This is a genomic window from Tenacibaculum maritimum NCIMB 2154, from assembly GCF_900119795.1.
Taxonomy (GTDB): Bacteria; Bacteroidota; Bacteroidia; order Flavobacteriales; family Flavobacteriaceae; genus Polaribacter; species Polaribacter maritimus.
The window spans coordinates 1,369,731-1,485,073 of sequence record NZ_LT634361.1; the positions used below are offsets into that span (position 1 = coordinate 1,369,731).

84 protein-coding genes, 1 other RNA gene and 1 pseudogene (2 of these 86 cut by a window edge) are annotated in these 115,343 nt (G+C 32.2%); 44 read left to right on the forward strand and 42 right to left on the reverse strand.

The features are described from left to right. On the reverse strand, positions 1-355 hold the beginning of the coding sequence (locus MARIT_RS06300; protein ID WP_024741183.1) for a DUF6607 family protein. Its footprint begins 548 nt before the window's first position; 355 of the gene's 903 nt are visible here — the first part of the coding sequence; the start codon lies at positions 353-355; its stop codon lies beyond the left edge, outside the window. Positions 356-452: 97 nt separating this feature from the next. Here MARIT_RS06300 and MARIT_RS06305 point away from each other — a divergent pair, with 97 nt between their 5' ends. Beyond that, a complete protein-coding gene (locus MARIT_RS06305; protein ID WP_100211071.1) occupies positions 453-2,510 on the forward strand; it encodes a TonB-dependent receptor plug domain-containing protein in 2,058 nt (685 codons plus the stop codon). A gap of 30 nt (positions 2,511-2,540) precedes the next feature. Beyond that, positions 2,541-3,506 (forward strand): HmuY family protein, encoded by a 966-nt coding sequence (locus MARIT_RS06310; RefSeq protein ID WP_100211072.1) that lies wholly within the window; start codon positions 2,541-2,543, stop codon positions 3,504-3,506. A 95-nt stretch (positions 3,507-3,601) separates the two neighbouring features. Here the strand turns inward: MARIT_RS06310 and MARIT_RS06315 are convergent, their stop codons facing one another. After that, on the reverse strand, positions 3,602-4,777 hold the full coding sequence (locus tag MARIT_RS06315) for a glycoside hydrolase family 71/99-like protein (RefSeq protein WP_162288608.1): 1,176 nt from the start codon (positions 4,775-4,777) through the stop codon (positions 3,602-3,604). A 365-nt stretch (positions 4,778-5,142) separates the two neighbouring features. On the opposite strand from MARIT_RS06315, the gene pepE reads away from it, so the two are divergent. Then, on the forward strand, positions 5,143-5,853 hold the full coding sequence (gene pepE / locus MARIT_RS06320; RefSeq protein WP_100211073.1) for a dipeptidase PepE: 711 nt from the start codon (positions 5,143-5,145) through the stop codon (positions 5,851-5,853). 186 nt (positions 5,854-6,039) lie between these two features. Here pepE and cmk read toward each other — a convergent pair whose 3' ends face one another. Further along, complete coding sequence (gene cmk / locus MARIT_RS06325; RefSeq protein WP_024741178.1) at positions 6,040-6,732, reverse strand: (d)CMP kinase; 693 nt, start codon at positions 6,730-6,732, stop codon at positions 6,040-6,042. Between the two features lie 37 nt (positions 6,733-6,769). Beyond that, entirely contained in the window at positions 6,770-7,855 is a 1,086-nt protein-coding gene (porQ, locus tag MARIT_RS06330; RefSeq protein ID WP_157926212.1) for a type IX secretion system protein PorQ, read from the reverse strand. Positions 7,856-8,102: 247 nt separating this feature from the next. Between porQ and MARIT_RS06335 the strand changes: the two genes are divergently transcribed. From MARIT_RS06335 to MARIT_RS06350, 4 genes are read left to right on the forward strand one after another with little or no spacing between them, the layout of a single operon-like run. After that, positions 8,103-10,286, forward strand: coding sequence for an Ig-like domain-containing protein (locus MARIT_RS06335; protein ID WP_100211074.1), 2,184 nt, complete (start codon positions 8,103-8,105; stop codon positions 10,284-10,286). Positions 10,287-10,295: 9 nt separating this feature from the next. Next, complete coding sequence (locus tag MARIT_RS06340; RefSeq protein WP_100211075.1) at positions 10,296-12,134, forward strand: PorP/SprF family type IX secretion system membrane protein; 1,839 nt, start codon at positions 10,296-10,298, stop codon at positions 12,132-12,134. A 32-nt stretch (positions 12,135-12,166) separates the two neighbouring features. Beyond that, on the forward strand, positions 12,167-29,950 hold the full coding sequence (locus MARIT_RS06345) for a T9SS type B sorting domain-containing protein (protein WP_100211076.1): 17,784 nt from the start codon (positions 12,167-12,169) through the stop codon (positions 29,948-29,950). A gap of 2 nt (positions 29,951-29,952) precedes the next feature. Next, complete coding sequence (locus tag MARIT_RS06350; RefSeq protein WP_024742179.1) at positions 29,953-30,900, forward strand: PorP/SprF family type IX secretion system membrane protein; 948 nt, start codon at positions 29,953-29,955, stop codon at positions 30,898-30,900. A gap of 75 nt (positions 30,901-30,975) precedes the next feature. Here MARIT_RS06350 and folD read toward each other — a convergent pair whose 3' ends face one another. The 8 genes from folD to MARIT_RS06390 all read right to left on the reverse strand — a co-directional run bounded on the left by folD (position 30,976) and on the right by MARIT_RS06390 (position 42,666). Next, entirely contained in the window at positions 30,976-31,851 is an 876-nt protein-coding gene (folD, locus tag MARIT_RS06355) for a bifunctional methylenetetrahydrofolate dehydrogenase/methenyltetrahydrofolate cyclohydrolase FolD (protein ID WP_024742178.1), read from the reverse strand. 79 nt (positions 31,852-31,930) lie between these two features. Further along, positions 31,931-33,259, reverse strand: a complete 1,329-nt coding sequence (ffh, locus tag MARIT_RS06360; RefSeq protein WP_024742177.1) for a signal recognition particle protein — start codon at positions 33,257-33,259, stop codon at positions 31,931-31,933. Between the two features lie 199 nt (positions 33,260-33,458). Further along, complete coding sequence (locus tag MARIT_RS06365; RefSeq protein WP_024742176.1) at positions 33,459-35,081, reverse strand: RluA family pseudouridine synthase; 1,623 nt, start codon at positions 35,079-35,081, stop codon at positions 33,459-33,461. Further along, on the reverse strand, positions 35,081-35,959 hold the full coding sequence (locus tag MARIT_RS06370) for a phosphatidylserine decarboxylase (RefSeq protein WP_024742175.1): 879 nt from the start codon (positions 35,957-35,959) through the stop codon (positions 35,081-35,083). The genes MARIT_RS06365 and MARIT_RS06370 overlap by 1 nt, the downstream gene beginning before the upstream one ends. 66 nt (positions 35,960-36,025) lie before the next feature. Further along, positions 36,026-37,792, reverse strand: coding sequence for an AMP-dependent synthetase/ligase (locus MARIT_RS06375; protein ID WP_100211077.1), 1,767 nt, complete (start codon positions 37,790-37,792; stop codon positions 36,026-36,028). 73 nt (positions 37,793-37,865) lie between these two features. After that, positions 37,866-39,635, reverse strand: a complete 1,770-nt coding sequence (locus MARIT_RS06380) for an AMP-dependent synthetase/ligase (protein ID WP_100211078.1) — start codon at positions 39,633-39,635, stop codon at positions 37,866-37,868. 221 nt (positions 39,636-39,856) lie between these two features. Further along, positions 39,857-41,038, reverse strand: a complete 1,182-nt coding sequence (locus tag MARIT_RS06385; RefSeq protein WP_100211079.1) for an aspartate aminotransferase family protein — start codon at positions 41,036-41,038, stop codon at positions 39,857-39,859. 5 nt (positions 41,039-41,043) lie between these two features. Continuing rightward, complete coding sequence (locus tag MARIT_RS06390) at positions 41,044-42,666, reverse strand: OstA-like protein (protein WP_100211080.1); 1,623 nt, start codon at positions 42,664-42,666, stop codon at positions 41,044-41,046. Positions 42,667-42,810: 144 nt separating this feature from the next. On the opposite strand from MARIT_RS06390, the gene MARIT_RS06395 reads away from it, so the two are divergent. From MARIT_RS06395 to MARIT_RS06425, 7 genes are all read left to right on the forward strand, one after another. Continuing rightward, a complete protein-coding gene (locus MARIT_RS06395) occupies positions 42,811-44,253 on the forward strand; it encodes a pyridoxal phosphate-dependent decarboxylase family protein (RefSeq protein WP_100211081.1) in 1,443 nt (480 codons plus the stop codon). 215 nt (positions 44,254-44,468) lie between these two features. After that, positions 44,469-44,780: RNase P RNA component class A (gene rnpB, locus MARIT_RS06400), an RNA gene on the forward strand. A 341-nt stretch (positions 44,781-45,121) separates the two neighbouring features. After that, entirely contained in the window at positions 45,122-47,899 is a 2,778-nt protein-coding gene (locus MARIT_RS06405; RefSeq protein ID WP_100211082.1) for a bifunctional aconitate hydratase 2/2-methylisocitrate dehydratase, read from the forward strand. Between the two features lie 389 nt (positions 47,900-48,288). Further along, positions 48,289-48,783, forward strand: coding sequence for a helix-turn-helix domain-containing protein (locus MARIT_RS06410; protein WP_024742594.1), 495 nt, complete (start codon positions 48,289-48,291; stop codon positions 48,781-48,783). Beyond that, positions 48,752-49,360 (forward strand): IS630 family transposase, encoded by a 609-nt coding sequence (locus tag MARIT_RS06415; protein WP_100211083.1) that lies wholly within the window; start codon positions 48,752-48,754, stop codon positions 49,358-49,360. Before MARIT_RS06410 ends, MARIT_RS06415 begins: the two co-directional genes overlap by 32 nt. 103 nt (positions 49,361-49,463) lie before the next feature. Next, positions 49,464-50,015 carry a TlpA family protein disulfide reductase gene (locus tag MARIT_RS06420; protein ID WP_100211084.1) on the forward strand — a complete coding sequence of 184 codons (552 nt, stop codon included), beginning with the start codon at positions 49,464-49,466 and terminating at the stop codon, positions 50,013-50,015. 164 nt (positions 50,016-50,179) lie between these two features. Beyond that, on the forward strand, positions 50,180-50,650 hold the full coding sequence (locus MARIT_RS06425; RefSeq protein WP_024742167.1) for a DUF6495 family protein: 471 nt from the start codon (positions 50,180-50,182) through the stop codon (positions 50,648-50,650). On the opposite strand, the gene MARIT_RS06430 is transcribed toward MARIT_RS06425, so the two are convergent. Continuing rightward, entirely contained in the window at positions 50,631-51,317 is a 687-nt protein-coding gene (locus MARIT_RS06430) for an SIR2 family NAD-dependent protein deacylase (RefSeq protein WP_024742166.1), read from the reverse strand. The genes MARIT_RS06425 and MARIT_RS06430 overlap by 20 nt on opposite strands. Before the next feature lie 583 nt (positions 51,318-51,900). On the opposite strand from MARIT_RS06430, the gene MARIT_RS06435 reads away from it, so the two are divergent. Beyond that, the gene (locus MARIT_RS06435; protein WP_136438160.1) at positions 51,901-52,302 is read left to right on the forward strand and encodes a hypothetical protein; all 402 of its coding nucleotides are present in this window, start codon (positions 51,901-51,903) and stop codon (positions 52,300-52,302) included. A gap of 2 nt (positions 52,303-52,304) precedes the next feature. Here the strand turns inward: MARIT_RS06435 and MARIT_RS06440 are convergent, their stop codons facing one another. The 3 genes from MARIT_RS06440 to MARIT_RS15450 are packed head-to-tail and all read right to left on the reverse strand — an operon-like array spanning position 52,305 to position 53,230. Next, positions 52,305-52,541 carry a hypothetical protein gene (locus tag MARIT_RS06440; protein WP_024742164.1) on the reverse strand — a complete coding sequence of 79 codons (237 nt, stop codon included), beginning with the start codon at positions 52,539-52,541 and terminating at the stop codon, positions 52,305-52,307. After that, a complete protein-coding gene (locus MARIT_RS06445; RefSeq protein WP_100211085.1) occupies positions 52,531-53,097 on the reverse strand; it encodes a hypothetical protein in 567 nt (188 codons plus the stop codon). The genes MARIT_RS06440 and MARIT_RS06445 overlap by 11 nt, the downstream gene beginning before the upstream one ends. Further along, a complete protein-coding gene (locus MARIT_RS15450; RefSeq protein ID WP_157926213.1) occupies positions 53,057-53,230 on the reverse strand; it encodes a hypothetical protein in 174 nt (57 codons plus the stop codon). Before MARIT_RS15450 ends, MARIT_RS06445 begins: the two co-directional genes overlap by 41 nt. A gap of 305 nt (positions 53,231-53,535) precedes the next feature. Here MARIT_RS15450 and MARIT_RS06450 point away from each other — a divergent pair, with 305 nt between their 5' ends. Next, positions 53,536-54,219, forward strand: coding sequence for a TrmH family RNA methyltransferase (locus MARIT_RS06450; RefSeq protein WP_100211086.1), 684 nt, complete (start codon positions 53,536-53,538; stop codon positions 54,217-54,219). Positions 54,220-54,258: 39 nt separating this feature from the next. Here MARIT_RS06450 and MARIT_RS15455 read toward each other — a convergent pair whose 3' ends face one another. Both MARIT_RS15455 and MARIT_RS06455 read right to left on the reverse strand, forming a co-directional pair. Further along, positions 54,259-54,459 (reverse strand): hypothetical protein, encoded by a 201-nt coding sequence (locus MARIT_RS15455; RefSeq protein WP_136438164.1) that lies wholly within the window; start codon positions 54,457-54,459, stop codon positions 54,259-54,261. A 64-nt stretch (positions 54,460-54,523) separates the two neighbouring features. Continuing rightward, positions 54,524-56,881, reverse strand: a complete 2,358-nt coding sequence (locus tag MARIT_RS06455; protein WP_100211087.1) for a type IA DNA topoisomerase — start codon at positions 56,879-56,881, stop codon at positions 54,524-54,526. Between the two features lie 254 nt (positions 56,882-57,135). On the opposite strand from MARIT_RS06455, the gene MARIT_RS06460 reads away from it, so the two are divergent. Next, entirely contained in the window at positions 57,136-57,570 is a 435-nt protein-coding gene (locus MARIT_RS06460) for a hypothetical protein (RefSeq protein WP_024741911.1), read from the forward strand. 56 nt (positions 57,571-57,626) lie between these two features. Here MARIT_RS06460 and meaB read toward each other — a convergent pair whose 3' ends face one another. Next, on the reverse strand, positions 57,627-58,706 hold the full coding sequence (meaB, locus tag MARIT_RS06465; RefSeq protein WP_100211088.1) for a methylmalonyl Co-A mutase-associated GTPase MeaB: 1,080 nt from the start codon (positions 58,704-58,706) through the stop codon (positions 57,627-57,629). Between the two features lie 194 nt (positions 58,707-58,900). Between meaB and cysS the strand changes: the two genes are divergently transcribed. The 3 genes from cysS to lgt all read left to right on the forward strand — a co-directional run bounded on the left by cysS (position 58,901) and on the right by lgt (position 61,532). After that, the gene (gene cysS / locus MARIT_RS06470; RefSeq protein WP_024741913.1) at positions 58,901-60,379 is read left to right on the forward strand and encodes a cysteine--tRNA ligase; all 1,479 of its coding nucleotides are present in this window, start codon (positions 58,901-58,903) and stop codon (positions 60,377-60,379) included. A 6-nt stretch (positions 60,380-60,385) separates the two neighbouring features. Next, positions 60,386-60,625 (forward strand): membrane protein insertion efficiency factor YidD, encoded by a 240-nt coding sequence (gene yidD / locus MARIT_RS06475; RefSeq protein ID WP_100211089.1) that lies wholly within the window; start codon positions 60,386-60,388, stop codon positions 60,623-60,625. A gap of 79 nt (positions 60,626-60,704) precedes the next feature. After that, positions 60,705-61,532 carry a prolipoprotein diacylglyceryl transferase gene (gene lgt / locus MARIT_RS06480; protein WP_100211090.1) on the forward strand — a complete coding sequence of 276 codons (828 nt, stop codon included), beginning with the start codon at positions 60,705-60,707 and terminating at the stop codon, positions 61,530-61,532. A gap of 232 nt (positions 61,533-61,764) precedes the next feature. On the opposite strand, the gene thrC is transcribed toward lgt, so the two are convergent. The 8 genes from thrC to MARIT_RS06520 form a co-directional block, all read right to left on the reverse strand. Further along, complete coding sequence (gene thrC / locus MARIT_RS06485) at positions 61,765-63,069, reverse strand: threonine synthase (protein WP_100211091.1); 1,305 nt, start codon at positions 63,067-63,069, stop codon at positions 61,765-61,767. Between the two features lie 13 nt (positions 63,070-63,082). After that, positions 63,083-64,006, reverse strand: a complete 924-nt coding sequence (locus MARIT_RS06490; protein ID WP_100212008.1) for a homoserine kinase — start codon at positions 64,004-64,006, stop codon at positions 63,083-63,085. Positions 64,007-64,016: 10 nt separating this feature from the next. Continuing rightward, positions 64,017-66,458, reverse strand: coding sequence for a bifunctional aspartate kinase/homoserine dehydrogenase I (thrA, locus tag MARIT_RS06495; protein WP_100211092.1), 2,442 nt, complete (start codon positions 66,456-66,458; stop codon positions 64,017-64,019). A gap of 329 nt (positions 66,459-66,787) precedes the next feature. After that, on the reverse strand, positions 66,788-69,025 hold the full coding sequence (locus MARIT_RS06500; RefSeq protein WP_100211093.1) for a M1 family metallopeptidase: 2,238 nt from the start codon (positions 69,023-69,025) through the stop codon (positions 66,788-66,790). Between the two features lie 79 nt (positions 69,026-69,104). Next, positions 69,105-69,602: a DUF6702 family protein gene (locus MARIT_RS06505; RefSeq protein WP_024741920.1), complete on the reverse strand. Its 498-nt coding sequence runs from the start codon at positions 69,600-69,602 to the stop codon at positions 69,105-69,107. A 163-nt stretch (positions 69,603-69,765) separates the two neighbouring features. Continuing rightward, the gene (locus tag MARIT_RS06510; RefSeq protein WP_100211094.1) at positions 69,766-70,545 is read right to left on the reverse strand and encodes a carboxypeptidase-like regulatory domain-containing protein; all 780 of its coding nucleotides are present in this window, start codon (positions 70,543-70,545) and stop codon (positions 69,766-69,768) included. Positions 70,546-70,665: 120 nt separating this feature from the next. Next, positions 70,666-72,471: a DEAD/DEAH box helicase gene (locus MARIT_RS06515; RefSeq protein ID WP_100212009.1), complete on the reverse strand. Its 1,806-nt coding sequence runs from the start codon at positions 72,469-72,471 to the stop codon at positions 70,666-70,668. Positions 72,472-72,615: 144 nt separating this feature from the next. Beyond that, positions 72,616-73,968, reverse strand: coding sequence for a hypothetical protein (locus MARIT_RS06520; RefSeq protein WP_157926214.1), 1,353 nt, complete (start codon positions 73,966-73,968; stop codon positions 72,616-72,618). 246 nt (positions 73,969-74,214) lie between these two features. On the opposite strand from MARIT_RS06520, the gene MARIT_RS06525 reads away from it, so the two are divergent. After that, entirely contained in the window at positions 74,215-75,834 is a 1,620-nt protein-coding gene (locus MARIT_RS06525; protein ID WP_024741924.1) for an ABC-F family ATP-binding cassette domain-containing protein, read from the forward strand. Positions 75,835-75,928: 94 nt separating this feature from the next. Here MARIT_RS06525 and MARIT_RS06530 read toward each other — a convergent pair whose 3' ends face one another. Next, positions 75,929-76,882, reverse strand: coding sequence for a hydrogen peroxide-inducible genes activator (locus MARIT_RS06530; protein ID WP_024741925.1), 954 nt, complete (start codon positions 76,880-76,882; stop codon positions 75,929-75,931). A 113-nt stretch (positions 76,883-76,995) separates the two neighbouring features. Here MARIT_RS06530 and MARIT_RS06535 point away from each other — a divergent pair, with 113 nt between their 5' ends. Continuing rightward, positions 76,996-77,466, forward strand: a complete 471-nt coding sequence (locus tag MARIT_RS06535; protein ID WP_024741926.1) for a Dps family protein — start codon at positions 76,996-76,998, stop codon at positions 77,464-77,466. A 73-nt stretch (positions 77,467-77,539) separates the two neighbouring features. Here MARIT_RS06535 and MARIT_RS06540 read toward each other — a convergent pair whose 3' ends face one another. Further along, positions 77,540-78,352 (reverse strand): TerC family protein, encoded by an 813-nt coding sequence (locus tag MARIT_RS06540; RefSeq protein ID WP_100211096.1) that lies wholly within the window; start codon positions 78,350-78,352, stop codon positions 77,540-77,542. A 208-nt stretch (positions 78,353-78,560) separates the two neighbouring features. Next, positions 78,561-79,337, reverse strand: coding sequence for a sulfite exporter TauE/SafE family protein (locus tag MARIT_RS06545; protein WP_100211097.1), 777 nt, complete (start codon positions 79,335-79,337; stop codon positions 78,561-78,563). Between the two features lie 107 nt (positions 79,338-79,444). Here MARIT_RS06545 and MARIT_RS16235 point away from each other — a divergent pair. From MARIT_RS16235 to MARIT_RS06605, 12 genes and pseudogenes are all read left to right on the forward strand, one after another. Next, positions 79,445-79,534: pseudogene (locus tag MARIT_RS16235) on the forward strand (transposase-like zinc-binding domain-containing protein); the annotation flags it as partial. A 21-nt stretch (positions 79,535-79,555) separates the two neighbouring features. Continuing rightward, positions 79,556-79,858: a terminase gpP N-terminus-related DNA-binding protein gene (locus MARIT_RS06550; RefSeq protein ID WP_157926215.1), complete on the forward strand. Its 303-nt coding sequence runs from the start codon at positions 79,556-79,558 to the stop codon at positions 79,856-79,858. A 433-nt stretch (positions 79,859-80,291) separates the two neighbouring features. Continuing rightward, positions 80,292-80,549, forward strand: coding sequence for a DUF4212 domain-containing protein (locus MARIT_RS06560; protein WP_100211099.1), 258 nt, complete (start codon positions 80,292-80,294; stop codon positions 80,547-80,549). A 27-nt stretch (positions 80,550-80,576) separates the two neighbouring features. Next, positions 80,577-82,283, forward strand: coding sequence for a sodium:solute symporter family protein (locus tag MARIT_RS06565; protein WP_100211100.1), 1,707 nt, complete (start codon positions 80,577-80,579; stop codon positions 82,281-82,283). Positions 82,284-82,426: 143 nt separating this feature from the next. After that, positions 82,427-82,621: a hypothetical protein gene (locus MARIT_RS06570; RefSeq protein WP_100211101.1), complete on the forward strand. Its 195-nt coding sequence runs from the start codon at positions 82,427-82,429 to the stop codon at positions 82,619-82,621. After that, entirely contained in the window at positions 82,614-85,307 is a 2,694-nt protein-coding gene (locus MARIT_RS06575) for a sensor histidine kinase (RefSeq protein WP_100211102.1), read from the forward strand. The genes MARIT_RS06570 and MARIT_RS06575 overlap by 8 nt, the downstream gene beginning before the upstream one ends. Before the next feature lie 15 nt (positions 85,308-85,322). Continuing rightward, positions 85,323-85,685 carry a response regulator transcription factor gene (locus MARIT_RS06580; protein ID WP_024741935.1) on the forward strand — a complete coding sequence of 121 codons (363 nt, stop codon included), beginning with the start codon at positions 85,323-85,325 and terminating at the stop codon, positions 85,683-85,685. A gap of 48 nt (positions 85,686-85,733) precedes the next feature. After that, positions 85,734-85,940, forward strand: coding sequence for a hypothetical protein (locus MARIT_RS06585; RefSeq protein WP_100211103.1), 207 nt, complete (start codon positions 85,734-85,736; stop codon positions 85,938-85,940). Positions 85,941-86,050: 110 nt separating this feature from the next. Further along, positions 86,051-87,958 (forward strand): acetate--CoA ligase, encoded by a 1,908-nt coding sequence (acs, locus tag MARIT_RS06590; protein WP_100211104.1) that lies wholly within the window; start codon positions 86,051-86,053, stop codon positions 87,956-87,958. Beyond that, a complete protein-coding gene (locus tag MARIT_RS06595) occupies positions 87,959-88,531 on the forward strand; it encodes a Crp/Fnr family transcriptional regulator (RefSeq protein WP_024741938.1) in 573 nt (190 codons plus the stop codon). Between the two features lie 62 nt (positions 88,532-88,593). After that, positions 88,594-89,319, forward strand: a complete 726-nt coding sequence (locus tag MARIT_RS06600; protein ID WP_038025924.1) for an acyl-CoA desaturase — start codon at positions 88,594-88,596, stop codon at positions 89,317-89,319. A 212-nt stretch (positions 89,320-89,531) separates the two neighbouring features. Next, entirely contained in the window at positions 89,532-91,280 is a 1,749-nt protein-coding gene (locus MARIT_RS06605; protein WP_100211105.1) for an ABC transporter ATP-binding protein, read from the forward strand. Between the two features lie 121 nt (positions 91,281-91,401). Here MARIT_RS06605 and MARIT_RS06610 read toward each other — a convergent pair whose 3' ends face one another. The 3 genes from MARIT_RS06610 to MARIT_RS15460 all read right to left on the reverse strand — a co-directional run bounded on the left by MARIT_RS06610 (position 91,402) and on the right by MARIT_RS15460 (position 94,364). Continuing rightward, positions 91,402-91,908: a response regulator gene (locus MARIT_RS06610; RefSeq protein ID WP_157926216.1), complete on the reverse strand. Its 507-nt coding sequence runs from the start codon at positions 91,906-91,908 to the stop codon at positions 91,402-91,404. A gap of 172 nt (positions 91,909-92,080) precedes the next feature. Further along, positions 92,081-94,108, reverse strand: a complete 2,028-nt coding sequence (locus MARIT_RS06615; RefSeq protein WP_100211107.1) for a tetratricopeptide repeat-containing sensor histidine kinase — start codon at positions 94,106-94,108, stop codon at positions 92,081-92,083. Positions 94,109-94,172: 64 nt separating this feature from the next. Continuing rightward, the gene (locus MARIT_RS15460) at positions 94,173-94,364 is read right to left on the reverse strand and encodes a hypothetical protein (RefSeq protein WP_157926217.1); all 192 of its coding nucleotides are present in this window, start codon (positions 94,362-94,364) and stop codon (positions 94,173-94,175) included. A gap of 3,151 nt (positions 94,365-97,515) precedes the next feature. On the opposite strand from MARIT_RS15460, the gene MARIT_RS15465 reads away from it, so the two are divergent. From MARIT_RS15465 to MARIT_RS06640, 6 genes are all read left to right on the forward strand, one after another. Continuing rightward, positions 97,516-97,692, forward strand: a complete 177-nt coding sequence (locus MARIT_RS15465; protein ID WP_157926218.1) for a hypothetical protein — start codon at positions 97,516-97,518, stop codon at positions 97,690-97,692. A gap of 875 nt (positions 97,693-98,567) precedes the next feature. Continuing rightward, positions 98,568-99,455, forward strand: coding sequence for a 23S rRNA pseudouridine(2604) synthase RluF (gene rluF / locus MARIT_RS06620; protein WP_100211108.1), 888 nt, complete (start codon positions 98,568-98,570; stop codon positions 99,453-99,455). Positions 99,456-99,510: 55 nt separating this feature from the next. Beyond that, positions 99,511-100,641, forward strand: coding sequence for a tRNA guanosine(34) transglycosylase Tgt (gene tgt / locus MARIT_RS06625; RefSeq protein WP_024741834.1), 1,131 nt, complete (start codon positions 99,511-99,513; stop codon positions 100,639-100,641). Position 100,642: 1 nt separating this feature from the next. Next, complete coding sequence (locus MARIT_RS06630) at positions 100,643-101,728, forward strand: LptF/LptG family permease (RefSeq protein WP_024741835.1); 1,086 nt, start codon at positions 100,643-100,645, stop codon at positions 101,726-101,728. Further along, positions 101,715-102,614 (forward strand): DMT family transporter, encoded by a 900-nt coding sequence (locus tag MARIT_RS06635; RefSeq protein ID WP_100212010.1) that lies wholly within the window; start codon positions 101,715-101,717, stop codon positions 102,612-102,614. The genes MARIT_RS06630 and MARIT_RS06635 overlap by 14 nt, the downstream gene beginning before the upstream one ends. A gap of 106 nt (positions 102,615-102,720) precedes the next feature. After that, a complete protein-coding gene (locus tag MARIT_RS06640) occupies positions 102,721-103,674 on the forward strand; it encodes an acetyl-CoA carboxylase carboxyltransferase subunit alpha (RefSeq protein ID WP_024741837.1) in 954 nt (317 codons plus the stop codon). A 66-nt stretch (positions 103,675-103,740) separates the two neighbouring features. Here MARIT_RS06640 and MARIT_RS06645 read toward each other — a convergent pair whose 3' ends face one another. The 3 genes from MARIT_RS06645 to MARIT_RS06655 all read right to left on the reverse strand — a co-directional run bounded on the left by MARIT_RS06645 (position 103,741) and on the right by MARIT_RS06655 (position 106,205). Continuing rightward, entirely contained in the window at positions 103,741-104,370 is a 630-nt protein-coding gene (locus MARIT_RS06645; RefSeq protein ID WP_024741838.1) for a 7-carboxy-7-deazaguanine synthase QueE, read from the reverse strand. A 209-nt stretch (positions 104,371-104,579) separates the two neighbouring features. Continuing rightward, on the reverse strand, positions 104,580-105,227 hold the full coding sequence (locus tag MARIT_RS06650) for a hypothetical protein (RefSeq protein ID WP_136438192.1): 648 nt from the start codon (positions 105,225-105,227) through the stop codon (positions 104,580-104,582). A gap of 21 nt (positions 105,228-105,248) precedes the next feature. Continuing rightward, positions 105,249-106,205: a T9SS type A sorting domain-containing protein gene (locus MARIT_RS06655; RefSeq protein WP_024741840.1), complete on the reverse strand. Its 957-nt coding sequence runs from the start codon at positions 106,203-106,205 to the stop codon at positions 105,249-105,251. 111 nt (positions 106,206-106,316) lie between these two features. On the opposite strand from MARIT_RS06655, the gene MARIT_RS06660 reads away from it, so the two are divergent. Genes MARIT_RS06660 through MARIT_RS06670 form a run of 3 tightly spaced genes read left to right on the forward strand, consistent with a single transcriptional unit; the run spans position 106,317 to position 108,864 of the window. Further along, positions 106,317-107,822 carry a helicase HerA-like domain-containing protein gene (locus MARIT_RS06660; RefSeq protein WP_100211109.1) on the forward strand — a complete coding sequence of 502 codons (1,506 nt, stop codon included), beginning with the start codon at positions 106,317-106,319 and terminating at the stop codon, positions 107,820-107,822. 43 nt (positions 107,823-107,865) lie between these two features. Next, entirely contained in the window at positions 107,866-108,432 is a 567-nt protein-coding gene (locus MARIT_RS06665; protein WP_024741842.1) for a hypothetical protein, read from the forward strand. Between the two features lie 60 nt (positions 108,433-108,492). Continuing rightward, the gene (locus tag MARIT_RS06670; protein WP_024741843.1) at positions 108,493-108,864 is read left to right on the forward strand and encodes a cupin domain-containing protein; all 372 of its coding nucleotides are present in this window, start codon (positions 108,493-108,495) and stop codon (positions 108,862-108,864) included. Positions 108,865-108,872: 8 nt separating this feature from the next. Here the strand turns inward: MARIT_RS06670 and MARIT_RS06675 are convergent, their stop codons facing one another. Together MARIT_RS06675 and MARIT_RS06680 are read right to left on the reverse strand one after the other, a co-directional pair. After that, positions 108,873-109,550: a ZIP family metal transporter gene (locus MARIT_RS06675; RefSeq protein ID WP_024741844.1), complete on the reverse strand. Its 678-nt coding sequence runs from the start codon at positions 109,548-109,550 to the stop codon at positions 108,873-108,875. Further along, on the reverse strand, positions 109,547-110,275 hold the full coding sequence (locus tag MARIT_RS06680) for a class I SAM-dependent methyltransferase (protein ID WP_100211110.1): 729 nt from the start codon (positions 110,273-110,275) through the stop codon (positions 109,547-109,549). Before MARIT_RS06680 ends, MARIT_RS06675 begins: the two co-directional genes overlap by 4 nt. 187 nt (positions 110,276-110,462) lie before the next feature. Here MARIT_RS06680 and MARIT_RS06685 point away from each other — a divergent pair, with 187 nt between their 5' ends. Next, complete coding sequence (locus MARIT_RS06685; protein WP_024741846.1) at positions 110,463-111,632, forward strand: THUMP domain-containing class I SAM-dependent RNA methyltransferase; 1,170 nt, start codon at positions 110,463-110,465, stop codon at positions 111,630-111,632. 81 nt (positions 111,633-111,713) lie between these two features. Here MARIT_RS06685 and MARIT_RS06690 read toward each other — a convergent pair whose 3' ends face one another. The 4 genes from MARIT_RS06690 to MARIT_RS06705 form a co-directional block, all read right to left on the reverse strand. After that, the gene (locus MARIT_RS06690; RefSeq protein WP_024741847.1) at positions 111,714-111,989 is read right to left on the reverse strand and encodes an HU family DNA-binding protein; all 276 of its coding nucleotides are present in this window, start codon (positions 111,987-111,989) and stop codon (positions 111,714-111,716) included. A 191-nt stretch (positions 111,990-112,180) separates the two neighbouring features. Continuing rightward, positions 112,181-113,125, reverse strand: a complete 945-nt coding sequence (gene fmt, locus MARIT_RS06695; protein WP_174683264.1) for a methionyl-tRNA formyltransferase — start codon at positions 113,123-113,125, stop codon at positions 112,181-112,183. Further along, entirely contained in the window at positions 113,125-115,005 is a 1,881-nt protein-coding gene (locus MARIT_RS06700) for a RecQ family ATP-dependent DNA helicase (protein WP_100211111.1), read from the reverse strand. The genes fmt and MARIT_RS06700 overlap by 1 nt, the downstream gene beginning before the upstream one ends. Then, a protein-coding gene (locus tag MARIT_RS06705) for an AAA family ATPase (protein ID WP_024741850.1) crosses the window boundary here: on the reverse strand, positions 115,002-115,343 show its 3' portion. 201 nt of this gene lie beyond the right edge of the window; 342 of the gene's 543 nt are visible here — the last part of the coding sequence; its start codon lies beyond the right edge, outside the window; its stop codon occupies positions 115,002-115,004. Before MARIT_RS06705 ends, MARIT_RS06700 begins: the two co-directional genes overlap by 4 nt.

Genomic DNA, 115,343 nt, shown 5'->3' on the forward strand with positions numbered 1-115,343 from the left:
AGTTATTATCACCATTAAACATGTAGAAATCACGATTTTGATATAGCCAGTCTTGCCTCCAATGTTTTACAATATGTGGTTTTGCTGGGTTTCCTACTTGTAATAGATGCTGAATAGAAATCTTGTTTTTATCATCTTCTATCAATTCAGCCCATTCTAAAGCTTTTGATATTTTTGTTTTAGAAGGTTGGTATAATGAATCTTTGCTGTAGTTGAATGTTTCAGTAAAATTAAAAGTAACTTCAAAACAACCACACATTTTTTTTATGGCATTTCTGTCTTTAGTTTTTTTAGATTGAGCATTAATTGTTAGCGCTGTAATAAAGAGCAAACTGCTTAAAATTATTTTATTCATTGTTTTTTATTGATTAATTATTTTTTCTGCAAAAATACATATTTTATTTAGATTCAATAAAAATAGATTGCATATATTTGCAATAAAATTATCAAGAATGTTTCTAAATAAACAGTTGTTTTATGTTTTTGGATTGATTACCACTGTTGCTTTTGCTCAAGGTGTAGAAGAAGAGGTGGTGCAAGATAATCAGTTAGAAGAGGTGGTGGTAACAGCAACTAGAACTAAAAGAAGGCTGGGAGCGGTTCCTATGCCGGTAACTTTAGTGTCTAAAAAACAATTACAACAATCAGGAACAGTGCGTTTAAGAGATATATTATTAGAGCAAACAGGTATTGTTATGGTGTCTGATTTTGGCAATTCAGAAGGTGTACAGATACAAGGAGTAGCTGCAGATTATACATTAATATTGATTGACGGGGTTCCTATAGTTGGTAGAGCAGCAGGAAATATAGACTTGAGAAGGTTGACAGTAAATAATATTAAGCAAATAGAGATTGTAAAAGGACCTTCTTCTTCTTTGTATGGATCAGAGGCTATTGGAGGAGTTATAAATATAATTACAGAACAACCTAAAGCAAATCAGTTTAAAGGAAACCTACAGCTGTTTACTAGAGGTGGCGCTAAGAATGAGTTAGATATTAATACCAATGTAATAACAAAATCTGAAAAATTTGGTGTTGTGGCAGGGGTTAATTTGAATTCAAGTAATGGGTTTGATTTATCTCCAGAAACTAAGCAGGCTAAAACAATGCATCCTCATCAAAATTTTACAGGGAATTTGCAATTAAGCTATGATTTTTCTGATAAGATGAAAACGATAGTGTCAAGCAGGTTATATGAGCAAGAGCAACATGTTTTTTCAGTAAAGAATAGTGAAACAGATTGGAATATTGATACGAGAATATCTTATGCTTTTTCAGCTGAATGGAGTATGGATTATACGCTTTATGCAACCCGTTTTAAAACGGAAGGTTTTTTTGATGGTAAAAAATCAATATTTGATAGAGGGTTACTAAGGCCGGAAATTAGAACAAGATTTACGGTAGGTAAGGGAGATTTGATAGCAGGTATCGGAGCTAATTTTGATGAATTGGAACGTAGTGAGTTTGAAGGGAAAAAGAAATACGAGGCACAGTATATTTTTGGTCAGTATGATGTTGATTTAGTTAAAAAAATGAATATTGTTTTAGGGGCAAGATTTGATAGTCATAATAAATATAAATCGGCATTTTCTCCAAAACTATCCATTAATTATGAATTGAATGATAACTTTAGTATTAAAAGTTCCGTAGGATATGGTTTTAAAGCGCCTGATTTTAGGCAATTGTATTTTAATTTTAGAAATAGTTCTGTGGGATATATTGTTTTAGGAACACAAACATTGCATGATGTATATGTTGGTGTTTCAGGAGTTGAAAATATAGAAAAGGAGCTGAAGCCAGAAAACTCTGTAGGATACAATCTTGGTTTTCAGTTAAAACCTGTGTCCAAATTAAAAATTGGAATTAACTTATTTCGAAACGATATAAAAGATTTAATAGAAACGTTTGATACTGGATTAAAACCAGCAGATCTTGGGCTTTCAGATGGAACGAGAACTTTCTCATATAAAAATATAGCTAGTGTTTATACACAAGGAGTAGAGTTAGATTTGAATTATAAGATTAGTAATAACTTAAGGATATTAGCAGGGTATCAATTTTTAGATACGGGAGATAAGCAGGAAGAAAAATTAATAGAAGAAGACGGCTTGTTTGTAAAAGATGCCAATGGAGTTTCTTTTAAAGTAGAAAAAGAGGCTTATTTCGGTTTAGTAAATAGGTCTAGGCATACAGCTAATGTTAAGCTTTTTTATGAAAATTTTGATCAAGATTTAAGAGCAAATTTAAGAGCCATATATCGTAGTAAATATGCTGTTATTGATACTAATGATAGCCAAGGTATTATAGATGATTATGATAATTTTGTTTCAGAGAATATTCAAGTTAATATGGCTGTTGAGAAAACGTTTTTTAACTTAATGAGTGTGCAAATTGGAGTAGATAACCTTTTAGATGAAAGGGGAGAAGAGAATAAAGTAAATTTCAAAAATAATGACAATGTGCTACGTCTAGGAAGATCCTATTATGGGCGTGTTACATTTAAAATTTAATAATAATTTATAATAATCTAAATAAAAAAGATGAAGGTTTTAAAATCAATTTTATACATAGCTATTTGGGCTTTTGTAGCTATTTCTTGTAGTGATAATGATGAAATTCTACCCCCTAAAAATGAGACATTAGCTTTTGAAGGAACTTTTGTGAGAGACTTCAATGCTCAGGGAGTGAAACAAACAGTTACTTATAAGATAGAACAGGAAAAAATAACATATCGTTTAAGTGGAGGTTTGGCACAGGCTGATTATGAAATGAAAAAAGAATACTATTCGAATGAAGAGCATCGTTGGATTGGTGTAAACGAAAAAAATGGTACTTTTTATGTGCTTTTCTTTAAAAATGTAAAAGATAAAGAGCTTTCAATATATAAGAAAGAGATAAAATCTGTAGAAGAAGGGAAAGAAATGGCAATTCCAGCGGTAGATGATACGGATAATTATGGTTGGAATACGTATAAAAAAAATAGCCCTATTTCTGGTAAAATAGAGAATTTACATGCTCCTGCGGAAGGTAGAGGTACTTATACAGGGAAATTTACAAAATTCAGTTTTAAAGAAGGAAAGCAAGTTGATGGTGATAATTGGGATATTGCCTTTAGAGCCACGGAAATTATTGTAAATGGTGGAAAAAAAGGGAAATTGTTAGAAGATATTGATAGAACTAAAGAAGCAAATATGGCTTTGCTTTCAAAAACAACTTTTGAATCTTTAGTAGAGGTTCCATCCGATGCTGTTTTTAAGCAAGACGCAATAGATGAGTTAGCAATACCAACAGGTAGTAATAATGGTTGGTACACTTATACCTTGGCTACGCACAGTATTAGCCCAATTGCAGGGAAGGTAATTTTGGTAAAAACAATTGATGGAAATTATGCGAAGCTAGAAATTTTAAGTTATTATAAAGATAAAACATTTTCTCAAGAAAGCTCAAGATATTACACGTTCAATTATGTGTACAATCCCATTAAAGGGGATAAAAATTTTCAATAAGTAATTTTTATTGAATTTGTTAGTTTTTGTTACGTGAAGCTATTTAATTATCATAATTAAATAGCTTCTTTATGTAGAATTATATTCTGTAAAAATTACAGGCTGTATTTTTTTTGTATGGTTGATAATAATACTTCTGCATACTCTAAGTCTAGCATAAAAAGAGCTTGATATGCTCTATTTAAAATGGTTTGAAGCCTAGCGTCATTTTTGTGTTTTTTTCTTAGTAAATATAACTTATAAGGAAGTTGTAAATCTTCAATAGTATATTGAACACCTGTGTAAGATTGAATTCTTTCTAAAAGAGAAAACCCAAACTCTTCTGTAGGTTCTACCATGGTTCCCTCTCCAAAATCATTCCAAGTAATTATTTGAATAAATTCAACGGGATAAGCATGCGTTAATGCTAATGTTTCGTCGAGAACTTGAGAACCATTACTAAATATATCCCAATCATTATTACTAGCAGTTCCCCATCCTCCTTCATCATAAAAATCATTGAATCTAGGATATATACCGCCTACTGTTTTGATGTTATTTAGCATAGAATATTCGTAATAGTAAAATAATGTATTCATATGACCTGTATCTACCCAGCTAAATTCTCCTCCTGCGTATTTTCCTAATCTACTACTAGCTTTCCATAAAGACATGAAGAAAGGAGGGGAGTCTAAATGAGATACTATAAGTTCCCAGTCTAATGGATCGATAATAAAATCGGGACCAAAAATAAATAATAATTCAGACCCATTGATTTTTATATAATTATCACTTGTAAAATAGGTGTTTTGAATATATTCTAAATCAGAAATAGCAGCAGAAATACTGAAGAACTCTACTTCTTGAGTCATTGTATGTTTAGCCGCTTTATCTTCATACATAATGGCAAATTCTAGACCAACCTCTTCGATTTCGTCAATAAAAGATTCAGTACTGTTTTTTAAATCTTGGTAATCGTGTACATCTCTACTTCCATACCAGTCGAATATGACTCCATCAATACCAGAAAGTTTCATTAGCAGTAAATGATATTCCTGTAAATCATCATCATTAGAAGAATACGGGCCTATTAGAGGGTAATAATGAGAAGCTATTTCTCTTTTACCATTTGAGTCCATGATGTCAGGATTTTTATTTGTCATAGTCCAATGCTGTCCCCAAAATCCATCGTGTTCCATGCTGTAAAACCAAGGCATATAGTGTATATATACTTTTTTAGGATTATGTTTAGGAATATTAGGAGGAGATGGTTTTCCTCTTTGGCTTATCATTTCTAAGTAAGCCTTTTCTAGAATTTCATCTGGAGATTGGCCTTCCGTGGGAGATATAGTGCTTTGAGTACAGCTGATTGTGAGTGCGATTAAAAATAAGGTTAAGGGTTTCAATAGGTTTCGTTTCATCATTTGATAGTTTTAGAGGGTTACCGATTAAAAATATCTTTTATTCTTTTAAAAAGAGAAAAATTAGTTTTTAGTGGTAAATACCTGTCGGTGAGTAGTTTGAAAGTTTAGATCAATTGCTTTTATTAAGGAAGTAAGTATTTGTTAATGAGTAATGTGTGTTCGGTAGGGAGATTTTTAATGAGAAGAAGTTAGTTGCTTGGGGGGTTTATGGTATAAAATAATACATTTGCATTATGAGAAAAATGATTATAGCAAGTACATCAACAGTTTATGGAGGTGAATACTTAGAATATTTATTACCTTCTTTAGAAGAATTGTTTAAAGAAGTGAAAAGAGTTTTGTTTATCCCTTATGCACGACCAGGAGGAATATCTTATGAAGCATATACAGAGGTTGCTAGAAAGGGATTGAAAAAGATTGGAGTTGAGGTAAAGGGAATTCATGAGTTTGAAGCACCTAAAAAAGCGATACAAGAAGCAGAAGCAATTTTTACGGGAGGAGGGAATACTTTTGAGTTGGTAAATCAATTATATGTAAATAATATTTTAGTAGATTTAAAAAATGTTGTAAAAAGTGGAATTCCTTACTTAGGAACAAGTGCGGGAAGTAACATATGCGGAGTGACTATGATGAATACGAATGACATGCCTATTGTTTATCCGCCGAGCTTTGATACGTTAGGACTTATTCCATTTAATATCAATGCACATTATCTAGATCCGGTAGAAAATTATACTCATATGGGAGAAACAAGAGAAACTAGAATAAAAGAATACCATATTTTTAATAATACTTCAGTTTTAGGATTAAGAGAAGGAAGTTGGTTAGAGGTTATGGGGAGTGAGATAAGGTTGAGAGGAGCTTTTACAGCTAGACTTTTTAAAGTGGATAGTGTTCCAATGGAATTAACCTCAGATTCAGTGCTTAATTTTTATAAGCTTTAATATTGATAAAAAGTAATAAGGGCTAAAAAAAGGAGGAATAACCCCTCTGAGAATTCAATATTTGAAAAAAATAAATATATGATACAGAATACAGCGAAGAGAGTAAAGTTGGTTTTCTTATGAAGGAACTTTACTCTCTTCGCTGTATTTTTTAGGTATCTTTTTGATAGTTAGCTCTTTATTTATTTAAAACTGAATTCGATTGTTAACTAAACTCATAATTCTTTCAAATTGCTCTTCTAATCCCATATCAGAGTTGTCAAACTCGATAGCATCGCTAGCCTTGAGGAGCGGAGAGTCTTTTCTAGTAGAATCTATTCTATCTCGCTCTTGCACATTGTGTAGAATTTCATCGTAATTAACTTTATCACCTCTGTCAATCAACTCTTTATAGCGCCTTTTTGCACGTTTATCAGCAGAAGCAGTCATGTAAAGTTTTAATTCGGCATTAGGAAAAACAACGGTACCAATATCTCTACCATCCATAACGATTCCTTTATTTTTACCCATTTCTTGTTGGGCATCTACGAGTTTTTTACGAACTTCGGAGATTGTAGAAACAAGGCTGACTAATTTAGAAACTTCAATGGTTCTGATTTGTTTTTCAACATTTTTTCCATTCAGATACATTTCGGCATACCCTAGGTTTTCGTTAAAAAGGAAAGATAATTTGATATGATTTAAATTGTTTATTAAGCCGTTAGAATCAAAAGTGTCATCAGAAATAAAGTTTTGATTCATAGCATAAAGGGTAACAGCTCTATACATAGCACCTGTATCAACGTATATGTATCCTAGCTTTTTTGCTAGTTGTTTAGCGATGGTGCTTTTTCCTGTAGATGAAAACCCATCTATTGCGATTGTTATTTTTTTAGACATAAAAGATATTAAGTATTGCAAAGATACTGTAAGTAAATTAATATCGAATAGCTTTTTTTCCTCTTTGTCCTTTATCTAAATTTATTTGTAAGCTAAAGGTACTGACGTTGGAAGCTGAGTGAAATTTTGAATAGGCATAATTGAATTTTAGCGAATTCATCTTTAGTCCAAAACCGAAAGATATTCCTCCAAAGGTTCTAATATTTTGCAATTCTAATTCCTTTCCTCTTCTAAAATTATAGCCGATTCTAAGGTTAACGGGACTTTCAGGAAATAACTCGGCACCAATAATAATATGTCTAAAAAGATTATTTAAAAAAGAGATTTTTTCAGTAGTTGTGTTTCCTTCTAAATCAGAGGTTTGGTTTGATGGATTAGGAACTCCAACCTTCCATTTTTGCAGATTATCAATAGTTGCGTACCACTTTAAAGGAACATTTTTAAGCCTATAAGAATATCCCATAGTTATTTCAAAAGGAAGTTTTTCGTTGTAACCATTAAAAGAAGTAATTTGAGTCCCGATATTTCTTGCCACAATTGTAGCTGTATAAGGTTTGTTTTTATCATAAAAAAAGATACCAAAATCAAAGGCAATACCAGAAGAGTTATAAGTAGCAATTAGAGAGTTTACAAATTTTAGATTAGCTCCAAGGTAAAAATTGCTTTTATTAATTCTTTTAGCATAACCAATTGAAATAGCAATATCACTAGCATTAAAGTTGCCTGTTTCTTCTCCATTTTCATTAGCACTAATTAAGGTACCGTAGTTGATGTATTTGATATTACCCTGTAAAGTTCCAAGACGCCTGTTTATCTTTTGTGCGTATGAAGCAGAACCTATGTTAATTCCTCCTAAGTAACTGACATAGTTCACAGAGAGTTGTTTGCTTAAGTTTTGGTTGATAGTAGCAGGATTCCAAGTAGGTTGGTTTACATCATCAGTGAGTGTTAAAACTTTTCCTCCAAGAGCTGTTTGTCTAGCAGAAGTAGGAGTATTCAAAAACTGATATATATACTCTCCGCCAGTTTGGGCTACTAGTAGGTGTGGAAAAAGTAGTATTAAGCATTGTGTTACTAATTTTTTGGATGCAGGTAAATCTTTTAAAATCTTTAAGTATAGCATAAATGGGTGAAAAGAGAGGTAACTATAAATTTATATTATTAAAAATGTAATTTAGGATATAATTCACAATTGATGTTACAAAAAACGTGTTTTTTTTTATTATTGTATAACGAAACTGAAAAAAAAGAATTTTTAAGAATTTAAAAATAAAGTTAATTTTTGTACCTTCACAAGATATTTTTAAAGTGAAGGTTGGTTACCTATTAAAAATACTATAAATTTGTTACCCCCAAATTCCTGTTAAGAAATGTATACTAAAAGCGTAAAAATACTTTTAGGGCTGTTGTTTATAAGCTGTTTTAAATTAACAGCTCAGGAGCTGTTAAAACCCGAGTTTGTAGGGTTTAAACATGCTTGTGCAAAAGGTAGTTTTAATGATTTTAAAATAACGGTAGAAAAAACAGCTAGTTTTGGTGGTGATAATATCTTTTATATAGAATTGTCAAATGCAAATGGATTATTTAATGACCCTAATGATCCTTTGAAGAGTATAAAAACGATTCCTGGAGAAAACGGAGCAGGGCTATTGTCAACTTCTTTCCAAGTGCCTCCCGATACTTTTGGAAGGGGGTTTAAGTTAAGGATAAGATCCACTTCTCCTGAAAAATTTAGTCCTGAATCAGATGTCTTCCAAGCATATGATATGTTTCCAGGACCTACAATGGTACTTAATGATTTCAAGGACGCTGTTGTTTGTGAAGGAGGGAGTTACGAAATGAAGTTGAACACTACAAAAAAAGGATCTTATCAATGGTTTAAAGATAATGTATTCTTTGTAACGACTGAAGAACCTAAGTTAACAGTTACTGAGGAAGGGAGGTACCAAGCTAGGGTAGATTATGGAGCTTGTGGAAAAGTTCAGTCAACAGTTTCGTCATTAACGGTTGTTGATGCTTCACAATCAGAAATAAAAGGAGGAAGCCCAGTTCAAATATGTGCTAATGAAACACATGTTTTTGAAGCAACGGTAAAAAATGATACATATACATATACATGGTATAAGGATGGTCAGCAAGTGTCTTCTTCAAGTTCACATACTTATGAAACGCCTAGCACCAATCAATTTGGGACCTATTATTTAGAAGTAGGTGTTCAAGGTTGTGTTAGCAGATCTTCTAATGTTATTTTAGAACCCAAAACAGCAGCTAGTTTTGAGGTTACTACATCAGGGCCTCTGGAAACGTTACTTCTTCCTAATGAAACTAAAGAGTTGTGTATTTCGCATACAGCCCCCGCAACTGCAAAAATACAATGGTATAGGAATGGAAATTCATTGGCATCTAAAGAGCAGTTATGTATGAATGCTACAGAATCTGGTTGCTACTATGCAATTGTTACAGATGCTTCTTCAGATTGTTCTGTAGAAAAAAAGTCAGAAGAATATTGTTTAGTTGATGCAAAGTCATTTAAGCCAGTAATTCGCGCAGATCTAAACTATGAAGGTTGTAAATCTACTAAGGTAGAGTTGAGTATTGTAGGAGTTGATGGAGTAGGAGTTAATGATAAGGAGTATCCATTGTCCAAGGAACAAATAGACGTATTAGATAAGCAATGGTACAAAGACAATGAATTGATTGCAGGAGAAATAGAGGATAAGATTATTATTGATTCTTACGAGAAAAACGGTGCATATTCTTTAGAGGTTAGTAGTAGAGGGATACTAGGTAAGTCTAATGTTTTGAACGTATTGCTAACAATAGAAGATCCAGAAATAACTTCTTCCTCACTTTCAAATGCTTTGTGTGAGAATGATAAAATAACGTTAAAAGTAGCTCCTGTTGTAGCAGGCTTCACCTATGAATGGTTTAAGGATGGAGAGGATACACCTATCTCAGTAGCAGATCCATCAACGTTAGAAGTAGGTGAAGTAGGAGAATATGAATTGGTGGTTTCAGGATTTGGTTGCGAGAAAAGACTAGAAAAGATTAAGATAGTGAAGTTTGATGAAGGGGTTATCAATGTAACTCCCTCTGGAGTTATTGTAATGGATTCATCCGGTACTGTTATAGTTACCGCTAGTGGGGCTGACAGTTATGAGTGGTTTGATGATAAAAATAATTTATTATCAAGTACCGAAAAATTAGAAGTTAATAAGATAGGATTTTATATATTGCAGGCTCGTGTGGGAAACTGTTTGGTAACAAAAAAGATAGAGGTAGTGGAAGATGATGGAAAGAAAATTGTTCCTAATATAGTTTCTCCAACTAATGGGGATGGTATAAATGATACATGGGAAATTCCTAATAGATTCGCTTATCATACAAATGTACAGATACAAATTTATGACTCTAAAGGGAAAAAAGTATTGGAGACAGTTGATTACCAGAATGATTGGCCAACGGAAGATTTAGGAACTCAAAAGATTTTTTATTATCGAATTATAAAGGACGCTTTAGTAGTAAAGGCAGGTACCATTTCGGTTTTAGATTAATAAGTATTTATGAGAAAAAAGATTACTATATATGTAGCACTATTATTTGTTGTACTCGCAAAGACTCTAGTTAATGCGCAAAACTTTAATAGCTTTACATCACGTAACTTTATGAAAATGAATGGTTTCTTAACAGTGCCTACTTTTTCTATTTTGGGAGAAGATAAAACTACTGCTACAGCTATCGTAAGGAATAGCAACGTAGCGTTTGAAGACAATCCAAGATTGTATCTAGGTACTTATTCTGGTAAAATGAGAGAGCAGGTAGGGGCAGGAATAGCCATTTATCAAAGGGAGGTTGGGGTATTTAAAGACTTTGGAGCAGTTGCAAATTACGCACAAGGATTACGATTTAGTGATAAAGGAAATATAACTATTGGATTTAATTTTTTATATACAAGAAGGAGTGCAGATGGAGTGAAAGTAAACTCGGAGAAAGAAGATCCTTTGGTGGCTAATTTTCAGGATATTCCTATTGTTAACTTTCAGCCAGCGTTAACACTTTCTATGGGGAAAATAGCAATAGGAGTCTTTTTTGAAGATTTGTTAGATTATAATTTAAAGAAAAATGAGATGGCAACTTCTTTTTCTGATAAAACGTATTCTGCTCACGTTTTATATATCTATGATTTTGAAGGAAAGAAAGGATTGTTCGAAGGAGCTAGTGTACGTACTTTAGGAGTAGCAAGAAAATCAATAGATGGATTTGGTTTTGCTGGAAATCTTCTTTTAGATTTGCCCAAGATAGGTTGGTTGAGAGGAGGATACGATAAAGATAACGGGATTTCGGCAGGTTTAGGAGTTAATTTATCAGATAGATTATCGATTGGTTTTACTTACGAGAAAGGAAATATAGCTGCTACTAATGAAGTTGGTTTAACTTATACGTTTACAAAAACAAGAAGTTCTTCTAGAAGAGTAAAGAGAAGAGTTTCAGGAAATATAGAAATTACATTGCCAAAGAATACCTCACCTATTAAAAAAGAGCCAATATATGAAAATCCAGAACATTATGATTTATCAGATGAAATATTACGAACGCAAGATTCCATAGCAATTTTAAATGAAAAAGTTGAAGAAATACTTAAGTTACTTAAGAATCAACCTAAACAGGTGGAAGTTATTAGAGAAATAAAATCAGTACCTGTTGTAGTTAAAAATGAAGAAAAAGATACCTCGTTAAAAAGACGAAATAACACACCTTGGAGAGAAAAAATGGTTACAAGAGGAGGGGGTAGTGGAGGTACGATGTATTATATCGCTGTAGATCAATTTAGAAGTAAAGAAAATGCAGAGGCATTAGTTGATAGGTCTAAAAGGTTTAAGATAGAAGCTAAGTTAGTTCAAGATCCAAAAACGGAACTTTATTATGTATATATAGATAAATTTGCTAAAAAAGAAGATGCAGAAGAAAAAGTTGAAGAATTTAATGATAAAACAAGGATGCATGAGAACGACTCTTCTGATGACTTGGCAATTCAAATTAAAAAAACATATAAAGACCCCGTATATGTTGTTGAAATAACATTTGAAGATTCTGAGTCAGGGAGTTATAAGGAGCCAAAGAAGCAAGGTCCTGCAAAAGTAAGAAGAATGAAGAGAGAAGGAGATATGGAAGAAGGATACTATCTTGTAGTCAATGTTTTCTCAAAGAAGCCTTATGCAGATAAGTTTATAGATGAATTAAGAAGCGATAATATAGATGCTGATTATTTTATTAATCCTATAACAGGATATATGCATGCATACATATTCAAAACAAATGATAGAAGTGAAGTAATACGTTTGTATAAGAATAATTTAAACAATTCGTATTACGATACAAAGTCCATTATATATGTCAAATAAAAAAACATTAAGAATATAACACCCCCTTAAGAATGATAAAAAAAATACTAACCCTAATTGTTTTTTTTCAAGTTTTTGTTTCATTTTCTCAAGAGTTAGAAAAGGAAGAAAAAATTCCTTTGCAAGAACCTATTTCATCTCAAATTATAAAGGAAAGTTCATCGGCAGATAAGAGAGCGGATACGCCTTTTAGGCAAAGATTGGTTACGGGAGGAATCAACGTAAAAGGTAATATGACTTTTATTGGAAATAGTATTTTAAATAGAGATACTGATAAAACAGCACCAATAAGGACTTTATATAAGTTCAATGGAACAGGATATTACGTTTTTAATGGGGCAGATACAGCTAATGATCCATATAATTCTGATTTATTTTGGAATAATGGAGGACGTGCCGCTAATGTAAATAATGGAAATGTATATATGGATTATATTGATGTAGATGGTGACGTTTCTACATTTTCATCAAGTAAAGCTACATTAACATTACCAACTTGCTCTAGGATAGTATATGCAGGGCTATATTGGGCGGGAGTATATCCTTATGAAACATGGCAAAATGAAGAACCGAGAAGTATTGATAAAAATAAAATAAAGTTTAAAGTTCCAGGGGGAAACTATATTGATTTAATAGCAAATACTACAGATTCAAGTATTAGAGAACAAATTTATGATGATGGAGCTTTTAATCAAAAACCGTATGTTTATTATAAGGATGTTACTAATTTGGTAGATAAGGATAATCCAAATGGAGATTATTTTGCAGCAAACATTCGAGCTGTTAGAGGATTGGATCGAAATTATGGGCTGGGTGGAGCTGCTGGATGGGCCTTGATATTAATTTATGAAAATGAGGCAGAATCAAGTAAAAATATATCTTTGTTTGATGGTTTTGCTACTATAAATGGATCTAATAACGTAGATATATCTTATACAGGTTTTACTACTATTCCAGCAGGACCTGTAAGGGCTGAGCTTATTGTAGCCACATTGGAAGGAGATGGTTTTATTGATGGGGATCGGTTTCAAATAGAAGATAATAATGGGAATTTTATAGATATTTCGAATAGTAAAAATCCCGCGGATAATTTTTTTAATGGAAGTATTACTAAATATGGTAATTATGCAACAGGAAGAAATCCGAATAGTGAGAATACCTTAGGGTTTGATGTAGATCTTTTGACATTAAATAATCCTAGCAATAGTGTTATAGGTAATGGTGACACTTCCGCAAACGTAAGATTTACAACAGGAGGAGATGTATATTGGCCATTTTTAACAGCGATGTCTGTTGAAATTATAGAACCTAAGATCCAATTGGTGAAAACTATTGATGATGGTGCTGGAAATGATGTGGCGGGAACTCCTGTTGGTTTAGGAAGTGAATTGTGGTATGAGGTTAGTTTTCAAAATATAGGAACAGACAATGCACTAAATACGGAGATAGTAGATAGGCTTCCTAAAAATGTAGATTTGATAGAGGCTGATTTAGTTTTGCCTGACCCGAGAATTACCTACACTTATAAAGTGCCTGCGTTAGCTAATGGTTTTAGAGGAGAACTTCGTTTAAAGATACCAGATGATATGGTAGAAGAAGGAGGTATAAAACATTCTTTTAGATTTAAAGTAAAAGTAGTAACTGATTGTAATCAATTGAGAGACGTATGTTCTAATAAAATAGAAAATCAAGCTTATGCAAATTATGATAGTGATGAAGGAAATACGCCAAGAATAACTAATGACTTTAGTTTTTCAGGAGTAGATGCATGTAATTTGGGAGTTATAGGAACTTCTAATTTCTTAATAGATACAAGTGGATGTACTTTTGAAAGAGATGAAGTTTTATGTGGAAGCTCAATAACATTAACAGCAGGAGCAGGATTTCAAAGTTATGAATGGAAAGACCCTAACGGAAATGTAATAGGAACCAACCAAACTGTTACGGTAAGTGTACCAGGAACCTATACCGTTAACAAAATAGCACCAGTAGGATGTATTGATACTACCGAAAAGATTAACGTAATTCCTTATAATAATGAACCTAATCCCTTATTGCCTTTTATAGACAGAATGTTAACTTGCCCTAATGATTTATCTGGATTATCGAATGTTGCAGAGATTTATTTATGTGGTACAGGAAGTTCAAGAGCAATAAATTTACCTTTTACAGGTACTACGGCAACAACGGTAGAGTGGTTTAAGTTAGATGAAACATCGTGCCCTGATGCAGTTACAGGATGTGCTAATGTAAATACAGCTTGTACTTGGCAAAGTATAGGAACATCATTTTCAGAGACAATTGCAAATGAAGGTGAGTATAGAGTAGATGTGTTATATGATGGGAGATGCCCCACATCGTATTATTTCAATGTATTTAAAGCTACACTAAATCCAGATATTGTTAAAAAAGATATAATCTGTGGAAAGCAAGGAAGCATAACAGTTAACAATGTACCCAATGGATATGAGTATAAATTAACGGGACCTAACGGGTATTCAGTAGGTTTCCAGAATGGTAACTCATTTACAGTGTCAGATATTGGGGATTATAATTTAGAAATTAGAATACAGAACTCTAGTGCAGCTTCTTGTATTTATACTTATCCATCAATAAATATTCAGAATAAAAATATTGACATAAATCTAGGACAGTCCACTGTTTTATGTGCAACAGATCCAGTAGATTTAAGAGTGCAGGTAAGTAATGCGCCAGGAGAGTATACTTATGTATTAACAGAAGATGGAAATACAACCCCAATAGCAACTTTTGGTCCAACAACAGATAATGATTATACTTTTCAGGTAACAAATGCGGGAGATTATACAGTACAAGTAAGCACACCTGATTGTACGGGAACAGAATCTATTACAATCAATAAGCCGTTGCCGCTAACATTGACAGCTGCTAATACTAAGGAAATTACATGTAAAGATGGAACTTCAGATGGGCTTATAACATTAATATCTGGAGGAGGTACCATTACTGTGGGAGATACTTATAAATATGCAGTATGGACGGATAAGGGCACCGATTTGTATGCAAGTATTTCTGACATACCTTCAACAGCTTACTTTACTAATAATGTATATAATGTAGTTAATGGACAAGAAGGGATCTATCGATTTATAGTAGTAGATAGTAATAATTGTTATAAAGTATCGAATCCTATAGAAATTAAAGTAGAGCCAGAACTTACTTTTACTGCAAAACCAAAAGATGTTACCTGTAGTGGGCAAGCGGATGGTCAAATAGAAGTAAGCTTAAATGGAGGTGCTTTAGGATATTTGATAGAATATAAAGAAGAAAATGCAACAACTTGGAATACGTCGGGAGTTTTTACTGGACTTCCTGCAAATACATATACAATAGACGTAAGAGCTTCTAAGAATGGATACCAATGTCTGTATAAGATAGAAGGGATAGAAATAAAGGTCCCTAATCCGATCGTAAGTTCAGCGAGTAAAACCAAAGAATATACTTGTTTGGAAAATGGAGAAATTACTTTTGAAGAAGCTACAGGAGGAACAGCCCCTTATAGTTATGGAATCAATGGGGTTTATTCTTCAAATCGAGTAAAAGGAAATTTAACTCAAGGTACGTATGTATTAACTATAAGAGACGCTAATAATTGTACATTAACATTGGCAGACATTGTTATAGATCCATTGCCAATAGAACCAACGTTTAGTACAAATGTAGCCTATAATTGTGATGGAACAGGATCAGTAACTATTACTCCAGCAGGAGCAGGCTATAGTTATTTATTAGACGGAGTAGCTCAGGCTGATCCAATGAGTAATGTATTTACAAATGTAGCAGTAGGACTTCATACGATTCGTGTAGATTATGGAAGTTCATGTACGGTAGATATCTCAGTAAGGGTTTTAGCAGATAAAGAGTTCAGTGCAAAAGTAATAGCAACTACGAATAGTATTTGTAATAATTCAGATAATGGAACGATAACGGTTTTAGCAGAAGATTTTGTAGGAGGAGATTTTGAATATTCGATAGATGGAGGAGCTACTTGGTCAATGGCAGGCGATAATCCATATAAAATAGTAGGATTGCAAGATGGAGTTTACAATGTTTTTGTAAAGGAAGGAGCATGTGAAATTGATTTAGGAAATATCACAATTGAAGAGCCTCCAAAATTAGTTTTATCTGCGTCAATAGAAGAAGGAGCTAGTTGTTCAGGAACAGATACAGGAGCTACTATTAAAGCTACAGCGGTAGGAGGAACGCCACCATATACTTATAGTATAGATGGAGGAGCGACGTGGAATACTACTGGGGTATTCACAAATGTACCTCCAAGTGCTACAGAATATGAAATTAATGTAAGAGATAGTAGAAACTGTAATGAATGTGGATGTAGTATTGATCCATTTATTAATGGAGGTTTTGAAGATCCAGCTTCTTCAACATCAAGGCCAGATATTAGATTTATTTCTGAAGATAATTTTCCAGGATGGGATACTACAGCATCGGATAATATTATAGAAGTATGGTCAAACGGATATAACGGAGTGTTTGCTTCAGAAGGAAGTTCATTTGTAGAATTAAATGCGAATAGAGTTTCAACTTTATATCAAGAGTATTGTACGCAACCTGGAGATATAATATCTTGGTCTTTGGATCATAGAGGTAGGGCAGGAGTTGATGTGGCAGACGTAAGAATAGGAGGAAGTTTGACTACAGCAACAATTGTAGAAACAATGTCAGATGATAAAAATGCTTGGGGTAGTTATTCAGGAACATATACAGTTCCTGCTGGGCAATCAGTTACACTTGTATCATTTGAAGCTGTTTCTACAGCGTCAGGAAATAATACTATAGGTAATTTTATAGACAATGTTAATATACAAATAAACAAAGTCAGTTGTGTGCCGATTAAAATAAAAGTAGATCCGCCAGCAACTATAATTCATGATGCGAAAATAACGGAGTGTTATGATGGAAGCAATGGACAAATAGAGGTAAATGTTACACAAGGAGGTGGTAACTATCAGTTTAGGATAGATGGAGGTGCTTGGTTGGCTCCAACACCATCAACAGCAACAACTTATACGTTTACAGGATTAACACCAAAAACATATACGGTTGAAGTATTAGATGGTTTAGGATGTATATCAGCACCATCAACCCATGTTTTACATCCTGTTTTAAAAGCAAGTTCAGTATTAACCAATGTGACGTGTGATCCAGGAGAAATAGCAATAACAGGAGAAGGAGGAGATGGAAATTATGTTTATGCTGTTGTTCCAGTAGGAGACCCTACTTCAGGTTTTGTTGCAGGTAATACTTTCCCAATAGCAGTTGCAGGAAATTATGATGTTTATGTACGAGATAATAATGGAAATGCAAAATATTGTGAGTATAAAGAAACAGTAACGATTGGAGCAATAACAAGTCCAAAAGCTAGCTTAACTGCAGTTCAACCAAACTGTACAGGAAACACAGGAACTATTAATGTGTTCATATCAGAAGGAGCAGGACCTTACGAAGTAACATTGACGGGAGTTGCAACAGGAGTGACATCTACTGTGGGTCCTAGTGCAGCTACAACAGCTTCTTTTACAGGTTTATCTAGCGATACTTATGAAATAGAAGTGAAAGATGCGAATGGCTGTAAGAGTACAAAAGTATCGGAGGTAATAGCAGTTCCTGATCCAATTGTAAGCTCAGCGAGCAAAACCAAAGAATATACTTGTTTGGAAAATGGAGAGATCACATTTGTACAGGCAACAGGAGGAACAGCTCCTTATAGTTATGGGATACAGGATGGAGCTACAGGAATTATGCAATATAGTTCAAGTCGAACAAAAGGAGGCTTGACCGAAGGTGTTTATAAATTAGCAGTAAAGGATGCTAATAATTGTATATTGACGTTAGCAGATATTACAATTGATCCGTTACCAGTAGAGCCTACATTTAGTACCGGTATAGTTTATAATTGTGATGGAACAGGAACTATTACAGTTACGCCAACAGGAGCAGGATATAGCTATTTACTAGATGGAGTTGCTCAAGCAGATCCAGCGAGCAATGTATTTGCAAATGTAGCAGTTGGACTTCATACGATTCGTGTAGATTATGGAAGTTCATGTACTATAGATGTTTCAGCAACAGTTTTAGCAAACCAGGAATTTACAGCGAAGGTTGATTCAAATACGGATAATCGTTGTAATGGTTCAGATGATGGAACAATAACCTTAATAGCGAGTAATTACGGAACATCTTACGAATATAGTATAGACGGAGGAGGAACTTGGGCTACGGCAACAACAAGTCCTTTTGTAATAGATCCTGTAGCAGAGGGTACCCATGCAGTTCAGGTGAGAACTACCTTAGGAACTACTTGTGTCCTTCCTTTAGGAGATGTAACAATATCAGAGCCAGCTCCAGTAGTAACGTCTGCAACAATTGAGCAAATAGCAGATTGTAGAGGAACAGGAGCAACGATACAAGCGGTATCAACAGGAGGAACACCACCGTATGAGTATAGTATAGATGGAGGAGCTACTTGGAATATAACAGGAGAATTTAGCAATGTAGTAGCAAGTGTAACTCCTTATACAATTCAATCAAAGGATAGTAAAGGATGTGTATCAGTTACCAATGCAACAATCACGGTAACAGCACCTCCAGGAGTGGTTCATGATGCAGAAATAACGGAATGTTATGATGGAAATAATGGACAAATAGTGGTAAATGTTACACAAGGAAATGGCAATTACCAATTTAGAATAGATGGAGGTGCTTGGTTAGCTCCAACACCATCAACAGCAACAACTTATACATTTACAGGATTAACACCAAAAACATATACGGTTGAAGTATTAGATGGTTTAGGATGTATATCAGCACCATCAACCCATGTTTTACATCCTGTTTTAAAAGCAAGTTCAGTATTAACTAATGTGACGTGTGATCCAGGAGAAATAGCAATAACAGGAGAAGGAGGAGATGGAAATTATGTTTATGCGGTTGTTCCAGTAGGAGACCCTACTTCAGGTTTTGTTGCAGGTAATACTTTCCCAATAGCAGTTGCAGGAGATTATGATGTTTATGTACGAGATAATAATGGAAATGCAAAATATTGTGAGTATAAAGAAACAGTAACGATTGGAGCAATAACAAGTCCAAAAGCTAGCTTAACTGCAGTTCAACCAAACTGTACAGGAAATACAGGAACTATTAATGTATTCATATCAGAAGGAGCAGGACCTTACGAAGTAACATTGACGGGAGTTGCAACAGGAGTGACATCTACCGTGGGGCCTAGTGCAGCTACAACAGCTTCTTTTACAGGTTTATCTAGCGATACTTATGAAATAGAAGTGAAAGATGCGAATGGCTGTAAGAGTACAAAAGTATCGGAGGTAATAGCAGTTCCTGATCCAATTGTAAGCTCAGCGAGCAAAACCAAAGAATATACTTGTTTGGAAAATGGAGAGATCACATTTGTACAGGCAACAGGAGGAACAGCTCCTTATAGTTATGGAATACAGGATGGAGCTACAGGAATTATGCAATATAGTTCAAGCCTAACAAAAGGAGGCTTGACCGAAGGTGTTTATAAATTGGCAGTAAGGGATGCTAATAATTGTATATTGACGTTAGCAGATATTACAATTGATCCGTTACCAGTAGAGCCTACATTTAGTACCGGTATAGTTTATAATTGTGATGGAACAGGAACTATTACAGTTACGCCAAAAGGAGCAGGATATAGCTATTTACTAGATGGAGTTGCTCAAGCAGATCCAGCGAGCAATGTATTTGCGAATGTAGCAGTTGGACTTCATACGATTCGTGTAGATTATGGAAGTTCATGTACTATAGATGTTTCAGCAACAGTTTTAGCAAACCAGGAATTTACAGCGAAGGTTGATTCAAATACGGATAATCGTTGTAATGGTTCAGATGATGGAACAATAACCTTAATAGCGAGTAATTACGGAACATCTTACGAATATAGTATAGACGGAGGAGGAACTTGGGCTACGGCAACAACAAGTCCTTTTGTAATAGATCCTGTAGCAGAGGGTACCCATGCAGTTCAGGTGAGAACTACTCTAGGAACTACTTGTGTACTTCCTTTAGGAGATGTAACAATATCAGAGCCAGCTCCAGTAGTAACGTCTGCAACAATTGAGCAAATAGCAGATTGTAGAGGAACAGGAGCAACGATACAAGCGGTATCAACAGGAGGAACACCGCCGTATGAGTATAGTATAGATGGAGGAGCTACTTGGAATATAACAGGAAAATTTAGCAATGTAGTAGCAAGTGTAACTCCTTATACAATTCAATCAAAGGATAGTAAAGGATGTGTATCAGTTACCAATGCAACAATCACAGTAACAGCACCTCCAGGAGTGGTTCATGATGCAGAAATAACGGAATGTTATGATGGAAATAATGGACAAATAGTGGTAAATGTTACACAAGGAAATGGCAATTACCAATTTAGAATAGATGGAGGTCCATGGCAGACTCCAACACCATCAACAGCAACAACTTATACATTTACAGGTTTAGGACCAAAAACATATACGGTTGAAGTATTAGATGGTTTGGGTTGTAAGTCATTACCCTCAACACATTCGCTAGATACAGAAATAGCAGTTAGTGCAACTAAAAAAGAATTGAGTTGTAATCCGGGAGAAATTACAGTTTCAGGATTAGGAGGAGATGGAAATTATGTTTATACAGTAGTTCCAGTAGGAGATCCTGCAACAGGTTTTTCAACAACAACTGTTTATCCTATTTCAGTAGTAGGGGATTATGATGTTTATGTACGAGATAATAATGGAAGTGTAGGGTACTGTGAGGATGTTACTACTTTAACGATAACACAAATAACGAATCCAAAAGTTTCTTTATCAGATAACTCTCCTAGGTGTTTTGGCGAAACAGGAACAGTTACCGTTGCAATTCAAAATGGATTATCTCCATATAAAATAGAGGTAGTAGGAGCTTTAGGTTATACGAATACAGTAACTTCTTTTACGGGAACAAATAAGACTTATTCAGGTCTTGTAGCAGATGCCTATACAGTAACGATAACTGATGCCAATGGATGTATTGTAACAGACACTATTAATTTGATTCAATTTCCAGAATTGAATCCGACAACGTTAGGAGTTGTACCTCCAGGAGTATGTGTGAATTATGAATTAGATAATAGTGGGTTTGGTTTTGACTTTACAAATTTACCAACAGTTTCAGCACCATATTCTATAGAATATAGTAAAGATAATGGAACCTCTTGGCAAGTAAGTCCTATTTTTAGGTCAATGAACCCAGGAACAGAGATCAACCCTGCTATTCGAATTATAGATGGAACAGGGACGCAAGTTTGTATAAATTATTTAGATCGATTTGAAACTCCTTTCAATGTAAAAGGATTGATTGTAAATCCTGTTTCAGGAGGAGGAAGCTGTTTATCTGGTTTTAATGTAACGGTAGAAGCAATAGGAGGAGTTGGTCCTTTTGAATTTGCTATCAATGCACCCACAGGATGGTTTGCTCCAGATGCTGCAGGTCCTGGGGATCCAGATAGAACAAAAACATTTTCAGGTTTGGTTCCAGGAAGAACGTATGAATTTTTTGTTAGAGATACATCAACTGGATGTATAGAACAAAATACAGAAGATATATATGCTATTTATACCCCTTCAGTGGGAATAGAAGGTGTAGTAGATAATATGTCCTGTTCCGGAGCCAATTCAGGAAAAATAACATTTACATTAGATAATACATCAGGTGATTTATCAGATCCTTTTGATTACACATTATACAAAAGAGATCCATCTAATACGGGAATAGCTGTTCCTGCTTATACTGGAATTAACCAGTCTGGTTTTGCTCCTATAGTAGTAGCTGGATTGTCTCCAGGGGAGTATTACTTAGAATTAACTGGAGCAACAGGGTGCTTATGGGCAAGCAAAGATATATTAATAGAAGAAGGCACTCCTATACAAGGATCGGTTGTAAAGGCAAATGATATTACTTGTAGTACAGCCGGAGTTGTAAATATAGAAAATGTAATAGGAGGTTTTGGAGGATATGATTATACTTTAACAGTTACTAACGCAACGGGAATAACTTCTCCAACAGGAGGAGCTACGAGTATCCCTATATCGTATGTAAATGTTACAGATCCTACTCAGCCAGTAAATGTAGCTGTAGAAGTAGTTGACTCTAATGGGTGTTCTCAAAATATAGGAAATGTTGACTTGGTAGTTAGCCAATTACCGGTTATTGACGCAATTGCAGTAAGTACTTGCGATGTAAATAAAACAATAACAGTTACAGGTACAAATGGTTTAGCTCCTTACTTATACTCTATAGATAATGGGGTAACATATAAGAGAATTGGATTGTTCGAGAATTTGGTAGTTGGAACAACATATACAATAAAAATAAAAGATGCTAATGGTTGTGAAAGCACAACTCAAACAAGAACAATTCACCCTTCTCTAGATTTTAATGCTACTATAGTTAAAAATTTAGATTGTACTTTAACTCCGAATGCAACTATTCAATTAGATGTTTTATCAGGAACAAATAATTATAGTTATATTGTTGAAACAAGTGCAGGAGCGAATGTTATTCCTGTAACGACATTTACTACTGCTGTAACGACTTTTAGTATTTCTGCAGTGGGAGATTATAAGGTAACGTTAACAGATGTAACTTCAGGTTGTTCTAAAGTAAAAGAATTTACTGTTAAAGATAGCATCAAACCTATTTTCACATATGATAAGGAAGATAGCGTTTGTAATGGGTCAAATTCAGGAATTATCCGATTAACAGCGCAAGATAATGGTATTGTGCCATTACGTTATACAATTTCACCAGATCCAAATGGAGTAGGAGCTATCACAACGAATGTATTTGAAAAGTTACCACCTGCTACTTATGTTGTTACAGCAGAAGGAAGTAATGGCTGTACTACAACATCAGGTAATATAGTGATAGATGAGTTAACAGCAATTGATATTCCAGCAGGAGCATTAAAAGTAACAGAGTTTGGTTGTACTACTGGTAATGTTACTAATAGTGCTACTATCAGTATTGATGCGAGTTTAATCACAGGAGGAAGTGGAATTTATGAGCAAGTTGAATTTATAGATACAAAAGGAACAGCTACTACAGCAGATGATGTGGTTTTACAAAAAGGATCAAGTTATAGCTATACATCAACAGCAGAATCAGGAGGAGATTATTTGATCACTATTTATGATGATAAGGGATGTTCAGAAAGTATTGCAGCAAGCATAGCTCCTTTTGCAAAACTATTAACAACCAAGGTGGTTGTAGATAAGAAAATAGACTGTAACACAGGAGAGGATATCACTGTAACTTATACATCAAGCACGCCAGTATTAGCTCCAGCAACAGTGAGTTATATGGTAACAGGTACTAAAGGTTATACGGCAACAAATACAACTGGAGTGTTTACAGGTTTGGTAACAGATACTTATACAGTAACGGTAACTAATACAGGAACCAACTGTGTTCTAACAAGTTCGCACCAAGTTTTAGAGGAGCCAAAATTTGTATTGGATATCAATAAGTTGAGCAATGTAAATTGTTTAGGATCTAATACAGGGGAGTTGTCTTTTGAGTTTAGTTCAAGCACACCATATGTAGGTAACTATGATTATGAGATTTTTGATCAAGGTGGCACTTTAGTAAGGCCTAAAGTATTAGGAGTTAATGGATTGGTAACAGTAACAGGGTTAAGTTCAGGAAGTTATTATGTAGTAGCCACAATGGTAGGTTCACCATTCTGTCCAGTAAAATCAGCAACAATAGAAATAGAAGAACCTGATGCAGCACTAAACTTTACAACAAGTGTAAAAGCGGTAAGTTGTAAAGATGGAGCTAATGGAATCATTACTGTAAATCCAGTAGGAGGATGGGGAAGTTACCAGTATGAATTATCGGATGCATTAGGAACGACTGTAATAAAGGCATACAATCCAACAAATATATTCAAAGATTTAAGCCCTAATACTTATACAGTACGTGTAAAAGATATTAATGGATGTGTTGTTAGTAAAACAGAAACATTAGTTAATCCAGATGAAATCACTTTTAATTTGGTAAAAGATGATAATGTTTGTACAGCTACTAGTGGGGGAAGTATAACCGTTACAGCTGTTGGAGGAACAGGTAACTATACTTATATTTTAGTAGATGGATCAGGAATAGAGATAAGAAACCAAACAACGAATGTTTTCGCAAGTTTAGGATCAGGAACTTACACCGTTAATGTAAAAGATTCTAACAATTGTTCTGCGGTATCGACTCAGAATATAACGTTGCATCCAAATCTAGAATTTACAGTAACAGAAACGAAGAAGATTGATTGTACGGTAAGTCCATCAGGAATAGTATCAGTATCAATATTATCAGGTTCTGGAAATTATGAGTACGAAGTATTGAATAGTTTAGGAGGATCTGTTGTAGCAAGAGTTGCAATAGTAGGAACTACGGTAACATTTAATACAGTGGCAAAAGATATCTATACAATTAATGTATATGATGTAGGAGCTACCCCGAACTGCTCTATCACAAAAAAGATTGATATAGATGATAGCATCAAACCTATTTTCACATATGATAAGGAAGATAGCGTTTGTAATGGGTCAAATTCAGGAATTATCCGATTAACAGCGCAAGATAATGGTATTGTGCCATTGCGTTATACAATTTCACCAGATCCAAATGGAGTAGGAGCTATCACAACGAATGTATTTGAAAAGTTACCACCTGCTACTTATGTTGTTACAGCAGAAGGAAGTAATGGCTGTACTACAGCATCAGGTAATATAGTGATAGATGAATTAACAGCAATTGATATTCCAGCAGGAGCATTAAAAGTAACAGAGTTTGGTTGTACTACTGGTAATGTTACTAATAGTGCTACTATCAGTATTGATGCGAGTTTAATCACAGGAGGAAGTGGAATTTATGAGCAAGTTGAATTTATAGATACAAAAGGAACAGCTACTACAGCAGATGATGTGGTTTTACAAAAAGGATCAAGTTATAGCTATACATCAACGGCAGAATCAGGAGGAGATTATTTGATCACTATTTATGATGATAAGGGATGTTCAGAAAGTATTGCAGCAAGCATAGCTCCTTTTGCAAAATTATTAACAACAAAGGTGGTTGTAGATAAGAAAATAGACTGTAACACAGGAGAGGATATCACTGTAACTTATACATCAAGCACGCCAGTATTAGCTCCAGCAACAGTGAGTTATATGGTAACAGGTACTAAAGGTTATACGGCAACAAATACAACTGGAGTGTTTACAGGTTTGGTAACAGATACTTATACAGTAACGGTAACTAATACAGGAACCAACTGTGTTCTAACAAGTTCTCACCAAGTTTTAGAGGAGCCAAAATTTGTATTGGATATCAATAAGTTGAGCAATGTAAATTGTTTAGGATCTAATACAGGGGAGTTGTCTTTTGAGTTTAGTTCAAGCACACCATATGTAGGTAACTATGATTATGAGATTTTTGATCAAGGTGGCACTTTAGTAAGGCCTAAAGTATTAGGAGTTAATGGATTGGTAACAGTAACAGGATTAAGTTCAGGAAGTTATTATATAGTAGCCACAATGGTAGGCTCACCATTCTGCCCAGTAAAATCAGCAACAATAGAAATAGAAGAACCTGATGCAGCACTAAACTTTACAACAAGTGTAAAAGCGGTAAGTTGTAAAGATGGAGCTAATGGAATCATTACTGTAAATCCAGTAGGAGGATGGGGAAGTTACCAGTATGAATTATCGGATGCATTAGGAACGACTGTAATAAAGGCATACAATCCAACAAATATATTCAAAGATTTAAGCCCTAATACTTATACAGTACGTGTAAAAGATATTAACGGATGTGTTGTTAGTAAAACAGAAACATTAGTTAATCCAGATGAAATCACTTTTAATTTGGTAAAAGATGATAATGTTTGTACAGCTACTAGCGGGGGAAGTATAACCGTTACAGCTGTTGGAGGAACAGGTAACTATACTTATATTTTAGTAGATGGATCGGGAACAGAGATAAGAAACCAAACAACGAATGTTTTCGCAAGTTTAGGATCAGGAACTTACACCGTTAATGTAAAAGATTCTAACAATTGTTCTGCGGTATCGACTCAGAATATAACGTTGCATCCAAATCTAGAATTTACAGTAACAGAAACGAAGAAGATTGATTGTACGGTAAGTCCATCAGGAATAGTATCAGTATCAATATTATCAGGTTCTGGAAATTATGAGTACGAAGTATTGAATAGTTTAGGAGGATCTGTTGTAGCAAGAGTTGCAATAGTAGGAACTACGGTAACATTTAATACAGTGGCAAAAGATATCTATACAATTAATGTATATGATGTAGGAGCTACCCCGAACTGCTCTATCACAAAAAAAATTGATATAGATGATAGCATCAAACCTATTTTTACATATGATAAGGAAGATAGCGTTTGTAATGGGTCAAATTCAGGAATTATCCGATTGACAGCGCAAGATAATGGTATTGTGCCATTGCGTTATACAATTTCACCAGATCCAAATGGAGTAGGAGCTATCACAACGAATGTATTTGAAAAGTTACCACCTGCTACTTATGTTGTTACAGCAGAAGGAAGTAATGGCTGTACTACAACATCAGGTAATATAGTGATAGATGAGTTAACAGCAATTGATATTCCAGCAGGAGCATTAAAAGTAACAGAGTTTGGTTGTACTACTGGTAATGTTACTAATAGTGCTACTATCAGTATTGATGCGAGTTTAATCACAGGAGGAAGTGGAACTTATAAGCAAGTTGAATTTATAGATACAAAAGGAACAGCTACTACAGCAGATGATGTGTCTTTACAAAAAGGTTCAAGTTTTAGCTATACATCAACAGCAGAATCAGGAGGAGATTATTTGATCACTATTTATGATGATAAGGGATGTTCAGAAAGTATTGCAGCAAGCATAGCTCCTTTTGCAAAACTATTAACAACCAAGGTGGTTGTAGATAAGAAAATAGACTGTAACACAGGAGAGGATATCACTGTAACTTATACATCAAGCACGCCAGTATTAGCTCCAGCAACAGTGAGTTATATGGTAACAGGTACTAAAGGTTATACGGCAACAAATACAACTGGAGTGTTTACAGGTTTGGTAACAGATACTTATACAGTAACGGTAACTAATACAGGAACCAACTGTGTTTTAACAAGTTCGCACCAAGTTTTAGAGGAGCCAAAATTTGTATTGGATATCAATAAGTTGAGCAATGTAAATTGTTTAGGATCTAATACAGGGGAGTTGTCTTTTGAGTTTAGTTCAAGCACACCATATGTAGGTAACTATGATTATGAGATTTTTGATCAAGGTGGCACTTTAGTAAGGCCTAAAGTATTAGGAGTTAATGGATTGGTAACAGTAACAGGATTAAGTTCAGGAAGTTATTATGTAGTAGCCACAATGGTAGGTTCACCATTCTGTCCAGTACAATCAGCAACAATAGAAATAGAAGAACCTGATGCAGCTTTAAAAATAACAACAACTCCTACTTTGATAAGTTGTATAGCTTCAAATACAGGAGAAGTAGTAATATCAGCAGAAGGAGGCTGGGGAGGTTATCAATATCAGTTGTTGAATACAACAACAGGTGTTACTCATCAGAATTTTGCTACAAATGGAACGATTATAGGGTTGAATGCAGGGGTGTATGTAGCAAGTGTTAGAGATGCAAATGGCTGTATAGTTACAGATACATTCACTTTAAATGCACCAGACCCAATAGCAGAAACGCATTCTGTTATAACAAATGTATGTGATGGGGAATCTACAGCTACAATTACAATAGATACTGTTTCTGGAGGGCAAGGTATTTCACCTACTTACACTTATATTTTAGTATATCCAGATGGTAGTCAATCGGCTAGTCAGTCTTCGAACCAATTTACAGGATTGCCAGAAGGAGATTACTCAGTAATTATAACAGATGATTATTCATGTACTTATACAACGCCTACAATAAAAGTCATTGATCCAGATAAGGTAGTTGCATCGGCAGGAATAACAGGAAATATAACTTGTAGAGACCCTCAAGCTACTATTACAGTAACTGGTACAGGAGGAACAGCTCCATATATGTATAGTAATGATGGAATTAATTTTGTAGCTTCTAATGTATTTAGAGTAGATGCTGGGCAACATAAATATTATGTGAGAGATAGCAAAATGTGTGTATCGGAAGCGTTCTTTGTTACAGTGGCAGCATTGGAAGAGTTAGAAGCTGAATTAGATACAACTTCAGCTACTGTAACATGTAACGGAGAAGCTAATGCAGTTCTTTCGGCGATAGCAAAAGGAGGATTCGGAAGTTATGAGTATGAGTTATTAGATGCAGCTGACCCAACAAATCTAGTGGTAGTGAGGCCTAATCAAACATCAAAAGTGTTTAGAAATTTAGGACCTGGAACATACAAAATAAGGGTAACAAGTGGAGATTGTGTAACTTTAACGGAAGCGTATGAAATTAAAGAGCCTGATGCACTAGAAGTAACGGGGAATAAAACTGATATAACTTGTACTGGTGAAAAAGATGGTACCATTACGGTAAACGCAGTGGGAGGTACAGGAGCTTATATATATGCTTTAAGTACGGATCCTAGAAAATTCCAAAAGGAAAATACGTTCTCTAGTTTACCTGCGGGAACATATACCGTAACAGTTAAGGATGAGAGAGGATGTTTTAATACTATAGATTTTGAGATAGAAAGTCCTGACCCATTAATTGTTTCGCCTACAGCGTTGATTACGCAACAGGTTTGTATAGAAGATGCAACACCTACCTTTACAATTGAGGTAGAAGGAGGTAGAGCACCTTATTTTACTAGCATTGATGGAGGTCAAACCTTCAACCAAGGAAAATTGACATACGGAGCAGCAGATGGAATTGTTGGAGGAAAGACATATTTAGTTTATGTGAAAGATAGTAGTGGGTGTACTCCAGCTAAACCAGTTACTGTAGTAACAACAAAACCCGTAGATTTAAATTTATCTGTAAATACAGTTTATGAATGTGATGGAGTAACAATAACAGCAACTGTGAATGATGAGTATAAAAATCAAGTAGTTTATTTGTTACAAGGAAATACAACGTTAACTAATGATACAGGAGTTTTTGAAAATGTATTAGCCGGTCAAAATTATACAGTAACAGTAGAGCATGCACTTACAGGATGTAAAAACTTAAGTAGCCCATTTGAGGTAGAGGACATAAAACCATTAGGAATGACGATTGATGATTCTGAAAAGAATATATTAAGAGCCAATGGTGTAGATGGTAGGCCTCCTTATCTTTATAGTATTGATGGAAGTAATTTTGATGCTAATAATGAATTTGTAATTACGCAAACAAGAGATTATACTATTACAGTAAGAGATGATAGAGGTTGTGAGTTTGTACTGACAGTTGCGGGCGAATACATAACTATTGATGTGCCTAATTTATTTACCCCTGATGGAGATGGTAATAATGATTATTGGTATCCTAATGAAGTGGAAAGCTATCATGATATAGAAGTGTTTATTTATGATAGATATGCCCGTAAAATAACAAGCTTTAAAGGAGATCATCAAGGTTGGGATGGAACCTATCAAGGAAGACATTTACCTTCAGGAGATTATTGGTACGCTATTTATTATAAAGAGCTTTCTGGTCAAAAAAAGAAATTAATGGGTCACTTTACACTATATAGATAATTATGAAAAAGATAATAGTAATTTTAATTATAGTAATAAGCTGTAATTCAAAGATGTTTGGGCAAGAAATTAACTTGCCCCAGTATGTAAGTCATATGGCAGATAATCCTTATGTTATTTCCCCAGCTTATGCTGGGATTGGAACAGGGTTACAAGTTAGGCTTAACGGAGTTAGCCAGTGGATAGGAGTTAAAAATGCTCCTGATACCCAATCAATATCTATTGAAGCTAGAATAGCTGATCGTTTTGGTACTGGGATTACGGTTTTTAATGATAGTAATGGTTTTTCAAGCCAGCAAGGGGCTAAAGTATCATTTGCAAGTCATTTAACATTGAGTGATTTTCATGATAGTTTCCTATCGTTTGCTTTGAGTTATAATTTTATTCAGTTTGGTATAGATACTTCTGAGAATAATACAAACCAATTGGTTTCAAATAAGTCTGTAACTACCTCTAATTTTGATGTAGGAATGTTATACAGATATGAGAGGTTTGCTCTGAGTTTAAATGCATCTAATCTTGTAGGAAAAGATATTGAAAGTTTTAGAGCTAATGAACCCGAAACTTTAAGAAGGTACTCTGTTTATTCGTCATATACTTACAAATTAAATAGAATAACTGAATTGGAGCCTTCAGTATTTGTAGAGCATTTTGAAGCTTCTAGGAGATCAAGAACTGATATGAATATAAAACTTCGTCAAGGAACAGATGATGGGTATGTATGGGGAGGATTAAGCTACACTTTTTTGAATGATCAATTTTTTACACCCAATGCAATAACTCCTATGTTAGGGTTAAAAAAGGAAAACTTTTACGTGTCGTACGGCTTTGGAATAAATGTAAATAAAGTGCAAGATTTTAACTATGGAACTCACATGATTACACTTGGTTTTGATTATGAGAGAAGACCCAGTTTAGCAAGGTGTACTCAAAAGATGGTTATTTTTTAGGGCTTCTTGTTGAAGTAAGCTAAAAAAGCCTCTTACATCGAATGTAAGAGGCTTTTTTATATATAAAATTTTTTGTTATACTTTCCTTTTTACGGCTAGTAAAGTATTTTTTAAAAGCATTGCAATAGTCATTGGTCCAACGCCTCCAGGCACAGGAGTTATAAAGCTAGCTTTTAAGGACACTCCTTTAAAATCTACATCACCAACTAAGCGGTATCCTGATTTTTTAGAAGTATCAGCAATTCTAGTAATACCAACATCAATGATGGTAGCCCCTTTTTTAACCATATTTCCTTTTAGGAATTCAGGAATGCCTAGCGCAGCAATAATAATATCAGCTTGTTGCGTAATTGCTTCTAGATTTTGAGTTCGACTATGCGTTATAGTTACGGTAGCATTTCCAATTTTTCTCTTTTGAGAGAGTAAGATACTCATTGGGCTTCCCACAATATGACTCCTACCAATAACGACAACATTTTTGCCACTAGTTTCAATATGATATCTATCCAATAACTCTAAGATACCAAATGGAGTAGCGGATATGAAGGTAGGAAGATTTAAAGTCATTTTACCAACATTGGTTGGATGAAAACCATCAACATCTTTAGTAGGGTCAATAGCCATGATAATCTTTTGTTCATTGATATGTTTCGGTAAAGGTAGTTGAACAATAAACCCGTCGATCTCTTTATTTACATTTAAGATGGCTATTTCATTTAAAAGCTCTTCCTCAGTAGTTTCTTTAGGCAATCTGATTAAAGTTGATTCAAATCCTACTCGCTCGCAAGCTTTCACTTTTGCATTTACGTAAGTCAAACTAGCCCCGTCATCTCCTACAATTACAGCGGCGAGATGTGGCGTTTTTTGATTCATTCTTTTTAATTCAGCAACTTCTAAAGCAATTTCTTCTTTGATATCGGCTGCTGTTTTTTTACCATCTAATAATACCATTTTTTATATTGTTGTGTTGTTAAATATTGTTTAGTTAAGTAGTATTAAAAAAGGCTACTTTGTTAAGTAGCCTATATTGTTATCTCATTCCTTTCATCATTTGCATCATTTTTCTTCCACCTCCGCCTTGCATCATCTTCATCATTTTGCTCATTTGATTGAATTGTTTCATTAATTGGTTTACTTCTTGCACACTTGTACCAGAACCTTTTGCGATTCTTTTCTTTCTACTAGCGTTTATGGAAGAAGGAGTAGTTCTTTCTGAAGGAGTCATAGAGTGAATAATAGCTTCTATACTTTTAAAGGCATTATCATCAATATCAACATCTTTTAAAGCTTTACCAGCGCCAGGAATCATTCCCATTAAATCTTTCATGCTTCCCATTTTTTTGATTTGCTGGATTTGGTTTAAAAAATCATCGAAACCAAATTGATCTTTAGCAATTTTCTTTTGTAGTTTTCTAGCTTCTTTCTCATCGTACTGTTCTTGGGCACGTTCTACAAGAGAAACAACATCTCCCATTCCTAGAATACGATCGGCCATACGGCTAGGGTGGAATACATCAATAGCATCCATTTTTTCACCAGTACCAATAAACTTAATGGGTTTATCCACTACAGATTTAATAGATAGCGCAGCACCTCCTCGTGTATCTCCATCTAGCTTAGTTAGGATAACTCCATCAAAGTTTAATACATCATTAAAAGCTTTAGCTGTGTTAACAGCATCTTGCCCAGTCATAGAATCAACTACAAATAAAGTTTCTTGAGGTTCAACAGCTTTATGAATATTGGAAATCTCTGTCATCATTTCTTCGTCAACAGCCAAACGACCAGCCGTATCAATGATCACCACGTTTTTACCGTTAGCTTTGGCGTGTTTAATTGCATTTAGAGATATTTCTACAGGGTTTTGATTTCCAACTTCCGCATATACTTCTACTCCAATTTGTTCTCCAACAACTTCTAGTTGGTTAATAGCTGCAGGACGATATACATCGCAACCAACTAATAAAACTTGCTTTGTTTTTTTATTTTTTAAGTAGTTAGCCAGCTTACCAGAAAAGGTGGTTTTACCAGAACCTTGCAAACCAGACATTAAAATTACTGTAGGAGCGCCTCCAAGATTTACTCCAACAGTATCTCCTCCCATTAGTTCAGTTAACTCATCTTTAACCAGTTTAACCATTAGTTGACCAGGGTTTAATGTGGTTAATACATCTTGACCTAGTGCTTTTTGTTGTACGGTTTTGGTAAAGTTTTTGGCTATTTTAAAGTTAACATCGGCATCTAATAGTGCTCTACGTACCTCTTTAAGCGTTTCTGCAACATTTACTTCTGTAATCTTTCCGTGCCCTTTAAGAGTATGTAAGGCTTTATCTAACTTTTCACTTAAATTATTAAACATAGTGTTTTGTGTTCTTTTTTGGAAGGACAAATATAATAATTAGTGGTTAGTTGTTGGTTGTTGTAAGGAGTTTTTTTATACTACTAACTTGTTGATTAGATTTGATGGCAATTGAGTAATAATTATTTGAAATTAAAGTATTTTATCTTTAATTGCGATTATGAAAATAGAGAAACTTACTTGTAAGCTTTAGTCTTCCTTAAAAAGGACAAGGAATGCTAAACTCCACCCATTTTTGACTAGTAGGATGTATAAAACTAATTTTTTCAGCATGTAAGTATAAGCGAGCTGCTTTTTTGCCATACAAGTCATCTCCTACAATGGGAGTATTTAAACCTAGTTGATGTGCGGCGTGAATACGCAGTTGGTGGGTACGTCCTGTAATAGGGTAGAAATAAACTTTTGTTTGATTGTTATGAACAGTAATTGTTTCCCATTTTGTAAAAGCATTTTTTCCATATTTATTGCAGACAAGTTGCTTCGGACGATCTTCTAAATCAACGCGCAATGGTAGATTAATAGTGCCTTTTGTAGCATTTAAAGAACCATCCAATAATGCTATATAGCGCTTTTGTACAGATTTATTTAGAAATTGTTGTTGTAAGGCTTTATGAGTTTTTTTGTTTTTAGCGGCGAGGAGAGCTCCAGAGGTTGCCATATCTATTCTGTGAACTAATAAAGGACCTGTTGCTGTAGGATATAGCTTTCTAATTCTGCTATATACAGAGTCTTGTATTTCTTTTCCTGGAACAGATAAAAAATCGGCAGGTTTATTAATAATCAATAGATCATCATCTTCGTATATAATTTCGATTTTTTTGTTTGTCTGAAGGGATTTTAGTAGAGGATTGTCATTAACAGGAGTTCCTTCTAGCATGTATGTTAAAATTGGCTTGCATTTACCACTACAAGCAGGATAAAAGTAACCGTGTTTCCTAATGGAAGTATTCAGAGGCTTTCCCCACCAAAATTCAGCCATACATACGGGGGTCAAATTGTTAAAAAAGGCATATTGTAATAGCCTTGGGGCGCAACAATCTCCTGCTCCAGCAGGAATGTGATGTTTAGAATCGTTGAAAATACTAAGTAAATTTCTGTAATTTCCTTCTGCATTTAAAAATGAATAATGTTTAAAAATTTCTTGTTGTACCCATGCAGATTTTTCTTTTCTCTCAATTTGTAATGCATTTATTCTATTTTCAAAATTTTCAAATTGCTTTTTTAATGGAGCTATTTTGTCTTCCAAATATATTTTATATTCCTTTAAATAGAATTCCTCGTTGATATTGAGTTGGTTATTGGTATTTTGTTGTTGCCTTCGAAGTTTTCTTCGAAGTTTAATTTTTTTATGTTCCTCATCTAGTATGGCTTGCTGCTGCAGAGAGTACTTATTATAGGCTTCTTTTATTTCTAAATAATTAGGGCTAGTAATGAGTTGTTGTATCTTGCTATTGAGTAGATTGAGTGTTGTTTCTGCTTTTTTATAAAAACCGTTTTCGTTTAAAACATCAAATACAGGTGGTACAAATAGCTTATGTTGCGTACTATTTCCTAATTTGCCTGAAAAAGCAGCAAGATATCCTAATTCATCTTTATTATTTCTAACAACTAAAACTCCAAACATTTTGCCTAAACCATTGCTCTTATCAGAATTAGAAAACCCAAAGTTATGAGTGAAATCGGTTTGCCTTTTTAAGTATTCTTGAAGCTCTTTAGTAGCAATTTTAGAGATTGAATGAGGTTCATAATGAAATGGATAATCAAACTTATCAGGTAATTTGATATGAGATACATCGGATTTAAAAGAAATGACCTTGGACATTAGTTTCCTATTTGTTCTCCCATTTTAATAGTAGTTTCGAACCCTTTTTCGGTATTTTGGATTAAGTCTTTATCAAATACAATTTTTCCTTTCTCAAAAAATAAGACAAGAGTAGAACCTCCAAAAGCAAAATACCCTTTTTCATCTCCTTTTTTTACATCGCTAAGAGGTGTGTAGGTTTGGACAATGCTACCTACCATAGTAGCGCCTACTTCTGCTATAAGAATATTTCCGTGCTTTTTGGTAGTTAATTCACTATATTCACGAATATTTTGGCAAAAAAAATCTAAATTTTTTTGCATAGCAATTGGTGAAACAGAATAGTAATAACCGTTTATTTTTTTTGAATAACTAATATTTCCATCGGTAGGAAAGTGAAAACGATGGTAATCTAGAGGAGCTAAACGAATAATACACATTGCACCCTTTTCATATTTGGACGCAATATTTTCATTGGCAAGAAAGCTTTTGGCGGAAAATTCGCTTCCTTTTATAAAAAAGGTATTTGATTCTTCAATGCTATTAAAAGCAAGTATTTTTCCATCAGCAGGAGATACAATACCTGATTGAATAGGGCGTGCAGCTGGTTTAATTTTTCGATAAAAGAAATCATTAAAAGTTTTAAACCCTCCTTTTGGCACGATATATTCTGACATATCCATTTGATATTTATCTACAAAAGGTGCTATTTTTTTTTGCGAAAGCGAAGAGTTCATATACCAACCACCAATGGTAGAAATGATTTTACGTTTGAATAATGTATGTAAAGTTAATTTACCCAAGGGAGTTTTATAAAGGAAAGACAGTAAACCTTTACTAGGGGTCTTTTCTATTTCTTGCTTTTTTGATACTCTATTAATAAGTTGAATTGAATTCATATTTGTTATAAAAAATGAGGCTGTTTAGATAAAAAATAAACAGCCTCAAAAATATCAATTATAAGATTAACAATAAATTTTATTATATAAATCTTTGTAAATTTCTTTAATAATTTTTCGCTTCATTTTCATAGTAGGAGTTAAATGACCTCCGTCAATAGACCATTCATCTGCTGTCAATTCAAAGCGTTTAATACGTTCCCATTTTCCAAATTTTGCGTTACAAGTCGTAACTTCTTCTTGAATTCTTTCAATAACTTTAGGATGGCTAATTAGCGCTTCGTTAGAGGCAAAGGAAAGGCTATGGCGCTTTGCCCATTCTTTTAAAAACTCAAAGTTTGGCTGTATAAAAGCAGCAGGCATTTTTTCTCCTTCACCAATAACCATAACTTGTTCTATAAACCTTGATTGTTTCAATTGTCCTTCCAATAATGGTGGAACTACATATTTACCACCAGAAGTTTTAAACATTTCTTTTTTACGTCCTGTAATTTTTAAAAAACCATCATTTATTTCACCTGTATCCCCTGTGTGGAAATAACCATTTTTAAGTACTTCACTAGTTTTTTCAGGGTCTTTATAATACCCTTGCATTACATTAGGACCTTTTATTAGAATTTCATCATCTTCAGCTATTTTAACTTCTACATCATCAATGATTCTACCAACAGTACCAATTTTAAAACCACCATTTCGAACGTCATTTACAGAAATAACAGGAGATGTTTCAGTAAGACCGTAACCTTCCATAACAGGCATTCCCGCAGCAGCAAATACTCTTGCCAGTCGAGCTTGTAAAGGAGCTGATCCAGAAACCATTAATTTTAGTTGACCACCTAAAGCAGCTTGCCATTTAGAAAAAATTAGTTTGCGAGCGATGCTTAGTTGTTTTTCATACCACCATCCGTTAGCTCCATAAGGTTCGTATTTCAATCCTAATTCAATGGCCCAAAAGAAAAGCTTCTTTTTAATGCCTTTTAAATCAGTTCCTTTAGCATATATTTTATCGTAAATTTTTTCATATAAACGAGGAACGGCAGTCATTACATGAGGTTTGATTTCTTGAGCATTTTCGCTCAGCTTATCAATTGCTTCTGCAAAATAAATAGAAACACCACAATATTGATACAAGTATAAAATCATGCGTTCAAAAATATGGCAAGTAGGTAAAAAACTTAGTGCTTTTTCTTGGCCATAAACTAAAGGAACCCTTTTTTCACTACTTAATACATCTGACACAATATTACCATGAGAGAGCATAACTCCCTTAGGTCTTCCTGTGGTTCCCGAAGTATATATTAGGGTAGCTAAGTCGTCCGTTTTAACGTTGTTTTTACGAGCTTCTACCTCTTCTTGGTTACTATTGTCTTTACCAAGTTCTAAAATCTTGTTCCAATTTTTTTCGTTGGTAATCTCATCAAAAGTAAAAATATCTTTTAATTTAGTTTTGTGTTTAATCTGGTTCAGCTTTTCTAAAATACTTTCATCAGAAACAAAGCAATAGCTAGCTTCAGAATGGTTTAAAACATACTCGTAGTCTTCTTTTGATATAGTAGGGTAGATAGGTACATTTTGGGCACCTACTTGTAAAATACCAATATCACAAATATTCCATTCAGTTCTGTTGTTAGTAGAAATTACAGCAATTTTATCGTTTGCTTGGACACCTAAACGTAATAAACCTCTACTTAATTTATTAGCTTCATCTATATATTCTTGTGTGGAGATAGATTTCCATTCGCCATTGTATTTAGTAGTTAGAGATTTTTTTAAATTGTATTTTTCTAATTGATAATAGGGAAAGTCAAAAAGACGGGTAATTTCAGTCGACATAAATTCATTTAATTAAGGCTTTGCAAAGTAGGAAAAATCAAACGATAAAACAAGTTGTATTTAATTATTTGTTTTAGTGTTGATTATATATTTTTTGAAACAAACTAGTGTACTTTTCAATGATAACTTTACGTCGAATTTTTAAGGTAGGTGTTAAATGTCCTTTAGCTATCGTCCATTCATCTGGAGTAATTTCAAAGCGTTTAATTTGCTCCCATTTTCCAAATTTTTTATTATAAAAGTCAATTTCTTTTTGAATTCGTTTTATAAGTTTTTCATCTGTATTAAAGTTGGTTATGGTATATTTATGGCGTTTTGCCCATTCTTTTACAAAATTAAAAGATACTTGTATTAGTGCCGCAGGCATTTTTTGATTTTCACCAATAACCATAATCTGTTCTATAAAACGAGACTTTTTAAATTCATTTTCTAATACGGCAGGAGCGATATATTTTCCGTTAGAAGTTTTGAAAATTTCTTTTTTTCGATCTGTAATTTTTAAAAAGCCATCAGAGTCAATAGTACCGATATCGCCTGTATATAAGAAGCCATTTTGAATTGTTTGATTAGTTAAATCAGAATTTTTATAGTACCCCACCATTACATTGGAGCCCTTTACAAGTATTTCACCGTCTTTAGCTATTTTTACAATAACATTTTTTAAAACCTTCCCTACAAAACCAATTTTAAAACCTTTGTTTCGAATATCGGTAACGGAAACAGCAGGAGAAGTTTCTGTCATTCCATATCCCTCGAGTACAGGGATGCCTGCCGCTGAAAATATGCGTATTAATCTGGCTTGCGTGGGAGCGCTTCCTGCAACCATAAATTCTAAATGACCTCCTAAAGCCTTTTGCCATTTTTTAAAAATAAGCGCACGAGCAATACTTAGTTGAAATCGATACCTCCATCCATTTTTACCATACGGTTCATATTTTTCGCCTAATTCTAATGCCCAAAAGAACAGCCTCTTTTTTAAACCAGTTAAGGTGCTACCTTTTGCGACTATTTTATCAAATACTTTTTCTAATAACCTAGGAACAACAGCCATAAAATGAGGTTGGATTTCTCTAAGGTTATCGCCAATTTTTTCAATACTTTCAGCAAAGTGAATTTCAAACCCCATATATTGACTATAATAAGAGGAAGCTCTCTCAAAAATATGACAGATAGGAAGATAGCTAACTACTCTTTTTTCATGGCCCTTTAAAGCTATCATTGTGCCAACAGCAAAAATATTATCAGCAATGTTCTTATGAGAAAGCATGACTCCTTTAGGAGTGCCTGTTGTTCCCGAAGTATAAATAAGGGTAGCTAAATCTTCCGGTTTTACCATTCTTTTAAGTTCTTCAACTTTTATTTGAGTAAGTTTATCTTTACCTAAAGAAAGAAAAGATGTCCAGCTATAGGTGGCTGTTGTTTCTTCAAAAGAAAAAACTTTTTTTAAAGCAGTTTTGTTTTTTATAGCGTTTACTTTTTCTAATAAAAGGTCATCTGAAACAAAGCAATACATTGCGTCAGAGTGATTGATGATATATTCATAATCTTTTTCTGAAAAAGTAGGGTATAAAGGAACATTAATAGCACCTATTTGTAAAATTCCAATATCTAAGATATGCCATTTGGGGTGATTTACAGAAGTAATAACTGCAATTTTATCCTTGGGCTTGATACCTAGTTCAAGGAGGGCTCTACTAACTTTATTAGCTTCTGTAAGGTATTGAGTAGTCGAAATATTTTTCCAAGCACTCCCTTCTTTATAAACGAAGCATTTATTTTGAGGATAGTTTTCTTTTTGGTAAAGAGGAAAGTCAAATAAGCGTGTAATTTTAGAAATATGCATAAAAAAGAATGAGGGGGTTATTAATAGCTATAAATCTAATAAAAAAAAATAGATGGATTATGAAATATAATTAATATTACTTATAGTTTTAGATCCATTAAGAAAAAGAGAATAAGGAATAAAGCAGTAGTTAGTAAATATGGACTTATTTACTATGTTAATTTTTTTATGTGGATGAGCTAAAGCGGTAATTACCATGCATCCCACAGATAATTATTATATTATTTTGAATGCTTTTTTAATGCAGCGATTATAATTTGACATCCTTTTTTGATGTCATCGTCCGAGATGTTAAGAGGGGGAGTTATTCTAATGGCTCTACCTTCAAAAAGCAACCAAAAAAGGAGCAATCCTTTTTCTAAGCAAGATAAAATGATTTTAGAAGCAAGCTCTGGAGAGTCAACAATAAGAGCAAGCATGAGTCCTTTTCCTCTTATTTCAAGTATGCTTGAGTGCTGTAAATAGGCTCTGAATAGTTTCTCTTTTCTTAATGATTCTTCAATTAGGTTAGAGCGTGTAATTTCTTTTATGGTAGCTAGTCCAGCAGCAGAAATAACAGGGTGCCCTCCAAAAGTCGTAATATGACCAAGTTTAGGTTTTTTTTGTAAAGTACTCATTATTTCATTAGAAGTCATAAAGGCTCCAATAGGCATACCTCCGCCTAACCCTTTTCCTGTAATAATGATATCAGGAATAACATTGTAATTACTGAATCCCCAAAAAGAGCCAGTACGTCCGATGCCCGATTGAATTTCGTCAAGAATAAGCAAAGCACCAACATCATTACAGCGTTCTTGTACTTTTTGCAAATAGTTATTTTTAGGTTCGATAAAACCAGCGCCTCCTTGAATAGTTTCTAAAATAACACCAGCCGTTTTAGAAGTGATTTTTTCTAAATCTTTTTCATTGTTAAATTGAATGAATTTAGTTCCTGGAATAAGCGGTCGAAAGGCACGGTTTTGTTCCTCTGCGCCGCATACGCTCATAGCCCCTTGAGTATTTCCATGGTAGGCATTTTTAGCTGCTATCATTTCACTTCTTCCTGTAAAACGCTTTGCTAGTTTTAAAGCACCTTCTGTAGCTTCTGTTCCAGAATTAACTAAATACACAGAAGATAAATTTTTAGGAGAGAGGCTAACCAATGTTTTACATAAGTCAAGTTGCGGTTGTTGGATAAATTCTCCATATACCATTACATGGGTATAGGTATCTATTTGCTTTTTTATGGCGTTAGATATCCTAGGATGATTATGCCCTAAACTATTAGCAGAAACACCAGCAATGAAATCTAAGTACTCTTTTTTAGAAGTATCATATATATAGCTACCTTTGGCAAAAGAAATTTCTATAGCTAAAGGATGCGGAGTTGTTTGCCCTTGATATTTTAAAAAGTCAGACTTCATTATCTTTATTTCGTACTTCGTTTTTTGGTATTTATTAAGCTTTTTTCATTTGAAAAAAATTCCTCTTTGGCCTTTTTTATAGCGTTGTTTCTTTTTTTAGGAGAAAACTGTTTAGAAGGAGCATCGTTATTAAAAATATCTTTCATTATTTTGGGTTGCTCATTTTCTCTCCAAATGAATCCTTTTAATTTTTTATCGTCTAAAGGAAACTTAGAAGGAGGATAGGTCTTTCCTTCTGATTTCTTAAAATACTTTGTCTGACTAATCTCATTATTTTCCATAACAAATTCAATGTCACTAGCTATTTCTTTGGTAATTGTTTCCAGTTGTTGAGTATCTTGATTTCTATTATAGTAAACAGATTCCGCATTCCCTTTAACAAGTAGTTTTTTAAGCCTATTTTCGATAAACTTACCATACATATTTCTACCTTTTATTTGATTAAAGTTCTCTTTAGATAAGGTATCCTTTTGTATGACAAATGCATTATTTAAAATTTTTAAAGAATCTAATTTATTTGTATTAGTATCAGAAAGTAATTGGATTAGATCTCCAGTCATCTGGCTTTTACCAGACCAAAGTACGGGATTTACAAAAAGCTTGGTAACGCCATTTTCTTCGTTAGTATGAAGTGAGTCACACTTACCTTGCAAGTCAGATTTGAATATTTTTACATTATGATAAGCTCTTATCATACGTTTTTTAGGCTTTCCTGTAACCAAAAGAGTATCTCCGTGAACGTACATAGAATCTTTTTCAAACACAGAGATAGCAACAGCTTTGTCAACTATAAAAAGAGAGTCTTTTTTTTCAAACAGCTCAGCATAATTACCTTTGGTAATAAAATTTTGAACAGTATCAAGTATTTTTATATTGCTAGTAGCAGAAGCGAATCCTTTACGTTTGTCATAATACAAGCTATCAGCTTCAATAGTCTTTTGCTTTGAAGATAATTTTGCATTTTTAACAAAATAAGAAATATCGGTATTGGTGTCATAAAACCCTCGCTCACAATAAATTTGAGTACTATCCTTTACATTCAAAATGGTTGAAGGTCCATATAAATAGGCAAATTTGGTATCAGTATAATAATCTAAGTAATCAGAAGTGAGCTCATTTTCAGAATTCGTGACGGTAACATTATTTTTTGCAGTAAATTTTTTTGCTTTTAAAGCATAAGTTCCTTCATAGCTTTTCAAGGTGTTTTTAGAATCTTTGATGGTTCCTCCATCAGGATAATAAAGAAGTTGTTTTTTTCTATCAAAATGTAAGGTATCTGTTGATAGCTTCATTTCTTTATCATTAATTTCTACATTTCCCCAAGAAGTTATTTTTTGTGTATTTCCGTTATAATTTGTAAAATCACTGTATTGTATAATACTATCTCCTTGTTCAATGACTACTTCACCAACAGCTTTAAATAAATTCTCTTTTTTATATAAAAGTGCTTTTTTACAATCTAAAGTGGCGCCTTCATGAGCTATTTTTACATGACCAATTAAAATAGTAGCTCCAGGAAATTGCTCCTCATCAGCGGTACTAATTTCCGAAGAAAGAATTTTAATTTTTTTAGTTTGAGAATAGCTAACAGATGTAATAAGAGCTAATAAGAAGAATATTTTTTTCAAATGATAATACTTTTCAGCAAAAGTAAGGAAAAGTTCATTGAAAAATTAGGATAAAAAAGTGAAAATTTTAATAATTAAAATGGCAATTATTAGCATTAAATGATTTTCAATAAAGTAATTTTGCAATAAATTAAAATAGAATAAATGAAATCAGTTTTTGATTTATCAAAAAAAGAAATGAAAGATTATGGATACAAGATTGTAGATCTTCTTGTAGCGCATTTTGATACCATGGAATCTAAAAAACCTGTAACCTCAGCAACAAGAGAAGAGATGGATGCCGTTTTTTTACAGGAAGCCCCAGAAAAATCAACGCCAGCAACTGAAGTTTTAGATTTTGTTATGGAAAATGTAATTCCATATAGTAATATCATGACGCACCCTAAGTCTTATTCATTTGTACCAGGGCCAAGTAATTATATCAGTACCATGGCAGATACACTAGCAACAGGGTTTAATATTTTTTCTGGAGGTTGGGTAACTTCTCCAGCGGCTGCCGAATTGGAGATCGTAACGATGAACTGGCTACTTAAAATGTTTGATTTTCCAGTAGAGAGAGGAGGAGGAATCTTTACAAGTGGAGGCTCTATGGCTAATTTAACAGCTTTGGTTACAGCTAGAAGAATAAAGTGTGGAGACGATTTTTCTAAAGCAATTATTTATTTGTCTGACCAAGCACATTCTTCTAATATAAAAGCAATTAGAGTTTTGGGGTTTAAGAAAGAGCAAGTACGTGTTTTACCTACAGATATTGATTTTAAAATAAGTATTAATAAATTAAAAAATGCAATCGCAAAAGACAAATTGGAAGGATTGAATCCTTTTTGTTTTATAGCTTCCGCAGGAACTACGAATACAGGAACAGTAGATCCTTTGAATGCTATAGCCGATATTTGCGAGGAAGAAGGTTTGTGGTTTCATATTGATGGTGCCTATGGAGGAGCTGCTATATTATCGGAAAAAGGAAAGAAAGCATTGAGAGGAATTGAAAGAGCAGATTCTTTAACAGTAGATCCTCATAAATGGTTTTTTCAACCTTATGAAATCGGTTGTTTATTAGTTAAAAATAAGGGATGGTTAAGTAGTACTTTCAGTGAAAATCCGGAATATTTAAGAGATATAGAAGGAAATACATCAGAAATCAATTTTTATGACTATGGAATTCAATTAACAAGACGTTTTAGAGCATTGAAATTTTATATGTCTATAAAAACATATGGATTAGAAACCTTTAGAAAAGCAATTACCTACAATATTAATTTAGCAGAAGAAGTAGAAGCTATATTGCGTAAAAGTAGGAATTGGGAAATAGTGTCGCCGGCAACCCTAGCAGTCATTAACTTTAGATACCATCCAATAGGAATGTCCTTATCAGAAAAAGAGCTAGATGCTTTGAATCAAGAGATTTCTAAAAAGGTAATGGAATCGAAAGAAGCATTGTTGGTAACAACTCTTTTGAATGGAGAGGTTGTTTTAAGAATGTGCTTGATTAACCCTAAAACCTCTATAGAAGATGTAAAAGAAACATTGTTATTGTGTAATTCTTTTGCCGAAGAAATTTTAAAAGACAGAGAAACGAATAATTGATTAATCAGTTTCTTTTGTGAAATGGGAGATGATAAAAAAAAAGAGAAAAGTTTTTTTAAAAGAAAATAACTACTTATATTTGCGGTGTGGTTGGAGATATCCAACTACACTTTTTCTTTTTCATAGCAATTTTCCCGCTCAATTCTTTTGAGTGGGTTTTTTATTATAAATAAGACTAAAACGTTCTTTTATAAGATGCGATTATAAATAGTATCAAAGCAGACCTATCTTATCGACTTAAGTAAATTAAGTAGGAAAGTCCGGACACCATAGAGCAAGCATAGCGGATAACATCCGTCCAGCGTAAGCTGAGGACCAGTGCAACAGAAAGAATGTACAGTTCGGCTGTAGTGAAACCAGGTAAACTCTATGCGGTGCAATGCCATGTACATTAGAGCTTGAGAGCTGCTCGCTCGATTCTAAGGGGTAGGCAGATGGATTCTAAAAGTAATTTTAGAACTAGATAAATGATAGGACCTCTGAAGTAAGTAGGAGGACAGGATCCGGCTTATTGGTCTGCTTTTTTATTAATTTAGAATTATTATAAAAAAGAATGGACTTTAAATTTGCTATTTGTTTTGTTGATATGATAATAAATTAACAAATAATCTTTTGTTTTTTAGTAAAAAAATATATTTATCTTTTCTTTTTGCTTAAAATTCATTAATACGTATATTTTGTTAGATATTTTAAAATTTGCTCTTAAAACAGTACTTTTGTATGACGAAAATTAATACGAAATTATTTATTATATACGACTTTTGATGTTAATCCGATGCAACTGAAGGGTACTTTTTAATTTGTAAAAACTACTTTTAGTTAAGATCAGATTAACAAACTAGAGTCTTTAACATTAAAACTTCTATAAATGAGCATTTATAAGGATTATATAAAAGAAATAGAAGACCGGAAAGCTCAAGGACTTCATCCAAAACCTATTGATGGTGCGGAGTTAGTGAGTGAAATCATTAAGCAAATTAAAGAGGAAACTAATGAATATAGAGAAGATTCTCTTAATTTTTTCATTTATAATGTGCTTCCTGGTACTACGAGTGCAGCTGCTGTAAAAGCTAAATTTTTAAAAGAAATTATTCTTGGTGAATTTGCTGTAAAAGAAATCACTGCTGAATTTGCTTTTGAGCAATTGTCGCATATGAAAGGTGGTCCTTCGGTAGAGGTGTTATTAGATTTAGCTTTAGGAGATGATTCAGAAATAGCAGAGGCTGCCGCTAAGGTTTTAAAAACACAAGTGTTTTTATACGAAGCGGATACAGAGCGTTTGAAGTATGCTATGAAAGAAGGAAATACTATTGCTAAAGAAGTTATAGAGAGTTATGCAAAAGCTGAGTTCTTTACAAAATTACCAGAGGTTGAAGAAGAGATTCAAGTAGTAACTTATGTAGCTGGTGTAGGAGATATTTCGACTGATTTATTATCTCCTGGAGCAGATGCACATTCAAGATCCGACCGTGAATTGCATGGACAGTCTATTTTTGAGCATAATAAAGATATGCAAAAAGAGTTGCTAGCATTAAAAGAGAAACATCCTGATAAACGAGTGATGTTAGTGGCAGAAAGAGGTACTATGGGAGTTGGATCTTCAAGAATGTCGGGAGTTAATAATGTGGCTTTATGGACAGGAATTTCTTCAAGCCCTTATGTACCATTTATAAATATAGCTCCTGTAATTGCAGGAACAAACGGAATAGCTCCTATTTTCTTAACTACTGTAGGAGTAACAGGGGGGATTGGTATTGATCTGAAAAATTGGGTGAAACAAAAAGATGAGAAAGGCAATACTATCGTAGATGAAGATGGAGAGCCAGTACTAAAGCAAGTGTATTCCGTAGAAACAGGTACTGTGTTTACAATCAATACGAAGAGTAAAAAGTTGTATAGTGGAGAAAAGGAGCTAAAAGATATTTCAACTGCTCTAACACCACAAAAAATGGAGTTTATCAAAGCAGGTGGCTCTTATGCTGTAGTTTTTGGAAAGAAATTACAAACATTTGCTTGCAAAGCTTTAGGTATTGAAGTACCGCAAGTGTACGCCCCATCGAAAGAAATTTCTATTGAAGGACAAGGATTAACAGCTGTTGAAAAGATATTTAATAAAAATGCTGTAGGAACTACTCCTGGTAAGGTGTTACATACAGGATCTAATGTTCGTGTAGAAGTAAATATTGTAGGGTCTCAAGATACTACTGGTTTAATGACTTCTCAGGAGTTGGAAATGATGGCGGCTACTATAATTTCTCCAATTGTTGATGCAGGATATCAATCAGGCTGTCATACAGCTTCTGTTTGGGATGATAAATCTAAAGCTAATATTCCAAGATTGATGAAGTTTATGAATGACTTTGGTTTAATTACAGCTCGTGATCCAAAAGGGAAATACCATGCAATGACTGATGTTATTCATAAGGTATTGAATGATCTTGCTGTTGATGATTGGGATGTGATTATAGGTGGAGATTCGCATACACGTATGTCTAAAGGAGTGGCTTTTGGTGCTGATTCAGGAACGGTGGCATTAGCTTTGGCAACAGGAGAAGCTACAATGCCTATTCCAGAGTCTGTAAAGGTTACTTTTAAAGGAGATATGAGGAGTTATATGGATTTCCGAGATGTGGTGCATGCTACTCAACAACAAATGCTAAAACAGTTTGGAGGAGAAAATGTATTCCAAGGAAGAATTATTGAAGTTCATATTGGTACATTAACTTCTGATCAAGCTTTTACGTTTACAGATTGGACGGCAGAAATGAAAGCAAAAGCATCTATCTGTATTTCAGAAGATGAAACTTTAATAGAGTCGTTGGAAATTGCTAGGGACCGTATCCAAATCATGATTGATAAGGGAATGGATAATGAAAAGCAGGTGCTAAAAGGGTTGATAGATAAAGCAAATAATAGAATTCAAGAAGTAAAAACGGGAGCAAAACCAGCATTACGCCCTGATGCTAATGCTAAGTATTATGCAGAGGTAGTTATTGATTTGGATGAAATTGCTGAACCAATGATTGCTGACCCTGATGTGAATAATGAAGATGTTTCTAAACGTTATACTCATGATACTATTAGGCCATTATCATATTATGGAGGTACGAAAAAAGTAGATTTAGGTTTTATCGGTTCTTGTATGGTTCATAAAGGAGATATGAAAATTTTGGCCCAAATGTTGAAAAATATCGAGGCGCAACAAGGAAAAGTCGAGTTTAAAGCTCCTTTAGTAGTAGCACCTCCTACCTACAATATTGTAGATGAATTGAAGGAAGAAGGTGATTGGGAAGTGTTAAAAAAATATTCAGGTTTTGAGTTTGATGACAATGCACCTAAAGGCTTGGCTCGTACTAAATATGAGAATATGTTGTATTTAGAGCGTCCTGGATGTAACTTATGTATGGGGAATCAAGAGAAGGCGGAGCCGGGGGATACTGTAATGGCAACCTCAACACGTTTGTTCCAAGGAAGAGTTGTAAAGGATTCTGGAGAGAAAAAGGGAGAATCACTATTATCATCAACTCCAGTGGTAGTTTTATCTACTGTTTTAGGAAGAACGCCAACAATGGAGGAATATGAGGCAGCTGTTGATGGAATTGTATTAACTAAATTTAAACCTTCTCAAAAGAAATTAGTGATATAATAGTATTTGATAGTATGAGTTTTATACTGAAATGATATATATAAAAGCCTGGGTTTTTTAACTCAGGCTTTTGTTATAAAATCTCTTATCTTAAAATAAAAAGATTGTTGGTTTATTAACAGGTTCCGTATGCTTTTTTAATGCTAGAATTGTTTTAAACTGTTATCACTAGTACACGTTATGCTTGATTTCTTATAAAGACTCCAAGAGTCTTTATTAAAGAAAACTTTTTGAAGTAAGTTTAAAGTATAGCGAAATAAAAAATGATATAATTAGTTTATTTTAATATTTGTTTAAGACGAAAGCTTGCTGCAAGCTGTATGAAGCTACTGTTTTACATCTAATACCAATTAAACTTTAATTTAAGTTAAATTTATTATCTTTAAGGTATGGGAAGACTGACTCAAATCCGTATTAGAGAAGATTTAGACACATTAGAATCGTACAAACAAAAAGTAACCAATTTTAAGAGTTCACAAAAGCTTAAAGTTTTGTTTTTAATTAGCTCAGGAGGTTATAAAACATTAGGTCCAATAGCTAGTATCCTTTCTATCAATTATAGTACTCTTCATAGATGGTTGAAGATATATAGAGAAAAAGGAATAGATTATTATCTAAGTCCAGACAAACGTAATAGATCCTCAAAAATAATTACTCCTGCTATTCACAAGGAGTTACAGAATCTGTTGAACCAAGAAAGAGTTCAATTCAATGGTTATAAAGATGTTCAAAAGTGGTTAGAAGTAAATCACGGTGTTAAGATTGAATATCAATGGCTTTGGAAATACTTAAAAACTAAATTAGGTACTACTCTTAAAGTTCCAAGAAAAAGTAACGTTAAGAAAGATAAAGATGCTTCGGCTGAATTTTTTAAAACTTCCTGATAGGTTTAATTCGATTAGAGATAGTCTAAATAAGAATAATAGATTTGATAGCGTCAATTTATATTTTCAAGATGAATCTCGATTTGGTCTGAAGACCTTTGTAGGTAAATGTCTATCGTTAGTAGGATTAAAACCAGTAGTGTCTTACCAACATAAATTTTCTAATACTTACCTGTGGGGTAGCTATTCTCCTATAAATGGAGATAGTTTTGTGTGGGAAATTAATGGAGTAGATTCAAAAATATTTGAAGCCTATTTAGCGGCTTTTTCTCTACATAATCCTAACGAATATAAAATTGTAGTTATAGATAATGCCGCTTTTCATTCCTCAAAAAATATTAATGTGCCTGATAATATTTTTCTCTTGAGAATACCTCCGTACACACCAGAACTTAATCCCTGTGAACAAATATGGCAATATATCAAGTATCGTTTTAGAAATAAGTATTTTCAAAATATGACAGAATTAAAACAATGGTTATATCAAATTGTAAATCAAATGGACAATGAACTTATAAAATCAATTGTAGCTGATTATAGATACAAAGAAATATTTATAACGCATTTTAAAGTTTAAATCGTATAAATTTAACACCAGCTATATTTTGAAATAATAAAAAGAACTTAAGACTTTCTGAAGTTGCTTGTAAGTGATTGCCAAAAAAGAATACTAAGGAATTATGAAAATAAATAGCAAGAAAATAATTAATGCACTGTTTTTAGTGTTTATCATTTTAATGATATATCCGCCGACTAAAGTATATTTTATAAGGTTAGTTTCTTTTGCTCCTTCAGAGATAGAAAATAAAGCTCAAAAAGAAATAGGAAACTATCAATGGAGCTTAAAGGGATTGAATGCACCAGATATCAATTTTGAAAAGGTAAAAGGGAAGGTAGTTTTTATAAATTTTTGGGCTACTTGGTGCCCTCCATGTATAGCAGAAATGCCAAGTATTCAGAAGTTATATGACACTTATAAAGAAAAGATAACCTTCTTATTTATAAGTAATGAAAAATGGGAAGTTATCAATAAATTTTATAAAGAAAAAGGATATGATTTACCTACATATCATAGCGTAAATCAAATACCGAGTAAATTGGAAGCTACGAGCATTCCCACTACTTATATTATAAATCAATCAGGAAAAATAGTAGTAGCCAAGCAAGGGGCTGCAAATTGGAACAGCAAATCTGTAAAAAGAATGTTAGATAAATTACTTGCTGGAAAATAACCCTGATTGTGATTAGGAATTTCCCTTAAATAAGCTAGTTAAAGCATTTCTAATATCCTTTAAAGAACAATAATAAGATAATAAACGGTGATATCATTTCTTAAATCATTTAGAAATTCAGATATTTGAATCGCCTAATTTTAGGTATTTTTTTATAATTTAAAATGAAATATAGACAATTAACTAGAGAGCAATTTGAAAGTTTGCATGAAGAGTTTGCACGTTTTTTAGCATCACAGAGTATTGATGCAAAAGAATGGAAACAATTGAAAGAAGAGAAACCTCATATAGCAGCAGAAGAAATGAATATTTTTTCAGATGTGGTTTGGGATGATGTACTTACTAAAACAGCATACTTGGAGCATTTTTCTGAAAGCTCAATAAATCTTTTTAAAAGTGATAAGGAAGAAATTCATAGAATCGTGATAAATGTAGAGAACAAGAAGGCAAACTTACTAACCCAAGAAGGTTTTGAATGGTTGTTAAAAAATGCGATGGATGAATCTGTGGCATTTTTTAAAGGAACAAAGAAGTATCGTGATGAACGAAACTTTGAAGTTTTCGACCTTATAGAAAAAGGAAGTCAAATAGCAAAAGGAGCTATTTTTGAGCATTTTAACCGATTAATTTCTTAAGAAGTATTTCTGTACCTGAGCTAGCAATATTTTGTATAACAGTTAAGTTATGAAAATCTTGATAGGAAACAGCTGGTGCCGGATCTATAAAATAGATAGGTATATGAGGTTGAGCGTAATGAATCAAGCTAGCAGCAGGATATACTTGCATAGAAGTACCAATAATAACTAAAATATCTGCTTTTTGGATAATTTCAATGGCTTTATCAAGCATAGGAACCATTTCACCAAACCAAACAATATGAGGTCTTAACTGTGCACCCTGCTTGCAAGTATCCCCTAAAAGTAAATCAGAATTCCAATTATAAATACTATTTTCATGAAGGCTACTTCTTACCTTTAAAAGCTCGCCATGCAAATGAATTACGTTTTTAGATCCTGCACGTTCATGTAGGTCATCAACATTTTGGGTAATAATATTAACAATAAAATTTTCTTCTAGCTTTTTTAAGTTAAAATGCCCCTTATTAGGTTGTACGGTTAGTAATTGTTTGCGGCGTTGGTTGTAAAAATTTAAAACTAATTCAGGATTTTTAGAAAAACCTTCAGGGCTAGCAACTTCCATAACGTTATGTCCTTCCCATAAACCATTAGCATCTCTAAAAGTTTGAATACCGCTTTCAGCGCTCATACCTGCTCCGGTGAGTATTGCTATTCTTTTTTTCATACGAATACTTTAGGGTACTAAAATAAGAAACTTTATGAGATGGTTAAAAAAGATATTTGATAAACGTAATCTTAATACCCGAGAGATATTAATTGAACATAAAGAGTAAATAGCCTTTGTTTTTAAGTTTCTCTATATTGGTTACTCATGTGAGAAGAGGCGTTATGTTCAAGTAAGGTTAAATGTAATTTTGCCATAAGAGGAAAGTTAAAGCTTGAGTTTAGCTGATAAAAAAACTGATTTCAAAAGTCATTATATCAGGTTTATGCAAAGTAGGAAGTAATTGAATAAAGAGAGGAGTAACCAACCTCTCCGTGATGTGTTTACTAAATCAATTATAATTTTAATTGATTGTTACTTTTTTTTTAGTGAGCCCCCCCACAGAGTTCAAATTAGTAGTATTAAGCTTGTTAGCGTTCTAAAAAAATAATAAATTCATGCTTTTATTTGTTCTTTTTGATTTTTCATCTTTAAAATTTGCCTATAATTTGCATATATTTGTTAACGTTAGCATTGTAATTTACTACAAATATAGGACAAATGTCCTGTATTTTTAGTTATAATGGGATATTTTTCTTATTTTATGAAAAAAAGATTTAAAATAGCTCTTAATGAGAGTGGGTTAAAGATGAAAGAGGTTGCCGAAATGCTTCATATTAACTACGATGCATTGAGGAAGGGAATTGATAGAGGGAGCATGAATAATGGCTATTTAATTTTATTAGAATATAAAACGGGGATTTCTAAAGATTATATTTTAGAAGGAAGATTACCTATTCTTAAAAATAAAGAAGATATTATTTTGAGCCTCTTAGATAATGATATTATTAAATTACTAGATGGGCTTGATAAAGACAAGATTGTTAGTTACCTTTCTTTAAGAGAAAAGGAGTTTCAAAAAATGGAGGTTTTTAACTTTTTTATAGAAAAGCAGCAAGCATCTAAAAGATTAAGAGATATTGTTGAAGGAAAAGAATCTAAGTAACTTTAATGATAATTTAGCAAAAAGTAGTTTAAGAATGCCTCTTCAATATAGGATAAAGGAACTTTATTTTCCTTCTTTTTTTTTATTCTAAGAACCTCATCCAATAGTTCAATTTCATTGTTAGATGCTAGTTTGATATATTCCTCAAAACTAATTCCTAAGTTGGTTTTAGTTTTCTTGTTTATAAATCCAAGTTTTTGTAATTTATTAAGTAGTTTAGTTCGGTCCTTATTTTCCATTACTGACAATAGTTTTTAAGGGGGAATGTATTTTTTTCTCAAATACAAGAGAAGCTACCTTCAGCTCTTCTTTGGTTAACTTATGATGGATGCCTTTTTTAACAAGTTTATAATGGTAATTGACTTTTAAATTACCTACTAAAGAAGTTAAGCTAGTAACTGTTTTTTTCAGTCTTATTTCAGATAAAATAATAACATTTTGTATTTTATGGAATGTAATTGTATGATAAATGATTGTTAGTAAGGTGTTTAATGGGTGGGTAGATTTATAATAACCTTTTACCTTAAATATTCTTATAAGTAGGCTTTTCGGTAAGAATAGGATTGTTAAGAAATGGGTTCCGATATAAATAGTCATAAAGCCTATACATACAGCGGTATATTCGTATTTATTTTTTATTTGCTTAGCAAATAAAAATATCAATAAATCTACAGAAAATACACAGGTGCTACTTCCTAAAGAATTAAAAAAATAAACTGTGATTCCAATAAATATAAGTAGTGTAATATAAGTATTACTCTTCGTTATTAGGTGCCCCATTATAATTTCTGTCATTTTCTGGAGAATCTTTTGTAGGGGCAATAAAGGAATGTATTTGTGTTTGAATTGTTTCTTCTGATTCATCTGTACATGATAGAAAAGAAATCAATACCAATAAGGTGCTTAAAACTAATACTGGTTTTTTCATTTTACTTCGTTTTAAATCAATAATTGTAGAATAAAAATACCTTATAAGTCTAATTTTTAATTTCTTATAATTGCTTTTAAGGTTGTTTTTTGTAATGCTACAATTGATGTGAAAATTGTAGAAATTTTAATTGAGAAGTAAACACAAAGCAAACCTAATAAAATATTTTAATTTTTAATCTAGGTATTTATACGGAAATATAGGTGCGTATAAGTACGTGTTGTTGAAATTTTGTTTTTTGTTAAGCATGGATATAGCAATCTTTCAATTAAAGTTTTGAGGTGAAATTTTAGTATGTTTGTCCAATGATTGATCAAGCATTATTAAAATATTTAGAAGGATATCTTACAGATAGAAGAAAAACACTATTTGAAGAGGTATTGAAAGAAAGAACACGTCATTTTACGGTGGTTTTAGAAGATATTTATCAAGCTCATAACGCAAGTGCCGTAGTTAGAAGTTGCGATATCTTTGGTATTCAAGATGTGTATGCTATAGAAAATATGTATGTAAATAAAGTTTCTAGGCATGTAGCTAAAGGCTCTCAAAAGTGGTTGGATTTTCATCGATTTAATAGGGATACTAATAATACAAAAGATTGTTTAAATGCTTTGCGAAGCAATGGATATCAAATTATAGGAACGACTCCTCATAATGATTCTTGTATGCTAGCTGATTTTGATATAACCAAGAAATCAGCTTTTGTTTTTGGAGTAGAAAAGGAGGGAATATCTGATTATGTGAAGCAGGAAGCAGATGGTTTCTTAAAAATACCGATGGTTGGTTTTACAGAGAGTTTAAACATATCTGTTGCTGCTGCTATTATATTACAAGATGTGACAACCCGTTTGAAGAAAAGCGAAGTTTTATGGAAATTATCAGAAGAAGAAAAAGAAAAAATATATTTTGAATGGGTGCAAAAAACAATTAAAAATGTGGATAAAATTAAAGCACATTATTATCAAAATAAAGAGAAAAAGAAAGCTTAGTAGTGTCAATATAATAATATGCTAATCATGATCTTAGTATTATTTAAAAGATGTTTTTAAATAATTTTCTGACAAAAAGAAATTAGAGAAATTATCAAATCTTTTAGTTTGTATTCCTAGGTAGAAAAACCAAATCGTTAAACCAGCTTCTGGAAATGAAGTTACTTCTTTATGAGTTATACTTAAATAAGTATGATTTATTTCTGTTTTTATGATGCTAGTAATTAACCTTAGTATCAAGTTTGTATTGCTTTTACCAAGTATGGAATTGTTGAATAAAGAAAAACTTCATTATTAGAAGCAGCTATTTGGAAGATAAAAGCTTATAAACAAGTTCTTTTGTAAGTGGAAGTCCATTTGCTTTTTCCCGAATTTCATTAAAAGCAAAAACGAAATTACACCCATTTTTATATTCAGAGCAACCATAAGCTGTTTTCCCTTTTAATAAAGCACCTTTTTTACATTTAGGACATACCATACTATCAGAGCTTTTCTCTTTATTAGGGCTTGTAACGCCAGTATTTTTTTGTTTAGGTTCTAATTTTAGGTTAAAATTTTCATCAAAGCGAACTAGCCCTTCTATTTTTCCATCGTCAGTTTTAAAACCTTTTAAATTAGTAGTGCATCCTTTATCTAATAATCGAATCAGTTGATTTTCTGAAATTTTTTTCCCTAGAAAATCAAAAGGTAGCGTAAAAGTGCAGCCTTCCTTATAAGCAGCGCAACCAAAAGCGGTGTTTCCTTTTAGCAAAGTACCTTTTTTACATTTAGGACATTCTTTACCTGCCACTTCTTTTTTCTTAGTATTTTTTTTAAGGGTTTTTGTACTATGAGGAGGGGTAGTAGCGTTTATATGAGAAATGCGTGTCGATTTTTTATTAGAACGAACTTCATATACGAGTTGCTCTACCATTGTTTTCATGTTCTTAATAAAAGTTCCAGCGTTAAAAACGCCTTTTTCAATTTCTTTTAAACGCTTCTCCCAAAGCCCTGTTAGTTCAGCAGATTTTAGCAATTCATTATCTATTAAATCAATTAATTGAATTCCTGTTTGAGTAGGAATAACTAATTTCTTTTTACGTGCTATATATTTTCTACGGAATAAGGTTTCAATAATACTGGCACGTGTAGATGGGCGTCCAATACCATTTTCTTTCATTAGTTCTCTCATTTCGTCATCATCAACTTGCTTTCCAGCAGTTTCCATAGCACGAAGTAAGCTTGCTTCTGTATAGTTTCGAGGAGGTTTGGTTTCTTTTTCTAAGAAAGAAGGTTCATGAGCACCTTTCTCACCTTTTATAAAGGTAGGAAGTATAGATTGCTCAGGAATCTTATCCTTAATACTTTTTTTGACATTGTTTTGCGTTGGGTTAGAAATATTGTTTTCAAAAACAACGCGCCAACCTTTTTCTAAAATTTCTTTCCCAGTAGTTTTAAAAGAAACATTAGCGGCTTTACCTATAACAGTGGTGTTAGATACGCTACTTTCATCATAAAAAACGGCAATAAATCGGCGAGTTATGATGTCATAAACCTGTTGCTGGTTATATTGTAATTGTACTTGTATTCCAGTAGGAATGATAGCATGATGATCGGTAACTTTTTTATCGTTAAAAACTTTAGGTGATTTTTTTATTTTTTTACCAAGGAGAGGTTGCGTTAAATGATTATAAGGAGTCAATTGCCCTAATATACCAGCTACTTTTGGATATACGTCGTTAGGTAAAAATGTAGTATCTACTCTAGGGTATGTAACAACTTTCATTTCATATAGTTTTTGAGCTATTTTTAAAGTTTCGTCAGCAGAAAAACCAAATTTGTTATTACAATAAACCTGTAAGCCCGTTAAATCAAATAGTTTAGGAGCATATTCTTTTCCTTTCTTCTTAGTAACAGCAGTAATTTCAAAATCATCTTCTTTTACTTTATTAGCCAAGGTCTCTCCATCTTCTTTTTTTAAAAAGCGACCTTCTTCGCAATTAAACTGGGTATTTCTATATAAGGTTTGTAATTCCCAATAAGGCTGTGGCTTAAAATTTTCGATTTCTTTATGACGATTAACAAGCATTGCAAGGGTAGGAGTTTGCACCCTGCCAATAGATAAGACTTGTTTGTATCCTCCAAATTTCACAGTATATAAGCGAGTAGCATTTAGTCCTAATAGCCAATCACCAATAGCCCTTGAAAAACCAGCATAATATAAATTATCGTATTTTTCTGAAGCATGCAAATTTTGGAACCCCTCTTTGATAGCTTCTTCAGTTAGTGAAGAAATCCATAACCGTTGTACTTTTCCTTTATAATTGGATTGATTAATTACCCAACGCTGAATTAACTCTCCTTCTTGTCCCGCATCCCCACAATTAATAACAATCTCTGCTTTTTCAAATAAACTTTTTACAATATTAAATTGTTTTTGGATTCCTGAATCGTTTGTTACTTTAGTATTAAAATGCTCAGGAAGCATGGGTAAATTATTTAGATCCCAACTTTTCCAATGAGGTTTGTAATCTTTGGGTTCTAGAAGTGTACATAAATGACCAAAAGTATAGGTTACTGCATAACCATTTCCTTCGAAATAACCATCTCGTTTGGTTTTGGCTCCCAGTATATTAGCAATTTCTCTAGCTACACTTGGTTTCTCGGCAATACATACTTTCATTTATAAAATTTTAAGGCTTCGAAATTACTATTTTTTTGATACAAATTATTTGCACTACTTTTAGTTTTTAACAAATGAAATGTAAGTATTGATAGTCTGCGATTTAAGAGGATGTTTTTGCTTGTAAAAATAAGGATGTTGAATCATTGACAATTTGTTGATTTCTTAATAGTTTTTTTTTGATATCTTAGAGGCTTCTAACAGAAATTAAGTTTATTTATTAAAAGAGGAATATCCCTAAAAATTTATTATCCATGAAAAAAATATTATTTATTGCGTTATGTTGCTTTTCTTTTTCTGCATTTTCTCAAATAGAACTTGTAGAAACTACAAAAACTGAAATTGTGTCAAAAATTAGCTATGTTTATTTGGAGAAAGCAGGTGATAATGAGTATAATTTATATTATAAAAACATGAATGCATTAGGGCATGAGTATGTGCACTTTGGATTTAAAAACTTAAATAATGATTATGATAAGTTGTACGAAATTATGATGAAAGGATTTGAGGACAAGCCTAGAGATCCTTTACAAATTAAAGCCAATGGAGATGTAGTTTGGTTAAAATATAGTAGAGAAGAAGGAAATTTGTATTTGCAAATTCAGCAGTTTGTAAGTAGAGACCCTGATGTAATGACCGTTTCAAGACTATTGACGAAAGAAGATATTACAAATTTATTTAAAAAATAAGAAATTAACCATAAAAATTAAAAAGGCTTAAGGTATTAATCTTAAGCCTTTTTAATTTATTTCTTTTTAGAATTTAATAGCCGTTTAGCAGCCATAAAAGGAGTTGTTTTTCCACTTTCTAATTTTTCGATTTCTTTTATTAAAGATTCTTTTATTTCAGGAATATTATAAAAGTCATTTTTTAGTTGCTGGTGTATTGTTTCTAGTAACCAATACTCATTTTGTTGATTTCTTCGTTGCTCAAAAAAATTGTTCTTTTTGACTAAAATTAGATAATCCTCAATCATTTCAAAGATAACATGGATGCCTTGATGGTGAAGAGCGCTTGCAACAAGTACTTTGGGTTGCCATCCACTTTCTTTTGAAGGGTATAGGTGTAGGGCTCTATTGAATGCTACTTTAGCTATTTTAGCTTTTTTCTCATTATCTCCATCCGCCTTATTAATAACAATAGCATCTGCCATTTCAATGATTCCTCGTTTTATACCTTGTAATTCATCACCTGCTCCTGCCAACTTTAGTAATAAAAAGAAATCGACCATGGAATGAACGGCAGTTTCGCTTTGTCCAACACCTACAGTTTCTATAACAATTGTATCAAATCCGGCAGCTTCGCATAAAATAATACTTTCTCTTGTTTTTTGAGCAACTCCACCCAAGGAAGTGCCAGAAGGAGAAGGTCGAATAAAAGCATTTTTATCAGTAACTAATTGCTCCATTCTTGTTTTATCGCCTAAGATACTTCCTTTGTTAACAGAGCTACTTGGATCAACAGCTAATACTGCTACTTTTTTTCCTAAAGAAGTTAAATGTTTTCCAAAAGATTCTATAAAAGTACTTTTTCCAACGCCAGGAACTCCTGTGATTCCTATTCTAACAGCGTTATTTGCATAAGGTAAGCAGCGCTCTAGAATTTGATTCGCTTTTTCTTGATGTTTTATATTGGTGCTTTCAACCAAAGTAATAGCCTTGCTTAGAAAAGTAATATCTCCTTTGATTATTTTTGAAACAAATTCATCAATACTGTATTGTTTATTTCTATTCAGTTTGATTTTTTTGGCAGCGGCCATATTAGTTGTTTTTGGAGGAGCAATGCCTTTTTTCTCCTGTAATGTGGATTTGCTTTTTTTAACCATAATAGATAACAAAGTATTGAGATTGTAAAATTAACAAGAAAAAGTAAGTTATAAGAATGGAAATTGATAGAAACAAAAGGGGAGAATATTGATGAATAAAAGAGGAATTACTTTTAACGAATTTCTAATAAAATCAATTTCGCTATTCTTTATAAAGTGCCTATATTTAGCCTCTGTAAATAGTTACTTTTTCAATGGAATTATATAAAGAAAATCAAATTAAAATATACAACTCATTATCCAAAAGCAAAGAACTTTTTAAGCCTGTAAATGAAGGGTATGTAGGAATGTATGTTTGTGGTCCAACAGTATATAGTAATGTACATTTAGGAAATGTAAGGACGTTTATGTCATTTGATATGGTGTTTCGTTACTTTAAGCATTTAGGATATAAAGTTCGTTATGTAAGAAATATTACAGATGCAGGTCATTTGGAAAATGATGCTGATGAAGGAGAAGATAGAATTGCTAAAAAAGCACGTTTAGAACAAATTGAACCTATGGAAGTGGTACAGCGTTACACAGTAGATTTTCATAATGTAACTAAACAATACAATTTTTTACCACCAAGTATAGAACCAACAGCAACGGGGCATATTGTAGAGCAGATTGAAATGATTAAGCAAATTATGGAAAAAGGATTGGCTTATGAGGTAAATGGTTCGGTATATTTTGATGTTATTAAGTATAACAAGGATCATCATTATGGAATTCTTTCAGGAAGAAATATTGAAGATGCTATTCATAATACGAGAACGTTAGATGGACAGTCGGAAAAGAAAAATCCACAAGATTTCGCGCTTTGGAAAAAAGCGGATGAAAGACATATCATGCGTTGGCCTTCTCCTTGGTCTGACGGATTTCCAGGATGGCATTTAGAATGTTCTGTGATGAGTACGAAATATTTAGGAGAGCAATTTGATATTCATGGAGGAGGAATGGATTTAAAGTTTCCGCACCACGAATGTGAAATAGCACAATCGCATACTTGTTCAGGAGTGCAACCTGTTAATTATTGGATGCATGCCAATATGCTTTTGTTAAATAGCCAAAAGATGGCAAAGTCAACAGGAAATCATATTCTTCCAGAAGAAATTTTAAGTGGAAATAATAAAATTCTTACGAAAGCTTTTTCAGCTGGAGTTGTACGCTTTTTTATAATGCAAGCCCATTATCGCAGTATTTTGGATTTTTCTAACGATGCTTTATTAGCTTCGGAAAAAGGATACCATAAACTGATGGAGGCTTTTAAAGCACTAAATAGTATTGAAGAAGGAAGCACATCAGAATTTGATGTGAAGGGATGGAAGCAGAAGTGCTATGATGCGATGAATGATGATTTTAATACGCCTATTTTAATAGCGCATCTATTTGAGGCTGTAAAGCATATAAATTTATTGAAAGATAAGAAGATACGAATTACGAAGGAGGATTTAGAGTTGTTAAAAGCTACAATGAGTGCCTTTGTATTTGATGTTTTAGGTTTAATGGATGAGGTACAACAACAAAGTTCGGATAAGGTTGATGGAGTAGTAGCGTTGTTAATTAAATTGAGAAAAGAGGCGAGAGAAAACAAAGACTGGGCACTTTCAGATCAAATAAGAGATGAATTGTTAGCATTAGGTATTCAATTAAAAGATGGAAGAGAGGGAACTACTTTTGCTATAAATTAATATCGATTGAAAAGAATATTCACATATCCATTTATATTGTTAGTACGTTTTTATCAATTGGCAATTTCTCCGTTTACACCAGCAACTTGTAGATATACACCAACTTGCTCAAGTTATGCAATAGAAGCATTGAAAGAGTACGGATTGTTATATGGAGGATGGTTGGCAATAAAACGGATATTTAGTTGTCATCCTTGGGGAGGAAGTGGGTATGATCCAGTACCTAAAAAAGAAAAGAAACAATAACGCTATTGCTTTTTTAAGAGCTAGCAAAAGCAATTTTTTACATAGTAGGAATTGTGATTAATATAATAAATAAAAGTACATGAATTATTTAGCTGTAGTTTGGGATCCTTCGTTAGGAATAAACCTAGGCTTTTTTACCGTTCGTTGGTATAGTTTAATGTTTGTAGCATCCTTTTTATTAGGGTTACATTTGATGAAAAAAATCTTTATAAACGATAAAGTTCCGGTTGAAAAACTGGATCCATTATTTATGTATGTTTTTATATCAATGCTAGTAGGAATGCGCTTAGGAGATGTTTTCTTTTATAGTTGGGATTACTATCAGAATCATTTATTAGAAATATTTATACCGTTTAAAAAATTAGCAGATGGTTCTTGGAAGTTCACTGGATTTACAGGTTTTGCTAGCCATGGAGCTGCTATAGGTATTATTTTAGCCATGTACTTTTATGCAAAGAAGCATTTAGAAAAACCATGGCTATTTATTTTAGATAGATTAGCAATAATGGTTGCTTTAGCTGGCTTTTTTATTCGTTTAGGAAACTTTTTTAATTCAGAAATTTACGGAAAACCAACAGGAAGTAACTTTGGAGTTATTTTTAAAGGAGCAGGAGAAACAGTAGCTAGACATCCAACTCAGTTGTATGAAGCTTTTAGTTATTTGGCATTGTTTTTTGTGCTTTGGTATTTTTATTGGAAAACTGATAAAAAGGAGCAAACAGGATTTTTATTTGGACTATTCATGGTAGTACTATGGTCATTGCGTTTTTGTATTGAGTTTTTAAAAGAAGCACAAGTAGAAGGAAGAGAAGATTGGGTGTTTAACTCATTAAATACAGGGCAAGTATTGAGCATCCCTTTAGTTTTAATCGGATTTTGGTTGATGTTTAGAAATAATAAGAAATAAAGATTTGTATTTGATACTATTATTATTTATCAATTGAAATTATCGAAATAAAAAGAGTTTTTCTTATTTTATATGAGATAGCTTTACTTCTTTTTAAGATTGTTTTAAATAATAATTGATAAACTGGTAACTGGTATTGGAAGGTTCTAAAAGGAGGCATTGTAACTACAATGCCTCCTTTTTATATAGTATTTTCTAGATGAGATAGATTTTTATTTAATGTGAGCTCGACTTAAGACCGTTTGTTGAGCTCCATGTTATTTAAGAATAATTTCAGTGCCTCATAAGTACTTATTTTAATAGCTTGTTTTTGTTTACGCATAATTGCCTGTATTGGCGTAGGAATTTCAATTGTAGTACTGAGTGTTTCTTCTACAACATCTAAAAATTTAACAGGATGAGCCGTTTCTAAAAAAATTCCAAACTGATTTTTAGTTATCCCAAACTTTTTTAAACCCAAATAACCAACAGCTCCATGAGGATCAGCAATATAATTTGTTTGTTGAAAAATAGCTTTCATTGCTTTACGAGTTTCCATGTCTGAGAAAGAATAAGCAGCAAAAGTTTTTCTTAATTCATTGATATCATTATTGAATAGAGCTTGTATTCTAATGAAATTACTAGGATTTCCTACATCCATAGCGTTAGAAATAGTAGCTTTAGAAGGTTTTGGTTCGTATTTTTCGTTGGTTAAAAAACTAGGAACGGTATCATTAATGTTCGTAGAAGCTATAAAATGCTTTATGGGTAACCCTAGCTTTTGAGCCATAATTCCAGCGCAAATATTTCCAAAGTTCCCGCTAGGAACGGAAAAAATGATTTCTTTATGCTGTTTGTATAGTTGTTTATAAGCAAAGAAAAAATAAAACATTTGAGGGAGCCAACGCGCTATATTTATGGAATTAGCGGAGGTTAAATTGCGTGAAATTTGAGGGTCTAAAAAAGCAGATTTTACCATTTCTTGGCAATCGTCAAAGGTGCCATCAACTTCTAATGCAGTAATGTTTTTTCCTAAAGTTGTCAATTGCTTTTCTTGAATATCACTTACTTTTCCACTAGGATAAAGAATGACGACATTTACTCCTTTGACTTCTAAAAATCCGTTAGCAACAGCACCACCAGTATCGCCTGAAGTAGCTACTAATACGGTTACTTGATTTTGATTGTTTTCATTAAAATACCCCAAGCAACGAGCCATAAAACGAGCACCTACGTCTTTAAAAGCCATGGTAGGGCCATGAAATAGCTCTAAAGCACCAATATTTTCTTCAATTTTTTGAATAGGAAAATCGAAAGATATTGTTTCACTAATAATTTTTAATAAATCTTCTTTTGGAATTTCATCACCAACGAATTGTTTTATTGCTTCATAGGCGATTTGCTCATTAGAATAATTTTCAATATTTTTAATGAAATTGTTAGAGAGTGGTGTTATATTTTCGGGAAAGTAAAGCCCTCTATCAGGAGCTAATCCATTGATAACAGCTTCTTTGAAGTTTACTTTTGGTGATGTATGGTTAAGGCTAAAATAGTTCATTTTGCAAGATTGATTAAGATAAAATTTTGATTCCTTCTGAATTAACTTTTGATAGGTGGATATCAAAATCTATTCCTACTTTTTTATAGGTTGCACCCATTACTTCCGCTACTTTTTGAGCAGTATTTTGTCCTTTGCTGAGAGCAAAAATTGAAGGGCCAGATCCAGAAATACCACTACCCAATGCTCCTGCATGTTTACATCTGTTTTTAACGATATCAAATTCAGGGATTAGAATGGCTCGTAGTGGTTCTACTATTTTATCGTGAAGAGATCTACCTATTAAATCATAGTCATTGGTATATAAACCGCTAATTAATCCTCCAAGATTTCCTAATTGTTCAACTGTTTCTTTCAGAGTTACTTTTTGTTTTAAAACAGACCGAGCATCAGCAGTTTTAACTTCAATTTGAGGATGGATAACAGTGACGTATAACTCTTTAGGAGCATTAATTTTGATAATATCTAAAGGAGCATAACTTCTAACTAAAGTAAATCCGCCTAAGAGGGCAGGAGCAACATTATCAGCATGTGCAGTACCGCTGGCTAGTTTTTCTCCTTCCATAGCAAAAGAAACCAATTCTCTGCTAGAAAAAGGATTTCCTAATAGTTTATTAATACCAAATACGGCTCCTGCTGCACTGGCAGCACTACTTCCTATACCGCTTCCAGGCTTTATCTTTTTATAAATTTGAAGATCAAATCCATAATCAATATCCGTTTTTTTTAATAATGCCAAAGCAGCAACACCAGCTACGTTTTTAGTAGCTTCTAATGGCAGATGTTGCCCCACAATTTTACTGATTGTTATTCCTTTAGTTACTGTTTTGCTAATAATCATTTCATCTCCAACCGTATCTAAACAAAGACCAAGAACATCAAAACCACAAGATACATTGGCCACGGTAGCAGGTGTAAAAATTTTTATAGTATCCATTTGTATATGTTTAATTATTACCAATTCTAATTACATCTGCAAAAATACCAGAAGCAGTAACGTCTGCTCCAGCTCCAGCTCCCTTTATAATGAGCGGATTTACAGGGTATCTTTCGGTGTAGAAAAGTACAATATTATCGCTTCCTTCCAAATTGTAAAAAGGATGCTTTGGCGGAATGTGCTGGAGGCCTACTTTTGCTTTTCCGTTTATAAATTCAGCAACATATTTTAAGCGCTTATTTTGATGGCTAGCTTCTTGATAGATTTTTTGAAAATGAGGTTCAAATTCAGTTAAGCTATTATAAAAATCATGATTTGTTGTTGTATTTAGGCTTTTTTCAGGAAGAAATGAATCATTTTGAATATCTGAGAGTTCTAACTCAAAGCCGCTTTCCCTTGCTAAGATTAATATTTTACGAGCTACGTCTATACCACTTAAATCAATTTTAGGATCAGGCTCGGTATATCCTTCTTTCTGAGCAGTTGAAACGACATGATGAAAGGTAGTAGTTTCATTAAAATTATTAAAAACAAAATTCAAACTTCCTGATAAAACTGCTTGAATTTTAAGAATTCTATCTCCTGAAGCGATAAGGTTTTTTAGTGTGTCTATAATTGGTAACCCAGCACCAACATTCGTTTCAAACAAAAAAGGAGCGTTGTATTTCCTAGAAATTCTTTTTAGGTTTTTATAGTTTTCCAGCTTAGAAGCACAGGCTATTTTATTACAAGTAACAACACCTATATTATGGCTAAGATAGTTTTCGTAGGTTTCAGAAACTTGAAGATTAGCAGTATTATCAACAAACACAGAGTTACGTAAATTAAGAAGTTTTATTTTACTGAAGAAGCCTGTTAAACTATTAGATTCGCCTTTATTTAAAGCTTCCTTCCAAGTACTTAAATCAATTCCATTTTCATCAAAGATCATTTTTTTAGAATTTGAAATTCCAATAACTCTAATGTTTAACTTTAAATGTTTTTTTAAATAAGTTGACTGTTGATTGATTTGAGAAAGAAATCGTTCTCCTACATTTCCTACTCCTGTGACAAAAAGGTGTAGTTGTTTTATTTTTTCCTCAAAGAATTGCTCATGTAATGTATTTAATGCTTTTTTAGCATCGACGCTATTGATAACTGCTGAAATGTTTTTTTCAGAAGCGCCCTGAGCAATTGCTCTGATGTTTACGTTATTTTTGCCGAGAGCGCTAAACATTTGCCCGCTCAAACCTTGATGACTTTTCATATTGTCACCAACTAATGCAATGATGGCTAATTGTTTCTCGATGATTATAGGAGCTATTTTATGCTGTTCGATTTCAAAAGCAAAAGCCTTGTTAATATGTTCAGTCGCTTTTTGAGCATCTTCATCATAAATACCAATACAAATTGAATGTTCTGAAGAAGCTTGAGTAATTAATACCACATTGATATTTTCAGAAGATAGGGTTTCAAATAAGCGTTTCGAGATACCAGAAACACCAACCATACCACTTCCTTCTAAAGTGAGTAAAGTGATGTTTTCTATATGGCTTATTCCTTTTACGGGGTTTTTAGTAGCGGTTTTTAAGGCAATACGAGTCCCCTCATGATCAGGATCAAAAGTATTTTTTATAATTATTGGAATCTGTTTTTCTAATACAGGTTGAATAGTAGGTGGATAAATTACTTTTGCTCCAAAATGAGATAGCTCCATGGCTTCTTGGTAAGATATATGAGGAATCGGGAATGCTTGTTTTACAAGATTAGGATTTGCAGTGTACATTCCGCTAACGTCTGTCCAAATTTGCAATTCAGAAGCATTCAAAGCAGCTGCGTAAATAGCAGCAGAATAATCAGATCCTCCGCGACCTAGAGTAGTTGTTTGCCCGTTTTCAGTAGCAGCAATAAAACCAGGAAGAATGGTTACCTGGTATTTATTTTGAGGGAAATATCCTTGGCAATTATTAGTGGTTTTATGGAAGTTTACCTTTGCTTTTTCATATAAATTAGAGGTAATGATAAGTTCTCTACTATCTTTATAACAAGCATTTAATTTGTTTTTAGCAACTTCTGAAATGATATAAGAAGATAGTAATTCTCCAAAACCACTGATAGTAGCTAATGTCTTTGGCGTTATTTCTTGTAGTAAATAGCACCCTTCTAATAAAGTTTCTAAATGATTGAATAATCTTTTAGCTTGGCTTAATACGCTACTCTGTTCAATGATAGGAATCAACTCTTTAACGACTTTCATATGAAGTTCTTCCACCTCTTTTAGTAAAGCGATGTACCCTTGGTCTTTTTGGGAAGCTTTTTGAGAAGCTTCTATTAATTTATTGGTTGTTTTTCCAAAAGCAGAGACTACTACTATTATTTTTTCGTGTAAAGAAGCATTGCTTATAATTTGAATTACTTTTTGAATATTTTGACTATTGGCTACTGATGAACCTCCGAATTTTAAGACTTTCATTATGCATGAAATTTGATGTTAAAAAAATGATATATGATACTATTTATTTGATTTCAATTTTTTTGAAAATATAAATATAACCTTGGATGATATGTAATAAAATGTACCCCTTAAAGGGTAATCGTCGTAGAAATAATAGTGCCAATAAAAGAACCCGCTACAGTTGTAGTAGTATTGTAAAAACGGATATTTCTTTTATTATCATTCACTGGGGTAAAGCTACAAATTATAATTTAAAAAGAAAATTTTTCTAAAAAATAATTGAGGTTATAAAAAAAGCACAATCATTATTTACGATTGTGCTTTTTTATTGTAAGATATTTCTAAGATTAATTTTTAACTTTTCTTTTGAAGGAATCAAATTTATTAAAATTCTTTCTAGGCCAGCTATTATTAGAAGTATCAACATCAGCTGTTTCTAAATCAGGATCAATCATAAAGCTTTTTATTTCTTTAGAAGAAGTAAATACCCTAAAAGCTTTTGCATCATCTTTCATCCAAATTTGAGCAGGAAATGTTTCTCTTTTCTTAGTTCCATCAGCATAAGTAAGTTCTATAATGATAGGCATTGGCAGCCCACCAGGTTTTTCAAACTCTACTTGATACATATACTTAGGCAATTCTTTTAAGGCATTTTTCTTTTCAGCAGACAAAGTATTTATGTATTTTTCAATGGTTTCACTATTAGCATTTTCTTTTTTATCAGTCATAAAAACAATATCCCCTAAAGAGTCAAAATAAGCCTTAGCTCTAGGATTACTTTCAATTAATTGAGCAATTTTTTCGTTAGGTTTGTTTGTTAAAAATAAAGGTTTTACTTCTTTGATACCTATATCAGAATAATCTGTAGTATAAAACCATCCTCTCCAAAACCAATCTAGGTCCATACCAGAAGCATCTTCCATTGTTCTAAAAAAATCAGCTGGAGTAGGGTGTTTAAACATCCATCGTTGCGAGTAAGTTCTAAAAGCATAGTCAAATAACTCTGGTCCCATGATTGTTTGACGTAACATATACAAACCAGCAGCAGGTTTGGTGTAAGCATTAGGTCCGAATTGATGAACTGCATCACCTTGAGTCATAATGGGAGATAAATTACTTTGGTCTCCACCCATATACCCTACGATATCTTTAGGCAAGTTACCTGTATTAAAATTTGGGTCGTAATCTAATTCAGCTAAAATTTCTACAAAAGAGTTTAGTCCTTCATCCATCCATGTCCATTGACGTTCGTCAGAATTTACTATCATAGGAAAGAAGTTGTGACCTACCTCGTGCGTAATGACTCCGATCATTCTGTTTTTAGTTCTTTCAGAATAAGTTCCATCAGGATTCGGTCTTCCAAAATTAAAGCAAATCATAGGGTATTCCATTCCTTGATCTTCAGCATGTACAGAAACAGCCTTGCTGTAAGGATAATCAAAAGTTAGCTTAGAATACTCTTCTAAGGTATTTGCAACTACTCTAGTAGAATGCGCTTCCCATAAAGGATTCCCCTCTTTAGGGTAAAGAGAAACAGCCATGACAGTTTTACCGTTAATATCAACAGCCATTGCATCCCAAATATATTTTCTTGAAGAAGCAAAAGCATAATCACGAACGTTTTTCGCTTTAAAGTGCCATGTTTTAGTTTTATTGGAGTGTCCTTTTTCAGCAATTTCAGCTTCTTCTTGCGTAACTATAAAAACAGGATTTTTAAATGATTTTCTAGCTTTTTCGAAACGTTTACGTTGCTCTCTGGTTAGTACTTCTTTTTCATTTTGTAAGTCGCCAGTTGCATCTACAACATGGTCAGCAGGAACGGTTAACTTTACCTCGTAATCACCAAACTCTAAGGCAAATTCACTTCTTCCCCAAAATTGCATATTTTGCCATCCTTCCACATTATCATATACAGCTAATCTAGGGAAAAATTGAGCGATAGTATAGTTTTTGTTTCCATCAGGGAAAAGCTCATAGCCTGAGCGTCCACCATCTTTTCTGTAATTATTGATTAAATAATTCCATTTAATTCTAAACTTAAACGTTTCTCCAGAAGCTAAAGGTTTAGGTAAATTTATGCGCATCATTGTGCGGTTGATGGTATATGATAAATTTTTACCATTAGGATATTTCACCGCTTCAATCTTAAAACCGTAATCTAGTTTTCTTCCCATATTTTCTTTAACAAATTTTTCAGGTGTTAGAAAACTACTAGCTCCGGTAGATTTAGCTAGAGGGGTTTTAGAGTCAGCAGCGCGAACATTTTGATCCAATTGTACCCATAAGTATTCTAAATTGTCTTTAGAGTTATTATGGTAAGTAATCATTTCATCTCCATATATACGATCTGTTTTTTCATCTAAGCGGAGATCCATTACATAGTCAACTTTTTGTTGTGTATAGTTATAACCAGGAGCACCAGAAGCTAATCGAGTAGTTGTTGGAGTAGGTAAGACATCTTTTAATTGCCTAAATTTATTTTGATTTGTATGACCAGATTGCCGCTTTTTTTGAGGAGCTTCTTGGGCTGTAGCCCCAAAAGAAACAAATAAAGCGGAAAAAAGTAATGCTGCTAATTTCTTCATTTTGAATGATTAATATTGATTGTGATTTTGAATAAAGGCGGAAAAATACTGAATAATCATCAGTTTATCGATTAAATTCTTAAAACTTTAACAAACCTTTATGGTTTTTTTTGGTAAATAATAAACTTTTATGTTGTTTACCTATCTTGGTTTTAATAAGGTTTTGTTGTTCTAGAAAATAATTCATTAGAATTTTATTTTCAACCTCTATTGCTTTGACTAGAGGTATATTTTCAACTTCTAGATAAAAATAAACAATATTTCCATCATATTCTTTTCCTATAAAGTTATATGTTTTGGAACTTCCATTAATTTTTATCTTAAAATTGGTTTCTAAATATTTGATAAAATAAGTGTCAATATTTTGGAGTTCTTTATTGGTGGTAAGTTGTGCATCTATATGGTATGTTTGGTTAATGGCTGTTTCTATATCATCTATAAAAAGATTCATTATTATTTGTACAGACTGGTGCTTCTCGTTAAAAGCTATTTGTGTTAGGCTTAAATAGTATTTATGTATAGAAAAAGATAAAAGAGAAATAGTAGTAAGTAATAATAATACTTTTTTAAGTTTCATAAAATAGGATTATAGGCTATTAAAAATTAATAAATGTGCCAAGTTACTGTTTTTTATATAATCTTTTTCTTTTGTGCTGATTTTTAGAAGAATGCTTGTTAAACTATAATGTGGGTCTTTTCTACTTCACTATTAGATAAGCTAGAATAGAGGAGACGATAGTCTATCTCTTAGAGAGTAAAGTACTATCTCTTTCTATTTGATAAGGGAATTTTTTACTTTCAGAAAGGAGTACTTCTACTAATTTTAGCTGATTCTCTTTTCTATAGTAATAAATAATATTTTTATCAATACAGTAATTTAAAAAACGATTGATATATGCTTTTTTGATGCTTAAATCAGTGATAAAAAAATCATCGGTAAAGTATTTTCTTATAGCATTAAGTAGTTCATCCTCTTTTGCCATTTTATTTGCAGCTTCTCTTCTTTTAGAAAGGCCAGATACTTGACTCAAAATATGATCTAAGCTAAAAGAAATACCAGTGTTTATTTTAATAGACGCTTCCTTATTTTTTTTAGTTTTTTTAGTGTAAGGAAGTTTTAAAGTAGTAGCATTGATATCAGTAGAATGATTAGCAATGCTTTTATCAATATAAAAAATACTTTTATTTTCGCCAACCACTACTTCGTTCAAAATAATTGATTTTTCAGTTAATGGAACAATAAGGGAGGGGATATCGAGTTTTTTTGTGTCAATTACAAGTGTTTTATTTCGTAAGTTTACATGAGAAAAAGAAATGGAATCTCCTTTTGAGGCATAGATTTCAAATATTCCATAATTGTTAGAAATAGTTCCTGCTTTCGTATTTTTATTGGTAATATGTACATCAGAAACTGGAATATTTTGTAACAATATTTTTCCTTTAATAAGATGTTTACCTTCTTGTGCAAAAGTAACGCTTAAGATGAATAATAATGTAACTAAAAGCACGCTTTTTTTCATATTTACAAATAAAAGAAGTCTTTTTCTTAAAAATGTATTAATGAACTTTTAATTTTTTGTTAAATTAATAAGGCTTTTGTTTTAAACAAAAGCCTTATTAATTAGTTTTTTGATAGAAGATTAACGTTCTCTGCGTCTTCTTCCAAAACTCCCAGTTTTTCTACTGCTAGATGCTCTATCAGATCTGTCAGAATGCCTAGATTTTTTTCCTGAATCATTTTTATTAGAAAATTCAGCACTTCTACGTCTTCCAAAATCTCCTCCTTTTTTCCCGCCGAAAGGTTTTTTTCCTCTTCGTCTTTTTCCTCTACCAGAACGATCTTTATTAGTAATTTCGATATTAACAGAGCGTCCATCGAAATCAGGACTATTTAATTGAAAGGCTTCCAGTGTTTTTTCTTCATAATTTTTATCTATTTCGAAGAAAGAGAAGGTATCTAAAATATCAATAGCACCTATTTCTACCTTATCCCCAATATTTTGGTCGTTGATTAATCCAATTAATTTACCTGGATTTAGTTTATCTTTACGACCGATATTAATGAAGAAACGAGTCATGTTTTCATTATCGCTTCTTCCTCTAGAGTTACTTTTTGAAGATAAATCATTTAAATCAGGGGCATTTTCATAGTACGATAAAAATGAGTTGAATTCTAATGAGACAAATTTTTGAATTAGTTCTTCACGACTTAATTCTTCTAGCTTTTCATATATATTAGGAAGGAAATCATTGATTTGAGAAGTATTAACCTCTGCATTTTGAACCTTATCGATTAAATGAAATAATTGATTTTGACAAATTTCTTTTCCAGAAGGAACAGGTGTATGAATAAATTTCTTTTTAATGATACGTTCAATGGGTCTTAATCTTCCTTGCTCTTTTTTAGTAACTAGAGCAATTGAAATCCCTTTGTTTCCAGCCCTACCAGTACGACCACTACGGTGATTGTAGTTTTCAATTTGGTCTGGTAATTTATGGTTGATTACATGCGTTAAGTTATTTACATCTAATCCACGTGCAGCAACATCAGTAGCTACTAATATTTGAACTCTTTTTTTGCGGAATTTATTCATTACACTATCTCTTTGTGCTTGAGATAAATCACCATGAAGAGCATCAGCACTATATCCATCTTTTATTAAATTATCGGCAACTTCTTGAGTTTCACGACGAGTCCTACAGAATACAATCCCGTAGATATTTGGATTTAAATCGGCCACTCTTTTTAAAGCAGGATAACGAGTTCTTTCTGTAACAAGATAATATTCATGACTTACATTGTCAGATCCTTGATTTTTTTCACCTGAAGTAATTTCAACAGGATTGGTCATGTAGTTTTTAGCAATAGCTTCAACTTCTCTAGGAAAGGTGGCTGAAAAAAGCAATGTTTGCTTTGTTTCTGGGGTTGCTTCTAAGACTTTATCTAATTCGTCTTTAAAGCCCATATTTAACATTTCATCAGCTTCATCTAAAACTAACCATTGAATATTTCCTAGTTTTAGGGCTCTACGATTTATTAGATCTACCGTCCTACCAGGAGTACCAACCACAATTTGTGCTCCTTTTTTCAAACCTCTGATCTGTTCTTCTATGTTAGATCCTCCATATACTGTAACAACCTTTAAGTTTGGTAAATACTTAGAGAAATCTTTGATGTTATTTCCTATTTGAACAGCGAGTTCACGGGTAGGAGATAAGATGATAGCTTGTGTATTTTTATTACTATCATCAATTAATTCAAGAAGAGGTAAGCTAAATGCAGCTGTTTTACCTGTTCCCGTTTGAGCAAAAGCTTTTAAGTCATCAGTAGATGATATAATTTGAGGGATTGCTTTTTCTTGGATAACTGTAGGTTTTTCATAACCTAAATCAGTTAACGCTTTGTTTATAGGCTCTTTTAAGCCTAACTCTAAAAATGTTGACATACTGTGTTTTTTTGAAGAATTCACAGACGCCCACCTGTAAATTCGTATTCTTAATTCGACATTGACTTTATTGATAAAAACAGAATGTTTCATCAATAAAATCGCGCAAAGGTACATTAAAAAAATGGATACAACTATGAAAGTTTATTTTTCGAGTTCTTGAAGTTGTTTTAAAATCTTCATAGAGTTAAATGAACTAAATCCATTTTGTATTACTCCATTCTCGCTAACTAGTACAGTTCTTGGGTATTTACTAGTTAAAAATTGATAAGCTTTACTATTATCTTTTAAATAATACTGTTCCTTGGTATTCATTTTTCTAGAGTAATAGTCATTATTGCCAATCATATTTATAATAACAAATTGAATACCAGGAACTTTTTTAGATAAAAAGTTAGTTCTTGAAGCTACCGTATTGCTAAGAGAATGATCGGTATTCCTAAAATATACAGCGCTTTTCTTTCCTTTAATTACTTTTCGAATATCTAGGCTATCTCCATTGGAGTTCATAACATTAAAGCTAGGAAAAGAATCTTTTCTTCTTAATTGTTTTGCATCATTTAGGAGCCGTTGTATTTCTTTTTTATCTTTTATAGAGGTATTTAGTTTAAAAAAGGTGTAAAAAGAATTTTTATTAATATCGCAACTAGATTTTCTGTAAAAATACTTCACAGTGGCATGTTTAAGATAGGTGTTTTTAAGTTTTTCGGAACTGATATTATTATCAATAGCTTTTAATAAAGCAACCGTAAATTCATCAGTATCTTTTTGGAATCCTTGTTGGTAAACATCATTATATATTTTACCAATTACATAGTCGCTATAAGTACTAAAAAACATAATAGAATCTAGCCCCATATTGATACTTTTTCTATGCTTAAAAAAGCTAGGTAGATTTATAGGGTTGATGGTAGGTTTATAGTTTACAGTATAACATTCTAATTCACTATATAAAGGGAATATAAAAGAGATATTTAAAATTTCTAAAAATTTATTAGAAACATTAGGATTGTTGATTTTGAATTCTTCAATTTGTTTTAGATTAACCTGTTTTAAAGAATCTATCTTTGCTTTAAATTTGCTAGGAGGTAACTGATGCAGATTATGAAAAAACTGTTCTTTTTTTTCGGCATCTAAAAAAGAATTAATTAAAATATTATTTTTGTTAGCACTAGAACCACTAAAAACCAAAGATTCATCAAAATCCCAAGTGTTCAAACGTATTAACAGGCTATCATTAGGTTCTAAATAAATATATTGATGTTCTGGACCGTGTTTAAAATAATACAATCCTTCCTTTATATTATTAAACTTTCTAGAAAAAGTATGATCTTCATTCAGTTTTATGCTATCCAAAACTTTATCATGATTAAAAAGTATGATGTAATCTGATTTAGGATTGATTATTTTTCCGCCCAAGTAAGCAGTGTTATTTTCCTTTGATTCTTTACAAGCAAAGACGATAGAGAGGAGGAAAAAGGGGATAATGTATTTCATTTTTGCATTCATTCAATGAAAATCGATCTTTATATAATTACAAAAGTACATATCTGCCTCAGATATAGATGTTAATTCGTTGTTAAAAGAATTATTTTAACAAGAAGAGGGGCAGGTATGCGTTAGAATTAACGAGGGCTAAAGTATGCATAATGAAGTAAATAATCAAATTCTAAAATTTGTGGTATAATTTATAATTATCGTTTTTAGATTTTATACTTTTGCACAAAATTTAAAAGACGAAAAATGTTATCAGTTTCTAATTTATCAGTTCAGTTTGGAAAACGTATATTATTTGATGAAGTAAATACAAAGTTTGTACAAGGAAATTGCTACGGAATTATTGGAGCAAATGGTGCTGGAAAATCTACTTTTCTAAAGATTTTATCAGGAGTACAAGAGCCAACTTCTGGGCATGTTCATTTGGAACCAGGAAAAAGAATGTCTGTATTAACCCAAGATCATTATGCCTTTGATGAGTACACAGCATTGGAGTCTGTTCTAATGGGAAATAAAGAATTGCATAAAATTAAAGCCGAAATAGATGCTTTATATGCAGATTATACAGATGAAAATGCAGAAAAGATAGGAGAGTTGCAAGTTCGTTTTGAAGAAATGGATGGATGGAATGCAGATGCTTCAGCAGCTAGCTTATTATCTAATTTAGGAATAAAAGAAGAAGATCATTATACCTTATTAGCTGATTTGGATCCAAAGAAGAAAGTACGTGTTTTATTAGCTCAATGTTTATTTGGGAATCCAGATGTTTTAATTATGGATGAGCCTACGAATGATTTAGATTTTGAAACAATAGCTTGGTTAGAGAATTTTTTGGCAAATTATGAAAATACTGTTATTGTGGTATCTCATGATCGTCACTTTTTAGATGCTGTTTGTACTCATATTTCTGATATTGATTTCTCAAAAATCAATCATTATTCTGGAAATTATACATTTTGGTATGAATCTTCTCAATTAGCAGCGAAGCAGCGAGCTCAGCAAAATAAGAAGGCAGAAGATAAGAAGAAAGAGTTAGAAGAATTTATACGACGTTTTTCTGCGAATGTAGCAAAATCAAAGCAAGCTACTTCTCGTAAAAAAATGATAGAAAAATTAAATGTAGAAGAAATTAAGCCTTCATCTCGTAGGTATCCTGCTATTATATTTGATAGAGATAGAGAAGCAGGAGATCAAATTTTGAATATTGAAGGATTATCAAAAAACTTTGAAGGAGAAGCTTTATTTTCTAATATAGACATTAATTTGAACAAAGGGGATAAGGTAGCTATTATATCTAAGAACTCTAAAGCAGTAACGGCATTTTATCAAATTATATCAGGAAATGAAGCAGCAGATGAAGGAACTTTTAAATGGGGAGTAACTACTACTCAATCTTATTTGCCTTCTGATAATTCTGCTTTCTTTCAAAATGGAGATTTGAATTTAGTAGATTGGTTACGTCAGTATGCTAAGACAGAAGAAGAAAGGGAAGAGGTTTTTTTAAGAGGGTTTTTAGGTAAAATGATCTTTTCAGGAGAAGAAGCATTAAAAAAGAGTAATGTTTTGTCAGGAGGAGAGAAAGTACGCTGTATGTTGTCTAAAATGATGATGACTAGAGCAAATATTTTATTGTTAGATGAACCAACAAATCACTTGGATTTAGAATCTATTCAAGCATTAAATAATTCGCTGATTAATTTTAAAGGAACAATATTATTTTCTACGCATGACCATGAGTTTGCACAAACGGTAGCGAATAGAATCATAGAGATTACCCCAAAAGGAGTGATAGATAAGTATGCTACTTTTGATGAATATTTAAGCGACCCGAAAATAAAGGAACTAAGAAATAAGATGTACGCATAAGGAAAATAAACAACCAAGGATGACCTTGATATCTTTATAAAATTAAAAAAACCATGTTTTGATAAAAAGCATGGTTTTTTTATGTATTCTTATGTTATTTGGCGTGCTGTTTTTTATGTAAGGGACTTATTATTTTTACATCGCTAAAAGAAATAGCACCGCGAACAACACTGTCAATAATCTCTTTTAGAGCTTTTATTAACTGCATCTTAAGTTGTGATTTGTGGTAAATTAGGCTAACTTCTCTAGCAGGAGGAGGGCTAGTGAATTCACGTAAATGGCTTTTATCTTCTTTGTTTAAATCTAGGGTATGTAAATAAGGTAGTAGGGTCATTCCTAAGCCCTCTTTGGATAATTTAATTAAGGTAGAAAAACTACCGCTTTCTAATTGAAAGTGCTTACAGCCATTGTTTTTATAAGTTCTGCAAAGGTTAATAATGCTGTCTTTAAAGCAATGACCATCTTCTAAGAGAAGGATGTCATCCATTTCCAACTCATCAACATTAATGAGTTTTTGATTAAATAAGCGATGTCCTTCAGGGATGAGTCCTACAAAAGGCTCATAATATAATGGGCGTTCTTTAATGGCTTCATTTTCCAAAGGAGTAGCAGCAATAGCGGCATCTATATGGCCATCAGTTAATTTTCTAACAATTTCTTCAGTAGTAAGTTCTTCAACAATTAGCTTTACTTTTGGATATTTCTTAGTGAAATTATTCAAAAACATAGGCAATAGTGTAGGCATAACGGTAGGGATGATTCCTAATTTGAATTCACCTCCTATATACCCTTTTTGTTGATGAACGATATCAATAATTCTATTGCTTTCATCAACGATAACTTTTGCTTGTTCAACAATTCGCTTTCCAACCTCTGTTAATTCTATAGGTTTTTTAGAGCGATTGAAAATTTTTACTTCTAGTTCTTCTTCTAATTTTTGAATTTGCATACTCAATGTAGGTTGAGTTACAAAGCTGTGTTCCGCCGCAATGGTAAAATTATGGTATTCTGCGACTGATAAAACGTACTTAAGTTGGGAAATAGTCATTGTATAAAAAATTTTGATAAAGGTATTAAATCTATCAATTTATTTTTATGATAAAAAAATGTTAATTTAAGTTAACTTTGAGGTATAAAAATTAACAATAGAAAAACATAATAATGAATACAACAATTTTAGGATTAGATAAAGTAAAAACAGCAGAATTAGTACAAGAATTAAATGTATTATTAGCGAACTTCCAAGTTTATTATCAAAATGCGAGAGGGTTACATTGGAATATTAAAGGGAAGAATTTTTTTGAACTTCATATGAAGTTTGAAGAGTTTTATACAGATGCTCAAGAGAAAGTAGATTTGATAGCAGAGCGTATTTTGACATTACAGGGAACCCCGTTGCATACTTTTGAAGATTATGTAAAATTATCAAAAGTACCTGTAGGAAAAGAAGTTTCTAATGATGAAGAAGCGGTAAACTTAATCGTAGCGTCGTTATCAGAATTATTGAAATTAGAGAGAATTATTTTAGAATTGGCAGATGAAGCAGATGATGAAGGAACAAATTCGATGATGAGTGATTTTATAGCAGAACAAGAAAAAACAGTATGGATGATGAATGCTTGGTTGGGTTAGTGGAACGAAGTTGAATTAGTTTTAAAAAATAAAAGGGAGCGAATTAATTATTTACTCCCTTTTATTATGATGTTTATTTGTTTTGTGATAAATCTTTTTCTGCCAAAATCTTTTTTTGATATTTACTTTGAACCACATCAACAATTACTAATATGGCTAATACGAAATAGAAAGTAGTTTTACTCATAGGAACAATCTCATTACCAAAGAGTTTTATATGTGCTAAATGGCCTCCTTCAGTAATCAACATAATTCCGACGATAAAAAGAATAAAAAGTCCTAAAACTTCATACATACGGTTTTTAGCCAAAAAGATAGAAATTCTATCAGCTAAAACCAACATAAGTAAACCGCTTATAACAATAGCAATAGCCATGACAATAAAAGCTATCGTAGAATTTTCTATTTCGCTAGTTAAACCGATAGCAGCTAAAATAGAGTCAAAAGAGAAAACTAAGTTCATCAAAACAATACTGATAATAACAGCGTTTGAAGATTTTTTAGTGCTGCTATCAGGATCTTCAATATTATGTGTTAGATTCGAACTAGCAATCATATGCCAAATTTCCTTAATAGCTGTATAAATGATGAATCCACCTCCAGCTAAAACAATTAAGCTATGCCCATTAAAAGCAAATTTGATGATATTTTTTATTTCCCCAGTTAAAAAAGAAAAAGGCTCTTGAAAGAAATCTATAATAGAAACCAAAACAAAAAGCAGTAAAATTCTTAGAAAAATAGCGATTAGTATGCCTACTTTTCGGACTCTTTTTTGATCAGATTGTGGAGCTTTTTTAGATTCTAAAGAAATGTATAATAGGTTGTCAAAGCCGAGTACAGCTTGTAGCAAGACTAACATTAGTAAGGTAAATATGATTCCTAGCATAGTTTTAAATGGTGTAATTAATTTTGTCAAATATATAAACTCATCTTGATTTTTCCTATTTCTTAGGAGAGAGCTAATTCCTTTTAGCCTTTAAGAGGCTTCTTTATTGGTAGTTTTCGTTATGATTTTTTATATAATTGATTTAAAAAAGTATAATGGTATAGATAGTTGCTGTTTTAGAAACAGTATCTTTTCAGCATGGAAGTGTTTATAGATATTTCCATAATATTTTCATACTTACAGATGCTATTAAGATAGCTGTAGCTCTTTTTAGCTGAGTAGAAGTAAAAAAACTTCCTGTTCGACTTCCTATTTGTCCTCCCATAAAAACAGTCATCAATAAAATAATAGTTAAATCCCAGTTTATTTTAAAAAGAGGATTTGCATATTGCCCAGCAAGTCCTGAAAGAGAATTTACCAAAATGAAAAAGCTAGCAGTTGCAGCAATTTTTTTCGAAGAATCCCAATTTGTTAAATGAAGTAAAGGAGCGAGAAAAATACCTCCGCCAATGCCAACCATTCCTGAAATAAATCCAATACAACTTCCATAACTAGCGTTTTTTACAAAACTTAGGGGAGAATTGGCGTACTTGTTAAATTCTTTTTTAGAAAGCCACATGGTTATTGAAGCAAACAGTAAAGTAATTCCTAAAAGGATAAAAAAGAAAGTTTGGTTAACTTTAAGATAACCTCCCATAAAAGCCATCGGAACGCTAAACAAGACTAAAGGAAGTATTTTGCTCCAATTATAGCATTGCTGGCGGTGAAATAAGATTACATTTCCAGTAACCACGATAATATTACATAGCAATGCAATGGATCTAATTTCTATATAGGCAATTCCTGTTAAAGAGAGAATAGCTAAATAGCTAGAGCCACCACCGAAGCCGACAGAGGAATATAAAGCAGCTATGATGAAAAAAAAGAGTACAACATGCCAGTGTATTGTGAGTATATCTAATAGATGAGCATAACTTAAAATCATAACATAAAGTACGGTGAAAAAAATGACGATTTAAAAAATAATTTTGGGTTTTTATAAATAATTAATGTGCTAATTTAATATATTTATGCTAATTAAATATAGTCAATATGAAAAACTGCCCTAATTGTAACTCGAATACATATATAAAGAGCGGAATAGTAAATAATAGGCAACGATATAAATGTAAGAATTGTAATTATTTTTTTACAGTGAACAAGTTGGGGAAGCAAATAGATAGTTATTATGTTAGTAAAGCATTTCAACTATACTTAGAAGGTTTGACTTATAGAGAGATAGAAAGAATATTAGGGATTTCTCATGTTACTATAATGAATTGGGTGAAAAAATATAATATAAAGCGACCTAAGAATTCAAGTTATCATCCTACATATAAAATTTTGAATGCGGCAGAATTGTCTAAATATTTTCAAGATTCTACTAATTTAACTGGAGCAGGAGTACTCGTTACTGAATTAGGAGATAAGTTTATGTTGATAAAATGGGAGCGATTTAAAGATTAACTATATTTAATTAGCAAAAAAGTATCTCCTTTTTTTGTTAAAGCATTCTTTTTTAGAGCTTAGTAGTGCACATAAAATCAAATTATTATGAAATATGTAACTATAAAAGAGACACTAGGAGCAGAGGTTATTGCTTTCATAAATATATTTAAACTACTATTGTTTTATATATTTTCTAGGGTCTCCTGCCAAAAAAGCCTAAGAGTATTATTTAGAAAAGTAGCATTATTGGAAGTTTTTTTCAAAAAAATCCAGCACTGTATCTTAAAAGCTACTTTTAACTTTTATTCAAAACCATAAAAATCCTTACTTCAATCTTAAAAAGTGCTTTTTAGGTGTTTGAAGAATAACTCTTATGGGCAAAAAAATGTTTTTTTAGTGAAGGGTTAACTTGTGTAGCCTAGGTTTAATTAGTAATTATTTTCAAAATAAAATGTTGGATAAAAAACAAAAAAAAGCGTACTGGAAAGAAAACCTTCGATACCTGTCAATATTATTACTGATTTGGTTTTTAGTTTCTTATGTGTTTGGTATATTATTAGTGCACCAATTAAATGAATTCAGATTAGGTGGGTTTAAGTTAGGTTTTTGGTTTGCTCAACAAGGAGCAATGTATGTATTTGTAGTCTTAATATTCGTTTATGTAAGATTAATGAACAAACTAGATAAAAAATATGGGGTTGATGAATAGTAAAATAGATAAAAAAAATAACGGATTATGGGAATATTAACATGGACATGGATACTTGTAGGAATTACTTTTGCGCTTTATATAGGAATAGCAATATGGGCTAGAGCAGGATCTTCTAAAGAATTTTATGTAGCAGGAGGAGGAGTACCACCTATAATTAACGGTATGGCAACTGCCGCAGATTGGATGTCTGCCGCTTCATTTATTTCTTTAGCAGGTATTGTGTCTTTTGGAGGGTATGACGGATCTGTATATTTGATGGGATGGACTGGAGGTTATGTTCTTTTAGCGTTGTTACTGGCTCCTTATCTAAGGAAATTCGGGAAATTTACTGTTCCTGATTTTATTGGAGATAGGTATTACTCTGATACGGCGCGTATTGTAGCTGTTATTGCGGCTTTAATAGTATCGTTTACTTATGTTGCAGGACAAATGAGAGGGGTAGGAATTGTTTTTTCTAGGTATTTAGAGGTAGATATAAATACAGGAGTATATATAGGTATGGCAATCGTACTATTTTATGCAGTATTGGGAGGGATGAAAGGGATTACTTATACCCAAGTAGCGCAATACTGCGTGTTGATCTTTGCTTTTATGGTGCCTGCGATCTTTATATCAATACAAATGACAGGAAATCTAATTCCTCAATTAGGATTTGGAGGTACGGGGGTTGATGGGGTTTATTTATTAGACAAGTTAGATGGCTTGCATAAAGAACTCGGTTTTTATGAATATACCTCAGGAAGTAAGTCTATGATAGATGTATTTGCGATTACGTTGGCCTTAATGGCTGGAACAGCAGGATTGCCGCATGTAATAGTGAGGTTTTTTACGGTACCTAAGGTGAAAGATGCTAGAAAATCAGCAGGATGGGCGTTGCTTTTTATTACAATTTTATATACGACTGTTCCTGCTGTAGCTGTTTTTGCAAGAACAAATTTAATTGAAACAGTAAATAATAAAGCGTATAAAGAATTGCCTGAATGGGTAGGAAATTGGGAGAAAACAGGATTGTTAAAATATGAGGATAAAAATAAAGATGGGCTAGTGCAATACAGAGCTAATAAAAGTGTTAATGAACTTACTATAGATAGAGATATTATGGTACTAGCAAACCCTGAGATAGCAAAATTGCCTAATTGGGTAGTTGCATTAGTAGGAGCAGGAGGTTTAGCAGCGGCACTATCAACAGCAGCGGGACTGTTATTGGTAATTGCATCATCGATATCACATGATCTACTAAAGAAAATCATTCATCCAAGTATTTCTGAAAGAGGAGAATTAATAGCAGCTCGTTTAAGTGCAGCTGTAGCAGTAGTCATTGCAGGGTATTTTGGAATAAACCCACCAGGATTTGTTGCTGCGGTTGTTGCTTTAGCATTTGGGTTGGCGGCAGCTTCTTTTTTTCCAGCAATTGTATTGGGAATTTTTGATAAACGAATGAATAAAGAAGGGGCTATTGGAGGTATGGTTATAGGTTTGCTGTTAATGCTTTACTATATGCTAAAATTTAAGTTTGGAGTTTTTGATGGAGGGAAAGAAAGTGTAGCGGCTCTTAAAAATGATTGGTGGTTTGGAGTGTCTCCAGAAGGTTTCGGTACGGTAGCAATGTTTGTAAATGTCATGTTTTCTGTAGTCATATCAAGAATCACAGCTGCACCCCCTGAGGAAGTTAAAGAAATAGTAGAAAATATAAGAATACCAAGTGGTGTGGGAGAAGCTATAGAACATTAGAGAAAGGATTTTTGGGGGATATTAAAAACAGTATTACTTTTATGTATGCTGTTTTTTTATGGAATATAGTTTGTAAACGAACTATAATCAGTAAATTAGTTTTATGGTTGCTTTGAATGAGGAAGCTAATTAAAAAAGAATAGATGAAAAAAAGACATGAGCAAAAACTAGTTGTTTTAAGTATTTTGTTATTTCTATTATTTAATATTCCGTTTATTTTTATCGCCAATACCGATGAGGATATTATAGGGATTCCTATGTTGTATTTTTTTATATTTTCTGTTTGGTTACTAGCAATCGCAATATCTATGATCATTTTAAATAAATATTATGAGTGATTACGCAATTATTACCATAGTAGTTATTTATTTAATGATACTTTTTTTAATTGCTTTTTTTGCTGAAAAAAATGGAAGGAGCAAGTGGGTAAACAATCCTTATATATATACATTATCGCTGGCGGTATATTGCTCGGCATGGACATATTATGGAAGTGTTGGAATTGCAGCAAATTCTGGGATGGGGTTCTTAGCTATATATCTAGGTCCTGTTATAGCATTTCCTTTATGGATTGTTGTACTTAGGAAAATTATACGAATATCAAAACAACAAAAAATATCTTCTATAGCTGATTTTATTTCATTACGATATGGAAATAATCGGTTTTTAGGGGCTTTAATTACTGTAATTTGTTTATTAGGAACAATACCTTACATATCTTTGCAGCTAAAGGCAATTTCAGAAACTTACCAAATAATGGTAGCAAGCTCAACTTATGGAGCAACAAATGTTTATGATGATTCAGCCTTCTATATAGCCTTAACCTTAGCCATATTTGCCGCTTTTTTTGGAACCCAAAGAACAGATGCATCAGAAAAGCATAAAGGAATTATTGTAACAGTAGCTTTTGAATCTATTTTGAAATTGGTGTTTTTTTTATTACTAGGAATATATGTTACGTTTTATTTATTTAATGGAACAGTAGATATTTATCAAAAGATGCTCAGTAATGTGCCTAATTTTAAAATATTAACTAAAATGAATGGAGTAGCATACGGATTTGATTGGATGTTTACAATTATGTTGTCTTTTATAGCAATCTTCTTACTGCCGAGGCAGTTTCAAGTGTCTGTATTAGAAAACATAAGAGAAAAACATTTAAAAAAAGCCATATGGTTGTTCCCTTTATACTTATTGCTATTTAACTTTTTTGTAATATTCGTAGCTTGGGGAGGAAAATTAGCTTTAGGAAATTCAATGAATGCAGAATATTATGCATTATTATTACCATTGCATCATAAAAATACAATTTTAGCATTATTGGTTTTTTTAGGAGGGCTTTCAGCAGTAGTGTCTATGGTAGTAGTTTCTACATTGGCACTATCTACTATGATTAGTAATAATTTGATTATTCCATATAGATTTATAGATAAATTTATTAAAGGTTACTCAGAAAGAAATACCTTTTATATCAAAATGATTCGAAGAATATCTATATTTTTCGTGGTACTATTAGCATACTTGTTTTATATTAAATTTTCTATTGAGTTGCCTTTATATTCTATAGGGTTGATATCATTTGTCATCATAGCACAATTGGCCCCTGCATTTTTTATAGGATTGTTTTGGAATAGAGGATCATCAAAAGCAGCAATTTTTGGAATTATAGTAGGAATGATTATCACAACTTATACCTTGGTATTACCTTTTACATTAGAAGTATTATTCGAAAATAAGGACTTTATAAATAAAGGGTTTCTAGGAGTCGAAATATTAAAACCTTATAATTTATTTGGGATAGGTTTTTTAACACCTTTAACACATACTTTTTTTTGGAGTCTTTTTTTTAACACGTTTACTTATTTAATCATTTCGGTTTCTTTTAAAGGAAACTATAGGGAGCGAAATTATGCAGAGATGTTTGTAGATAGTACAAATTTTTCATCGTTGCAAGATAGTGCCTTGGTATGGAAAGGAGAAGCATATGTATCAGATATCAAAAATGTATTGAGTAAGTTTTTAGGAAAGAAAAGAGCTAATAGAGCAATGAAATTGTTCTTTTTAAAGTACCAACTTCCTTTGAATACAGAGATGGCAGATGCACGCTTAATAAATTTTTCAGAAAAGTTATTGACAGGAACTATTGGAGGAGCTTCAGCCAAAATACTCATTTCTAATGTGGTAAAAGAAGAAGAAGTTAGTTTAAGGGAGGTGCTGAAAATATTAGAGGAATCTAAAGAAGCTTTAGCGCTCAATAGAATTTTGAAACAAAAATCGAATCAGTTATTAGATCTTACAGAGCAATTGAAAGAAGCTAATAAACAATTAATAGTAAAGGATAAGCAGAAAGATGAATTTTTAGATACTGTGGCACATGAGTTAAAAACACCAGTAACAGGAATTAGAGCGGCTACAGAATTATTGATAGACGAAGAAAGAGAAATGCCTATGGAAATTAAAAATAAATTTTTACAAAATATCTTACAAGATGCAGATAGATTATATAGGTTGATTAATAATATATTAGATTTAGAGAAGTTAGAAACAGGTAGGGAGCGGTTAGATTTAAAAATAAATAACATAGAGGAAACAATCAAAAAAGCAATAAATGGAATAGAACATATTGTGTCAAAGAAAAATATTGTGATACTAAATATGAATAAAATTAGTTTTAAATTTAAGTACGATGAAGACCGAATTCTACAAGTTTTAACTAACTTATTATCAAACGCAATTAAGTTTTGTAATCAGCAGAAAGGAGAAATCATTATATCTAGTAGGTTGAAAAAAAGTTTTATAGAGGTTTATGTGAAGGACAATGGAAGTGGAATTTCAGAAAAGGACCAAGCATATATTTTTGATAAATTTTATCAATGCGAGCATCAAAATGTAACAAAACCTAAAGGAAGCGGTTTGGGGTTGGCTATAAGTAAGCAGATAATAGAAAAGCATCATGGAGAAATTTGGGTAGAAAAAACTAATAAAAAGGAAGGGGTGCTTGCATTTAAAATCCCTTTTAATTAAATTGTGCCTTAAATTATGAGGAAAATATTAATTGTAGATGATGAGCCTAATATTGTAATGACATTAGAGTACGCTCTAAAAAAAAGAGGCTTTAAAGTGTATATTGCTAGAGATGGAGAAGAAGCATTGCAATTAATAAAGGATGATATCCCTGATTTGATGTTATTAGATGTAATGATGCCTAATGTAGATGGATATCAAACAATACAATACATAAAAAGAGAAGAACGTTTTAAAAATATAAAGGTAGTTTTCTTATCAGCAAAAAATAAAGAAGTGGATATTAAGAAAGGATTGGAGTTGGGAGCCGATAAATATCTGATAAAGCCTTTTTCAATAAAAAAAATAGTCTTAGAAATAGAAATGTTACTTTATTAAATAATTGATTTTGTGTGCAAGCAATAAATGTTTAATTAAAGTAAAATAATGAAAAAAATACAATTAAAAGCAATAGCATCTGATATATTTATTACAATATATGCTATTGTGACTTTGTTTCTTAGGGTTGTGCTTGATAACTCAGGAGCAACTAGCCCCATTGAATCTATAATTATGGGAGTTTGCTTTGTAGTTATAATTTGGGCATTGATAAAACTAAAAATATTAAACCCAAATTGGTTTGGTCTTTTTTAAAAGACAAACGCATCAATTAGTACTTATTTTTGAAATGCAAAAAAAAATAGAATAGTGCATATAGAAATAAGTGAAGTAGCTTTATTGTATTAAATAAAAAGTAAAGAGAAATGAGTAATTATAGTATCAAAAATTTAGAAGAATATTTTAGAGTTTATAGAAAATCTGTTAGAGATCCTGAGTTGTTTTGGGAAGAAATAGCAGAAGAACACTTTTTGTGGCATAAGAGATGGGATAAAGTGTTAAGTTATGATTTTTCTAAACCAGAAGTAAAATGGTTTGAAGGCGCAAAATTAAATATTACAGAAAATTGTATTGATCGCCATTTAAGAATAAGAGGTGATAAAACAGCAATTCTGTTTGAACCGAATAATCCAGAAGAAGAGACACAGCGTATAACTTATAAAGAACTACATGAGAAAGTATGCCGATTTGCAAATGTTTTAAAAGAAAATGGAATAACAAAAGGAGATAGAGTTTGTATTTATTTACCCATGATCCCTGAATTAGCAATTTCTGTATTGGCATGTGCAAGGATAGGAGCGGTGCATTCTGTTGTTTTTGCAGGATTTTCGTCAACAGCTTTAGCAACTAGGATCAATGATTGTGAAGCAAAAATGGTGATTACATCTGATGGCTCTTTTCGAGGAGGAAAAACAATAGATTTAAAAGGAATTGTTGACGAGGCGTTGGAAAACTGTAAATCTATTGAAACTGTTTTGGTAGTAAAACGCATCCATTCAGATATTTTAATGAAAGAAGGGAGAGATAAGTGGTTACAACCTTTATTAGATGAGGCATATAGTGATTGTGTGGCAGAGGTAATGGATGCAGAAGATCCACTATTCATATTATATACATCAGGATCAACAGGAAGTCCCAAAGGAATGTTGCATACTACTGGAGGTTATATGGTATATACTGCATATACATTTAAAAATATATTTCAATATAAAGAAAATGATGTGTATTGGTGTACTGCAGATATTGGCTGGATAACAGGCCATAGCTATATCGTATATGGACCACTGGCCAATGGGGCAACGACCGTAATGTTTGAGGGGATACCTAGTTTTCCTGATTATGGACGGTTTTGGGAAATTGTAGAAAAACATCAGGTAACTCAATTTTATACAGCGCCAACAGCTATTAGAGCCTTGGCAAAAGAGCGATTAGATTTTGTGGAAAAATATGATTTATCATCGTTAAAAGTATTAGGATCTGTTGGAGAGCCTATTAATGAAGAAGCATGGCATTGGTATAATGATAATGTAGGAAAGAAAAAATCACCAATTGTAGATACTTGGTGGCAAACAGAAACAGGAGGTGTTTTAATCAGCCCTATTCCATATGCAACGCCAACCAAACCAACTTATGCAACATTACCATTTATAGGAATTCAACCTGCTTTAATGAATGAAAATGGAGATGAAATTACCGGTAATCAGGTAGATGGCCGTTTGTGTATTAAGTATCCATGGCCCTCTATAGCAAGAACTATTTGGGGAAATCATCAGAGGTATAAAGAAACTTATTTTTCAGCATTTGAAGGTAAGTATTTTACAGGAGATGGAGCGCTTAGAGATGAGGTAGGGTATTATAGAATTACAGGGCGTGTGGACGATGTGATCATAGTGTCAGGGCATAATCTAGGAACAGCACCAATAGAAGATGCTGTTAATGAGCATCCTGCGGTAGCAGAAAGTGCCATTGTTGGATTTCCTCATGATGTGAAAGGAAATGCGTTGTATGGTTATGTCATTTTAAAAGAAACAGGAGAAGGAAGAGATCATGATAATGTAAGAAAAGAGATCAATCAAATAATAACAGAGCATATAGGGCCTATTGCAAAACTAGATAAGATACAGTTTACAATAGGATTGCCTAAAACAAGATCCGGAAAAATAATGAGGCGTATTTTACGAAAAATAGCGAATAATGAATTGGATAATTTAGGAGATGTATCTACATTATTAAATCCAGAAGTGGTACAAAGTATAATTGACAGTAGATTGTAAATGGAAAACATTAGGAAATATTTAGAAAAAACAATTTCAATAGAAGATAGTGATTGGAATTTTTTTACTTCTAAATTGGAAAAAAGGACTTTTAGGAAAAAGACAAAATTATTAGAGGTAGGTGAAATAGAAAATCATATTTCTTTTCTAGGAAAAGGAATTGTTCGTTTTTTAATTCCCAAAGAAGATCAAGCAAAAGAAATTACATTTGGCTTTTGTTTTGAGAATGAATTTGTAAGTGCTTATGATTCCTTTTTAACGAGAAAACCATCTTTATATAGTTTGGAAACATTAACAGAAGTATCTATGTGGAGTATTTCCTATAAAGATTTACAAGAAGTGTACTATCAAACAAAAATAGGAAATACGCTCGGACGCTTATCTTCCGAAAGACTGTTTTTAATAAAATCCAAAAGAGAACAATCGCTTTTAAATGAAACAGCAGAAGAGCGTTACCTAAATTTATTTGAAGAAAGACCCAATCTTATAGAGAAAATCCCTTTAAAATATATAGCATCTTATATAGGAGTTACTGCTCAAGCATTGAGCAGAATTCGAAAGCGAATTTTTTAACTTAGGTTCATTTTATAAAATGAATTAAGATCATTTCTTTGTTTTTATAAATAAATAAAAGAATGGAGGTACTGATTTTAATGGTCGTTTTATGGTATGCAGGTTTGTTTTTTCAAACTTTTTTTTTGCATAGATACGCAGCACATCAATCGTTTAAAATGTCAAGGTTTGGAGAAAAAGTATGCTTTTTTTTAACATGGCTTTTTCAAGGGTCCAATTATTTGAGTGCTTATGGATATGGAGTAATGCATCGGTTACACCATGCTTATGCGGATACGGAAAAAGATCCTCATTCACCAAAATATGATGCTAATTTATTCAGCATGATGTGGAGAACCAAGAATATTTATCAAGACATTAATAATAAAAGAATTAAAGTAGCAGATAAGTTTACCAAAAATGTACCTCAATGGGAGCGTTTTGATAAATTTGCGAGCTCTAGATTATCTAGGTTGGCATGGGGAAGCTTATATACTTGTTTCTTTATTATGTTTGCAACAAGTTGGTGGCAATGGATATTTTTACCAGTGGCTTTTTTAATGGCACCAATTCATGGGGTTATTATCAATTGGTTTGCTCATATTTATGGATATGTTAACTTTAAAGTAAACGATACTTCTAAAAATTTACTCCCTTTCGATTTTTTAATGATGGGGGAAGGATATCATAACAATCATCATGCACATAGTGGGCGTGCTAATTTTGGAGGCGTAAAGTGGCACGAGATAGATCTTACTTATTGTATTATGATATTGTTAGATAAAGCTAAAATGATTGAGCTAAAATAGCTTTTGAGTGGATACATATGGCAATGCAATCATTTTAGGAATCCCCTTTTCGTTTCGTAAAAGGGGATTGTAAATGTATAAAAGGAGGTTATTATGTCATGTTTAAAATGACTGGCATGTCATTTGACAATGACTTGTGATACTGTTTCTGGTTGGTAATAAGATTGATTACAAGATAATAACGATGCAGTATTTGCAAAATTTTACAAAGAATGAATAACCAAAAAGGGAAAGTTAAAGTTTCAATAGGAAAGGCATTTAAAACAATTATTTGGCCTAAAAGAAATTTGGTATTTATAGGCTTGATACTTATCGTACTTAGTAGGCTATCTAGTTTAGTGTTACCATGGAAAAGTAAGCAACTCTTGGACGAGGTAATTCCTAACAAAGATTACGAACAGTTATACAAATTGCTAATAATAGTAGGGAGCGCAATGTTAATACAGGCAATTACTTCTTTTCTATTAACGAAAATCTTAAGCATTCAAGCGCAATATTTAATATCAGAGCTAAGGGCTCAGGTTCAGAAAAAGGTACTATCGCTTCCTATTCATTTTTTTGATGATACAAAGTCAGGGGCTTTGGTATCAAGAATTATGAGTGATGTTGAAGGTGTTCGTAATTTAATAGGCACAGGTTTGGTACAGTTGCTAGGAGGAACGATTACGGCTGTTGTTGCTATGATTTTATTGATCAGAATTAGTTTATCAATGACATTTTTTGTATTAATTCCTGTTACTATTTTTGGCATAGTAGCTTTAAAGGCCTTCAAGTATATTCGTCCCATTTTTAGAAAAAGAGGGGTAATTAATGCCCAGGTAAAGGGACGTTTAACTGAAACATTAGCAGGTGTTCGAGTAATAAAAGCATTTAATGCCGAAACACAAGAGCATCAGTCTTTTGAAAAGGGAGTTTATTTATTATTTGAAAATGTCAAGAAAAGTTTAACAGCAACTGCCTTTATGACAAGTGCTTCTACTTTCTTATTGGGGATTGCTTCAACAGGAATTATGGGAATTGGAGGATATAAAATTATGGAAGGAGAGTTAAGTATTGGAGATTTTTTATCTTTCACATTGTTATTAGGCTTTATGATTGCTCCGATTGTACAGATGAGTAATATAGGAAGCCAATTAACAGAAGCACTAGCTGGGCTGGATAGAACGGAGGAATTAATGAATATGCAAGGAGAAGAGGAAGATGTAAAGAGAACAATATCGTTAGAAACGGTTAAAGGGAATCTTGTTTTTGATAAGGTTTCTTTTGCTTATGAAGAAGGAAAAAATGTTTTGGAAGATATCAGTTTTATTGTTCCAGAAGGTTCCGTAACGGCATTGGTAGGGAGCTCAGGTTCTGGAAAATCAACAATTGCAGGCTTAGTAGCTACTTTTTTAAATCCCACGAGAGGTTTGATAACTATTGGAGGAAAAGATCTCTCTAAAGTGAGGTTAAATTCTTATAGAAAGCATTTGGGAGTTGTTTTACAAGATGAGTTCTTATTTGAAGGAACCATTAGAGAGAATGTTTTATTTGCAAGGCCTAATGCAACGGAAGAGGAATTGCAAAGTGCAGTTTCAGCAGCTTATGTTGATGAGTTTACCGATCGTTTTGAGAATGGTTTGGATACATTAATAGGAGAAAGAGGTGTAAAATTATCAGGAGGGCAGCGTCAGCGATTGGCTATTGCAAGAGCTATTTTAGCAGATCCCAAAATAATAATATTAGACGAAGCAACTTCTAGTTTAGATACCGAGAGCGAGGCGTTAATTCAAAAGAGCTTGTCAAAGTTAATCAAAAATAGAACTACAATTGTAATTGCTCATAGATTGAGTACGATAAAGCAAGCGGATCAAATTTTAGTAATCGAGTCGGGAAGCATTGTAGAGAGAGGAACTCATAAAAAACTAATAGAGGTAGCGGGGAGGTACCATGATTTATATACTTATCAAGCAAAAATATAATAATTGTCTTATTAACTTTATTAGGAATATTTATATAAAAAGCTAAAAAACAATGATGCAATCATAATTGCATCATTGTTTTTTGTAAATACTTTTTTGCGGTAACTTAGATTAAAGGAATTTAAATAAACCCTTTTTCTCTAGCTGTTAAGATTAAATCTCTATCGTCAAGGCTACTAATGCTAAACATTTTTTTAATTTCTCGTTTTCTTCTTTCAATAGCGGTAATAGAAAGTGGAACAACATCAGGTAAATTCTTCATTTTAGTACCAATAGAAAGCTCGTATAAGATTTTTCTATCCAAATCATCAATAACATGATCGCTAAGAGTTTCATTTCTAAGTAATTTCATGATGGTTTTACTATAATAAGGAGGATCTGTAAGAACTTCTTGAATTGCAGTAACGAGTTCTTGAGGGGTAATGTCATTTTTAACTAAAAAGCCATCGGGGTTTAAACTTCTAAAAATACTATGTACTTTATAATTGTCATTAAAGGTAGTGGAGACAATGATTTTAGAGTTTGGTAATAACTCTTTTATTTTTAATCCCAAGTCTTCACCAGAAAGAATAGTCCCATCTTCAGAAGGAGGTAATCTCATGTCTAAGAAAATAATGTCAATTTCCATAGAAAGATTAGCGTGCTCTTTTAAAATAGTGTATGCAGTATCGCAATTATGCGCTACTTTTATGTCAAAAGAAACACCTTTGTTTTGTTGCTCTACGTATTTAAAAGCACTTTTATAAGCTTCTGAGATAGGGGATGGTCATCAATAATTAAAGCGTTATATGTTTTGTTTTTCATGATTGAGGTAAATATGGAATTTTTATAGAAAACGTTGTTCCTACATTGATTTCAGAATGTATATCTAAATGTGCATGTATTCGTTGTATTCTTGATGTAATATTTTTCAAACCGATGCCTTTTCTTCCTTTCTTTGTATTGAAGCCAATACCATCATCGCTTAATTTGATGATTAGCTCTTGAGAGGTTATTGAAAAAGCTAAGGTAACATTTTTTGCTTTAGCATGCTTAATAATATTCTGGATAGCTTCTTGAGTAATTCTGTAAATATTTACCTTCGTAATTTCATTAATTTCTTTCCACGGAATGGCATCATCAAAATTTATTTGATAATTAAAATTACCAATAAGGCTCTTATCCTTTAATAATTGTTTGATAATAGTTGTAAAACTGATTTCTGAGTTGTCAAAGTTGTCACTTAATTTATGAGAAACTTCCCTAATTTCTTTTTCTATTTCTTGTAATTCATTTAAAAGAGATTGGTGCTTATTTAGAGTTTCGTCATCTCCAGAAATATTTAAGAAGCCCAGTCCAAATCGTGTTCCAAATAATTTGCCTAAAATTCCGTCATGTAATTCTTCTGAAATACGATTGCGCTCTTTTACCTTTTCTTCTTCTAATTTAGCTTGTTGCTCTAAAGTTAGAATATAAATTTCTTCGTTGGCTTTTTGTTGTTCAGCCTCCAAACGCAGTTTTTCATTTTTTACTTTTTGAACTCGTAAAAAATACAATAAGGATAAAATAAGCAAGCTACTAACACTTGTAAAAAATATCCAGATTCGCTGTTGCTCTAGTCGCTTTGTTTCTGCAATATATTCATCAGTTTCAAATTCTATACGAGTAAACTTATTTCGCATACGGCGCTCTATACTAATCAAACTATCGTTAAATTGTATATGCCGATCTAAGTATTTTTTAGCGTTTTGTCGATCTAAATTAGCCAGTTGTTGTAAGCTAGTTAAATAATCTATTCCGTTTTTTATTTGCTTAGCCAATATATTTGCTTCTTTTGCTAGTTGTAAGGCTTTAAGAGTATCTTTTGAAAAAGAATAATAATCTGATAGGTGTATTTTGGAGGTTAATATATCTGTTTTATTTCCTATTTTTTTTCTGATAGCTAGAGCTTTAAGCATGTCCTTTAATACCCCTATGGTATCTTTCATCTTTAATTTGCAATAAGCTTTATTGTCAATAATTCTAGCATATTGATTTTGTTGAAGAAATGATTTGTTCTCTAATTCTTTGTCGTAGTAACCTAGGGCTTTTTGATATTCTTTTTTTTCAAGATAAGCATTGGCTATATTGTTGTAAATTTCGATGTAATTCTTCTTTTGTGTTTTTTTATCAATTTTTTTATAAAACCCGAGCGCTTTATAGTAGTATTCAATGGCTTTGTCATATTCTTTAATATCCCATTGTAATAAACCAAGATGGTTATGTAATGAAATTAATTTATTATGATTTTTGAGACTTTTAAATATTTTAATGGCTTTAATATCTAATTGTTCACTACCAGCATAGTCTCTATAATAGCCTTTTATTTGTGCCATGCTTTGCAACATGATGCCTGCATTTTTTTTTTCCTTTATTTTGTCAAAATGTTGATATGCAGTATTGTAGTGATTATATGCCTTTAGATAATCAGAATTTCTATAATAAAAAGAAGAATAGTTCCAATGTAAAAAGGCAAGTAAATAATTGCTTTTAAGTTTTCCAGTTAGCTGCTCTGCTTCCTTATTTAATTTAAAAAAAAAGATAGAGTCTTTGAGCTTGTAGTGCCTATAAGCAATTTCAATAAGTCGATCTGCTTTAATAGAGTCGTTGGTAATCTTGGAGGTGTAGGAATAAGCCTTCTGTAGCCTAGTTTTTCTAAATTCAATATGATTTTTATCGTTCTTAGCTTGTGCTATCCATAAATTGATGCTATCCAAGGAATTTTGTCCAGTTAAAGGAGCTACTTTTATAAAGAGAACAAAAAGTAAGGAGCAGACACAAAGCTTGTCTTGATGAGGACTTTTTTTCATAGGTACAAATAAAAAAAAAGTCTTTGGATTAACCAAAGACTTTATAACGAGTTAATAATTATGTTTATTCTCTATCGGTATCATCATCAGCTCCACTACCACCTGTAAAATCTATTTTAGTTTCTAAGGTATCGTTGGTAACGATTTTTTCTATATCATTGTTATCATTAGTTATTAAGTCTTCTGTTAAATCTGTACAAGATGTTGTCAAGAAGAATAAAGCGCTGATAATAAGTGTAAAATTTATAGTTTTCATAATTTTTGGTTTTTAAGTTTAGGGAATAGTTTCCCTCGCCGCATTTGCAGCAATAGTTTGATCGAATGTTTTTTCGATTCTTTTTTCCCGCATCGATTAAATCGATGGTATAGCCATATACCCCCAGCTGTGAGGTATTCGTAGAATTAGCATGACCATCGCGCGCAGGTCACAAAAATGAAGACTTGTTACTACTAAGGCCTATTGAGTACAACAGACTTCAGAAAATTCTACATTGTCAAAAAATAAGGAAGCGTTTTGCAATTTTTAAGGAACGCTAGTTGATTATGGTGCTAAAATAGTGACATTATTAACAATAAAAGATGCAGTTTTAGCAAGCGTTGCTGTTTACTGAGTAAACGTCCTTTTTCATTTAGTATTCGCAATTTAGATAGTTTCATAGTTTTTAATTTTCTTCTATTAAGATAAGAAAAAAAAGTGATATTTCCAAATTTTTTTATGCTTTTTTATCTTAATATTCAGTGTTTTAAATAAAAAAAGGCACCTTATGTAAGGTGCCTTTTTTTATTTATATATGTTAGAAAGTTGCTAACCTTTCACTTTATATCTTTTTTTATAAAAAACATCCTTATCTATCATTTTGCGAGAATCAACCCCTATTTCAAATAGGTTGTTAGTACTTCCGTTTAAATAAATTGATTTCATAATATTCGTTATTAAATTGTTTTGTTATATACTTTAATAAGTATGGTACAAATATAAAGCTTTTTTTAAAATTAGAAAAAAAAATACTATTTATTTTGTTGATAATCAGGTTATTATGTCGTTTTTAAAACAGGGGATACCTGTCCAGATTTTATCTAGATGTTAACTTTTTTTATAAAAATCTGTATGCCAGATTATTAAGGTTTAAGCAGCTCAATTTTGTATATTTAACATTATGTAGTCATTCTTTTTTATTCTTATATAAAAAAAGCGTCCAATTTTACATGGACGCTTTTATATCATTAATTTTTACATTGAAATCATATTAAAAATTTGCAAGAACTAATACATAATGTCCAATTTTGACAAATGGTATTGTCAAAATCTCCGTTAAAGTCACATCTTGGATGTGCTGCCCATTGAGATATATGTAAGTTCATTTTTTCCATTATGAGGCAAATATACAATATTTTTAAAATTCAAAAAAATTGTTAGTGGGGTGAAAGGAGAGTTTATCGTTGAAAAAGGTTATTAAATGTGAGAGATTCATAGCTTAATAAGATGAGGAAGTATGAATAAAACTTTCCTTTGAAGCCTAGAGTTTAGTAAAATGTAAAAGAAGCACCTTTGTATGGGTGTTTTTTTTGTGCTATATAATATTGTAAGAGAATTGGAAAAGTATAGATATTGTATATAAAAAAGAGGATTTCCCTCAGCTATTAGGAGGATAAACCTCTATAGGGTTGATGAAGTACGCATTATTTTTGCAAGGGTTAATTAAATCGCATTTACCATATAAATGTATGAAGGAATACACTGTAAATTATATGGGGTCGTTATGGGGGAAATTATCTATGAAGAAAAAGAAAAAAAAGCTAAGACAAGATAGTCAATCAGAAGAAGCACCTTTGTATGGGTGTTTTTTTTGTGCTATATAATATTGTAAGAGAATTGGAAAAGTATAGATATTGTATATAAAAAAGAGGATTTCCCTCAGCTATTAGGAGGATAAACCTCTATAGGGTTGATGAAGTATGCATTATTTTTGCAAGGGTTAATTAAATCGCATTTACCATATAAATGTATGAAGGAATACACTGTAAATTATATGGGGTCGTTATGGGGGAAATTATCTATGAAGAAAAAGAAAAAAAAGCTAAGACAAGATAGTCAATCAGAAGAAGCACCTTTGTATGGGTGTTTTTTTTGTGCTATATAATATTGTAAGAGAATTGGAAAAGTATAGGTATTGTATATAAAAAAGAGGATTTCCCTCAGCTATTAGGAGGATAAACCTCTATAGGGTTGATGAAGTATGCATTATTTTTGCAAGGGTTAATTAAATCGCATTTACCATATAAATGTATGAAGGAATACACTGTAAATTATATGGGGTCGTTATGGGGGAAATTATCTATGAAGAAAAAGAAAAAAAAGCTAAGACAAGATAGTCAATCAGAAGAAGCACCTTTGTATGGGTGTTTTTTTTGTGCTATATAATATTGTAAGAGAATTGGAAAAGTATAGGTATTGTATATAAAAAAGAGGATTTTCCTCAGCTATTAGGAGGATAAACCTCTATAGGGTTGATGAAGTACGCATTATTTTTGCAAGGGTTAATTAAATCGCATTTACCATATAAATGTATGAAGGAATACACTGTAAATTATATGGGGTCGTTATGGGGGAAATTATCTATGAAGAAAAAGAAAAAAAAGCTAAGACAAGATAGTCAATCAGAAGAAGCACCTTTGTATGGGTGTTTTTTTTGTGCTATATAATATTGTAAGAGAATTGGAAAAGTATAGGTATTGTATATAAAAAAGAGGATTTCCCTCAGCTATTAGGAGGATAAACCTCTATAGGGTTGATGAAGTATGCATTATTTTTGCAAGGGTTAATTAAATCGCATTTACCATATAAATGTATGAAGGAATACACTGTAAATTATATGGGGTCGTTATGGGGGAAATTATCTATGAAGAAAAAGAAAAAAAAGCTAAGACAAGATAGTCAATCAGAAGAAGCACCTTTGTATGGGTGTTTTTTTTGTGCTATATAATATTGTAAGAGAATTGGAAAAGTATAGGTATTGTATATAAAAAAGAGGATTTCCCTCAGCTATTAGGAGGATAAACCTCTATAGGGTTGATGAAGTATGCATTATTTTTGCAAGGGTTAATTAAATCGCATTTACCATATAAATGTATGAAGGAATACACTGTAAATTATATGGGGTCGTTATGGGGGAAATTATCTATGAAGAAAAAGAAAAAAAAGCTAAGACAAGATAGTCAATCAGAAGAAGCACCTTTGTATGGGTGTTTTTTTTGTGCTATATAATATTGTAAGAGAATTGGAAAAGTATAGGTATTGTATATAAAAAAGAGGATTTTCCTCAGCTATTAGGAGGATAAACCTCTATAGGGTTGATGAAGTACGCATTATTTTTGCAAGGGTTAATTAAATCACATTTACCATATAAATGTATGAAGGAATACACTGTAAATTATATGGGGTCGTTATGGGGGAAATTATCTATGAAGAAAAAGAAAAAAAGCTAAGACAAGATAGTCAATCAGAAGAAGCACCTTTGTATGGGTGTTTTTTTGTGCTATATAATATTGTAAGAGAATTGGAAAAGTATAGGTATTGTATATAAAAAAGAGGATTTTCCTCAGCTATTAGGAGGATAAACCTCTATAGGGTTGATGAAGTATGCATTATTTTTGCAAGGGTTAATTAAATCACATTTACCATATAAATGTATGAAGGAATACACTGTAAATTATATGGGGTCGTTATGGGGGAAATTATCTATGAAGAAAAAGAAAAAAAGCTAAGACAAGATAGTCAATCAGAAGAAGCACCTTTGTATGGGTGTTTTTTTTGTGCTATATAATATTGTAAGAGAATTGGAAAAGTATAGATATTGTATATAAAAAAGAGGATTTCCCTCAGCTATTAGGAGGATAAACCTCTACATTAACTAGAGAAGAAAGATTATTTTTGTGATGGTTAAAATTTATCATCATTTAGATAAGGTTATTTACATATTTATTATTTATAGAAAAGAACATCTATAGAAAAAAGAACGAAGTTCGTTTAAATTAAAAGTCAGTTCAAAAAACACCTAAACTTAGGTGTTTTTTTGTATATAAAATTGTCGTTTTATATACAAAAAAGAAAAAGAGAGGATTTTCCTCATATATTGTGAGGGAAATCCTCACATTGCTTAAAAAGATAAGAAATACCTTTGCTATGGTTTAATACCAAAGACCTTTTAGTAAGGTTTTTAGATATAAATAAAGCTATAAAATTTATATCGCGTCGTCATAGGGGAAGGGGCTATGAAGAAAAAGAAACCATGCTATATTAAAGTAAAGACAAAAAACGCCTTGACCCAAGGCGTTTTTTTGTATATAAGAATTGAATATCGCTTGAAGGAGTTTGATTGTATAATATTTAAAAGTTGAAAAGGCTATTTTTATATAGTTAATGGGAGTAATTTAAGCTTTTTTCGTTTTCTTTGTTTCAATGGAAAAAAATAACCAAAATTCGATAAACCTTAATAAATATATAAGTAGTACTGGCGTATGCTCTCGTCGTGATGCAGAAAAATTGATTATTGAAGGAAGGGTTTTTATCAATGGAGAAAGAGCAAAATTAGGAAATAGAGTTTTTGATGGAGATCGAGTGACTTTGGATGGGAGGGTGCTGAAGTCGAAGCCTACAACATTGTATATTGCTTTCAATAAGCCGATAGGTATTGTTTGTACTACGGATTCTAAAGAAAGGAAGAATATAGTTCGTTATATCAATCATTCAGAGAGGTTATTTCCAATAGGACGTTTAGATAAACCTTCTCAAGGACTTATTTTTTTGACGAATGATGGAGATATCGTAAATAAAATTTTAAGAGCAGGAAATAATCACGAAAAAGAATATATCGTATCAGTAAATAAAAAAATTACGAGTGACTTTATAAAAAGGATGGGAGGAGGAATCCCTATTCTAGGAACGGTAACTAAAAAATGTAAAGTAATACCGTTAAATGATTTTACTTTTAAGATTATTTTAGTGCAAGGTTTAAACCGTCAAATTCGTAGAATGTGTGAGTATTTAGGATACGAAGTTACAAGATTAAAGCGAGAACGTATTATGAATGTAACTCTTGATAATTTGGCAATAGGAGACTGGAGAGAATTAACAGAAGAGGAGCTAAAGGGAATTAATAAAATGATTGCGACTTCTTCTAAAACAGAAGAAGCTTCAAGAGATGCTCATAAGAAGGTAAAAAAAGCTCCTAAAAAACAAAAAGAGGAAGTAAAGGCAACCCCTTTTAATAAAAAAAGCGCTTCTTTTCGTAAAAACTCGAAAACTTCAAAGAGAAATTCTAAATTTCCTAGAAACAAAAAGAGATAAAACTTTATAAATCTTTATATTCTTCAATTCTTAAATAAACGTATCTTTGCCACCTATGCAATTTGATTTAAAAACAAAAGATCCAAAGAGTAAAGCTCGCGCTGGAGTTATTACAACTGATCATGGCACTATAGAAACTCCTATTTTTATGCCTGTAGGTACTGTTGGAACAGTAAAAGGAGTTCATCAGACGGAATTGAAGAATGAAATTAATCCTGATATAATTTTAGGAAATACTTATCATTTATACCTACGACCGCAAACATCCATCTTAGAGCAAGCAGGAGGCTTACATAAATTTATGAATTGGGATCGCAATATTCTAACGGATAGTGGAGGGTATCAGGTGTACTCTCTTTCTGGAAGAAGAAAAATAAATGAAGAAGGAGTAAAGTTTAAGAGTCATATTGATGGATCGACTCATTTTTTTACGCCAGAATCTGTTATGGAAATTCAACGTTCAATAGGAGCTGATATTATTATGGCTTTTGATGAATGTACCCCTTATCCGTGTGATTATAATTATGCAAAAAGATCCATGCACATGACTCATCGTTGGTTAAAGAGATGTGTAAATCATTTAGAAAAAACACCACTGAAATATGATTATAGTCAAACACTTTTTCCAATAGTTCAAGGGAGTACGTATAAAGATTTGCGTAAGCAGTCAGCAGAATTTATAGCATCGGTGGGTGCTGAAGGAAATGCCATAGGAGGATTGTCGGTTGGAGAACCAGCAGAAGAAATGTATGCGATGACGGAAGTGGTTACTGCAATTTTGCCAGAAGATAAGCCTCGTTATTTAATGGGGGTAGGAACTCCTATAAACATATTAGAAAATATCGCTTTAGGGATAGATATGTTTGATTGTGTGATGCCAACGCGTAATGCTAGAAATGGAATGTTGTTTACGGCTCATGGTACTATCAATATAAAAAATAAGAAGTGGGAAAATGATTTTTCAGCAATTGATGAAATGGGAATTACATTTGTAGATACGTTATATTCTAAAGCTTATTTACGTCATTTATTTGCTTCAAAAGAGTTGCTAGGTAAACAAATAGCTTCTATACATAATTTAGGGTTTTATTTGTGGTTGACAAGAGAAGCAAGAAAACACATTTTAGCAGGAGATTTTGCAGTATGGAAAGATAAAATGGTAAAACAAATGGATAAACGTTTGTAGTTTGAAAATACTTGACTGGTACATATTAAAGCGTTATTTAATGACGTTTTTGTTTACATTATTGATACTGATACCAATTGCTGTAGCAATTGATATCGCGGAAAAAATTGATAAGTTTTTAGGAAATCAGAATTTAACCTTTTTTGAAGTAGTCAATGATTATTACAAGAATTTCATTATATACTATGCAAACACATTTATGCCGTTGGCTTTGTTTATTGCTGTAATTATATTTACATCTAGGCTAGCAAATAATACAGAGATTGTAGCAATAAATAGTTCGCAAATTTCTTTTACACGTTTTTTATACCCTTATTTTTTAGGTGCTACTATGGTTGCTATTGTAGCATTATTGATGAATCATTTTGTGGTTCCAAACAGCAGTAAGGTAAGAAAAAAGTTTGAAAAAACATATCTTAAAAAGAAAAACCATGGAGATAGATCGGTTAGAGAGTTTAGCTTACAGCTTAATGATAGTACTTATATGTTTATTCAAAATTACGATTTGAAAAGGAATACTGGTTATAATTTTTCTACGGAAATTTATGAAGGTATAAAGTTGAAAAGTAAGCTTACCGCTGATAACTTAAATTGGAATCAAAAAGACAGCACATTCAAGTTATTGGGATGGAAAAAACGAAAAGTTTTTAAGAAGAGGGATAGTATTTTTGCAGGAAGTAGTTTAGATACTACCTTTTTGTTTACTCCCAAAGATTTTGCATATAAAACTATTCAAGCGCAAGAAATGCAGTCCAGAGAACTGATAGATTTTATAAAAATCTCTAAGAAAAGAGGGGTGAAAAACTTAAATTCTTATTTAGTAGAACTGTATAAGCGAACAAGTTTGCCTATAGCTTCATATATTTTAACTTTAATAGCGGCCGTATTAGGACATCGAAAGAGAAGAGGAGGAATAGGGTTGAATTTAGCATTAGGAATATCCATAATGTTTATTTATGTTTTCTTTTTAAAAATAGCAGAAGTTTTAGGTGCAGTAGCTGGTGCGAACCCATTATTATATGTGTGGATTCCTAATATGGCATTTGGGATGTTAGCTATTTATTTATATGTTAATGCAAGAAGGTAATAGATTTCATAATTATTTATTATTACATCTTATCGTATTTATATGGGGATTTACTGCTATTTTAGGAGCGTTGATTTCTATTGAAGCAGTACCTCTTGTTTGGTATCGAATGTTATTGGCTGTAGGTTTTATAGTCATATATTTTCTGGTTAAGAGGAAATCGTTGAAAGTAGATAAAAGAGGAGTTGCTAAATTTGTCTTCTCAGGAATTATTATAGCTGTGCATTGGATTACTTTTTTTAAAGCCATAAAAGTATCAAATGTTTCCGTAGCGTTAGTAACAATGAGTACAGGTGCTTTTTTTACTTCTCTGATAGAACCCTTATTTTTTAAACGGAAGGTGAAATTACTAGAAATTTGTCTGGGCTTATTAGTGGTTTTAGGGTTGTATGTAATTTTTAATTTTGAAAGTAGGTACACACTAGGTATTATTTATGCCTTGGTCTCAGCTTTTTTGTCAGCACTATTTTCAGTGTTAAATGGTTTGTATGTAAGAGATTATGATCCAGAATTAATATCATTCTATCAACTGTTTTTTGGGGTTATAGGAATTACATTTTTTTTGCTTTTTACAAATAGTTTTTCAATTGATTTTTTTACCTTATCGAAAGCAGATTGGGGCTATTTGTTTGTTTTGAGTAGTATATGCACAGCTTATGCTTTTATAATATCAGTTCGGGTAATGAAATATTTAACCCCTTATACAGTAATGTTAACAATAAATTTAGAGCCTATATATGCGATTATTCTAGCATTGCTAATTTTTAAAGAAAAAGAGCAAATGGACGTAGGGTTTTATTACGGAGCTTTTATAGTACTATTTGTAGTATTACTAAATGGTATTCTTAAAAATAAAAGATTAGGAGTACAGAAGGAAGAAGATTAATTCTTATCAAAAAAATTATCAAATTAGCAAACCAATACAAATTTTATAGTATGTTTGTCTTTGCGAATGACAAACCAGATTTATATAAAAATCAAATACGAAAACAATGGAATATTTAGATTTTGAACAACCGATAAAAGATTTAGAAGAGCAGTTGGTTAAATGCCAGGCTATTGGAGAAGAGAGTGATGTAGATGTAAGCTCCACTTGTAATAAAATCGAAAAAAAATTAGCAAAAGCTAAAAAAGATATATATAAAAATTTAACGGCTTGGCAGCGCGTTCAATTGTCGCGTCATCCTAATAGACCATATACTTTAGATTATATCAATGCTATTTGTGGAAATACATTCATGGAACTACATGGAGATAGAAGCGTAAAGGATGATAAAGCCATGATTGGAGGTTTAGGGAAAATAGGCGATCAATCATTTATGTTTATAGGCCAACAGAAGGGATATAATACAAAAACACGTCAGTACCGTAATTTTGGTATGGCAAATCCAGAGGGATATAGAAAAGCATTACGCTTGATGAAGATGGCTGAGAAATTTGGGATCCCTGTAGTAACTTTATTAGATACGCCAGGAGCTTATCCAGGATTAGAGGCAGAAGAAAGAGGGCAGGGAGAGGCCATTGCTCGTAATATACTTGAGATGACTCGTTTAAAAACACCGATAATAACAATTGTTATTGGAGAAGGAGCCTCAGGAGGTGCTTTAGGAATTGGCGTTGGAGATAAGGTATATATGATGGAAAATACATGGTATACTGTAATATCACCAGAGTCATGTTCTTCTATTTTATGGCGTAGTTGGGAGTATAAAGAGCAAGCAGCAGAAGCGTTAAAGTTAACTGGAGAGGATATGAAGAAATTAAAGCTGATTGATGCTATTATTGAGGAGCCAATAGGAGGTGCTCATAGAGATAGAGAAGGAGCTTTTAAAGCTGTAGAAAAACAAATTTTGGAAGCTTATGAAGTGCTAAAAGATTTAAATGAAGTAGATTTGGTAGCGAAGCGTATGGATAAATATGCTCAAATGGGGGTGTATAAAGAATAACCCTTTTTTTAAGTAAGAATATAAATAAAAAAGCAACCAAGTAAATTTATTTGGTTGCTTTTTTATTTAAGGTATGTTTAAGTATTTATGCGTTTGTAGTGAAACCCTCCATTTGGGATGTTCCATTACATAATTAACAATAAGAGGAGTCATTTTTTCTTTTTTACTCCACTCAGGTTGGAGAAAGAGCTGACATTTATCTCCTACTTTCTTTGCTTGCTCTTCAGCGAATTTAAAATCGTTTTTATTATGAATTATTATTTTTAATTCATTTGCCCTATTATAGCATTCAGTAGTCGGTAATTTCGTTTTTTTAGGAGATAAACAAAACCAATCCCATTGACCAGAAAAAGCATAGGCACCAGAAGTTTCTATGTGGGTTTTCATCCCTTTGGATTGAAGTTGATTTGTGATATAATCTAGGTTCCACATTAAAGGCTCTCCTCCAGTAATTACTACTGTTTTAGCATATTTTTTTGCATTATTAACAATGATGTCTGTTTCTGTTGGAGGGTGTAAATTAGCATCCCAACTTTCTTTTACATCGCACCAATGACAACCAACGTCACAACCCCCAATTCGTATAAAATAAGCAGCTGTTCCTGTATGTGCCCCTTCTCCTTGAATGGTATAAAATTCTTCCATTAGAGGAAGCATTACACCTTTGTGTATTAACTCTTTTATTTTTAAATCCATTTACTCTTACAGCTATTATATCAGTTTCTAATCTTAATGTATAGAAATAAATCGGCTGCAAAGGTAGTTCTTGAAAGCTTATTTTTAGATAAAAAATCTTTTAAAATGAATTTATTTCTAAAAAAGGAGAAATACAGGTATGAAATCTGTATGTACAATAAAAAAAGTATTAGTGGGGATCTAATACTTTTTTGAGAAGAGAGAAAATGTTAATTATTCCTACCTAACAACTCTACCTTTTTTATTTTTAATACATTGTTACTGTTCTCAGACTTAAAAACCACTTTTATTTGTACTTTACCTGGGTTAGTAACCGTTAAATCTTTAAATATTTTTATGGCATTCCAACAAACGTCAGGAGAACTTCCGATAAGTGTATGATTGATGTTATTGTCATCAATTAAGATATAGTTTCCAACTCCCACAATTTTCCAGTAAACATCAATATATTCATTTTCAGACATATTTCCGTTATTCTCTAAAAGAATGGATAGGTATGTTAAAGGAAAAGCAGTAACATCGATTTCCTCTGACTCCCATTCTAAATCTCCGCCAGTATTAGCAACCTGGAATGAAGGAGCATAAACATTTGCTGCTCTTAGGTTTTTTACGGAAGCAGTTAAAGTTCTACTAAGATCTACATTGTTAGAATTTATTTTCCATTTAGAAAAAGAAGCATCGTAGTCTCCTTGGTTAATTATGGCACCGTTGTCAGTAGTAATACCAGTGTCCGCGGTATATCCAGAAAAGTCTTCAATCCAGATAGTATTAGAAGCAGGGAAAAAATCTGTAGTTTGCGCTTGTGTAGATAGTTGTATTGCTATCATACATATTATTGATAGTATAATTTTTTTCATAATTTGATACAAGAACTATTATTATTTGATGGTTAATTTTTGAGTACTTTGATGAGCGTTATGAGTAGTTGTTTTAACTAAATAAACCCCTGTACTGAAATTGGAAATGTTTATAATATGGTTGTTCTTACTAATGTTGCTTTCAGAGTAAATCAAGCTACCACTAATAGTATAAATTTCTATACGTTCAAATTGCTCTTTACCTTCTAATTTAACGGTATGTTGAGAAGGATTAGGATGCATGGAGAATGAAGCTAAAGTATTTTCCGCAACGTTCAAAGTAGAAGGAACGCCAAATACTCTTACATCATCAAGAATAAAATTTTCTGACACGGAACTATTTCTAAACGTTACTTTAATTTTTAAAGAAGTTGAATTTTCAGGAACTGAAAAATAAATAGTTTGATTTTCAAAATCTCTATCAGGATTACAACTATCACTTATAGAAGTGTTTCCAGTAAGAGTATGATTAGCATCTCCAAGGTTATTCCAATTTTCTATTCGAGTATAATTAACACCATTATCAACACTATAATATACATCTATATAATCACTAGTTTCATGGTTTCCTATTTCTTGGATAAACATATTAACACTAACATTTTTGTGTTTAGAAACATCAATAGATTCAGTAATCCAATTAATGTGACCTCCTTCAGGAGCGGTTATTTCTGTTCCATGAGTATCTTGAACTCTAAAGTGAGGGTCAAAATAAGCATTAGTTCTAAAAACAGCTGCATAATCCGAAAAATTTTGCAGAGAAGCATTAGAAGCATCAATAGTCCATTTAGAAAAAGAATCAGTATAGTCTCCTATGTTGATTGGTTTGTTTGTAGTATTGTCACCGTCGCTTTCACCTTCTACTCCCGAAGGAATTCGGTATCCATTAAAATTTTCTTCCCAAATCAAATTGAACTTTTGCCCAAAGGAAGAATAAGAAATTAGTAGAAGGGTGAAAAATAATAATTTTTTATTCATATTTATTATGTTATAAGATTTAATCAAAGATATAAAAAGAAATTAAAATTAATAATTGCTATATTATTCTGTTTCTATAAATTTACGCTATCTAAAATGTAGCATAATTTTATGGATAAGACTAGAGAAACTTTTTTTAAGGATATCCAAGAAGGATACCAATGCAAAGGCGATTTTATAACATTGGGAGCGGGAATGTTTGGTGAAGAAACGGTAACAAATGCATTGGTTAAGGTACCGCTAAAAATGCTAAATCGTCATGGCTTAATAGCAGGAGCAACGGGTACAGGAAAGACCAAAACGCTACAAGTGTTGGCTGAAAATTTATCAGAAAAAGGAGTTCCTGTATTGTTAATGGATATCAAAGGGGATTTAAGTGGATTAGCGAAACCTAGTTCTGGACACGCTAAAATAGAAGAGCGTCATGAAAAGATAGGAATTCCATTTGAAGCAAAGAAGTTTCCTGTAGAGCTTTTAAGTATCTCAGAGGAAGAAGGCGTTCGTTTAAGAGCAACTGTATCTGAATTTGGCCCAGTCTTATTATCCCGTATTTTAGATTTAACAGATACGCAAACAGGTATTGTAGCAATTATTTTTAAATATTGTGATGACCATAAATTACCATTATTAGATGTAAAAGATTTCAAAAAAATACTTCAATTTATAACCAATGAAGGGAAAGAAGAGATCCGAGCTGAGTACGGTAGCATCTCTACTGCAAGTACGGGAGCTATCCTAAGAAAAGTAATAGAGATAGAGCAACAGGGAGGAAACTTGTTTTTTGGAGAAAAATCTTTTGAGGTTAATGATTTGACGAGAATAGATGAAGAAGGGAAGGGAATCATTTCAATATTGAGATTGACTGATATCCAAGACAAACCAAAATTATTCTCAACCTTTATGCTACAACTTTTAGCAGAGGTATATGATACATTCCCTGAGCAAGGAGATCGTAATCGACCTGAACTAGTTATTTTTATAGATGAGGCACATTTGGTTTTTGACGAAGCTTCAAAAGCTTTATTAAGCCAGATAGAAAGTATTGTAAAATTAATTAGATCGAAAGGTATTGGATTGTATTTTGTAACTCAAAACCCAAAAGATATTCCTGAAGATGTTTTGGCGCAATTGGGTTTAAAGATACAACATGCTTTGAGAGCTTTTACAGCAAAAGACAGAAAAGCGATTAAATTAGCGGCGGAGAATTACCCAGATTCAGCATATTATGAAGTAAGTGAAATATTAACTCAATTAGGAATAGGAGAAGCATTTGTGTCAGTACTAAATGAAAAAGGAATTCCTACTCCATTAGCAAGAACTATGTTGAGAGCGCCAATGAGTAGAATGGATGTACTAACGGAAAAAGAGTTAAAAGAAGTATTGAGAAACTCTAAGTTGACTTCAAAATATAATAAAGAAGTAGATAGAGAAAGTGCTTATGAAATTTTAAATAAAAAAATAGAAGAAGCTTCTAAAATTGAAAAAAAGGAAGAAGAAAGAGTTACGAGAAGTTCTTCTAGCAGAAGCACAAGGCAAAACCCTATAATAAAAGTACTAACTAGTGCAACATTTATAAGGAGTGTGTTTGGTATTTTAAAAAAAGTAATACAAAAATAAATTGGCGGTAAGAACGTTAACATAAAAAACCAATAACTTAAATATGATAAAAAGTAGTTTAAAAATTATAACTTTAGCTTTTATAGCAGTATTATTTGTTCAATGTGGAAATGGAGGAGATTTTGATATAGCGAAAGGAAAAGTGGGAAAATTGACTCCAAAAACGACCATAGAAGAGTTGGAAACCATTTTTGAAAAAGATTCTATTGTTTCTATTTTAAGTGAAGGTGCTAAAGGAAGTAATTATTTTCAAGAAGATGACGAATATTTAATTTTTGAAAAAGGAGGGAAGCATTTATTAACAATTATCCCTAAAGAACAACTAGATCCTAAATCAACCATTAAGAGCATTCAAATATTTGATGATAGGTATAAAACAAAGTCAGGATTAAATATCAATTCAAATTTTCAAGAAATTAATGCGAATAACAAAGTAAGTAAAGTAGAAACTTCTTTTTCTTCAGCAACATTATTTATAGATGATTTAAATGGAACTATTGCAATAGATAAAGAACAATTAGGTTTAAAAGAATTTAGTTTACAGAAAGTAAGTTTGGAGCAAATACCTGATTTAGCAAAAATGAAATCATTTATTATTTGGTTTAACTAAATAGAAGAAATCCGAAGTTTTTATTTCGGATTTTTTTATGATTGAAATCAAGATAACTATATGGAAAAAAAATATACAGTTCAAAAAAAGCCATTTGTAGTTCCTACAACAGATGGAAAATTGATAGAAGAGCACTTTGGAAATGCTAGTGATGGTAATTCGGAAATAAGCATTGCACATATGGTAGCGCCACCAGGTTGGAGTGAACCGTTTCAGCGGCCAGTTTTTGAAGAATATACTTATATTATAAAAGGTAAAAAGCAATTCATTATAAATGGAGAGAGTATTGTTTTATCAGCAGGAGAATCTATCAAAATAGAAAAGAATGTACGTGTACAGTATGCTAACCCATTTGATGAAGAGTGTGAGTATATAGCTATTTGTTTACCAGCTTTTTCTATGGATTTAGTAAATAGAGAGAAAGAGAAATAAATTTAGCTTTATAAAGAAAAAATAGTTAGTAAAATACCTATTAAAATAGCGGTAAATTTTTGAAAGTTAAAGCTATGGTTTTCTGAGCTTTCAAAAAGGATAACCGTAGAAATATGTAAGAAAACACCAATAATTAGAGCTGTTATTTGGGTGTGATAAACTTTAAAAAAGGCAACTTTATGAGCTATGAACATTCCTAACGGACTCATTAAGGCAAAGATTGCTAGAAATAACAACATGGTTCTTTTACTATATTGAGAATGTTGTAAAAAGGAAGTTAGTACAATGGCAATAGGAATTTTGTGGATTACAATTGCCCATAATAAATTATGGTGGTGCTCGTGTACAGGAATTCCTTCTGAAAAGGCATGGATACACAAGCTAACAAATAATAGCCAAGGAAACTGGTTCGTTTTAGAATGTAAATGGATATGCCCGTGTTCAGCTCCTTTGGAAAAAGATTCTAAAATAGATTGTATTAAAATCCCTACCAAAATCAAGATTCCTGTTACTTTAACATCATTGGTGTGTTCATATACTTCTGGAAGTAAATGTAAAATGGTAACAGATAATAAATAAGCGCCGCTAAAAGCAAGTAGCAACCTTGTGAAGTTTCCTTTAGGTTTTACTATTAAAACGATTAAAGAACCTATTAGAACGGATAAAATTAGTAAGATATAACTCATTTAGCAATTAAAATTAAACGATCAGAAGTAGTTGGGTTAAAAGAATGTAGTTCGTAATTGCCAAAAGTATGGACTAACTGTAAATTTGCACTTTTTAAGTATTCTTTCATTTTTTCTAAATTCAAGAATTTTACTTGTTCGGTATAAGAATGTTGCTTTCCTTCTGTAAAAAAAGAGATATGTTTGAAAATAAATCCATTCTTAATTTCTCTCTTTATATGAAAGTCAATATTATCAATTGTTTTTCTCTCCTCCTTTACAAGATTATTTTTAACCTTTTCAACGTTTAAGAAATCAATAACCAACCAACCATTTTTAAGCAACCCATTTTTAAAATTTTTTAAAACGAGAATATCCTCCCGATCTTCTTGAAAATAGCCAAAACTAGTAAATAAATTGAATATAGCATTGTATTTTTTTATAAAAGGCTTACGCATATCATACACTTGAAAATTTAAGGTATTATTTTCAAATTGCTTGGCAAAATCAATACTGTTTTCTGATAAGTCACCTCCAGTAACTTTATACCCTAAACTGTTTAAAAAGACAGCGTGTCGTCCTTTCCCACAAGGTAAGTCCAAAATGTGGCTGCTTTTTTCTAACGGCAAAAAAGCAGTCAAATTTTTCATAAATATCTTAGCATCATCATCATTTCTATGTTTATATAAAATGTGATAATAAGGTGTGTTAAACCAATCTGTAAACCAATCTTTTTTTGAATCCATACGTTAAAAGTCTGCAAAAGTACAGAAATCTTACGATTATATAAATGAAAGATAAAATATTGTTATAGGAATATAAACTGTACTTTTGTAACTTGAATTTTTAAATATATTCTTGTGATACTAAAATCTTGAATCCATTATTTGATCCAAGTTTTTTATATCGAGATATATTCTATAAAACAGAAAGATGAGCAAAGATTTTAAAATGGTAGCTACTACCATGTTTGGCCTAGAAGGAGTGTTGGCAGATGAATTACGAAAGTTAGGAGCACAAGGAGTAAAAGAAGGCGTTAGAAATGTTTCCTTTAGAGGAGATAAAGGTTTCTTATATAAAGCAAATATCGCATTGCGAACAGCTATTAGGATATTAAAACCTATAAAAACATGTAAAATTTTTGATGAAGAAGATTTATACGAAGCCATTCAAAAGATAAAATGGGAGAAGTACTTAGATGCTGAAGGAACTTTTTCTATAGGAGCTGTAGTGAATTCTAAAAATTTCACATCAAATTCGCACTACATAAGTTTAAAGTCGAAAGATGCAATAGCTGACTATTTTAGGCATAAGTATAGTAAAAGACCTAATGTTGATTTGAAATATCCTGATGTTAAGGTACATATACATATACAGAAAGAATGGCTGACAATATCATTGGATTCTTCAGGAGATTCGTTGCATAAAAGAGGGTACAGGAGTGCCACAAACATAGCTCCTATAAACGAAGCGTTAGCAGCGGGGTTGGTGTTACTTTCAGGATATACAGGAGAGGAAAACTTTATTGATCCAATGTGTGGTTCTGGAACTATTTTAATAGAAGCAGCAATGATAGCCAATAATATACCTGCCAATATAAATCGCAAACATTTTGCTTTTGAAAACTGGAAGGATTATGAGGAAGATTTATATTTCATTATTCAAGATGCTTTATTAAAGAAGATAAAAAATTCGCATTTTAAAATAATGGGATTTGATAAAGCACCTTCTGCAGTAGCAAAAGCAAAACAAAATATTATTAATGCAAATTTAGAAGAATTTATAGGAGTGCATCACGTCAACTTTTTTAATTCAAAGAAGGAGGTTTTTGGAAATACAACTATTTTGTTTAATCCACCTTATGGAGAACGTTTAAATATTGATGTGGCGGAGTTTTATAGAAAAATAGGTGATACATTAAAAAATAATTATCCGAACTCAACAACTTGGTTGATAACTTCTGATATTCAAGCATTGAAGCATGTAGGATTGAGAACCTCAAGAAGAATACCTCTAAAGAATGCAGATTTAGATTGTCGTTTTGTACGCTATGATATTTACGAAGGTAGTAGAAAAGCAAGCAAGATAAAGCAAGACTTTTAAGACTGAAAATAAAATTCTAAAAAAGCTCTCTTTAATATAAAATAAGGAGAGCTTTTTAATTTATGTTTTATTGAGTTGTGCTTATTCGTTTACAGAATCACTTAAACCAGCTCCAGCTTTAAACTTAACTACATTTTTAGCAGCAATATTAATTTCGGCTCCTGTTTGTGGATTTCTACCAGTCCTAGCAGCTCTTTGTGATACAGACCAAGTTCCCCATCCAACTAAAGCAACTTTATCACCTTTCTTTAAAGTAGCGGTAATATTATTCGTTAAAGAGTCTAAAGCAGCTTTAGCAGCAGCCTTTGAAATTCCTGCATCAGCAGCCATTGCATCGATTAAATCTGATTTGTTCATAATTAAAATAGATTTTTTTAAAATTAATTAATTGTTTTCTTGCTTAAATAGCTCAACAAATATAGATGGAATAAGGTACTGAGCAAGTTTTAGTTGTGAAAAAAAAGTATTTTGTTAATAAGTCTGCTGAAAATGTTAATAACCTAATCTGTAAAAACCAGTATAGCTGTTAGAGCCTATTGGTAAAGGGGTTAGAGCATCTTTGCATTTTCGTCAAAGCGAAACCCATTTAGTAAACTTTTAGCGTCCATTTTTTTCTTTCCAGATAGTTTGATGTCGTTAATGATTAAATAACCATCTTGTACGGCTACTTTTAGAAATAATTTAGAAAAAACAATGGTGCCTATATCTAGATTATGAGAAGCCTTTTCTTTTGAAACACTATAAATTTTTGCTGAAATTTGATCAGTTCCGTTATGTATGTTTGTCCAGGCAGCAGGATATGGATTTAACCCTCTTATTTTATTGTAGATATCATGTAAAGATAATGACCAATCTATCTTACAGTTATGAGGAAAGAGTTTGTGAGCAGGCTTTTGTTCCTTCTCGGGTTGTTTGGTTGTATAAACCTCTCCTTTTTTTATTAGTTCAACTGTTTCTTTGACCAAATCAGCTCCTAAATACATTAATTTATCGTGTAACTCACCTACAGTTTCAGATTCTTTGATCTCCATTTCTTTTTGAAGAATAATTTCACCTGTATCAATCTTATCATCTATAAAAAATGTAGTTACACCTGTTTTTGTTTCTCCATTAATAATAGCCCAATTAATAGGAGCAGCTCCTCGATATTCAGGTAGTAAAGAAGCATGTAAATTAAAAGTTCCATATTTAGGCATAGCCCATACAGTTTTAGGGAGCATTCTAAAAGCAACAACAATTTGCAAGTTAGCATTCCAGCTTCTTAATGCTTCTTGAAAATCTTCCTCCTTTAAATTTTTAGGTTGTAACATAGGAAGATTTTGGGATATAGCGTATTTTTTTACAGCAGATTGATTAAGTTTTCTACCTCTACCAGCTGGTTTGTCAGGTGCAGTAATAACTCCGACTACATTATATTTATTTTCTACTAAGTGCTGTAATATGGTTACTGCAAAATCGGGAGTTCCCATAAAAACAATGCGAATATCTTTCATTATATATAATATTTATTGTACGAGTTAATAGCTATTTTTTCTTCGGCTAATAAGTATTGCAAATTTATTAAAATATCCTGCTCTTTTGCAGATAATGACGCGCATATTTCTCTTGATGACATTTCTTTATTTTTTTGGATTAGTGAAAGTATCTTATCAGAAATATTTTCAATTTTTTTATTCTTGAGGCAAACATCGCAAAAGCCACATTCATGTAATTTATTTTCTCCGAAATAGCTTAGCAATTGGATGCTTCTACAAATATCATTGTTTGTGATAAAATTAATAACATCATCAACCTTTTGTTTTTTTTGATTAAGGTACGTTTTGACATGCTTAGAAATTCTATTAATGGTAATGTCATCTTCTCTAGGCAGAAGAAAGGTTAATTCGGTATGAGCTGCTGCTCTTACGTAGCTAATGAGATTGTCATCAGCAAGTTTGTTCAGGTATTCTATTGTTTTCCATGAAGTAATGCCTGCCTTTTTAGCGAGGTAAAACTCATCAATTTTAATAGCTTCTTCAAATACTCCCCCGTAGATTCGCAAAAAGGTTTGAATAAATTTACGAAGCGTATTGTTTTTATGAATATATGTTAATACATATTTACTTTTTACAAGAAATTTTACGGTAGATTTTTTTCTGGTATTGTCAGAGCTTTGAAGTACCCCATTGTTATGTAAAATTTGCAAGCTATTAAAAACCTTATTGGAAGAAAAATTATACTTATTGGAGAATTCTAATAGATTTAAATCAAACTGAGAAGCTGTATATTCTCCCTTAACTATTTGAAAATGCTGGTATAACTTTTGGTGTATTTCTTTGAGCTCACTAATATTAGGATATGATTTTATGATTAATTCTTTAAAAATAGCTTGGTCATTTTTATTTTGCAATACTACGGAGAATGCTTTTTTTCCATTTCTACCAGCTCTACCTGCTTCTTGTATATAATTTTCGATAGAAGAAGGAAGGTTTAAGTGAATAACAATACCAACATTAGGTTTATCAATCCCCATACCAAAGGCGTTTGTGGCAACTATAATTGGTTTTTTCTCAGTCATCCAATCTTGGAAGGAAACCTGTTTTTCAATAGCAGACAATCCCCCATGATAAAACGTACTATTAAAACCATGTGCAGTCAAGTAATTGCTAATTTCTTTAGTTTTACTTCTAGTATTCACATATACAATTGCTGGAGATTTCGTTTTTCTAAAAATTTGTTTTAGTTGATAAAGTTTATCTTCTGTTTGATAAACTTGATAAGCTAGGTTTTTTCTAAAAAAAGATTTCCTAAATATTTTGACCGCTTTCATTTCTAATGAGGTCTTAATATCATCAATAACTTTATTGGTGGCCGTAGCTGTTAAAGCAATACAATTTACTGTTGGCTTTAAAGCTCTTAGTATATTGATATTTCTATAAGAAGGGCGGAAATCATGCCCCCACTCTGAAATACAATGAGCCTCGTCAATAGCAATTAAATTGACGTTTAGCTGTCTTATTTTTTCTTGAATAAAGGTAGATTGCAATCTTTCAGGAGATAAGTATAAAAACTTATAGTTTGCAAAACGAATTTTATCAAACAAAATAATCATTTCATCTTGAGTGCTTCCAGAAGGAATTGTTGTCGCTTTGATATCTTTATCTAGTAAACTATTCACTTGATCTTCCATTAAAGCAATGAGAGGAGAAATTACAATACAAATACCTTCTTTAGCTAAGGCTGGTATTTGAAAACATATAGATTTACCCCCTCCAGTTGGCAATAATGCAATTGTATCGTTGCCATTATTAGCCGATTCAATAATTGCTTCTTGGGGGAATCTAAAAGAAGAATGCCCCCAATATTTTTGCAATATTTGAATACTATTTATCATAGATTGTTTTTCAACGAATCTAAAATGTAATTTGTACGTTCTTGTATAGATCCAAAAGGAACCTCTATGATTTTATAGCCAATTTCTTGGTAAGCTTTTCGAAGAAATATATCAATTTTCAATGCCTGTTCAAAAGTTTCGTAGCGCTCATTGTCAGAAGTATATATGGCTTTCCAAGGAGCTAACATAAAAACTTTATTATACAAATGTTGATTGCTTTTTTCAATATAAATAGGAGGGTACTCAGTATTTAAGTAATTCATATAAGCATGAACATCTGGAATTCCCCTATCAAAAAAGATAAATTTTTCCTCGCTTTTATGAGCTTCTAAAAATTG

Coding starts and splice junctions, on each gene's coding strand:
- MARIT_RS06305 (WP_100211071.1), top strand. CDS start 453: ATGTTTCTAAATAAACAGTTGTTTTATGTTTTTGGATTGATTACCACT.
- MARIT_RS06310 (WP_100211072.1), top strand. CDS start 2,541: ATGAAGGTTTTAAAATCAATTTTATACATAGCTATTTGGGCTTTTGTA.
- MARIT_RS06315 (WP_162288608.1), bottom strand. CDS start 4,777: ATGATAAGCCAAAGAGGAAAACCATCTCCTCCTAATATTCCTAAACAT.
- pepE (WP_100211073.1), top strand. CDS start 5,143: ATGAGAAAAATGATTATAGCAAGTACATCAACAGTTTATGGAGGTGAA.
- cmk (WP_024741178.1), bottom strand. CDS start 6,732: ATGTCTAAAAAAATAACAATCGCAATAGATGGGTTTTCATCTACAGGA.
- porQ (WP_157926212.1), bottom strand. CDS start 7,855: ATGCTATACTTAAAGATTTTAAAAGATTTACCTGCATCCAAAAAATTA.
- MARIT_RS06335 (WP_100211074.1), top strand. CDS start 8,103: ATGTATACTAAAAGCGTAAAAATACTTTTAGGGCTGTTGTTTATAAGC.
- MARIT_RS06340 (WP_100211075.1), top strand. CDS start 10,296: ATGAGAAAAAAGATTACTATATATGTAGCACTATTATTTGTTGTACTC.
- MARIT_RS06345 (WP_100211076.1), top strand. CDS start 12,167: ATGATAAAAAAAATACTAACCCTAATTGTTTTTTTTCAAGTTTTTGTT.
- MARIT_RS06350 (WP_024742179.1), top strand. CDS start 29,953: ATGAAAAAGATAATAGTAATTTTAATTATAGTAATAAGCTGTAATTCA.
- folD (WP_024742178.1), bottom strand. CDS start 31,851: ATGGTATTATTAGATGGTAAAAAAACAGCAGCCGATATCAAAGAAGAA.
- ffh (WP_024742177.1), bottom strand. CDS start 33,259: ATGTTTAATAATTTAAGTGAAAAGTTAGATAAAGCCTTACATACTCTT.
- MARIT_RS06365 (WP_024742176.1), bottom strand. CDS start 35,081: ATGTCCAAGGTCATTTCTTTTAAATCCGATGTATCTCATATCAAATTA.
- MARIT_RS06370 (WP_024742175.1), bottom strand. CDS start 35,959: ATGAATTCAATTCAACTTATTAATAGAGTATCAAAAAAGCAAGAAATA.
- MARIT_RS06375 (WP_100211077.1), bottom strand. CDS start 37,792: ATGTCGACTGAAATTACCCGTCTTTTTGACTTTCCCTATTATCAATTA.
- MARIT_RS06380 (WP_100211078.1), bottom strand. CDS start 39,635: ATGCATATTTCTAAAATTACACGCTTATTTGACTTTCCTCTTTACCAA.
- MARIT_RS06385 (WP_100211079.1), bottom strand. CDS start 41,038: ATGAAGTCTGACTTTTTAAAATATCAAGGGCAAACAACTCCGCATCCT.
- MARIT_RS06395 (WP_100211081.1), top strand. CDS start 42,811: ATGAAATCAGTTTTTGATTTATCAAAAAAAGAAATGAAAGATTATGGA.
- MARIT_RS06405 (WP_100211082.1), top strand. CDS start 45,122: ATGAGCATTTATAAGGATTATATAAAAGAAATAGAAGACCGGAAAGCT.
- MARIT_RS06410 (WP_024742594.1), top strand. CDS start 48,289: ATGGGAAGACTGACTCAAATCCGTATTAGAGAAGATTTAGACACATTA.
- MARIT_RS06415 (WP_100211083.1), top strand. CDS start 48,752: ATGCTTCGGCTGAATTTTTTAAAACTTCCTGATAGGTTTAATTCGATT.
- MARIT_RS06420 (WP_100211084.1), top strand. CDS start 49,464: ATGAAAATAAATAGCAAGAAAATAATTAATGCACTGTTTTTAGTGTTT.
- MARIT_RS06425 (WP_024742167.1), top strand. CDS start 50,180: ATGAAATATAGACAATTAACTAGAGAGCAATTTGAAAGTTTGCATGAA.
- MARIT_RS06430 (WP_024742166.1), bottom strand. CDS start 51,317: ATGAAAAAAAGAATAGCAATACTCACCGGAGCAGGTATGAGCGCTGAA.
- MARIT_RS06435 (WP_136438160.1), top strand. CDS start 51,901: ATGAAAAAAAGATTTAAAATAGCTCTTAATGAGAGTGGGTTAAAGATG.
- MARIT_RS06440 (WP_024742164.1), bottom strand. CDS start 52,541: ATGGAAAATAAGGACCGAACTAAACTACTTAATAAATTACAAAAACTT.
- MARIT_RS06445 (WP_100211085.1), bottom strand. CDS start 53,097: ATGACAGAAATTATAATGGGGCACCTAATAACGAAGAGTAATACTTAT.
- MARIT_RS15450 (WP_157926213.1), bottom strand. CDS start 53,230: ATGAAAAAACCAGTATTAGTTTTAAGCACCTTATTGGTATTGATTTCT.
- MARIT_RS06450 (WP_100211086.1), top strand. CDS start 53,536: ATGATTGATCAAGCATTATTAAAATATTTAGAAGGATATCTTACAGAT.
- MARIT_RS06455 (WP_100211087.1), bottom strand. CDS start 56,881: ATGAAAGTATGTATTGCCGAGAAACCAAGTGTAGCTAGAGAAATTGCT.
- MARIT_RS06460 (WP_024741911.1), top strand. CDS start 57,136: ATGAAAAAAATATTATTTATTGCGTTATGTTGCTTTTCTTTTTCTGCA.
- meaB (WP_100211088.1), bottom strand. CDS start 58,706: ATGGTTAAAAAAAGCAAATCCACATTACAGGAGAAAAAAGGCATTGCT.
- cysS (WP_024741913.1), top strand. CDS start 58,901: ATGGAATTATATAAAGAAAATCAAATTAAAATATACAACTCATTATCC.
- lgt (WP_100211090.1), top strand. CDS start 60,705: ATGAATTATTTAGCTGTAGTTTGGGATCCTTCGTTAGGAATAAACCTA.
- thrC (WP_100211091.1), bottom strand. CDS start 63,069: ATGAACTATTTTAGCCTTAACCATACATCACCAAAAGTAAACTTCAAA.
- MARIT_RS06490 (WP_100212008.1), bottom strand. CDS start 64,006: ATGGATACTATAAAAATTTTTACACCTGCTACCGTGGCCAATGTATCT.
- thrA (WP_100211092.1), bottom strand. CDS start 66,458: ATGAAAGTCTTAAAATTCGGAGGTTCATCAGTAGCCAATAGTCAAAAT.
- MARIT_RS06500 (WP_100211093.1), bottom strand. CDS start 69,025: ATGAAGAAATTAGCAGCATTACTTTTTTCCGCTTTATTTGTTTCTTTT.
- MARIT_RS06505 (WP_024741920.1), bottom strand. CDS start 69,602: ATGAAACTTAAAAAAGTATTATTATTACTTACTACTATTTCTCTTTTA.
- MARIT_RS06510 (WP_100211094.1), bottom strand. CDS start 70,545: ATGAAAAAAAGCGTGCTTTTAGTTACATTATTATTCATCTTAAGCGTT.
- MARIT_RS06515 (WP_100212009.1), bottom strand. CDS start 72,471: ATGTCAACATTTTTAGAGTTAGGCTTAAAAGAGCCTATAAACAAAGCG.
- MARIT_RS06520 (WP_157926214.1), bottom strand. CDS start 73,968: ATGAAATACATTATCCCCTTTTTCCTCCTCTCTATCGTCTTTGCTTGT.
- MARIT_RS06525 (WP_024741924.1), top strand. CDS start 74,215: ATGTTATCAGTTTCTAATTTATCAGTTCAGTTTGGAAAACGTATATTA.
- MARIT_RS06530 (WP_024741925.1), bottom strand. CDS start 76,882: ATGACTATTTCCCAACTTAAGTACGTTTTATCAGTCGCAGAATACCAT.
- MARIT_RS06535 (WP_024741926.1), top strand. CDS start 76,996: ATGAATACAACAATTTTAGGATTAGATAAAGTAAAAACAGCAGAATTA.
- MARIT_RS06540 (WP_100211096.1), bottom strand. CDS start 78,352: ATGCTAGGAATCATATTTACCTTACTAATGTTAGTCTTGCTACAAGCT.
- MARIT_RS06545 (WP_100211097.1), bottom strand. CDS start 79,337: ATGATTTTAAGTTATGCTCATCTATTAGATATACTCACAATACACTGG.
- MARIT_RS06560 (WP_100211099.1), top strand. CDS start 80,292: ATGTTGGATAAAAAACAAAAAAAAGCGTACTGGAAAGAAAACCTTCGA.
- MARIT_RS06565 (WP_100211100.1), top strand. CDS start 80,577: ATGGGAATATTAACATGGACATGGATACTTGTAGGAATTACTTTTGCG.
- MARIT_RS06570 (WP_100211101.1), top strand. CDS start 82,427: ATGAAAAAAAGACATGAGCAAAAACTAGTTGTTTTAAGTATTTTGTTA.
- MARIT_RS06575 (WP_100211102.1), top strand. CDS start 82,614: ATGAGTGATTACGCAATTATTACCATAGTAGTTATTTATTTAATGATA.
- MARIT_RS06580 (WP_024741935.1), top strand. CDS start 85,323: ATGAGGAAAATATTAATTGTAGATGATGAGCCTAATATTGTAATGACA.
- MARIT_RS06585 (WP_100211103.1), top strand. CDS start 85,734: ATGAAAAAAATACAATTAAAAGCAATAGCATCTGATATATTTATTACA.
- acs (WP_100211104.1), top strand. CDS start 86,051: ATGAGTAATTATAGTATCAAAAATTTAGAAGAATATTTTAGAGTTTAT.
- MARIT_RS06595 (WP_024741938.1), top strand. CDS start 87,959: ATGGAAAACATTAGGAAATATTTAGAAAAAACAATTTCAATAGAAGAT.
- MARIT_RS06600 (WP_038025924.1), top strand. CDS start 88,594: ATGGAGGTACTGATTTTAATGGTCGTTTTATGGTATGCAGGTTTGTTT.
- MARIT_RS06605 (WP_100211105.1), top strand. CDS start 89,532: ATGAATAACCAAAAAGGGAAAGTTAAAGTTTCAATAGGAAAGGCATTT.
- MARIT_RS06610 (WP_157926216.1), bottom strand. CDS start 91,908: ATGGAAATTGACATTATTTTCTTAGACATGAGATTACCTCCTTCTGAA.
- MARIT_RS06615 (WP_100211107.1), bottom strand. CDS start 94,108: ATGAAAAAAAGTCCTCATCAAGACAAGCTTTGTGTCTGCTCCTTACTT.
- MARIT_RS15460 (WP_157926217.1), bottom strand. CDS start 94,364: ATGAAAACTATAAATTTTACACTTATTATCAGCGCTTTATTCTTCTTG.
- MARIT_RS15465 (WP_157926218.1), top strand. CDS start 97,516: ATGTATGAAGGAATACACTGTAAATTATATGGGGTCGTTATGGGGGAA.
- rluF (WP_100211108.1), top strand. CDS start 98,568: ATGGAAAAAAATAACCAAAATTCGATAAACCTTAATAAATATATAAGT.
- tgt (WP_024741834.1), top strand. CDS start 99,511: ATGCAATTTGATTTAAAAACAAAAGATCCAAAGAGTAAAGCTCGCGCT.
- MARIT_RS06635 (WP_100212010.1), top strand. CDS start 101,715: ATGCAAGAAGGTAATAGATTTCATAATTATTTATTATTACATCTTATC.
- MARIT_RS06640 (WP_024741837.1), top strand. CDS start 102,721: ATGGAATATTTAGATTTTGAACAACCGATAAAAGATTTAGAAGAGCAG.
- MARIT_RS06645 (WP_024741838.1), bottom strand. CDS start 104,370: ATGGATTTAAAAATAAAAGAGTTAATACACAAAGGTGTAATGCTTCCT.
- MARIT_RS06650 (WP_136438192.1), bottom strand. CDS start 105,227: ATGAAAAAAATTATACTATCAATAATATGTATGATAGCAATACAACTA.
- MARIT_RS06655 (WP_024741840.1), bottom strand. CDS start 106,205: ATGAATAAAAAATTATTATTTTTCACCCTTCTACTAATTTCTTATTCT.
- MARIT_RS06660 (WP_100211109.1), top strand. CDS start 106,317: ATGGATAAGACTAGAGAAACTTTTTTTAAGGATATCCAAGAAGGATAC.
- MARIT_RS06665 (WP_024741842.1), top strand. CDS start 107,866: ATGATAAAAAGTAGTTTAAAAATTATAACTTTAGCTTTTATAGCAGTA.
- MARIT_RS06670 (WP_024741843.1), top strand. CDS start 108,493: ATGGAAAAAAAATATACAGTTCAAAAAAAGCCATTTGTAGTTCCTACA.
- MARIT_RS06675 (WP_024741844.1), bottom strand. CDS start 109,550: ATGAGTTATATCTTACTAATTTTATCCGTTCTAATAGGTTCTTTAATC.
- MARIT_RS06680 (WP_100211110.1), bottom strand. CDS start 110,275: ATGGATTCAAAAAAAGATTGGTTTACAGATTGGTTTAACACACCTTAT.
- MARIT_RS06685 (WP_024741846.1), top strand. CDS start 110,463: ATGAGCAAAGATTTTAAAATGGTAGCTACTACCATGTTTGGCCTAGAA.
- MARIT_RS06690 (WP_024741847.1), bottom strand. CDS start 111,989: ATGAACAAATCAGATTTAATCGATGCAATGGCTGCTGATGCAGGAATT.
- fmt (WP_174683264.1), bottom strand. CDS start 113,125: ATGAAAGATATTCGCATTGTTTTTATGGGAACTCCCGATTTTGCAGTA.
- MARIT_RS06700 (WP_100211111.1), bottom strand. CDS start 115,005: ATGATAAATAGTATTCAAATATTGCAAAAATATTGGGGGCATTCTTCT.